Origin of the sequence: Haloferax sp. S2CR25 (genome assembly GCF_031624535.1) — an archaeon.
Taxonomy (GTDB): domain Archaea; phylum Halobacteriota; class Halobacteria; order Halobacteriales; family Haloferacaceae; genus Haloferax; species Haloferax massiliensis.
Genome location: NZ_JAMQOO010000001.1, coordinates 714,590 through 825,150, shown reverse-complemented (window position 1 = coordinate 825,150; position 110,561 = coordinate 714,590). Strand labels below are relative to the sequence as shown.

Below are 110,561 nucleotides of genomic sequence, written 5' to 3'. Positions count from 1 at the left end.
AAGTACGGCTACGACGGCCCCATCTACACGACCGAGCCGACCCGCGACCTCATGGGTCTGCTCACGCTCGACTACCTCGACGTCGCCTCGAAGGAAGGCCGCACCCCGCCGTACGAGTCCGAGATGGTCCGCGAGGCCATCAAGCACACCATCCCGCTGGAGTACGGCGACGTGACCGACATCGCGCCCGACGTGAAGCTCACCTTCCACAACGCGGGTCACATCCTCGGCTCCGCCGTCTCGCACTTCCACATCGGCGACGGCCTCTACAACGTCGCGTTCTCCGGCGACATCCACTACGAGGACACCCGCCTGTTCAACGGCGCGGTCAACGACTTCCCGCGCGTGGAGACGCTCGTCCTCGAATCGACTTACGGCGGCCGCAACGACTACCAGACCGACCAGCAGGACTCCGAAAAGCGCCTCATCGAGGTCATAAACGAGACGTACGACCGCGGCGGCAAGGTCGTCATCCCGGCGTTCGCCGTCGGTCGCTCCCAGGAGATTATGCTCGTCCTCGAAGAGGCGATGCGCTCGGGCAAGATTCCGGAGATGCCCGTCCACCTCGACGGGATGATCTGGGAGGCGACGGCCATCCACACGACCTACCCCGAGTACCTCCGCGACGACCTCCGCGACCGCATCTTCCACGAGGACGAAAACCCGTTCCTCGCCGAGGAGTTCAACCACATCGACGGCGGCGAAGAGGAGCGCCAGGACGTCGCCGACGGCGAGCAGGCCATCATCCTCTCGACCTCCGGGATGGTCACCGGCGGCCCCATCATGTCGTGGCTCCGCCACGTCGGCCCCGACCCGAAGTCCCGACTGGTCTTCGTCGGCTACCAGGCGCAGGGAACGCTCGGCCGCCGCATCCAGAACGGCTGGGACGAGATTCCCGTCAACGGCCGCGACGGCATGGGCCGGTCGGACACACTGAAGCTCAAGATGGACGTCGAGACGGTCGACGGCTTCTCCGGTCACGCCGACCGGCAGGGCCTCGAAAACTTCGTCAAGACGATGAACCCCCGCCCGGAGAAGGTGCTGTGCGTCCACGGTGACGAGCGCTCCGTGCAGGACCTCTCGTCGGCGCTCTACCACGACTACAACATGCGGACGTTCGCGCCGAAGAACCTCGAAACGTTCCGCTTCAAGTAACGGACCGCGTTTCCCGTTCGGCAGCTATCCTGTCTGCCTAGTATAAATACCAGCGAGCCGATAGAACCTCGATGAACGTTCTCAACCGCAAACCAGACGGGAGTGACATCCCCGTTATCATCGCTATCGTCCTCGTCGGAATTGTCTTCGCCATCGTTGGCGCAGTGGTTCTCGCGGCGGTGTTAGGTACCTTCGTACTCAGCGCGGGAGAGCAGGTTGGTCCCGCCCCGTCCGTGTCGTTCCAATTCGGCGTCAGCGACGGCACGGCGACGATAGCGCACGCCGGCGGTGACTCGTTTTCGGCGGGTGAGATGATTGTGGTCGTCGGTGAGACCGAACAGTCGTGGGCGTCGCTGTCGGGAGAAGACGGACCCGTAGCACGGGGCGATTCGATTTCGTTCGACGTTGCGAGCGGCGAGACTGTCGAACTCGTCTACGTGGGCGGCGACGGACGCGAACTCGTCGGTCGGTTTAGCGCGTAGTCAACCCCGCGAACGAACTTCGATTGGCGAACATTAATCAGGACTCTCGAACGAGTGGTTGCCATGCGTCTCGCACTTATCGCGCACGACGAGAAGAAGCCGGACCTCATCTCGTTCGCCGAGGAGCGGCAGGCCGACCTCGAACGCTTCGAGCTCATGGCGACGGGCACGACCGGTCAGCGACTCATCGACGCCACGGGGCTCGACATCGAGCGCAAGCAGTCCGGGCCGCTCGGCGGCGACATGCAGATCGGCGCGGAGATTGCCAGCGAGACCTGCGACGGCGTCATCTTCCTCCGCGACCCGCTGACCGCCCAGCCCCACGAGCCGGACATCAGCGCGCTGCTCCGCATCTGCGACGTTCACCAGACGCCGCTGGCGACCAACCTCGCCAGCGCGGACGCCGTCCTCGACGAACTTATCCGGCAACTCGACGGCGAGGAGTAACCGCAGGCACCGGGCCGCGCCGCGCTGGTCGCACGCGTCGTACCGAGCCGCGCCCGCCGCCTCGTTTCGCTTCGACACGCGGTATCACGCCTGAGAATCGCGGCGTATCCTTAATTAGCAGCGCGCCGGAGGCGACGGTATGAACGCCGCGACCCGCGCGCCCCTGACGCTCGCCGTGATTCTCGTCGTCGCGACCGCTCCGGTCGCCGCCGCGGCCGCCGCGACCGGTCCGACTTCGCCGTGTTTCCCCGGCGAAGGCCACCAGTTCGACATCGGCGGCGAGGGCGCGGGCATCGACCTCGTGGTCTTCCTCTCCGTCTTCGAGAACCTCGGCGGCGAGGGCGGCTTCGGGATGGAAGCCAGCGGCTCCGTCGGCAACGACTCCATCGTCCAACTCCGGGCGGGCGTCGCGTTCGACGGCGTCGGCCCCGCCGCGGCGTTCCTCTCGAACCCCTTCTCGCGGTTCAGCGTCGTCTACGACTACTCGATGAATCTCCCGATGTTCGCCGACTCGGGCGTCGAATCGAGCTACGAGGACGACGGCTCGCCGGTGAGCGGGCTCGAAACGAAGTCCTGTTAGTCAGTCGTCCGCGGCCGCGGGGTCGGTGACGGACTGCGCCGCCGCGTCGACGCCGACCATCTCGCACACGTCGGCCATCGGGCACGCCTCGGGGCCGTCGAGACACGCGGGCTTCCGTGCCTTGCAGAACTCGCGGCCGAACTGAATCATCGCGGTGTGGCCGAAGCCGCATTTCTCGTCGGGGATATCGCGTTCGAGCGCCGCCCGAACGCCTTCGTGGTCGGCGTCGGCGGGCGCGAGTCCGATTCGCCGAGCGATGCGGTGGACGTGCGTATCGACGGGGAAGACGCCGCCGCGACCGCCCGCGAAGAGGAGGACGCAGTCGGCCGTCTTGGGACCGACGCCCTTCATCTCCAAGAGGCGGTCGCGGACCGTCGCGGGGTCTTCCTCGCGGACGTAGCGGTCGAAGTCGGCCTCGCTCCCGAAGTCGGCCAGCACCTCCTCTGCGACCCCTTGGATGAGCTTCGACTTCTGGTTGTAGAGCCCGCCGGAGCGGATGGCCTCGACGATGCCCTCGCGGTCGGCCGCCGCCAGCGACTCGGCGAGGTCGCCGCCGCCGTACTGCGCCATGAGTTCGTCGTGGGCCGGCTGGCTCGCCTTGTCGCTCGTGTTCTGGCTCAGGATGGTTCGGACGAGACACTCGAAGCCGCCCTGCCCGCCGTAGGCCTTCCGCCAGTAGCGCTCGCCGAGCCGGTCGACGACGACCTCGGCGCGCGTCGCGGTCTCGGGGTCGGCGGGGTCGAACGCCGTCTCTCGGCCGCCACCGCTCGCGCCGCCGCTGATGTTCTCGGAGGGTTCGTCGGACATGTCCGGAGGTTACGACCGCGCGGTGAAAAGCCCACGCCGTCGGTCGTCTCGCGTCGGTCCGTCGCGGGCGCGGAGTTACTCGACTTCGATGGTGACGGTCAGTTCCGCGCCGTCGGCGAGCGCCGAGACGAGGTCGCGGTCGAAGCCGGCCGCGGCGTGTGCCGCGCCGACCGCACCCGTCCGGTCGTCCACGTAGTCGCTCGTGCGGAAGACGATGCTGCGGTCGCCCTCGAACGTGAGGTCCGGGTGCCCGCGGGCGCTGACGGTCTGCTCGTGGGCGTCGTCGCCCGCGCCCACGCGGACGTGCACGTTGATAGTCGCGTCGCGGGACTGGCAGGCCTCGACGAACGCCGAGTCGAAGTCGGCGGGCGTGCGGTCGGCCTCGACGCCGATGATGCAGTCGCCCGCGGGGGTGAGCCAGTCGTCTGTCGTCACCTCGAACGTGCTCGCGTGTTCGGCGCGCACGTGTTCGTGGCCGCGTGCGCGAATGACCTCTCTCATGGCGTGGCATCCGACCCGACTCGGTTTAGCCCCCACGGTTCGCATCCCCTTTATATATGGCCATGGCAAAGACTAACATAGTGAATACGGTCGATACGAGCGGTGTGGTAACTGTTTTCACCCGAATTTCCACCGAAGTATTTATTAACTGGTCGCCTGTATGTGTATGTACCTGAGCGCCTCCGGCGTTCCGGCGGCATCGCACGCAGAATGATCGGGAATTCTTATCCACGGTCGGTCGCACTCCCACGAGCAGCCGCCACGCACGGAGTGGTGATGGTATCGAGGATTGATTACGCATGGTAACGAAGCAGGAAGTACTTAGCGAGTTCGACGTGCAGGAACTCGACGAGGCACGAAACATCGATCTCCCAGACGAAAAGCTCGAGAGCGGCTCGAAAGGCGAACTCATCAAACTCGCCGGTCAACTCCGTGACCGCCGCAATGAACTAAACCAGATGGCTTCTGAGCGCGCGTCCAAGCGCGACGACCTCAACGCGAAGACTCGCGAGAAGGTCGACGAAGCCCAGAAGCACCGCGAGAAGCGCGACGAGATGAACTCGCAGGTGCAGGAACACAAGCAGAGCCGCAACGAGCTCAACGCGAAGGCCAACGAGCTGTTCGACGAGGTCGACGAGATGAAAAGCGACCTCGAGCTCGACGACGGCAAGGACATCGACGAGCTCAAAGAGGAGATCGAGCAACTCGAATTCCGCCAGCAGACCGAAGTCCTCTCGACCGAAGACGAGCGCGAGCTCATCGAGAAGATCGAGAACAAGCGCGAAGAGCTTCGCCAGAAAAAGGACAAGGTCGAAGAGAGCGGTGACCTCGAAGAACTCATCGAAGAGGCAGAAGAGGTCCGCTCCGAGGCGTCCCAGCACCACCAGAAGGTGACCGAGCTGGCCGACGACGCCCAGGAACACCACAACCAGATGATCGAGGCCTACCGCGAGGCCGACGACATCCGCGACAAGGCCGACGAGATGCACGAGCTCTTCGTCGAGGCCCAGGAAGCGGCCGACCGTCACCACGAGGACTTCGTCCGCGTCCAGAAGCGCCTCCGCGAGCTGGACAAGAAAGAAGAGCGCCAGCGCAAGGACTCCCGCGCCGAGGAGCGCGAGGCCGCCAAGGCCGAGGCCGAGGAGATCTACCAGAAGTTCAAAGAGGGCGAGACCCTCGAAACCGAGGACCTGATGAAGCTCCAGAAGTCCGGTCTGCTCTAAACTTCGGTCACTTTCTCTCTCTTCGTCGCGCTTGCGACGTATCATTTTTATCCCGTTCGAAGCCCCAGCGACAGCCATGAGTGATTCACCGTGACCGATAGCTTCACGCGCATCTACCGGCTGACCATCGTGGTCGTGTTCGCCGTCGTCGCGGCGGCGGTCGGCTGGATTCTGTTCTACAGCGTCCCCGACACGCTCGCGGACCTCGCGGGGCTTCTCTTGGTCGTCGGAGTCGTCGTCGCCGCGCTCCGCGTCGGCGGCAGGCTCGCCGCCTCGGCGTTCCCCGACTACGACGTGGCCGAAGTCGCCGTCGAAGGGCCGATATCCCGCGACGGCGGCGGCGGGCCGGTTCCGGGTCGCGGCGGCGGCACGCCCGCCGACGACATCGTCGAACAGATTGACGCCGCGGCCGACGACGAGAACGTCGACGCGCTGCTCGTCAGACTGAACACGCCCGGCGGCGAGGTGCTGCCGAGCGACGACATCCGTCGGGCCGTCGCCGACTTCGACGGGCCGACGGTCGCCTACGCCACCGACACCTGCGCCTCGGGCGGCTACTGGATCGCCAGCGGCTGCGACGAACTGTGGTCCCACGACGTGAGCGTCGTCGGCTCAATCGGCGTTATCGGCTCGTCGGTCAACGCCTCGGAGTTGGCCGACAAACTCGGCCTCTCCTACGAGCGGTTCGCCGCGGGGAAGTACAAGGACGCCGGGATGGCGCTCAAGGAGCCGACCGAGGACGAACGCGAGTACCTGCAGGGGCTCATCGACGACTACTACGACGACTTCGTCGAGCGCGTGGCCGAGGGTCGCGACATGGACCCGCAGGTCGTCCGCGACACGGAAGCCCGCGTCTACCTCGGCGAGGAGGCCCGCGAACTCGGGCTGGTCGACTCGCTGGGTACCCGCGACGACGTGGAGGACCGACTCGCCGAACTCCTCGGCCGCGACGGGGTGTCGGTCGAGGAGTTCACCCCCGAGGTCGGCCTCGCGGACCGCCTCCGCGGCGGCGTCGAGGGGGCGGCGTACGCCTTCGGCGCGGGCCTCGCCTCGTCGGTCGACTCCGACGACGGCTTCTCGTTTCGGTTCTGACGACTGGGAGGCTTTTTAGCCCGCGCCCGCGTTCGTCTGCCACGTGACAACGCTCGTCCTCTGTGTCGACCGGGCGAACGACATCGGCCGGAAGTCCGGGCTCTCGACGCCCGTCGTCGGCTGGGAAGCCGTCAGGTCGCTCGTGACGGACGTGGGGCTCGCGGACCCCGAGGATTCGAGCGTCAACTGCCTTCTCGCGGCGCTGCGGACGACGCGCGAGCTCAGAGACGACCGCGAGGACGCCGAAATCGCGGTCGTCTCGGGGACGAACGACAGCGCCGTCGGGGCCGACCGCGCCGTCGCGCGACAGCTCGACGACCTCGTCGAGCGGTACGACGTCGAGTCCGCGGTCATCGTCATCGACAGCGCGGAAGACGAGCGACTCGTCCCCGTCGTCGAAAGCAGGCTCCGGGTCGACGCGGTCGACCGCGTGGTCGTCCGGCAGGCCCACGACATCGAGTCGACGTACTACCTGCTCAAGCAGTTCCTCGGCGACGAGGAGCTTCGTTCGACGATACTCGTCCCGCTCGGCGTCGGTCTGCTTCTCGTCCCGCTACTTCTCGTCCAGTTCACGCCTGAGGTCGCGCTGGCCGGCCTCGCCGCCCTGATGGGCGCGGTGCTCCTCTACAAGGGGCTAGCCATCGACGAGTTCCTCTCGGACGCCCCCGACCAGATTCGCGACGCCCTCTACTCCGGGCAGGTGTCGGTCGTCACCTACGCGGTCGCCGCGGGATTGGCCATCGTCGGGCTGTTCCTCGGCGCGCTCTCCATTCGGACGCCCGGCGTCGGCGGGAGCGAGGAAGTGCTCGTCCCGTCGCTCCTGTTCGTCTACCACAGCGTCCCGTGGCTGGCGCTCGCCGCGCTGACCGCGAGCGCGGGTCGCCTCTTGGACGAACTCATCGGGAGCGAGCGCGTCTCCACGTCGTACATGAACCTCCCGTTCGGCGTCGTCGCCATCGGGCTGGTCGTCCGCGGCTTCGCCGGCTTCCTCCTCGAACGACAGGGCGAGTTGGCGAACCTCGAACTCCTCGGGCGACTCGCGCTCACGCCGGTCCAGCGGCTGGCGATGTTCATCGTCGCCGGTATCGTCGTGAGCGTCGTGGGCGTCCGCATCTCGGCGAGCGTCTCGGACGAGACGCTGGACGACGTGGTCGATGCGCCGCGAGAAAACGAGAGCTGAGGTCCTTCCGTTCCGCTTTCTCCCTCCGTGCCGTGTCGTTAGTTCGACGCTCGGTACTCGCCGTGTTTGACGCCGAGGGCGAGACAGACGGCCCCGAAGACGAGCATCGCGGGGGTCACCATCATCAGGACCGTACTGGTGGCCATCGCGTCCATTCCGACGAGGGCCGCGGTTCCGACGACGACGAGCGCGACGAGCAACGCGACTGTCTTGGGGAGGTCGAACTCCATGAAATTCTGTCGGGGCTCGTTCGACAAATCCGTTGCGGCTCCGAACTGCGAATCGAGCGTCGAACCGGAAAAACGCGGTTTCGGTCGCTTACCAGGGCGCGAAATCGGGGTCGATGCGGCGCTCTTCGGTCTCGATGGCGTCGATGGCCGCGACGTCTTCGTCGTCGAGTTCGAGCGCGAGCGACTCCCAGTTGTCGCGGATGTGTCCCTCGCTCGTCGCCTTCGGAATCGCGGTGACGCCCTTCTCGCGGAGCCACGCCAGCGACACCTGGGCCTCGCTCGCGTCGTGCTTCTCGGCGATATCGGACAGCACGTCGACGTCGAACACAGCCCCGCGGGCCAGCGGCGAGTACGCGACGAGTTCGATGTCCGCCTCGGCGCAGACCTCGCGGAGTTCCTCCTGTTGGAGGAGCGGATGCATCTCGATTTGGTTGGCGAAGACGCCGGACTCGGACAGTTCGACGGCCTCGCGGAGCTGTTCGGGTTCGAAGTTGGAGATGCCGACGCGTTCCGTCAGCCCCCGTTCGACGAGTTCGTCGAACGCCGCGAGGGTCTCTTCGGCGTCGTACTCGCGGGACGGCCAGTGGACGTACAGGAGGTCGACGTAGTCGACGCCGAGCTTTTCGAGGCTCGCTTCGGTGCTCTCGATGACGTCGTCGTAAGAGAGCTCGTCAATCCACACTTTCGTCGCGAGGAACACGTCGTCGCGGTCGACGTCGGCGGCGGCGATGCCCGCGCCGACCTCCGCCTCGTTTCCGTACGCTTGGGCGGTGTCGATGTGGCGGTAGCCCATCTCCAGCGCCGTCTGCACCGCGTTGCGACACTCGTCGGCGTCCGTGTTCTGCCACGTCCCGAGGCCGAGCATCGGCATCCCGTTCGCTCGCGGTGTGTCGTCTACTGAGGTGGGGTTCTCCGTCATGGGTGAGTGGTGGGCCGCGAGTTGAAAAGGCGTTCCGAAAGGGCGGACGAATTTCCGGCTTTCACGGCCTGAGAGTATGTCACACGGGGTCTCGGACGTTCGTCACTCGACGCCGACCGACGCTCGGCGGCGGATATTTTATGTGGTGTGTGGTAGCATATCTGTACGGTGGTCTGGAATGTCGTCCGCATCAGAGCCGTTGACAGAAGAGAACACGAACGCGTTCGCACACCGCATCGCGGGTGACTCGCTCGTCTACGAGTGTCCGAACTGCGAGTTCGGCGAGGTGCTGGTGACGGAACTCATCGAGTCCGACGACGCGCGGTGTCTCGATTGCGGGACGCGCTACCGACTCAACATCGAGACGGTGGAGTAACGAGCGGGTCGGCGGGGCTCCCGGTAGCGGTTCGGTCAGCCCGGTCGGCCGGACCCGCTCGGTCCCGCTCGGACCGACTCGGTCGGTCGGCTCTTTTTCCCAGCGGCGAGACGGTCATGCTCTCTGCGCGCCTCTAGAGGGTATGCCTCAACCACGCACAGCCCTCGCGCTCGCGCTCGTCGTCGCCCTCGCCGGTTGCCTCGGCGGGGTGGGCGGTTCGACCACGTTCGCGGCCCAGCCCGCGACGATTCCCGCGTCGGCCTACGAGGCACACGGCTACGTCCACGGCAACAGCACCGCCGTCCCGCTTTCCTACGACGTGGGCGTCGGGCCCGCCTCCCGCTCTGTCGGCGCGGAGGTCTGGGTGTCCGGATACTCGAAGACGACCGACGACGACGATATCGCGGCCCTCGTAGTCGTCTCGTCGCCGAACGCCGAGGTCGCCGGGCAGTCGGTCAACCCGCTTTCGAACCTCGGCAACCGCGAATTCGTCGCTACCGGTCTCGACGCGCTGGCCGACGCGCAGGCGCTCGGGAACGTCCCCGAGGTCACCGGCGTCCGCGAGGTCGGCGCGCGGAACGTCACGATGCTCGGGTCGGAGACGGAACTCGTCACCTACGCGGGGACGGTCGAGGTCGAACCCGGCGAGACCGCCGTCGACGGCGAGACGGTCTCCTACGGGGGCGGGACGGCCGAGGTGCGACTCCACCTCGCGACCGTCGAACACGACGGCGACGTGGTGGTCGTCGTCGCGGTCCACGGGGCCGACGTGGACGAGACCGAGGCGGTCGCGGCGCTCGCGGGCGCTGTCGAGCATCCGGGGACGGTCGAAAGAACGGTCGAAGTTCGGTGAGCGGGCGGCGCGGCGTCGACCGCGAGTTCGGCGGTCGTCGTTAGTAGAACTCGCGGACGAGGTCCATCGCGTCGTCGGGCGCGCCCGACGGGATGTCCGACATGTTCTGGTCGACGCCGAACTTCTCCTCGTAGGAGACGGAGCTCTCGTCCTTGTAGATGATGCCCTCGTACTCCTTCGACGAGTCGAGAATCTTCTCTTTGGCCGCGTCGTAGTCGGTCGGGTCGTGGTCGGTGTCCGCGAGGTCAACGAGGTTGTCGCGGAAGTAGTCGTAGGTGTCCACGTCGTTGAACGTGACACAGGGACTGAACACGTTCACGAAGCCGAAGCCGTCGTGCTCGATGGCTTCTTGGACGATTTCCGCGTGGCGCTTGTGGTCCGTCGCGAACGACTGCGCGATGAACGTGCCGCCGGCGGCCAGCGACAGCGCGAGCGGGTTGACCGGGGGCTGCTGGGGCCCTTCGGGGGTCGTCGAGGTCTCGAAGTCCTCGCGCGAGGTCGGCGAGGCCTGTCCCTTGGTGAGACCGTAGATGCGGTTGTCCATGACGGTGTAGGCCATGTCCACGTTGCGGCGGACGGCGTGGATGAAGTGGCCCGCGCCGATGGAGTAGCCGTCACCGTCGCCGCCGGCGGCGACGACGGTCAGGTCGGGGTTCGCCAGCTTGACGCCGGCGGCGACCGGGAGCGAGCGCCCGTGGACGCCGTGGATGGCGTACGAGTGCATGTACGTCCCGATTTTCCCGGAACAGCCGATACCGGCGACCATGAACGTGTTGTCGGGGTCGGTGCCGGAGTTGGCGAGGGCTTTCATGATGCCGTTCATCGTCCCGAAGTCCCCACAGCCGGGACACCAGGTCGGTTGTTTGTCTGACTTGAAGTCGGTGAAGCGGACGTTTGAGCTCATGCTGAGACCTCCTCTGCGTCGAGGGTGGCTTTGATTTCGTCTGCGAGTTCGTCCGCCTTGAAGCGGACGCCGTCGTATTTGTTAATGCGCTTGACACGGGTCAATGTGTCGTGCTCGACGACGTTGGCGAACTGCCCCGTCGCGTTACACTCGACGACGATGACCTCGTCTGCCGCCTCGATTTCCTCGGTGAGGTCCGGCCGCGGGAACATGTACGGAACCGACAGGAACCGAACGTCGATGCCGTCTTCTTCGAGGAAGTCGAGCGCCTCGATGAGCGCGCCCTCGTTGGAGCCCCACGAGAGGATGAGCGTGTCGGAGTCGGCGTCACCGAACTCGCGCGGCGAGAAGTCTTCCGTCTCCTTTGCGGTCTCAACCTTCCGGTCGCGCTTGTCGACCTGCTCGACGCGCATCGACCGGTCTTCGGTCCGCCGACCGAGCTCGTCGTGTTCGAGCCCCGTCGACATGTGCGCGCCCTGTTCCGTACCGGGGAACGCGCGCGGGCTGACGCCGTCGTCGGTGAGCGCGTGCGGCTGGAAGCGACCTTCCTCGTCGAGCCACTCGTCGATGGAGTCGTCGTCGACGACCTTGCCGCGGTCGATTTCGACTTCGTCCATGTCGAACGTCTCGGGGGAGAACGTCTGTTCCGTGACCGCCATCGCGAGGTCGGCGGCGACGTACACCGGAACCTGGTACTTCTCGGCGAAGTTGAACGCCTCGACGGTCTTCCAGAAGCACTCGTCGATGCTCGTCGGCGCGACGACGAACCGCGGAATCTCGCCGTGGCCGCCGTAGAGCATCATGTTGAGGTCGCCCTGTTCCTGCTTGGTCGGCATCCCCGTCGAGGGACCCGAGCGCATCACGTCGACGATGACGAGCGGCGTCTCGGAGGTGGCGACGAGTCCGAACGTCTCGGTCATCAGGTCGATACCCGGACCGGACGTGGCGGTCATCGACCGCGCGCCGGCGCGCGCCGCACCGAGCGCGAGGTTGATGGCCGCGAGCTCGTCTTCCGCCTGCACGACGTGCCCGCCGTAGCGTTCGATGCGGCCGGTGAGGTACTCCATCACGTCAGTCGCGGGCGTGATGGGGTAGCCGGCGTAGAAGCGACAGCCGGCGGCGATGGCGCCCATGCCGATGGCCTGGTCGCCGTTGATGAGCACGTAGTCCTCGTCGGTCGTTTCGAGGTCGTAGTCGAACTCGACGTCGTACTCGTCGTGGACGTATTCGAGTCCCGCGCGAGCCGCCTTCTTGTTGTTCTCGACGATGGCCTCGCCCTTCCCGCCGAAGCGCTTCTGGAGCGCGCTGTCGAGGTTCTCGATGGGGAAGTCCGCGACGGCGCACGCCGCGCCGAGCGCGACGACGTTGCGCATGATTGCGCCGCCCGCCTCCTCGGCGAGCGCCTTGAGGGGGATGTCCAGCCCGACCATTCCCTCGGGGATTTCGACGTCCGCCATGGTGGAGCGGTCGCCGTCGTAGATGATGACGGAGCCCTCGTGTAGTTCGTCGAGGTTCTCGTCGATTGTTCGTTGTGTGAGCGCGATGAGCACGTCGAGTCTGTCGACGACGCTCTGCACGGGGTCGATGGCAGTCCGAACCTTGTACGCCGTGTATCCGCCCCGGATTCGCGAAGCGAAGTCCTTAGAGGTGAACACGTGGCGTCCAGCCCGGGAGAGTGCCTGAGCGAAAATCTTCCCCGTGGAGTCTATGCCATCGCCAGCCTCGCCGCCGATGGCCCAGTTGAAGTCCGCAGGCATGCTGGGTGAAATCTACCCATAGCCGGGTCAAAAGCCTTCTGAAAATTGGTGTTAAACGTCGGTACTGATAACCGATAGAAACCTCACGAACAAGTTTATATATCGCTATTGAGCCCCATTTGTCTATCCAAACGGTGTGTGGGCGGCATTTTACTGAACGAATGTCCAATCATGGTGTGTTTCGCCCTCTCGTGACAATTATTTCCGGTTCACACCGTTCGGGCGGCTCACGCGGTTCGCCCCGCCCCCGGCGCGCGCGTCCGGGAAGGCAAGGCCCTTGTGAGCCTGCGACCAACCCGGAGGCATGGACGCAATCGTCACCGTCGCCGCGGTCAGCGACGTCGGTCCCGGCACGGTCGCCATCGAGTTCGAGACGCCGGACGGCTTCGAGGCCGAGCCGGGCCAGTTCGTCAAGCTCTCCGCCGAGGTCGACGGCGAGTCGTACGCGCGGTTCTACACGCTGTCGTCGCCCGGCGTCGGCGACACCTTCGAGGTGACCGTCGGCATCGACCCCGAGGAGGCCGGGCCGTTCAGCCGGCACCTCGACTCGCTCGTCGCCGGCGACGACGTCGAGATTTCCGGGCCGTTCGGGCGGAGCTACTACGACGGCGAGTCGCGCGTGGTCGTCCTCGCGGGCGGGCCCGGCGTCGGCCCCGCGGTCGGCATCGCCGAGGCCGCGGTCGCCGACGGCAACGAGGCCGCCGTGGTCTATCTCGACGACGCGCCCGCGCACGAGGAACGACTCTCCGCGCTCCGCGACGACGGCGCGAGCGTCGTCGTCACCGGCGACGAGTCCGACCTCGCCGACGCCGTCGCCGACGCGCTCACCGGCGACGAGGGCGAACAGGTGTTCGTCTACGGCTTCGCCGACTTCGTCGAGAACGCGACCGACGCCGTCGAGACCGCCGGCGGCGACGCCGACGCCGCGAAGGTCGAGAACTTCGGGTAAGCGGCTCGCGCGCGCCGCCCGCGACACTATTCTACCGGTCGCCACGCCGTCAGCACCGCGAGCGCGAGCGCGACGACGACCCAGCCGGCGAGCCCCGCGAGCGCCGCGGCCGGCGACCCCGTCCCGCCGGTCTCGACGGCGACGCCGAGGACGAGCGACCGGAACGCCCCGTTCGGACTCGCCGCGAGCGCGAGGGGCACTGCGTCGATACCGAGGTTCCCCGAGGCCAACCCGGCGACTGCGGCGGCGTCGACGCCGACGACGAAGGCGACGAGCAGGCCGACGGCGAGCGCAATCGCCTGCCGGGCGGTCCGCGCGGCGGCGGAGACCGCGAGCGCGACGGCCGCGACCGCGAGGGCGAACAGCACCGCGAGGACGGAAAATCGGAGGAACGCGACCGGCGAGTCTGCGGCCTCGTTCAGCGCGAGGAACGTCGGGTCCGGCGGCGAGAGCACCGGGACGGTCGCCCCCGCGGCGAGGAGCGACCCGAAGACGACGAACGCGAGCGCGAGTCCCCGGCCGAGGTAGACGCCGCCGACGTAGGCCGGTCGGGACACGTCGAACGTGCGGAGCACGTCGAGTTCGCCCGACTCGCGGTCCGACAGCACCGCGCGGTAGCAGAGCGCGACCGCGAGAAGCGGGACGAGCGCCTCCACGAACGGGAGCAAATCGAGCACCAGCGGGACGTAGCCGCCGCGCGCGCCCGACCCGGCGGCCGCGACCGCGACGACGGTCAGCGCGAAGACGACCGAGAGCGCGACGACCGCCGGGGTTCTGACGACCGTCCGAAGCTCGCGCGCCGCGATGGCGAACAGGTCGCCGACGCCGTCGAGGTCGCCGACGCTCATCTGCCCGTCACCTCCTCGGTCGCCACGAGGTCGCCGAAGGCGGTCTGGAGGTCCGCCGCGCCGACCGACTCGACCACCGCCCGCGGGTCGCCGTCGGCGACGAACCGCCCGCCGTCGAGGACGGCCACGCGGTCGGCGGTCCGCTCGACGGGGCCGAGGTTGTGCGACGAGAGGACGACCGCGACGCCCGCGTCGGCGAGGTCGGAGACGATACCGAACAGCCGCTCGACCATGCCGGGGTCGAGGCCGCTTGCCGGCTCGTCGAGGACGACCACTGCCGGGTCGCCGACGAGCGCCCGCCCGAGGCCGAGCAGGCGCGTCATCCCACCGGAGAGCGCGCCCACCCGGCGGTCCGCGGCGTCCGCGAGGCCGACACGCTCCAGCACCCCGGCCACGTCCACGTCTTCGTCTACGAACTGCGCGTAGAATTCGAGCGTGTCGGCCGCGGAGAAGCCGGCGCGGAAGCCGGGCTGTTGCGGGAGGTAGCCCACGCGGGCGTGGCCGTGACCGGATAGAGTGACGGTCCCCTCGTCGGGCGCGCGGACACGCGCGAGAAACCGTAAGAGCGTGGACTTCCCCGAGCCGTTGGGGCCGACGAGCGCGACGATTTCGCCGGGCGCGACCGACAGCGAGACGCCGTCGAGGACGCGCAGGTCGCCGAAGGCGTGTCCGAGGTCGGTCGCGGCGACGGCCGGCCGGTCGCCCTCGGCGTTCGGGTCGGGTTCTGGGTCAGCGTCGGCGTCGGCGTTCTCGCCCGTCGATTCGGCGGAATCCGTCTCGGCGGTCGTCGCGGGTTCGCGGTTCGGCATCGTGGTGGATTCGTCAGTCATCGGTCTCCTCCGTCGCGTTCAGGCTGGCGAGCGTCTCCGGTCGAACTGGCTCGGTCCGGGGCGCGGCGTCGACCACGCCGGACCCGCGGACCCCGGACACCGCGTCGCGGGCGCGGCGGAGCGCGCGCATCGCGGGCGATTCCGAGAGCGCGAGCGCGCCGGGTTCGCGGCCGAGTTCGGCGTCGACCGGCCCGGAGGGCCGGTACGCCCGGTCGTAGACGCCGTCGCCGTCGGCGTCTTCGAGCGGGAGAGCGCCCCAGTAGTTGCCCGCGCCGCCGGCGGTCCACGTCCGCATCGGGCCGAGCGAGGACTCGACGCGCACGTCGTTGTCGACGATGTCGTTTCGGACGACGACGTTCGTCGGGAACGTCGAACTCCCGCGGACGCCGACGCCGTTGCCGGCGACGACGTTTCCGACGTACACCTGTCGGTCGCCGCTCACGTCCATGCCGTAGTCGTTGTCGGCGAAGACGTTGTTTGCGACGTAGGTGTCGCTGCCGGCGGGCATGAACCCGAAGTCCGACTCGCGCACGTCGTTTCCGACCACGAGGTTGCCGACGGGTCGGGTCATGAGGACGACGCCGATGCGGTCCCCGCGGACGACGTTGTCGGCGACGAGCGCGTCTGAGGTGTACATCTGGTGGACGCCGTAGCGCCCGTCTTCCATGCGGTTGCCGCGGACGACGCTCCCGTCGGCGCGGTGGGTGTAGACGCCGTCGCGGCCGCCGAGGAACGTCGAGTCCTGGACGACCGCCCGCTCGCCGATGAGGACGACGCCCATGAAGCCGTCGGACGGCACGTCGGACCCGCGGACGGTTACATCGTCGACGACGCTGTCGGCGCTCTCGCGGGCGATGATACCGCTCGCGGGCGTGTCGATTTCGACCCCGCGGACCGCCGACTCGTTCGCGCCGTCGAGGACGACGCCGGCGTCGCCGCGGCCGTAGGCGAGTTCGACGCGGGTGTCCCAGTCGACGGACTCGTTTTGGGCGCGGACCCGTCGTGTCCCCACCTCGCCGACGCCGGAGATGGCGAGGTCACCGACCGCGCTCCGGTCGGCCCTGAGACGGACGACGCTCCCGTTTCCGTCGCCGACGAGTCGCGTCTCGCTTCCGGCACCGCGGAGCGTCACCGAGCGGTTCAGTTCGACCGCATCGACCGAGTAGGTCCCCGCGGGGACGTAGACGGTCGTGTTCGCGGGGGCCGAGGCGACCGCGGCTTCGACGGTCGGCGCGTCCTCGCCGACGACGGTCGAGACGGGGCGGTCGAACAGCGCATCACTCGCAGCGGTGGTCTGGTTCCCCCACTCGCGGTGGGCGGCGACCGACGACTCGAAGGCGGCGAGGCGGGACGAAAGCGGGTCGCCGGCGCGGTCGCGGAGCGTCGCCCAATCGACGACTTCGCCGCCGTGGGCGTCCGCGAACGAGCGCGCCGCGTCGGCGTCGGAAAACGGGACGGCGATGGGGCCGGAGGGAACTCGCGCGCCGGAGTCGACGACGAACGACGCCTCTGACGCCCTCGTCCAGCCGGGGTTGCGGTTGTGTTCGGTTCTGAGGTAGCCGTCGTCGTCGAGGTCGGGCGAGACCGCCGCGTAGTCGGTGACGAACACCGCGAGCGGGTCGCCGAACTGCCGGGCGCTCTCGGGGGTGGACACGTCGGCGGCGGCCGTGCGAACGTCGTAGTAGCCGATGATGTAGCGGTACCGCGAGAAGTGGACCTGCGCGAGCGGGACCTCGAATCCCTCGACCTCCGCCGTGCGAACGTCGACAGAGGTTCCGCCGGTCTTGACCGTATCGTCGAAGGCGACCGGCGAGACGGACCCGGAGGCGGGGACGACGAAGGAGACGCTGGCGAGGACGAAGACGAGCGCCGTCGCGGCGGCGACCCAGCGGGTCGTCTCGGGCGTGAGAAGCGCCATCGGTCAGCGCTCGGCTCCCGCGGGGTCGGGGCCTGCGGCGGGCTGAGTCGCCGCGTCGAGGCGCGCTGTGGCTGTCGCGCGGTCGTGCATGGCGAGGGCTAGGCGGTCCGGGGGTGATATGTGCGATGGTCTGTGCGTCGAAGCCTCGGGGCCGGGACGAACCGACCAGCGGGCCGGCTCCGACCCGAATCCTTAATCATCGTCCATACGGATTGGTGGACATGTACGACGAGGACGATTTGGCGTCTATCCGCGAGGCGCGCGACGAGTGGGAATCGGAGACCCGCGACCCGTTCGTGGAGAAGGGCGGCGAGCGCAAAGACCGGTTCGCCACCGTCTCCAACCACGAGGTGCGGGACCTCTACACGCCCGCCGACGTCGCCGACCTCGACTACGAGTCGGACCTCGGCTTCCCCGGCGAGGCCCCGTACACGCGCGGGGTGTACCCCACGATGTACCGCGGGCGGACGTGGACCATGCGGCAGTTCGCCGGCTTCGGCACGGCCACGGAGACCAACGAGCGCTTCCACTACCTCATCGAGAACGGCCAGACCGGCCTCTCGACGGCGTTCGACATGCCCTCGCTCATGGGCAAGGACTCCGACGACCCGCTTTCGGACGGCGAGGTCGGCAAGGAGGGCGTTGCGGTCGACACCCTCCGCGACATGGAGGTGCTGTTCGACGGCATCGACATCGGCGAGGTGACGACCTCCTTCACCATCAACCCCTCCGCGCCGGTCGTCTTCGCCATGTACGTCGCGCTCGCGGACAACCGCGGCGTCTCCCGCGACCGAATCGGCGGCACCTTCCAGAACGACATGCTCAAGGAGTTCATCGCGCAGAAGGAGTGGGTGATTCCCCCCGAACCGTCGCTCAAACTCGTCACCGACACGGTCGAGTTCGCCGCCGAGGAGACCCCGCGCATCCGGCCCATCTCGGTGTCGGGCTACCACATCCGCGAGGCCGGGTCGACGGCGGTGCAGGAACTCGCCTTCACCCTCGCCGACGGCTTCGCCTACGTCGAAGACGCGGTCGACCGCGGCCTCGACGTGGACGAGTTCGCCCCCCAGCTGTCGTTTTTCTTCAACTCCCACAACTCCATCTTCGAGGAGGTGGCGAAGTTCCGCGCCGCCCGCCGCATCTACCACGACGTGATGTCGGAGTGGTACGACGCCGAGGACGAGCGCTCGACGCAGTTGAAGTTCCACACCCAGACCGCGGGGCAGTCGCTGACGGCCCAACAGCCGCTCAACAACGTCGTCCGCGTCACGATTCAGGCGCTCGCCGGCGTCCTCGGCGGCACGCAGTCGCTCCACACGAACAGCTTCGACGAGGCGCTGGCGCTCCCCTCGGAGGAGGCCGTCACCGTCGCGCTCCGCACTCAGCAGATACTCGCCGAGGAGTCGGGCGCGGCCGACGTCATCGACCCGCTCGGCGGGAGCTTCTTCGTGGAGTCGCTGACCGACGAGATCGAGGCCGAGGCGATGGCCTACATCGAGGAGATTCGGGAGATGGGCGACGGCTCCGTCCGCGACGGCGTCCTCGCCGGCATCGACGAGGGCTACTACCACCGCGAGATAAGCGAGGCGTCCTACGAGTACCAGTCGCGGGTCGAAGACGGAGAGGAGGTCGTCGTCGGCGTCAACAAGTACGCCTCCGACGAGGACACCCGCCCCGACCTGCTCCACGTCGAAGACGAGGTGCAGGACAGACAACTCGCGCGCCTCGAAGCCGTCAAGGACGAGCGCGACGACGAGGCGGTCGACGCCGCGCTCTCCGACCTCCGCGGGGCGGTCCGCGACGGCGACAACGTCATGCCGGTGCTCGTCGACGCCGTCAAGGAGTACGTCACGATGGGCGAAATCATGGACGTGTTCGCCGAGGAGTACGGCACCTACCGCGAGACCATCGGCGTGATGTGAGGGCTCCGACGCGGTACCGCCATCACCGACCGGGATGACATGACCTTTCGTTGATGGAAACGAGCGTCGACGGGGGTTCGTAACCGACCGACGGCCCGGCGACCGCCCGCTGATGACGCCCCCGTCCGGACTGCGGGACTACATAGATTTATCATGGAGGATTGGTGTAGTTAACACGTACTATGGCAGACGGAGACACCGAACTGGAGGCACGGCTGGTCGAGCAAGAGGAGTTCGAACCCTCCGAGGAGTTCGTCGCGCAAGCGAACGTCTCCGACCCGGCCGTCTACGAGGAGTTCGAGGAGAACTGGCCGGACTGTTGGGAGCGGGCGGCCGAGATGCTCGACTGGGACGAAGACTACGACGAGGTGTTGGACGACTCGAACCCGCCGTTCTACGAGTGGTTCACGGGCGGCAAGCTCAACGTCTCGTACAACTGCGTGGACCGCCACGTCGAAAACGGGGACAAGAACCGCGTCGCCATCAAGTGGGAGGGCGAGCACGGCGAGACGCGGACCTACACCTATCAGGACCTCTACCGCGAGGTGAACGAGTTCGCGGCGGCCCTGCGCGACCTCGGCGTCGAGGAAGACGACGTGGTGACGCTCTACATGCCGATGATTCCGGAACTCCCCATCGCCATGCTGGCCTGTGCCCGCATCGGCGCGCCGCACTCGGTCGTCTTCGGCGGCTTCTCGGCCGACGCGCTGGCGACGCGGATGAACTCCGCGGACTCCCGATTCCTCGTCACCTGCGACGGCTACTACCGCCGCGGCGACCCGCTCGACCACCTCGACAAGGCCAACGAGGGCCTCGACGGCGTCGACCACGGCGTCGACGCGACGGTCGTCGTCGACCGCCTCGGCGACGACGGCTTCGGCCACGACCTGAAGGGCAACCAGCACGACTGGGACGACCTCCTCGACGAGCACGCCGGCGAGCGCGTCGACCCCGTCCAGCGCGACGCCGAGGACATGCTGTTCCTGATGTACACGTCGGGGACGACGGGGCAACCGAAGGGGGTCAAACACACCACCGGCGGCTACCTCGCGTACGCCGCGTGGACATCGCACGCCGTCCTCGACATCGAGAAGGAAGACACCTACTGGTGCTCGGCCGACATCGGCTGGATTACCGGTCACTCCTACATCGTCTACGGCCCGATGGCGCTCGGGACGACCACGGTGATGTACGAGGGGACGCCCGACTTCCCCGACCGCGACCGCCTGTGGGACATCATCGAGAAGTACGCGGTCGACATCTTCTACACCGCGCCGACGGCGATTCGCGCGTTCATGAAGTGGGGCAGCAAGTTCCCCGAACAGCACGACCTGTCGAGTCTCCGCCTGCTCGGGACGGTCGGCGAACCCATCAACCCGCGCGCGTGGAAGTGGTACTACAAGCACATCGGCAACGAGGACTGCCCCGTCGTGGACACGTGGTGGCAGACCGAGACCGGCGGGATGATGATAACGACCCTGCCGGGCATCAAGAAGATGAAACCGGGGTCCGCCGGGCCGCCCCTGCCGGGTATCGACGCCCAAATCGTCGATACGAGCGGGGAGCGGGTCGACGCCGGGCGCGCGGGCTATCTCACGGTGAACCGGCCGTGGCCCGGGATGCTCCGGACGCTCTACAACAACGACGAGCGGTTCATTCAGGAGTACTGGCAGGAGTACTCCGACGTGGACAGTAACGACCCCGACGACTGGGTCTACTTCCCCGAGGACGGCGCGAAAATCGATGCCGACGACTACATCACCATCCTCGGTCGCGTCGACGACGTCATCAACGTCTCGGGCCACCGCCTCGGGACGATGGAAATCGAGTCGGCCATCGTGGGCGTCGAGGGCGTCGCCGAAGCCGCCGTCGTCGGCGGGAATCACGAGGTGAAAGGCGAGGCCGTCTACGCCTACGTCATCACCGAGGAGGGTCAGGAGGAAGACGACCAGATGCGACAGCGTATCATCGAGGGCGTCGAGGACGCCATCGGCCCAATCGCTCGCCCCGAGATGGTCGTGTTCACGCCCGAACTGCCGAAGACGCGGTCTGGTAAGATTATGCGCCGCCTCCTCGAAGAGATAGCGAACGGCGAGGAACTCGGCGACACGACGACGCTGCGGAACCCAGAGATCGTCGAGTCGATTCAGCGGCAGGTCGAAGACGAGTAACTCTCGGCACCGCCGCCGTCGGCCCTACCGCGAATTTTCCGGTTCGTCCATCCACGCCGACAGCGACTGCTCGTCGCGGAAGTAGCGTCGCTCGCGGACGCCGTCGCGTTCCACCACGGCGAGGAGGTGCTTCTCGGAGAGCCGAATCTCCTCGCCGCTGTAGGTACACGGTTCGACACGCTCGTCGCCCGGTCGCCACAGCCGATGGGGAACGACGCGGACGATCGTCTCGTCCCGGCCCGTCGGCGAGCGTCCGGTGTAGTCCGAAAGCGCCATACGCGCGCTACGGGCTCTCCGAACAAGATATTTTCCTGCATAGTTCGCATAGTAATATAGTCTCCCGCGGCGCGAGACGTGCTATATTGCGACCCGATGTGCCAATTATTCTCATTCGGGTTCTGTCTGACACCAGCCCGCATATTTATTTTGAACGTTAGTGAAGGATACCGCGTATGAAGAAACAACTCCTGGTGACGGAGTTCCTCGACCGCGCGCGGCGGTACTACGGGGACGAGGAGGCGGTCGTGGCCACGACGGGCGAGCGCTTTACCTACGACGAACTCGGCGAGCGGGCCGACGGCTTCTCGGCGGCGCTCCAGTCCCGCGGCGTCGAGAAGGGCGACCGGGTCGCGGTGCTCGACCCCAACACGCACTACCACCTCGAAGCCGCCTACGGGTCGATGCAGCTCGGAGCCGTCCACATGCCGCTGAACTACCGGCTCGTCCCGGCCGACTTCGAGTACATGCTGAACGACGCGGACGTGACGGCGGTCTACGCCGACTACGCCTTCGCCGAGAAGATAGACGAGGTCCGCGACGAGATTCCGACCGAGATATTCGTCACGAACGACCCCGAGAAGGCCGCGGAGTCGACCGACGGCGAGTGGCTCGATTTCGACGAGTTGGTCGCGGAGTCGACCGACTACGAGCGCCCCGAGATGGACGAAGACGAGATAACCACCATCAACTACACCTCGGGGACGACCGGCGACCCGAAGGGCGTCTGCCGCACCCACCGCGCCGAGACGATTCACGCCTATCTCATCTCGATGCATCAGGACATCGCGGACGACGACGTCTACCTCTGGACGCTTCCGATGTTCCACGTCAACGGTTGGGGCCACATCTACGCGATTACCGGCCACGGCGCGAAGCACGTCTGCACCCGCGGGGTGGAGGCGGAGGCCGTGTTGGACGCCATCCGCGACGAGGACGTGTCGTATCTCTGCGCCGCGCCGACGGTGCTGAACATCCTGATGAAACGCTACCGAGAGGAAGGCGGCGTCGAGACGACCGGCGCGAGCCCCGTTCGCGCGGCGACCGCGGGCGCGGCCCCGCCGGAGGCGACGATTCGGACCGTCGAAGACGAGTTCGGCTGGCGGCTCATGCACGTCTACGGGGCCACCGAGACCGGCCCGCTCATCACGACCTCGGAGGCCGGGCGCTACCTGACGGACGGCGACGACCGCTTCGGCGTGAAGAAGAAACAGGGCATCGGCTACCTCGGCACCGACGTTCGCGTCGTCGACGAGGACGGAAACGACGTGCCGAGAGACGACCAGTCCATCGGCGAAATCGTCGTCGCGGGCAATCAGGTGATGGAGAAGTACTGGAACAAACCCGAGGAGACCGAAGCGGCCTTCTCGGCGCGGCTGGAGGGCTACTACCACATGGGCGACCTCGCGGTCGTCGACGAGAACGGCTTCGTCAGCATTCAGGACCGCAAGAAGGACATCATCATCTCCGGCGGCGAGAACATCTCCAGCATCGAACTGGAGGACACGCTGTTCGACCACGGCGAGGTCGCCGACGTGGCGGTCATTCCCGTCCCGTCGGACGAGTGGGGCGAGTCGCCGAAGGCGTTCGTCGTGCCGACGAACGGCGACCCCGACGCGCCGGGCGTCACCGCCGAGGCGCTCATCGAGTTCTGTCGAGAGCGGATTGCGACGTACAAGGTGCCGAAGGAAATCGAGTTCGTCGCCGAGCTCCCGAAGACCGCGACCGGGAAGATTCAGAAGTACGAACTGCGCGAGCGCGAGTGGGAAGACGAGGGACGGATGGTGGGTGAGGGATAGGAACGACCGCGTTAAGCCCGCCTTTCGGGGCGTAGCGGGACCTTAACCGCGGCCGAGGTGTCTCGTTTCGGAAGCGAACGCGGTTCAGCGGTCGTTGCAGGGGCAGTCGAGGCCGAGCGACCCGGGGTTGTTGTTGAACGCGTCGAGGGTGTCTTTGAGCGGCTCGCCGTCGACCATGTCGCCGCCGACGCTGACGTACCAGCTCGTCTGTTTGCCGCCGTTCGACCACGCGGAGTTTGTGAGCCACGAACCGGCCATATTCTTGACTTCCTCGATGGTGTAGCCCGCGTAGTCGCCGTACTGGATGGTCGCGCCGTCGCTCGTGCATCCCGGGTCACTGCCCGGTCTGTTCCGGAGGTTGAGGACGATGGCGAGGTAGTGTTTCGCCATGATGTTCGCCTTGTCGCCCTTCGTGGGCGCGACGAGGAACTCGCGCCACTCGTCGTGGGTCATGGTGACGCCGCGGAGGGTATAGTTCGTGCCATCCGGGCCGAGGACCGCCCAGTTGTCGGTGGAACTGCTGTAGTCCGGGTTGTTCGCCCAGTAGCCGGGCGTCTTGGGACACATGGTCGCCGCCGCGGAGCCGGAGACCGCGGGGATACCGATACCGATGCCGAGCGCCGACATCGCGCCGAGTCGGAGCACGGAGCGCCGAGTCGGTCTGAATCCGTCGTTCGAGTCGTTTGTCATAGTGGTGCCACGGGCGTGGCTGCCGCGTTATTCGCGCTTTGCGGGGTTAGTTATAAATCGGACATTCACGACGGCACGAGATTAACTGGTCTGTGCACGAACAGAAAGCGCGTTGAAACGGTGCTATTCGGGGATATATATCTAGTATTCTGATAGTTGGTCACCCGCGGTTCGACCCGCTCACGCGGTCGCCAACGCGAGGAAATCGGATCGACGCGTTCCGCGAGGAGACGACCCGCGCGGCCGACTCGTCGGCGTCGACGCCCGAACGGGTCGGACCAACGCGGCGGGCCAGTCCGACACCGGCGTGTATTTTGCGTCTGTGGCGCGTTCCGTGCCGCGGAGGACTCACTTCGAGAGCCGGGCAGCAGTCGTCGCCCGACGGGGACCTTATATGATACCGTAGACAGCACCAATCTATAATGATTGATTGCACATGTAATAGGGAATTCATACATAACTATTATTAAGGATGTATCCGCCGATGTGGTTATGGCACGGGATAGCAAGCCGCTCAATCGACGAGACGTGTTGAAGGCGACTGGTGCTGTCGGAACCGCCGGCTTGGCAGGGCTGGCGGGATGTACTGGCGGAGGCGACGGCGGTGGTGACACCGACACTGACACTGGCAACGGCGGCGGTGGCGGCGACGGTGGAGACGGTGGCGACGGCGGGGAGGAGTACCCGGCGCTGGGCAACTTCCCAATCGAGGGCGACACGGCCACGTTCGGGTTCAACGTCCCGCAGTCGGGACCGTACGCCTCGGAGGGCGAAGACGAGCTCCGGGCGTATCAGCTCGCGGTGAAGCACCTCAACGAGGGCGGCGGCTGGGTCGACTCGCAGTTCGACGACCTCTCCGGCGACGGCGTCCTCGGCTACACCATCGACCACGTGGACGGCGACACGGCCACGGACGCGGACCAGGCGCGGCAGTCCGCCTCGGGGATGATCCAGCGCGACGGCGCAATCATGATCTCGGGCGGGTCGTCTTCGGCGGTCGCCATCGCGGTCCAGGGGCTGTGTCAAAACGAGAAGGTCATGTTCATGTGCTGTCTGACGCACTCGAACGACACCACCGGAAAGGACTGCGTCCGCTACTCCTTCCGGGAGATGTTCAACGCGTACATGACCGGTCAGGCGCTCGCCCCCGTCGTCCGCGACGCATACGGCGAGGACCTGACGTTCTACCAGCTCTACGCCGACTACAGTTGGGGGCAGACCCAGCAGGCGTCGATGGAGCAGTTCATGACCGACGTCGCCGGCTGGGAGCAGGTGGAATCCGTCGCGACCCCGCTCGGGACCACCGACTACTCGACGTATCTCTCGGGGGCACAGAGTTCGGGCGCGGACGTGCTCATCTTGAACCACTACGGCCTCGACGGCGCGAATTCCGTCCAGCAGGCCGTCGACGCCGGTATCGACGAGGACATGGAAATCATCGTTCCGCTGTACAACCGCCCGATGGCGGAGGCGGCGGGCGGCGCGATCGAGGGCATCTACGGCACCGTCGCGTGGGACTCCCAGATAGACAACACGCCGTCGCAGGAGTTCACGCAGGCGTTCCGAGACGAGTACGACCGGACGCCGTCCGGTCCCGCTCAGTTGGCGTACGCCCAGACGCTCCAGTACGCCGCCGCCGTCGAGCGCGCGGGGACGTTCTACCCGCCGGAGGTCATCAAGCAGCTCGAAGACTACGAGTACGACAACATCGGCATGGGCGCGGAGACGATGCGCGGGTGCGACCACCAAGCGCAGCGCGACGTGCCGGTCGTGCAGGGGCTTCCGGCGTCCGAGCAGGGCGAGGGATCGTACTTCAACATCGTCAACATCACCAGCCGCGACGACCTCGGCTACGCGTGCGACGCGGGGCCGGCGGCCGAGTGTGAACTCGGGTCCTACGAGTAGGCACTCGCCCCACCGTTATCTTAATGAAAGTTAATCGCAGACAACCACGCACACGTAAATGAGTAAGATTAGCATACCCATGGTAGTACACGCCTCGAACCGTTGGCGCGGGGGTGGCGGTCGATGAGCCTTCTGTCGGACGTGCTCGTCATCCTGCTCAACGGACTGCAGCAGGGGGCTATCTACGTCCTCTTGGCGGTCGGTCTCTCGATCATCCTCGGCACGCTCAAGTTCGTCAACTTCGCGCACGGCGCGCTGTACCTCGTCGGCACCTACACGGGGCTGTTCGTCGCGCTGAACGTCCCGCTGTCGAACGGGAAACTGGCCGAGTGGGGCTTTTCGAGCTTCGGGCTCGACATCGGCTTTTTGGCCGCCCTGCTTTTCGTACCGCTTTTCGTCTTCGCGGTCGGCCTGTTGATGGAGCGGTACCTCGCGCGGGCGTTCTACGACCGCCCCGACACCGACCAGATTCTCGTCACGTTCGGCCTCGCAATCGTCGTCCAAGAGCTGTTTCGCGTCCTGTTCGGCAGCAACAGCCTGCCGTTCGAACAGCCCGAGCGAATCCTCTCTGTCGGCTCGTTCGCCGGTATCCCCGTCTCCGGCCCGATCGCGCTGCCCATCGTCGGTAACTTCCCGCAGTGGCGGCTCTGGGTCATCGGCATCACGGCCGTCCTCGTGGCGCTCGTGTACCTGCTCGTCGAGTACACCGACTTCGGGCTCGTCGTTCGCGCCGGGACCCGCGACGCCGAGATGGTCCGACTCCTCGGCATCAAAATCACCCGGCCGTACATCGTGGTCTTCGGCATCGGCGCGGCGCTCGCCGGGGTGGCGGGCGTCGTCGGCGGCCCGCTGAACGTCGTCAACCCGACCATCGGGACGAACATCCTCGTCCCGGCGTTCCTGACCGTCGTCATCGGCGGGGTCGGAAGCATCGCCGGCGCGGTCGTCGGCGGTATCGTCTTCGGCCTCACGACCGCCGCGCTCGTCGCCTTCGCGCCCGCGTGGTCGCAGGTCGGCCTCTACGCCATCGCGGCCATCGTCCTCCTGACGCGGCCGCAGGGCCTGCTCGGCGACGAGGAGGTGACGCCATGAGCGAGAAGGACGCCAACCCGAGCGCGAAGGACGCGCTGGTCGGCGGCAGCCTGTTCGGTCGCTGGGAGAAACTCCGCGGCCGCGAGGGGACGGTCGTCGGCATCACGGCCGTCCTCGTCGCGGTGTTCCCGTACCTCTTCGCCCGCGCGCCCGTCGTCTCGGGCATCTTGCAGGGCTACCAGAGCCTGGCGACGCTCATCCTCATCTGGGGCATCTTCGCCATCGGCTTCGACCTGCTTCTCGGCTACACCGGCCTGCTCTCGTTCGGCCACGCGGCCTTCTGGGGCGGCGCGGCGTACGCCGCGGGCATCGTCGCCAAGAACGTCAGCGGCGACCCCATCGTGATGGTCGTCTCGGGGACGCTCTTCGCGGTGCTGCTCGCGTGGGTGCTGGGCTTTCTGTCGCTCCGCCGGGGCGGCATCTACTTCTCCATCCTCACGCTGGCGTTCGCCCAGATGTTCTACTACATGGCCGCGTCGCCGCTGGCGTTTCTGACCAACGGCGAAAACGGCCTGACCGGCGTCGAGGTCGGCAGTTTCCTCGGCGTTATCCACCTCGAAGCGGACGTTCCGTCCGTCGGCGGGATGCTCCTCGGGACGTGGTTCTACGCCTTCGTCGGCGTCTTCTTCGTCGGCGCGGTCGCGGTCGCCTACCGCATCCTCAACTCGCCGTACGGGATGGTGTTCCGCGCCATCCGCGAGAACGAACAGCGCGCCGAGTTCGTCGGCCTCAACGTCTGGCGCTACAAGCTGATGGCGTTCATCATCTCGGGCGCGTTCGCGGGCGTCGCCGGGAGCCTCTTTACCATCCACGGGGCGTACGTCCCGCTCCAGTCGCTGTTCTGGACGGAGTCCGGCGACATCGTCGTCATGACCGTTCTCGGCGGCGCGGGCTCGATGTTCGGGCCGGTCCTCGGCGTCGGACTGTACCTCTACATCGAGAACATCGTCCAGACCATCCAAGCGCTGACGATTCCCTTCACGGACATCGTGCTGATTCGGGACTTCGGGTTCTACTGGCACCTGCTTTTGGGACTCGTCTTCGTCGTGGTCGTCTGGGTCGTCCCCGACGGCCTGTGGGGCATCCTGAACTGGCTCCGCGAGCTCGCGGTCGACCTCGGTTCGAAGGCGGCGAACCGCGTCCGCGCGCTCTCCGGCAACGGAGGTGACGGTCGATGACGCTCCTCGAAACCCAGAACCTCGTCAAGGAGTTCGGCGGCCTCGTCGCCACCGACGACGTGAACCTCACCGTCGAGGAGGACGAGCGCGTCTCCATCATCGGGCCGAACGGCGCGGGGAAGTCGACGCTCATCAACCTCATCACGCGACGGCTCGACCCGACCAGCGGCGACATCCGGTTCAAAGGCGAGTCTATCGTCGGCCTCGAACCGCATCAGGTGGTCCAACGCGGCGTCTCCAAGTCGTTCCAGACCGCCTCCATCTTCCCCGACCTGACCGTCCGGGAGAACGCGGAAATCGCGGCGCTGGCGTCCGAGCGCGGCGCGTTCGGGTTCGAGTTCCTGAAACACCGCGACAGCCTCACCGACGTCCACGACGTCGCCCGCGACACGCTGGACTCGGTCGGCCTGTTGGACCGCGCGGACACCGTCGCGACCGACCTGCCGTACGGCGACAAGCGTCGCCTCGAAATCGGCATCGCGCTCGCGAGCGACCCCGACCTGCTCCTCATGGACGAACCGACCGCCGGCATGTCTCCCGAGGAGACGAAGTCGACGGTCGACCTCATCGAGCAGGTCAAACGCGACCTCGGGCTCACGTTCGTCCTCGTCGAACACGACATGGAAATCGTCTTCAGCATCTCCGACCGCATCGTCGTCCTCAGCCGCGGCGGCATCATCGCCGAGGGCACCCCCGACGAGATTCGGGGCAACGAAGCCGTCCAAGAGGCGTACCTCGGAGGTGTCGAGCTGTGAGCCTCCTCGAAATCGACGCCATCGACGCCTACTACGGCGAGAGCCACATCATCCGCGACCTCTCGATGAGCGTCGAGGAGGGCGAGATATGCGCGCTCCTCGGCCGCAACGGCGCGGGGAAGACCACCACGCTCCGGTGTATCGCCGGGGCGACGCCGCCCGACGTGCGGGAGGGCCACATCCGGTTCAAGGGCGACGACATCACGGGCGTCCCCGCCGAGGACGTCTCCGTCCGGGGCATCTCGCTGGTGCCCGAGGAGCGGCGCATCTTCCCGAACCTCTCTGTCGCCGAGAACCTCCACCTCGCGGAGGTCGTCGACAACAAGTCGAACACGTGGGGGCGGTCGCTGTCGTTCGGCCACAAGGGAATGTCGACCGAGGAGGTCTACGACCAGTTCCCGCGGTTAGACGAGCGGAAAGACCAGCGCGCGGGGACGCTCTCCGGCGGCGAACAGCAGATGCTCGCCATCGCGCGCGCCCTGAAGCAGAACACGGACCTGTTGCTCCTCGACGAGCCCTACGAGGGGCTCGCGCCGAAGATCATCGAGGACGTGGAGGACGCGGTCGAGCGCATCAGCGACGCGGGCACGACCATCCTGCTCGTCGAGCAGAACGCCGCGGCGGCCATCAAACTCGCCGACCGCGCGTACGTCATCGACCAGGGCGGCATCGTCTTCGACGGGAGCGCCGAGGAACTCCGCGAGGACGACGAGACGCGCGAGCGGTATCTGGGGGTCTGACGATGGCCGCGACCGACGCCGACGCCGACCCCGAGACGGCGCTCGAAACGCTCATCGAGGCCGGCGCGGTCGACGAAGCGCCGGACGGGACGCTGTCGACCACGGCGGAGTTCGAGAAGACGCTCGCCGTCTACCACGACATCTACGGGGCGGTTTCGACCGAGGAGTTCCACCAGACCGTCTCGGACCTCTTCGGCGTCGCCCCCGAGAACGTCGAGGCGCGACTCGACGAGTTCGGCGTCACCAGAGCCGACGTGGTCGCGTACCTCGCGGCGAAGTCGTTTCTCGACGCGCCCGTCGAGCGGGACCTGCTTTTCGTCATGGCGGGGCTGCTCGTCGAGATGACCCCGTCGTCGCCGGTGCCGAGCGCGCTCGACGAACTCGACGACGGTTCCTTCGAATCGTACCTCGACGCACACCCGGACGCCGTCGTCCTCGTGTGGCGGCGCTTCTGCGAGCCCTGCGACGCGATGAAGGAGGACCTCGACGCGATTCTCGACCGCGTCCCCGGCGGGGTCGCGACTGCCGGCGTCGACGGCGAAGCGGCCGACGAGTTCTGCCGGTCCTTCGATGTCGAGTCAGCACCGACGCTCCTGTGTGTTCGGGACGGCGAACTGCGAGAACGAGCGTCCGGCCGCCGGACCCCCGACGAGGTCGCGGCCGTCCTCGACCGGGTCTACTAGCTTTTCCGCTTCGTCGAGCCCGTCACCATGACGGGCCGGTCGGAGTTCAGAATCACCGTCTGGGTGACGCTCCCGAAAAGCGCCTTCCCCGCGGGCGAGCGCTTCCGCCCGGCGGTGACGATGAGGTCCGCGTCCTCCTCGTCGGCGAACTCGATGATGACCTCCGCGGGGTCGCCCGACGACTCGTTGACGTCGTACTCGATACCGCGGTCTTCGAGGAACTCGCCCGCCTTTCTGACCGAGTGAATCTGCGTCGCCGACGCCCCGCTCGGGTTGTCGGTGAAACTGTGGATGAGTGTGACCTCCTTCTCGCCGGGGTCGCCGGGGAGTTTCGCGACCTCTTCGACGCACGCGAGCGCGTGGTCCGCGTCGTCGTCGATACCGATTACAACGTGGTACATACTACCACGTCCCGGTAGTGGATATTAGTATTTGTGTTGAACGATAATGCTGAATTAGGCGTCGTCGAGTCCCGCCGAGACGTAGACGACGAGCGCGAGCGGAGCGCCGAGGACGAGCGCGATGGTCAGCGCGCCGTAGGCCGCGAAGCCGACGGGCGTGGGGGGAAACGGCACCAGAAAGAGGAACCGCGGCGCGCTGAGTCCCGAGACGAACGTTCCGGTGAGGTAGCCCGCGGCCCCGGCGACGGCGACGAGGGCGGCGTACAATCCGAGGACGAAGCGGTGACCGCCGACGTTCGAACTCACGGCTCACGTTCGGGGACGGACGCTGTTAGGGGTTTCCGTTCGCCTCGTCGCAGTGGGGGTCGGTGTCGGCGTCCCCGTCCGCGTACCGATGCACCTTTGGCCGCACGCGCAAACAGTGAGGTATGTCGGATACGGATATCCTCGGACTCGTGCTCGGGGCCATCGCGGTACTGATGTTCGCGACGGGCATCCTCCTCGTCGTCTGAGTTCTCTCCGGTTTTCTGCGTCGCCGCCACCGAGAGCGGTCGCTTCTCTCCGCCGCGGTCACCGTCGCTCGTGAGCGGCGGCTTTGACGGGACGGACTCCGTGACGCACGCGAGCGACCGACACCGGCGGCGAGCACGGACTGCCGGCGTCGTCGGGCGCGTTCGCTCTCGAAACCAGCGTCCGAAAAATGAACCGCGACCGAATCGCCGTCGAGCGGCGTCGGTTACGCGTCGTCCGCGGAGTCCGCCTCCGCGTCGTCGACCGTCCGCCCGCCGTCGGTGGCGAGGTCGGTCTCGTCTTCGCCGCCGTCGGTGACGGCCGTCTCCAGTTTGCGTTCGAACCAGGTCCACTCGGCGGTGACGAGGTCGTCGTCGGCGAGGTCCCACGGGTCGCCGTCTTCGATTTCGCGGCCTTCGAGCCACGACTGGACGAAGTTCCAGACGAAGATGATCTGGCCGGCGAGCAGGATGAGCGCGCCGACCGTGGCGACCTGATGCAGCGTCGCGAACTGCGGCAGGTAGGTCGCGTAGCGACGCGGCATCCCGCCGTAGCCGAGCAGAATCATCGCGAAGAACGTCAGGTTCGTCCCGACCATCGAGAGCCAGAAGTGCCACTTACCGAGCGTGACCTGATACATCCGGCCGGTGTAGATGGGGTACCAGTAGTAGAGCCCGGCGAAGCCGGCGAAGGCGATGGCTCCCATGACGATGTAGTGGAAGTGCCCGACGACGTAGTAGGTGTCGTGGAGCACGAGGTCCACCGGAATCGACGCGAGGAAGACGCCCGTCACGCCGCCGATGATGAAGTTCGAGACGAAGCCGATACAGAACAGCATCGGCGTCGTGAGGCGAATCTTCCCGTTCCACATCGTCGTGATCCAGTTGAACGTCTTGACCGCGCTCGGTATCGCGATGGCCAGCGAGACGGCCATGAACGAGGCGCGGAGCCGGGGGTCGATGCCCGTGGCGAACATGTGGTGCGCCCAGACGCCGAACGAGAGGACGCCGATGGCGAGCGTGGAGTAGACGACGAACTTGAACCCGAAGAGCCGACGACCCGCGAAGCGGGGGAGCACGAGGCTCACGATACCCATCGGGGGCAACACGAGGATGTACACTTCGGGGTGGCCGAAGAACCAAAACAGGTGTTGCCACAGAATCGCCCCGCCGTCGACATCGAAGAACATCGTGCCGAAGTTCCGGTCGAAAAGCAGCATCATAATCGCGCTACCGAGAAGCGGGAACGCGAAGAGGATGAGACCGGACTGGGTCAGAATCGTCCACGAGAAGATGTCGAGGTTCGCCCACGAGACCTTCTCGTTGCGCTCCGTGAAGATGGTCGCGATGAAGTTGATCGCGCCCATCGTGGCCGAGACACCCGAGAGGTGCAGGCCGAGGAGCATCAGGTCGACGCCAGCGTTCACCTGGTTGCCGGACCCGACACCGGCCGAAAGCGGCGTGTACATCGTCCAGGCCGTCTGCGCCGGGATGACGTCCGGGATGGGGAAGAACCCGGCCCAGATGAGCAGCGCCGCCGGCGGTAGGAGCCAGAAGGCGATGGCGTTGATACGCGGGAACGCCATGTCGTCCGCGCCGATGAGAAGCGGGATAAAGTAGTTCGAGAACGCGGCGATGATGGGCGTCCCGAACAGGAACAGCATCGTAATCCCGTGGCTTGTGAGCAACGAGTTGTAGAACGTGTTCGAGATAAGCGTCATCGACGGGTCCGCCAGTTCAATCCGCATCAGGACGACCATGAGACCCCCCACGGCGAACGCGACGAGCGCGTACGCGCCGTAGAGCATCCCGATGTCCTTGTGGTCGACCGTCGTCAACCAACGGATGACCCCGGATGGTTTCTCCTCCGAGACGTACTGCTCTGCGGTACCGCCGACCGTGCCTCCGCCCGCGAGCGGGGTGTACGACCGCCAGTCTTCGACCCGCGCGAGCCACGCGGCGACGGCGATGAGGAAGACCCCCATGAGCACCGTCAGTGCTAACTGTCCGTTAACCTCCATGGAAGTGCCTGAGTAGTGCAGGGTAATGAAAGATTCGGGACCGCCCTGCGATTCGAGGTGCTTTAAGCCGTCTCGTCCGCGGCTTCGACGGCGTCGTCATCCGGCGATTCTTCGAGTTCGGCCGCCTCCTCGCTCTCTTGTTCGTGAAGCGGCTTCGCGCCCGGAACCGTCGCCTGCCCCGGCGCGTAGACGGTGCCTTCCTTCTCGGAGCCCGCGATGGCCTTCCCAGAGAGGTAGGTGAGCGCGGCGAGCAGTACGAACGGCGCGATGAGGAGCGCGTACTGCAGCCCCGACGTGAGCGATTCGAACCCAAACGGATTGACGAAGGTGAACGCCACCACGAAAAACAGGATGATGGCCAGCGGAACCATGTTGACCGTGAGGTCGAGGATGGTCTCCTTGTCGAACGTCTTGGTTGCCATATCGAGACACTCGGGGACGCCGTTCAAATAGATTGTTGGTTTCGCGTCCGGTCGAGGCGAGTCGGAGCGCCGCGGGGTCGTCCGCGGCGGTCAGAAGGTCTGTCGCTGTTCGCGGACGAACAGTTCGAAGACGACGCCGCCGACCACCAGCAGAATCGCGGCGGCGATGACCGCGTAGCCGCGGGTCACGAGGGCGATGTCGGTGAACGCGAGCCCCGCGCCGAACGCGAACAGGACGGCGGCGAGCGCGGAGACCGAGCGGATCGTCGAGGTGACGTAGCCGGACTCCTTGAGGATGCCGACGACGCTCCCGCCGAACAGGAGCAGCCCGCCGACGGCGAGGGGAAACAGGTCGAACAACAGGCCCAACTCGGAGATGGGAATCCCGAGCGCGATGAACACGGGCCACGGACTGGCCGTGCGGTACTGGTCGGAGAGTCCCGGCGCTTCGTCCATACGCGTCCGTTGGACTGTGTGGTAACAAGCCCTTCGGAACCGAGACTAGCGGAGGGAGATGCCCTGCCGAGCGAGGAAGTCGCTGACCGCGCGAATCTCGACCGGACTGCCGATGATTCGGCACGTCTCGCCGTTCGCTCGGTGGACCGAGACGACGAACTCCGATTCGAGGTCGTCGCGCACGCTCTCCAAGAGGTCGCAGGGGAGCACGATCTGCGTGCTGTCGCGGAGCGTTCGGGGGTCGGGCATCGGTGTTCATCGGGCGGTCGAAGGGGTCGTGTATAACCGTGCCGAAACTCGCCTCTTCACACACGCGAGACTACCTCGACACCCGACGCGTCGACGCGGCGGACCCGCCGCGCGGAAGGAAAGGGTTTTTCGACGGACGCGGCGGAACTGTTGACGATGGGACTGGAGGAGGAGATCGAAGATATCCGCGAGGAGATATCTAACACGCCGTACAACAAGTCGACCGAGGCGCACATCGGTCGGCTGAAGGCGAAACTCGCGGAACTGAAAGAGAAACTCGAAAACCAGAGTTCGGCCGGCGGCGGCCAAGGGTACGCCGTCGAGAAGACCGGCGACGCCACGGTCGCGCTCGTCGGCTTCCCCAGCGTCGGCAAATCGACGCTCATCAACGCGCTCACCAACGCCGACAGCGAGACCGGCGAGTACGAGTTCACCACGCTCAACGTGAACCCGGGGATGCTGAAGTACAGGGGCGCGAACATCCAGATACTCGACGTGCCCGGCCTCATCGAGGGGGCCGCGGGCGGTCGCGGCGGCGGCAAGGAGGTCCTCTCGGTCGTCCGCACCGCCGACCTCGTCGTATTCATGCTCTCGGTGTTCGAAATCGAGCGCTACGAGCGACTGCAACGGGAGCTCTACAACAACAAGATTCGGCTCGACACGTCGCCGCCGAACCTCTCTATCAACAAGAAGGGCAAAGGCGGCATCAACGTGACAAAAAGCGACAGCGTCGACCTCGAAGAGGAGACCATCAAGGGCATCCTCCGCGAGCACGGCTTCGTCAACGCCGAGGTGACGCTCCGCGGCGAGACGACCATCGACGAACTCGTCGACGGCATCATGAAAAACCGGGTGTACCTGCCGTCCATCGTCGCCGTCAACAAGGCCGACCTCATCGACAAGGACTACCTCCCGACGGTCGAGGAGAACCTCCGCGAGGTCGGCCTCGACCCCGACGAGGTGACGTTCATCAGCGCCGAGGCCGAGAAGGGCCTCGACGCGCTCAAAGAGGAGATCTGGGACGCCCTCGGGCTCATCCGCATCTACATGGACAAACCCGGCCGCGGCGTCGACTACGACGAGCCGCTCGTCCTCCGCGAGGGCGACACCATCGACGACGCCATCCACGAACTCGGCGCCAAGCTCGACGAGCGGTTCCGGTTCGCCCGCGTCTCCGGCCCGAGCGCGAAACACGACGACCAGCAGGTCGGCCGCGACCACGTCCTCGAAGACGAGGACGTGCTCCGCATCATCGCCCAGCGGTGACGACCGACCCGGCGGCCCGGTCGGCCTCGCGGTCGCCCGCGCGCCGCCGTCTCCAGTTACTCCTCGTCTCCGTCCTCGGTCTCGTTCCGTGGTCCGTCCAGACGTTCACCGCCGGGAGCGCCACGCTCCTGTTCCCGTGGGGCCTCGTCGGTTCCGCGACCGGAAGCGTGACCACCATCACCGACTTCTTCCTGCGGTTTACGATGGGGCTGCCGGACTACATCCTCGCGTGGCCGGTCGGGGTCGCCTGTTACGTCGTCGCGCTGGCGAGCGCGCTCTCGGGCGTTCTGTTCGGCCGCGAGGACGTTCGACTCACCGCGGCCGGACTCATCCTCGCCGGCGTGACCCAGTTGGAGGTCGCCCGCGGCTTTTCGGTCCAACCCGGTCGAACCGCGTGGCCGGTCGGGACCGTCCTCTTGTGGGCCGTGGCGGGGTTCCTGTATTGGTCACGCGCGGGCGAGCGCGACGCCGGCGGCTCCTCGCGCTGAGCGACATCACAGAACCGAACGACGCGCCCGTCGCCTCGCTCAGTCGTCAGCCGCCGTCTTCGGTCGGTAGCTCCGACTCACCGCCTTCCACGTCCCGGTTTTGAACCGGTAGTAGTTCAGCACCGCCGGAATCGTCGTCTCGGCGAGGAACGCCAGATAGAGCCCGGTGAGCCCGAGCGAGGTGACAGAGCCGATGTAGGTGAGCGGAATCGACCCGAGGAACATCCCGACGAACTGGCTGCCGAACGTCCAGCGCGTGTCGCCGCTGGCGTCGAGCGGGCCCGCTGAGCCGCCGGAGACGCCCTGTAAGATGACGGCGAGGCAGGCGACGTAGACGAGGTCGATAGCGATGGGGACCGCCGGGGCGGCCGGGTCGTCCACGAACCCGAGGACGATGGGCCGGGCGAACACCGCCACGAGCGCCGCGGAGATGAGGTACGTGGCGACGGCGTATCGGATGACCTCGTTGCCGTAGGCCTCGGCGGTCCGTTCGTCGTCCTTGCCCAACGCCTGCCCGACGAGGCTCGACGACGCCAGCCCGAAGCCCCAGCCGGGGGTGTTCATGAGCCCCCAGATGCGGCGGACGATGACGAACGCGGCGACCACGTCCGGGCCGAAGCTGTCGAGGATGGCGAGCATCGGGAACTCGGCGGCGGTCCAGACGAGGCTTCGACCCATGACCGGGACGCCGATTTTGACGAGGTCGCGTATCGTCTCGGTGTCGAGGAAGGGGCCGAACGGGTCGACGACGACGGGGAACGCGCCGACGCCGGGGAGCGACCCCCGCGAGAGGCCGAGCGCGAACGCGCCGGTGACGACGACGTTCGAGAGGACGGTCCCGAGCGCCGCGCCCTCGACGCCGAGGTCGAGGCCGAAGATGAGCACCGCGTTGAGTGCGATGTTGATGACCGCCCCGCTCGCGCGGAGAATCATCGCGGTGTACGCGTCGTCGGTGCCGACGAGGACGCGGCTCCCGATGAGGTTCAGGCCGGCGAAGGGGACGCCGAGCCCGACGATTCGGAGGTACGCCGCGCCGAGTTCGATGGCTCCTTGGTCGCTGCTCAGGACGGAGATGAGCTCGGTGGGAAACAGCCAGAAGACGGCCGTGACGGGGAGCGTGGCGACGACGGTCAACAGCGCGCTCGACCGGACCGCGAGCCCCAATTCGTCCATCGCGTCCGCGCCGAAGCGCTGGGAGACGAGTGCGATGGTCCCGCCCGCGATGCCGCCGCCGAGCGCGAAGGCCAGTCCCCAGTACGGCCCGGCGAACCCGACGCCGGTGATGGCGACGGTCCCCGAGGCGATACCCACCATCGCCACGTCGACGGCGTTCTTCGACATCCGGGCGATGCCGGTGACGATGCGTGGCCACGAGAGGTCGGCGATGCGGACGGCGCGCTCGCGGTCGAGGAGACCGACTCGGGCGAGCGCCAGCCCGATGCCGAGGATGAGGAGTCGAACGGGGTTGGGGACCGGGAACACTGCTGAACCGTACCTCCGGGTAGTACTTATGCACCACGCAACGGTCGGAAAGTTCCGGTAGACGGCGTGTGACAACCATCGACGGTGGGTTCCGCGTTCGGTACGTTTTTCGCCGGCGCGACACATCTGTCGGATATGTCCGGAACCCTCGACCACGTGATGATTCGCGTCGAAGACCTCGAGGAGTCGCTCGACTGGTACACGACTCACCTCGGCTACGAGGAGAAGGGTCGCTGGGAGGCCGACACGTTCACCAACGTCTACCTCGGCCCCGAGGACCTCCACGAGGAGGGCGCGGTCCTCGAACTCACCTACAACCACGGCGACAACACCTACGAGATGGGCGACGCGTGGGGTCACATCGCGGTCCGCGTCCCCGAGGACGAACTCGAATCCTCCTACCAGCAGCTCATGGACGAGGGCGTCGAGGACTACCGCGACCCCGAGTCCTGCGGCGGCCGCTACGCGTTCGTCAAGGACCCCGACGGCCACGAGGTCGAAATCGTCAAGCGAGACCACGGCGCGAAGTGGAGCCTCGACCACACCATGATTCGCGTCGAGGACGCCGACGAGGCGCTCGGCTTCTGGACCCGCAAGTTCGGCTACGAGCACACCGGCCGCTGGGAATCCGACACCTTCGCGAACTACTTCATGAAGCCCGAGGGCGCGGCCGAAGAGGCGATGGCCGTCGAACTCACCTACAACTACGACGGCCGGAGCTACGAGATGGGCGACGCGTGGGGCCACCTCGCCGTCAGCGCCGACGACCTCCACGACTACTGGGAGACGCTCATGGAGCGCGAGGCCGACGACTACCGCGACCCCGAGTCGTGCGACGACATGTTCGCGTTCACGAAGGACCCCGACGGCCACGAAATCGAAGTCATCCCGGCCGACTTCGAGTCGCCGGAATAAGCCGCCTCGGTCCTGACGTCCCGGCCCCCGGCGTCCCGATTTTTCGCCGCTGCCGACTGTCCGCACAGCGGCGGTGCCGTGAGTTCGGGCCGCCGGCCGCCCCGGAAGTCGGCGCACGGAACGACAAGGGATTTAATCGGTCCACCGCATCCAATACGTATGCCCGGTCTCCTCTCCGACGTCCTCGCGTGGGTGGCCATCGGAACCTTCGTCGCCGGCGCGGTCGCAAACGGGCGGGACCGCGAACTCGGGCGACGGGTGATGACTGCCGCGTGGGTGCTGTTCGCTCTCTTCTGGCTCCAGCTCATCCCGCATTTCACGCTCGTCCACAAGAGCTACATCGAGGGCTTATTGACCATCGCGGCCGTCCCGGCGTCGCTGTACACCGGCTGGCTCCTCTACAACGGCCGCGACACGCTGTTCGTCCTCTCTCGCGCCGTCGCCGCCATGGGCGTGGTCTACCTCCCGTTCGAGACGATTCCCGCGTTTACGCTCTTCGGGGCGACCGTCCCCGCGCCTCGCGGCGTCCTCATGGAGACCGTCGCGGCACAGACGCGCTTCCTCACCGAGTTGCTCGGCTACTCGCCGCAGATGATTCTCGGTGATCAGGGGTATCTGAACACGTTCCTGTGGATGCAGGGCTCTCACCGAATCGAAATCTCCGTCGTCCTCGCCTGCACCGGACTCGGGAGCATCGCCATCTTCGTCGGCCTCATCGCCGCCGTCGAGGCCCCGATGCGACGGAAGCTTCGCGGCCTCGCCATCGCCGTCCCCATCATCTACGCGCTGAATCTGCTTCGGACGACGTTCATCTCCATCTCGGTCGGCAACCAGTACTTCCAGCTGTTCGTCGACGAAATCCTGTTTCTCTTCGGCTCGTCGGACCCGTACATGGTGTCGTTTTTCATCTCCGACCGCATCATCAGCCAGGCGCTCGCGGTCGTCGCGCTCGTCGGCATCACCTACCTCGTCGTCCACGAAGTGCCGGAACTGCTCACCGTCATCGAGGACGTGCTCTACATGGTGACCGGCGAGGAGTACGACCTCAAAAGCGAGTTAGGGCTCGACGGGCGGGCGTAACCGGCTCGCTTTTCTCCCGTCGTCTCCCGGTCAGTCGTCGTCGGACCCCTCTTCCGCTCAGCTCTCGTCGAACAGTTCCTCGGGCGCGCCGCCGAGCGCCGAGAGCGCGTCGGCTTCGACGTGGTGGACCTCGCCGGGGATGACGAGCATGTGGAGCGGGTCGCCGAACTCGCGCTCCGCGAGCGCCGACAGCCGGTCGGCGGCGACGACGGGCTCCGGACTCCCCGCCCGGCAGACCGCCACGCCGAGTGCGTCGCCGTCCCAGTGTTCGGCGAATAGTTCCGCCGCGTAGTCGGCGGTCATGTACTGGTCGCCGTCGACCTCGACGCCGCGGCGACCCTCCCAGTCGACCTTGATGTCGAGGTAGACGAGCGTGTGTAAGCCGAGGTCGCGGTTCGCTTCGAGGGAGTCGACGACGCTCTTCGGCACCGGGTCGCCGCCGTGGACGTACGGAAACGGGAGCGTGACGGCCTTCCCGAAGCGGTAGTTCTGAAGCCCCGTCAGGCCGCTGGCGGCCGATTGGGCGGTCACGCCGTGAATGAGGTGCGTCTCGATGCCGCGGTCTTCCGCGCGGAGTCGGAGGTCGACGTGGGTGGTCGAAATCATCGTGTCGCCGGCGGTGAGGAACGCGACGTGTTCGTCTTCCGCGGCGTCGAGTATCGGCCCGGGGTCCTGTTCGACGCCGGCGCGGTCGCGGACCTCGATGTCGATGTCGTGGTAGGCTTCGAGCTCCTCGACGGTCGCGCCGACGAGGTGACTCGTGTAGAACTCCGCGAACGCGCGGTCGGCGTCCGCGAGCGCCTCCCGCCCCTCGACGGTGACGGAGCGCTCGTCGTACAGGCCGAGTCCGATGAACGTGAGCATGTCCGTGTTCTGTCGCGGGCGGTGATAAGCGGCGTGACCTCCGGTGAGACGGCCGACCCCATTGTGTGAGATTACCCAACACACTATTGTAGTTTGACGGAAAATGTTACCTCTGTATGTCAACCGATAGTCGTACGCTAGAGACGGAGCTGTTCGGGCGGCCGGTACGGTTCGACTACTCGGAGCGCTGGGTCGGCTACTCGCTGTTCCTGCTCAGAGTGGTGATGGGGTGGACGCTGTTCCAAGGCGGCATCACGAAGCTCGTAACCTATCTGGATGCGGACCCCTCGAACAACTGGACCGCGGCGGGCTACCTCGCTAACGCGATACCCGAGGGGAACCCTCTGATGGGACTGTGGAGTTCGATGGCGGGAAGTCCGCTCATCGACATGTTAAACATGTGGGGGTTGACGCTGGCCGGGTTGGCGATTATCCTCGGCGCGTTCGTCCGCTTCAGCGCCTTTTGGGGCGCGGTTATGATGCTGTTCTACTGGGCGGCGGCGCTCGAAGGCGGCATCCTCGCGGGACTGCCGCTGGCCCACGGCTGGGTCGTCGACGACCACATCGTCTACGCGGTGCTGCTGTTCGGTCTCGGCGCGTTCGGCGCGGGCCGCATCCTCGGCGTCGACGCCTACCTGGAGAACATGGAGTTCGTGCGGCGCAATCGGTGGATGAGCCTCGTCATGGGCTGACTCCCCGCACCGGCGACCGCTTTTTCACCGTCCTCCGCGGACGGACCCGACGGAACTATCTCGACTGCCGTGGTTCATCCGACTGATGTCGACTCCTCGTGCGACGGTTTCTTGCCCGACGTGCGGACTCGAAGAGCGCTTTTCGAAGCTCGCGGACGCGCGCCTCCGAATCGAAGAACACCGCGCGGAGACGGGACACGACCCCGACTGGGAGCTGGGTCGGTTCCCGCCCGGTGTGGAGCGGATGGGCGACGAGGCGGGCGTCTGCGGCGTGAACGTCGATGGAGACCGCTGAGCGTGTGCCGACCGTCGGGCCGCCTCGGGGGTCGAGTCGGCGGATATGAGCTTCATAACAATACGACATTCCCTCGAACGAGAGGGTATGTGGTGTGAACGGTGCGGACGAGATACGACGGTCCGGAGGCACGCGATAGACGAGTTCACGGGACTCCTCTGTAGCGACTGTCGCGCAGTGTGGAATCGGTTCACGTCGGTGTAATCGGCGGACTCGATTCGGTCGCTCTCCCAGCGGATGCCGCGATAGACCCGGTAGCTACTTTTTCGCTCGCTCGATAGCTCCGCCCGATGGTCGACGGAACCCGAGTCGCGGCCGTGGACGAGGTCCCCGAAAACGGGTCGTATCTGTTCACCGCGGAGGACGCGTATTCGCGGACGAAGGAGCTCATTCTCGTTCGGTGCGACGACGAGCCGGGCATCGAAGCGTGGCCGAACACCTGCACCCACGAGAACCAGCGGTTCGACCGCGGGACCGGCGCGGCGATGCGCGACGGCGAGATTATCTGTCCGAAACACGGGTCGATGTTCGACGCCTGTTCCGGCGCGTGCGAAAACGGCGAGGCGGCGGGCACCAGCCTCCCAGACGTGGATATCGCGGTCGCCGACGGCGGCGTCTTCCTGACCGACGACGACTACACCTACCTCTCCGCGGGCGCGGCGCGAGAGGACGAAGACGACGAGGACGACGACGACATCCCGAGTTCGACGTCGCACATCGGGTTTTGAGCGCCCCTTCGACGGTCCCCGTCGCCGCTGCGCCGTCGCCAACGGCGGTGTACTGGTCGCCTACTGGTCAGCGCCGTCCTCGTCGAGAAACCCGTGATACGGGCAGACGAACTCGTCGCGGATGAGCTGTTCGTCGACGATGTCGAGCCCGAGCCCGTCCAGTTCCTCGCTGATGCGATTGAGGTCGTCGTGGTCCCTCCCGATGGCGTTGACGTACACGTTCCGCTCGCCGGTCATTATCTCTCGAACCGCGGTCACGCCGTGGACGTCGCGCGCCCGGTTCGCCAACGCGGAGCGCTCCGGGACGGGCGCGGTACAGATTATCTTCGTGTACAGCGGGTAGCCCGCGAGGTCGTAGTCGATGTCGACGTGGTAGCCGCGAACGATGCCGGTGTCTTCGAGCCTGTTGAGCCGCGTTCTGACGGTGCTCGACGAGAGACCGAGCTTCTCCGCGATGTCGCTGGACGACGTTCCTCGGGCGTCCTGCTGGAGATAGTAGAGGATGCGCCTGTCTACCGAGTCTAACTCGCCGTCTTTCATGCGTGGCCTATGCTGGACACGGTGCGACTATGAGTCTGTTCCATGCGTCGTGTCCGTGTCCGGCAGCGGTCCCCGACGCGCTGACTGGTCGTCCAGAATATAATGGCGTATCGATTTCTGTAGGAGATTTATTTGACGACCCGTCAAAATAATGCGCTAGTTTAAGCACTTCCGTCACGGAGGGGGTGTACACACGGCCGGAGCCAAATCCGGCCCACCACACTCAGCACACATGACGTCGAATCACTCCGTCGCAGACGAGCGACTCACGGACTGTGAACAGCGTACGTACCACGTCTTGGGCGGCGGACACCTCGGTTCCGCCGTCGCCCGGCACCTGCGAGCGGACGGCCGCGCCGTCCGCGTGGTCGACGAGCTTCACGATCGGTCGGAGACCGACGGGGTTCGCGGCGACCCGGCGGACGTCCGAACTCTGACGGAAGCCGACGTCGCGTCCGCGTCGACGGTCGTCGTGGCCACGGCGTCGGACAGCCGGAACCTGCTTATCGCACAGCTCGTTCGCGCCCGCTTCGACGTCGAGCACGTCGTCGTGTTGGTCAACACGCCGGACCGCTTCGAGATGTTCGCCGACGCCGGCCACCAGCCGGTCTGTGCGACGTCCGTCCTGTCGGGCACGCTCGCGGGGGCCGTATGAAGGAGTTGGAACGCGACCTCGGACTGCCGTCGGTCTTCGCGATAAGCATCGGTGCGATGATCGGCAGCGGTATCTTCATCCTGCCCGCGCTGGCGCTCGAAGTCGCGGGACCGGCGGTGATAGTCGCGTACGCCCTCGCGGGCCTGCTCGTCGTGCCGGCCGCCCTGTCGAAGTCCGAGATGGCGACCGCCATGCCGAAAGCCGGCGGGACGTACATCTACATCGAACGGGGGATGGGTCCGTTGCTCGGGACCGTCGCCGGCGTCGGCACGTGGTTCTCCCTGTCGTTCAAGGGCGCGCTCGCGCTCGTCGGCGGCGTCCCGTACCTGCTTCTCCTGTTCGACCTCCCGCTCCAGCCCGTCGCGTTGGGACTCGCGGCCGTGTTGATACTCGTCAACGTCGTCGGCGCGAAGCAGACGGGTCGCCTGCAGGTCGCCATCGTCGTCGTCATGCTGGCCGCCCTCGGCTGGTTCGCCGCGGGGAGCGCCCCCAGCGTCCAGCAGGCCAACTACGCCGGCTTCTTCGACGCGGGTCTCGGCGGTCTCCTCGCCGCGACCGGCCTGGTGTTCGTCTCCTACGCGGGCGTGACGAAGGTCGCGAGCATCGCCGAGGAGGTCGAGAACCCCGGCCGGAACATCCCGCTCGGCATCCTCGGCTCGCTCGCGTTCACGACGGTCCTGTACGTCGCCATCGTGGCGGTCTTGGTCGGCGTGACGGACCCCGGGAGCGTCGCCGGATCGCTCACGCCGATGGCGGTGGCCGCCGAGGCGACGCTCGGCCAAGCCGGCGTGGTCGTGGTCATCCTCGCGGCCATCCTCGCGCTCGTCTCGACGGCCAACGCGGGCGTGCTCTCCTCGTCGCGGTACCCCTTCGCCATGAGTCGGGACAAGCTCGCGCCGCCGTCGTTCTCGGCGGTGAGCGACCGGTTCGGGACGCCCGTCGCCTCGATTACGCTCACCGGCGCGGTGCTGTTGGTGCTCATCGCGTTCGTCCCGATTCTCGACATCGCCAAGCTCGCCAGCGCCTTCCAGATTCTGGTGTTCGGCCTCATCAACGTGGCCGTCGTCGCCTTCCGCGAGGGGAACGCGGAGTACGACCCCGAGTTCACCTCGCCGCTCTACCCGTGGGTGCAGGTGTTCGGCGTCGTCACCGCGGCGCTCCTGCTGACGCAGATGGGCTCGACCGCCCTGCTCGGGGCCGTCGTCATCACGCTCGGGAGCGTCGTCTGGTACGTGCTGTACGCCCGGTCGCGGGTGCGCCGCGAAGGTGTCGTCACGGACGCCGTTCGCCGACAAGTCGGACAGAGCGCGCTCACCCGGACGGAATCGGCGATGAACGAGACCCCTCGCGAGGTGCTCGTCGCGCTCACGAAGGACCTCGACGACGGTCGCGAGCGCTCGCTCGTCGCCGTCGCCGCCGACCTCGTTCGCCCCGACGACGGCCGCGTCGTCGTCGTCCGATTCGAGGAGGTGCCCGACCAGGTCCCGCTCACCGAAGACGCCGCGGCGCAGTCGCCCGCGGACCGCTCGTACGAGGCGCGAATCGAGGCGCTCGCGGCGGAACTGGGCGTCGACATCGAGGCCGACGAGATAGTGAGCCACGACACGAAACACGCGGTGGTCAACTTCGCGCGCGGCCGCGGGGTCGACGCCGTCGTGGCCGAACACGAGCCGCTTCGGCTCCGCTCGCGGCTGTTCGGCGACCCAATCGACTGGGTCGTCCGCCACGCGCCCTGCGACGTGCTCTTGGTCGATAACCTCGGCTACGACAGTCCGGAACGGGTCGTGCTCTCCGGAGACGGCGGGCCGTATCCGCCGCGAGCGGTCAGCGTCGCGGCGGCCGTCGCCGCCGCGAGCGGGGGCGACGTGGTGCTCCGACAGCCCGCGAATCCGAAGATGACAGAACAGTACGAGCGAACGGTCGGCGAGTATCAGGCCGAGCTTTCGCAGTTGCTCTCCGTCTCGGTCCGCTCGGAGCCGCTACGGGCCGACGGAGGGCGACCGCAGGAGCCTGACGTGGTGGTCCGTCGCGGTCCCGACCGTGGACTTCGGAACGTCCGCTTCGCCGACCGACCGACCGCTCCGAGCCCGCGGTGTACGACGATAACCGTCTACCCGCACGGCTCGCGCCGACCGGGATTCGCACAGCGACTGCTCGAACGCCTGACGTTCTAGCCGACGCCACGGCGTTTGGGTCGGCGGGGCCGCGGCGTCGGGTTCGGTCGGAGAGACCGGCGTCAGGACGGTGGCCCATCCGCGAGTTCGATGCTGACGGTGGTCTCCCCGTCCAGGTCTTCGAGCCGCTCGGTTCCCGACTCGATGTGGCCGAGTTTGACGAGTCCGGACGCGTAGCCGAACTCCCGATAGAATACCGCGAGGTTCCCCCACGGCGCGTAGTAGGTGATGTCCCCGACCTCGGGGTCGACGCCGTCGTCGGAACCGCTATGACGGTGCGGCCGAGCCGTACAGCCACTCATCGGGTAACTCCCGAGGGTGCTCCTTGTATTCCCGAGCGACGGCGTCGGAGCGCCCGAGTCGAAGGACCCCAGTTTGTAATCCGAACCAAACGGACGTAGCGCGAGGTACACGAGGTGCTCGACGAGTTAGTTCGCTGAAAAAGTAAGCCGGTGGAGGGATTGTGAACCTCGGTCGCAAATCTTCGATTTGCTCCCCGCTTCAAATCCCTCCACACAGGGCTCTTCGTCTCACTTCGTTCGACAGAAAGAGCCGGTGGAGGGATTTGAACCCTCGGCCTATTCCTTACGAAGGAATCGCTCTGCCAGCTGAGCTACACCGGCGCGGTGGGCTTTCGAACGCATTCTTCCGTACCCCGGTTACGTAATTAAGACTTGCGAATCAGCCCGGTGTCTGCCGTTCGGCACCAGCCCGCTCACGCCCGCTTCGTCAGGCGAACGTCGAGACAGACGTTGTACTCGTGGGGGGCGTACGACCGGACGACGTGCTCGGTCACGACCTCGACTTCGTAGGTCGGTTCGGCGGCGGCGCGGACGGCGGCGAGTCCCGGGCCGAAGGGGTCGTCCTCGTGTTGGATGTCGTAGAGGTGAATCACGCAGTCGTCGCTCGCGAGGCGGACGGCGGTGTCGAGGAAGTCGCCGGCGCTGTGCGGGAGGTTCATGATGAGCCGGTCGGCCCAGCCCTCGTAGTCGGCGGCGACCTCGCGCACGTCGCCGTGAATCGCGGTGAGCCGGTCGGCCACGTCGTTCCGCTCGGCGTTCTCGCGGAGGAACGCGACGGCCGCCTCGTTGAGGTCGCAGGCGACGACCTCCGCGCCCGCGGCGGCGGCCGGGACGGCGAACGGACCGACGCCGGCGAACATGTCGAAGACGCGCTCGCCCTCGCGGACCGCCTCGACGACGCGGTGGCGCTCGGTCGCCAGTCGGGGCGAGAAATAGACGGTGTCGATGTCGAGGCGGAACTCGTGGCCGTACTCGCGGTGGACCGTCTCGGTCGAGTCGCCGACGAGCACGTCCCAGTCGCGGACGCGGAGTTCGCCTTTGACTTTCGAGGCGCGGTTGACGACCGTCTCGGCCTTGAGGTCGGAGGCGACGATGGCGTCGGCGATGTCGCGGGCGCGGTCGGGGTCGTCCTCGTCGAGGATGACGATGTCGCCGAGGCGCTCGTAGGAGGGTTCGAAGCCGAGCAGGTCGGCGGGCGTGGTCTGGGTCTCGCGGGCGGGCGGTTCGTAGTCGACGACCGCCAAGTCCTCGGGGACGGCGTCGGCGTCGACGACGGGGATGTAGAGCGTCCCCTCGGAGACGGTAATCTCGTGGTCGTGGTCGAGCAGGCCGGCGTCGGCGAGGCGTCGGCGCGCCGCCTCGCCCGACTCGCGGGGCACGCGGACGCAGGGGACGTTCATATCTCCACCACTGCGCGGTCCCGAGTAAGGGTGACGCTTCGCCGCAGGCCCCCGCGGACGCCGCGAGGAACCCCTTCCGGCGGGCGCGCCGCTCGCGGCGCTCGGCGCTCGGCGTTCGAAAAATTCGGGTTCCTCGGCTCGCCCTCCGATTCGCCCCTTGTTCGCCCCCCCGATTCACCGTGTGTTCCGGGTGGCGACCCGCCCCCGAGTCACACCTCGACGTGTTCGTGGTCGATGCCGAGGAACGATTCCGCGGTCTCGACCCAGTCGGCGAACGTTCGAGCCCCCTCGTCTCGCTCGTGGGGGAAGACGGCCTCGATGTCGTCGCCCCGGAAGACGATCCCCAGCGTCCGCGGGAGGACGACCGCGTCGTGTTCGGGTCCCATCCGACCGGAGCCGACCGTCGCCCGCTCGTCGAGCGTCGGGAGCGCGACCCCTTCCGTTCGCGCCCAGTGCCGACACTCGGCGAGTCGCTCGCGGACGACGGCGTCTCGCTTCGTCGGTGCGACGTCGGACTCGACGTCCACGTTCCGCCCCCACGTGCGGACGCACACGTCGTCGACGACCCCCCCGTCGGCGAGACGTTCGAGCCGGACGATCAGCGCTTGGTGTTCCTCGCCGAGGCCGTCCCGAATCGGCCGTATCCACAGTTCCACCCTCCGTTCGCCGTCGGTCTGCATGCTCCTCACCACCCGCTAGAGGGTACGGTCGGACCGAGAATAAGCCGAACTCATTCTTCCCACCCGCCGGGAATCGGGAACGCGAGCGAGCGCGGCGCGGCGGGCGTGTGCCGGAAGGTGAACGACGCGGGGCCGGGTTCGGGCGGAGCCGAGTTCGGTTTTATTCGCCCGGAGCGCGTCTGTGACGACATGTTCGACCACATCCTCGTCCCCACCGACGGTAGCGCCCACGCGACCCGCGCGGCCGAGTACGCCGTCGACCTCGCGGCGACTTACGGGGCCGCCCTGCACGTCCTCTACGTCGTCGACGTTCGAACCGGCCACGCGGACGCCCCCGTCGACGACGATTCGCGGACGCGCGGGGAGACGGCGGTCGGCGACGTCGCCGCCCGCGCCGCCGACCGCGACGTGCCCGTCGAGACGGAGATTCGCGTCGGCCTGCCGCACGAGACCATCATCGACTACGGCGAGGAGCGCGGCATCGACCTCGTGGTGATGGGGACCCACGGGACGAGCGGGCTGGAGCGATACCTGCTCGGGAGCGTCGCCGAGCGGGTCGTCAGGCTCTCGGACGTCCCGGTGCTGTGCGTGCCGCCGGTGACGGACGGCGAGTGATTCGGCAGGAACGGCGGGCGACCGGCCGACTGCGGAACGACCGACGGGCCGCGAGCGCGGACGTCAGCGAACGACCATCACGCTCATCGGCGCGCGCCCGGCGACCAACTCGGCGACGCTCCCGAAAAGCAGGTCCGTCTCGCCGGCGCGGCCGTGGCCGCCGAGGTAGACCGCGTCGACGCCCTTCCGGCGCGCGTAATCGACGATGGTCCGCGCGGGGTCGCCGCGGAGCGTCTCGGTCCCGAGTTCGACCCCGCTCCCGTCGGCCAGCGCCGCGAGTTCCTCGAAGATTCCGTCCGCGAGCTCCTGCGCCCGCTCGTACCACTCCTCGGAGCCGTGGAGCGGTTCCGTGCTGATGTCCGCGTCGAACGGGGCGCTGTAGCCCGGGTCGGTCGGGTTGATGACGTGCAGGGCGAGGACCGTCGAGTCGGCGTGCGCGAGGGCCTGTTCGAACGCGCGCTTCGACAGCGGGGAGCCGTCGACGGCGACGAGAATCGTTTCCATAACGATTATTGCTACGCTTTCTTGGCACAAAAGCACTCGCGGGAGCGGCGGGTGATGGCGTCGGCTCCGACGGCTGCTCGGCGGGGTCGCGGGGCGCGCCGGGCTTTTCCCCGCGGCGTGCGAGTAGCCACCCGTGTTATCCGTCCCCGACCTCTTTGAATCGCGGCGGGACCGGTGGCGGACCCTCGCGCTCGCCGCCGTCGTCGTCGCCGTCGTCGCCGTCGTCGGAACGACGCTCGTCGACCGCTTTCCGTTCCTCGCCGACCCGACGGCGTTGCGGACGTGGCTCCTCGGATTCGGGGCGCTCGCGCCCCTCGCGTTCGTCGGCGTGCAAATCGCGCAGGTCCTCGTCGCACCCATCCCCGGACAGGCCCTCGGGTTCGCCAGCGGCTACCTGTTCGGCGCGCTCTGGGGGACGGTCTACAGCATGGTCGGCATCGTTCTCGGGACGGCGCTGGCGGTCGGCCTCGCGCGGGCGCTCGGCCGTCCGTACGTCGAGCGCGTCGTCACGCCCGAGGCGCTCGCCGTGTTCGACGACGCGATGGAGACTCACGGGCTGGCCGTCCTCTTTCTCGTCTTCCTCGTTCCCGGCCTCCCCGACGACGCCGTCTGCTTCGCCGCCGGCCTCACCGACATCCCGGTTCGGAGGGTCGTCCTCGTCGCGGCCGTGGGTCGGCTCCCCGGTTTCCTACTCGTGAACCTCGCGGGCGCGGCCGCCGCCGACGGCAACGCCGAACTCACCGCGATTTTCGTCGGCGCGTTGCTCGCGGCGTCGGTCCTCGGCTACCTCTACCGCGACCGGCTCATGGGCGCGCTTGGGTCGCTCACTGGGTGAAAAGCCGGTCGTTGAGCCACACCAGACACAGGTTCGCGGCGAGGAACGGGACGAACGCGCCCGCGACCCAGCCCCACTCCGTGAGCCCGAGCGGGACGACGCCGAAGAGGTCGGCGACCGGCGTGTACAGGAGGACGAGGTGGAGCGCGAGCGACAGGCCGACCGCGCCGAGGAGCCACGGGTTCGAACGCGGCGACAGCCGGTATCGGAGCCGCACCGACTGCGTGCGGACCAACTCGGCGGTGACGAGGAACGTGAACAGCACCGTCTGGGCGACGACGAGGTCGCCGGACTGGTCGAGCGCGTAGAAGAACACGCCGAGTCCGGTCGCGGTGAGCGCGACGCCGATGCCGAGAATCGAGGCCATGGTCCGGCGGTCGAGGACGCCCTCGTCGCGGGGGCGTGGTGGTCTGCGCATCACGTCGTTCGACTTGGGGTCCGCGCCGAGCGCGAGCGCAGGGAAGCCGTCGGTGACGAGGTTGAGCCACAGGAGCGCGACGGGCGTGATGACGAGCGCCGACTCGGCCGCGAACACCTCGGGGAACAGCGCCGCGCCGAGGAGCGTCCCGAGGAAGACGACGAGCACCTCGCCGGCGTTCGCCGACAGCAGGTAGTTGACGAACTTGCGGATGTTGTCGAAGATGCCGCGGCCCTCCGCGATGGCGTCGCGGATGGTGACGAAGTTGTCGTCGCGGAGCACCACGTCCGACGCGCCCTGTGCGACCTGCGTCCCGCGGTCGCCCATGGCGATGCCCACGTCGGCGTTGCCGAGCGCCGGCGCGTCGTTGACGCCGTCGCCGGTCATCGCCACCGTGTAGCCCGCGTCCTGGAGCGCCCGGAGGATGCGGACCTTGTGCTCGGGCGCGACGCGGGCGAACACGTTCGTCTCCTCGACGACCCGGCCGAGTTCCGCGTCGTCCATCCCGGCCACCTCGGTCCCCGTGACGACCGAGTCGGCGTCGATGCCGACCTCGCGGGCGATGGCGCGGGCCGTCCGCGGGGTGTCGCCGGTCGCCATCGTCACCCGAATCCCGGCGTCGAGGCAGTCGGCGACCGCCTCGGCGACGCCCTCGCGCGCCGGGTCGGTCATGCCCTGGAGCCCGAGGAAGACGAGTCCCGATTCGAGCGTCTCGTCGTCGGCGTCGGGGTCGACGCCGGGCGCGTAGGCGAACCCGAGCACGCGGAGCGCGTCGTCGGCGAAGGCGGTCACGGTCGCTTCGACGCGCTCGCGGCGCTCGTCGGTGAGCGGCTCGATTCCGCCGTCGACGAGGACGCGGTCGCACCGCGCGACGATTTCCTCGGGCGCGCCCTTCACGAGCGCGACGGGACCGTCGCCGGGCGCGTCGAAGTCGTCCACGACGACCGACATCCGCTTTCGCTCGGAGGTGAAAGGGACCTCGCGGAGCCTGCCGTCGGGGTCGCGCGAGCCGTCGAGGCCCGCGTCGGCGGCGGCGGTCACGAGCGCGACTTCGGTGGGGTCGCCGCGGTGGTCGCCGCCGTCGAGCTCTTTGGTGTCGTTACAGCGGGCACCGCAGGACAGGAGCGCCGCGAGCGCCGGGTCCGGGCCGGGACCCGGGTCCGAGGCGGTCGCGGACGCCGAGTCTGCCGCGGCTGCCGCGTCGGTCGCGGCCGATGCGCCGCCGTTTTCGGACGCGGACGCGGCGACGGTCGACGCCGAGTCACCGTCCAGCTGGACCGTCCGGTCGTCGGGGAGCCACGCGCGGGTGACGGTCATGCGGTTTTCGGTCAGCGTCCCCGTCTTGTCGGTGACGATGTAGTCGACCGCGCCGAGGCTCTCGACGACCGCGAGGTTGCGGACGAGCGCGTTGCGCTCCATGAGCGTCCGCGACCCCAGCGCGAGGGTGAGGGTGACGACAGCCGGGAGGCCCTCGGGGACGGCCGCGACGGCGAGCGTGACGGCGACGAGGAGGACGACCACCGGGTCGGTGGCGGTGAGGAACAGCTGGACCGCCGCGATGAGCAGGATGAGCGCGACGATGCCGACGCCGATGCGGCGGCCGAGGCGGTCGACCTCGATTTCGAACGGCGTCTCGCGCTGGCGGGCCTGCCCGAGTTGGTCGGCGATGCCCCCGAGTTCGGTGTCCATCGCGGTGGCGACGACGACGGCCTCCGCGCGGCCCCTGACCACGGTGGTCCCGGCGTGGAGGACGCTCCCCCGGTCGGCCAGCGCCGCGTCGGCGTCGACCGCCTCGGCCGCCTTGTCGACCGGGACGCTCTCGCCGCTCAGCGTCGACTCGTCAGCGCGGCAGTCGGCCGCCGTGAGAATACGGGCGTCGGCGGGGACGGCGTCGCCCGCTTCGAGGACGACCACGTCGCCCGGCACGACCTCGGTCGCGGGGACCGCCCGAATCGAGCCGCCGCGTCGGACCGTCGCCTCCGGCGTCGCCATCTCCCGGAGCGACGCGAGCGCCTGCTCGGCGCGGTAGTCCTGTACGAACCCGAACAGACCGTTTCCGAGGAGGATGAGCAGGATGAGCGCCGCGTCGGTGTAGCCCGGGTCGCGGCCGGGCAGGAGGCCGACGGCGAGCGAGAGGCCCGCGGCGACGAAAAGCAGGAGGATGAGCGGCCCGGTGAACTGCGAGACGAGAAGCGAAAGCGGCGAGACGCCCTCCTCGTCGGCGAGTTCGTTCGGTCCCTCCTCGTCGAGTCGGCGGGCCGCGTCGTCGGGGTCGAGGCCGTCGCGGCTCGACCCGAGTCGCTCCAGCGCCGCCCCGCCTTCGAGCGCGTGCCACGGGACGCCCTCGCGTCCGCTCGCTTCCTCGTCCTCCCGACGCGCGGGTACCTGCTCGTGCACGGTTCGACCGAACGACACGAATCGACGTATGTCCACCGGCGATTTTCACCCCGCCGCAGTCGGCGGTACGATGAATACCGTTCGGGCCGCACGTTCGACCATGTGTGTGGTGTGTCAGCGTGTCTAATCGGGTGGCGGCATCGAGCGAGAGCGTCTGTCCGTACTGCGGCGTCGGCTGCGGCATCCGCTACGACGCCGACCGCGGGAGCGCAGTCGGGTGGGACGGCCCCGTCAACACGCGGGGTGAGCTCTGTCCGAAGGGGGCCGCGGCGTGGGACGTGGTCGAACACGACGAGCGCCTGACCACCCCGCTGGTGCGAGTGAACGGCCGGCTCGTCGAGGCGACGTGGGACGAGGCGTTCGACCGCATCGAACGCGAGTTCTCCCGCGTCGTCGCCGACCACGGCCCCGACTCGGCGTTCTTCTTCGCGTCGTCGAACTGCACGAACGAGGAGAACTACCTGCTGCAGAAGACGGCGCGGGCGCTCGGGACGAACAACGTCGACAACTGCGCGCGGCTCTGTCACGCCTCGACGGTGGCGGCGATGGGCGACCGCTTCGGCGCGGGGGCGATGACGAACTCGCTTTCGGACCTCGGCGAGGCCGACGTGTTCCTCGTGACCGGCGCGAACCCCGCCGAACAGCACCCGGTCATCTTCCGGTCGTACCTGCTTCCGGCGCTCAAGTCGGGGACGACGATGATTCACGTCGACCCCCGCGAGAACCAGACGACGAAGGCCGCCGACATCCACCTCCCGGTCGAGCCGGGGTTCGACATCCCGCTTCTCAACGCGATGGCCGCCGTCATCATCGAAGAGGGGCTGGTCGACGAGGCGTTCGTCGCCGAGCGCACCACGGGGTTCGAGGCGCTCCGCGAGCACCTCTCGGGGCTCGATATCGACGCGGAAGCCGAGCGCGCCGGCGTCGACCCCGACGACCTCCGAGCCGCCGCGAGAGCCTACGGCGAGGCCGGCCGCGCGGCCGTCTTCACCGGGATGGGGATGAGCCAGCACCACTGCGGCACCGACAACGTGCAGGCGCTCATCAACCTCCCGCTCCTGACCGGCAACGTCGGCAAGGCGGGGACCGGCGTCAACCCGCTCCGCGGGCAGAACAACGTGCAGGGCGCGGGCGACGTGGGCGCGCTCCCGAACGTCCTGCCGGGGTATCGCCCCGTCACCGACGACGACGCCCGCGCCGCCGTCGCCGACGCGTGGGGGTTCGAACCCCCCGCCCTGCCGGGGCTCACGGAGGTCGAAGCGACCCACCGCTTCGGCGACGAGGTGCGGGCGGCCTACGTCTTCGGCGAGAACCCCGCCGTGACCGAGCCGAACGCGAACCGCGTCCGCGAAGCGTTCGAATCCCTCGACTTCTGCGTCGTCCACGACGTGTTCCCGACCGAGACGACCGAATTCGCGGACGTGGTGCTCCCGGGAAGCGTCTGGGCCGAGAAGTCGGGGACGGTGACGAACACCGACCGGCAGGTCATCCGGATGAACCGGAACGTCGCGCCGCCGGGCGACGCCCGCGCGGACCTCGATATCCTCCGGGAGCTCGCCGCCCGCGTGGCCGGCCTCGACGCGCCCGCGACCCCCGAGGGCGTCTTCGAGGAACTCCGGCGGGTGACGCCCATCTACGCCGGGATGTCCTACGACGGCATCGGCGCGGGGAGCCAGCGCTGGCCGTTCCCCGAGGGCGCGACCGAGGGGACCGCAGTCCTCCACGCCGACGCGTTCGAATCGGGGTCGAAGACCGCCCCGTTCCGGGCGGTCGAACACGTGGACCCGGCGGACCCCGTCGCCGACGGCGAACTCGTCCTCGTGACGGGGCGGGTGCTCCAGCACTTCAACAGCGGCGCGCTCACCCGACGCTCGGGCGTGCTGATGCGGATGCGCGGCGAGGACAGCCTGCAGATACACCCCGACGACGCCGCCGCTCGCGGCATCGAAGAGGGGGCGACCGTCCGCGTCGAAAACGACCGCGGGGAGGTCACGGTGGCGGCCGAGGTGACGCCCGCCGTCCGCCGCGGGACCGTCTTCGCCACGTTCCACTACGCCGACCCGCTCGTGAACCGACTGACCGGCGACGCGCTCGACCCGGTGGCGAAGATTCCCGAGTACAAACACAGCGCCGTCCGCGTGACGGTCGCGCCGGTGGAGGGCGGCCGATGACTGAGGGCCCGTCTGCGCCCCCCGCGTCGCTCCCGACGCTCGCCGACGCCCTCGGCATCGGCCCGGACGACCTCGTCTGCGCTGTCGGCGCCGTCGGCGCGGGCGGCAAACAGTCGCTTCTCTCCCACCTCGCCCGCGACCTCGACGGCGTGCTCACGAGCACCGTCCGCATCTCCGTCTTCGACGACGAGGTGGCCGAGGTGGTCGTCACCGACACCCCCGAGACCGCCGTGGTGGAGACGCCGACCCGCCCGCTCGGCGTCGTCGCGGAGCGCGAGCGCCCCGACCGCTACCGCGGCTACGACCCGGCGACGGTCGATCGAGTCGCGCGCGCCACCGACGACGTGGTGCTCGTCAAAGCCGACGGCGCGCGCTCGCGCTGGCTGAAAGCGCCCGGCGAGGACGAACCGCAACTCCCCGACACGGCCGACCTCGTCTGCCCGGTCGCCAGCGTCCGGGTGGTGGGCGAACCGCTCACCGACGAGCGCGTCCACCGACCGGAACTCGTCTCCGACGTGTCGGGGACGGCCGTCGGCGACGCGATATCCGAGTGGGACGTGGCCGCCGTGCTGGCGAACGACCGCGGCGGGATGAAAGACGTGCCAGAGACGGCGCGGGTCGTCCCGGTCCTCGACATGGTGGACGACGAGCGGCTGGCCGAGACGGCCGACGAAATCGCCGGGTGGCTCTGCGAGCATCCCCGGGTCGAACGGGTGGTGGCGACGTCGCTGGCCGACGACGACCCGGTCGTCGGGTTCTACTGACACCCCGCGAGGCCGACACCCGCGAGGCGACTATCTGGCGGTCTCGCGGCCCGTCAGCTCGTCGAGTTCGAGCTCCACGAGGTGGAAGTCGAGGTCGTCGACCTCCTCGTCGAACACGCGGACGCCGCCGAACAGTTCGTTGATGGTCGCCGCGTCGGGGCGCTCGTCGTCCGGGAGGACCCGAATCGCCCCGCGGGCCATGACGCTCCACGAGTCCTCGCCCGCGTCCTCGTAGCAGACGAACGTCGCCTCCTCGGTCTCCTCGATGAACGCGAGCTTCTCGCTTCCGCCGTCGTCGGTCAGACGGAACAGGAGCCGGTCGCCGTCGGCGTCGTAGAAGACGTGCGCTGGAATCGCGTAGGAGCGGCCGCCGTCGGCCAGCGACAGCACGCCCGACGAGGCGTCCGCGAGGCGTTCGGCGACCGTTTCGGGGTCGGTCCCGACGGTGTAAACGTATCTGATATCTCGCATACGTGTCGTTCGCGCTCTCGTCACATGAAACGGTGGTGCGCCGAAGGCGGGTTCGCGGGCGTCGGGTCGAACCTCAGGGGAGATAGAACTGCGACTTGGGGAACCGCTTGCGAACCTCCGGGGGCGCGTGGCGGACGATGTGCACGTCGTGTGTGTCGTCGCTCGCGACGTTGCCGCCGACGCTGACCAGCGGGACGACGACGCGACCCGCGTTCTCGCTGCCGACGAAGACAACGGCCGCGTCCGCCTCGGACGCGACCGCTCTGAGCTTCGAGACGATGTTCCCCGGTGCGGGGTCTCGACCGACTGAAACGGCCCGAAACGACGCCGACGGCGCGATGTCGACCGCGGTTTTGTGGAGTTCTCCGACGACCGTCTGCCGGTCGAACACCTCCCGCGACGGGACCCACCCCGCCTCGACGGCGTACGCCGAATCGTCGGGGACGACGGCGACCGCGAGCACGTCGTGGCCGGTGGCCGACGCGAACTGCGCGGCCCTATCGAGCGCGGCGTTCGCCAGCCGAGAGCCGTCGTAGGCGACGAGGTACATGCGTTCCGGTCGTTCTGCGACCGTGATAAATCAGTCGTCGGCCACCGACTCGATTCGCTCGCCGGACGACGCGAGTCGGTCGAGCGCCTCCTGTGCGGCGTCGCTCACGTCGTCGGCGTCGCGGTAGGAGTCGCCGAGGCCCACCTCGCGGCGGTGCCACTCGCCGTCGGCGAACGCGAAGATATCGACCCACCAGTAGAGCGTCAGCCCCCGCGCGAACTCGGTGATGGTGACGCGCCGGTCCGAGTCGGGCGACTCGTAGACGGTCTTGGCGCTCGCCTCGTCGGTGTCCACGTCGGTCTCGACGGTCCACCCCTCCGGAACGGCGAGCGAGAAGGGGTCGTCTGTCATCATCGTTCCCGACGGGACGGAGCGACTTGATTGGTCCGCTTTCGGCGATCGTCTCGGAAAGGCGACTCAGTCGAGCGACCGCGCCGAGTTGGCGACGACGAGCAGGCTCGACGTGCCCATGGCGACGGCGGCGAAAAGCGGGTTGAGCACGCCGAGGGCGGCCAGCGGGATGGCGACCGCGTTGTAGCCGAACGCCCACGCGAGGTTGCCGCGGATGCGGCGGTTCACCCCGGTCGAAAGCGAGAACACCTCGGGAATCGCGTCGATGTCGCGGCCGACGAGCACCGCGTCGGCGGCGTCGCCCGCGATGTCCGTCCCCGTGCCGAGCGCGATGCCGATGTCGGCGGCGGCGAGCGCGGGCGCGTCGTTGCTCCCGTCGCCGACCATCGCCACGGTCCCCCGGGCGCGGAGGCGCTCGACCGTCTCGGCTTTCGCCTCCGGCGGGACGCCCGCGAACACGTCCGTCACGTCCGGGTGGTCGCGGAACCGTCGCGCGGCGCGCTCGGAGTCGCCCGTGAGAACGACGACCTCGCGGCGTCCCCCCGCGGCGACGGCGGCGACCACGTCGTCCCACGCCTCGCGCGGTTCGTCGCCGACGACGAGCACCGCCCGAGAGCGCCCGTCCCAGCCGACGACGACGGGAACCGCGCCCTCGTCGCGGGCGGCCTCGACGGCGGTCTCGTGGGCCGGCGCGAGCGTCACGCCCTCATCGCGGAGGAGGTCGGGGTGGCCGACGACGACGCGCTCGCCGTCGAGTTCGCCGGAGACGCCGCGGTCGTGGACGGTCACGTCGTCGACCGAAACGTCGGGAATCGTCGCGTTCGCGTCCCCCTCCTCGATTCGGTCTTCGGCCGCCTCGACGACAGCGGTCGCGAGCGGGTGCGCCGAAAAGCGTTCGAGTGCGGCGGCCGCGGCGAGCGCGGCGGGTTCGTCGTCGCGGTCGTCGCTCCCGTCTCCCTGCTCGCCAACGTCGCTCCCGCCCTCGGTCTCGCCGTCACCGACGACGCGGAGGACCGCCATGTCGCCGTCGGTGAGCGTCCCGGTCTTGTCGAACACGACCACGTCCACGTCGGGGACGGCCTCGAAGACGGCCTCGGAGGCGACGACGATGCCCCGGCTCGCGGCCTCCTTGATGCCGGAGGCGACCGCCAAGGGCGTGGCGAGGCCGAGCGCGCAGGGACACGAGACGATGAGGACAGTGAGGCCGACGAGGAGCGCCTCGGTCGGCGTGCCGCCGCGGACGAGCGTCCAGCCGAAGGCGACGGCGGCGAGGACGAGCACCGTCGGCACGAAGATGGTCGCCAGTTTGTCGGCGAGGCGCTGGACGCCCGAGCGGGCGCTCTGGATGTCCCAGAGCAGTTCGACCAACCGGTCGAGCGTGCTCGTCGCGTCCTCGCCGACCGCGACGACGAGCGGGCGGTCGGTGACGACAGTGCCGCCGAGCACGTCGTCGCCGGGGCGCTTCGTCCGCGGCATCGACTCGCCGGTGACGAGCGCCTCGTCGACCGCGGCGGTCCCCTCGCGAACCGTCCCATCGACCGGCACGCGCTCGCCCGGCCGAACCTCCACGAGGTCCCCCGATTCGAGCGCGTCGAGCGCGACCGTCTCGACGGCGGCGTCGCCGGGGCTGTCCGCCCCGCCCGCGACTCGCCGGCGGGCCTCCGAGACGCGCGAGGCCGCGAGGTCCGAGAGCATCCCGGCGGCCTTCCGCTTGATGCGGTCCTCGTAGTAGTTGCCGAGCGTGACGACGAGGATGATGGCGACGGTCACGTCGAAGTAGACGTGGGTCTCGCCGACGAGGACGGCGGCCGTCGAGTAGACGTAGGCGCTCGTCGCCGCCAGCGAGACGAGCAGGTCCATGTTCGGCTGGCCGGCGCGGAGGCTGACGAGCGCCCCGCGGAGGATGGGAAAGCCGGTGTAAAACAGGACGATGGAGGTCATCACCCAGATGTTGCCGAGGATGTAGATGCCGTCGAACACGCCGAGTTCGACGACCGGCTGGAAGCCGACGTAGGTCGGGTACAGAAACAGGACGTACCACAGCATCACCATCATGCCGAAGACGCCGCCGCCGATGACGAAGCGGGCGACCTGGTTGTCGGAGCGCTCGGCGGCCTCGCGTTCCTCTGGGTCGCGCGTGCCGTAGCCGTAGCGCGCGAGCGTCCCCGACAGCCCGTCCAAGTCGGCGGTTTCGGGGTCGTAGGTGACGCGGACCATGTCGTTGGCGTAGCTGGCTTCCGCGGCGTAGACGCCCTCGCAGGTCCGCGCGGTGCCCGAGACGAACGCCTCGCAGGTGGCGCAGTGCATCCCGTCGACGGCCATGTAGGTCCGCTCGGCGTCGTCGGGCACCGCGTCGGCCTCGCCCGCGAGTTCGCGCTCGACCGTCTCGGGGTCGGCGCTCGCGGCGTCGCCGAGCGCGCGGGTGATTTCGAGACAGCCGCGACAGCAGAACTCGCCGTCTACCTCGTCGCCGGTGACCGGCGGCGTCGGCGTCAGCAGTCCGCAGAGGTCACAGCCCTCGGCGTCGTCGCCGTCGCTCCCGCCGCCGGCCGACCCGCGGGACCGCGTCGTGGTCGACATCGTCACAACGGTTGGTAGAAGGGCACGTGAAGGTGCGGGACCGACACGCCCAGAAGCATCAGCCCGTGGGACAGCGGGATGTAGCCGAGGACGAGGAACGCCGCCCCGAGCGCCCGGTGGAGCGTCGCCCGCCGGCGCGCCGAGACGCGGCCCAGAAGCGTCCCGTAGAGGAACAGCGTCGGAATCGTCCCGAGACCGAGCAGGCCGAGGAGGGCGGCGGCCCGGAGCGGCTCGCCCGTCGAGAAGGCGTACAGGTACGCCGGGTAGATGATGGGACACGGGAGCAGGCCGTGAATCGCCCCGAGGCCGAGGATTCGAGGGCCGCCGACGAGGCTGTCGACGCGGGCGGTCGCCCACCCGCTGACGCGGCCGAACAGGCGGGTGACCGCGGCCGGCGTGAACCGGTCGATGGCGGTCGACCGCCCGACGAGGTAGCCGACGCCGGTGAGGATGATGGCGGCCCCGACGAGCAGACCGGTCGCCCCGCGGACGCCGCTGCCGACGGCGACCACCGAGTCGAACGCGTCGAAAAACAGGCCGCCGACGAGGGCGAAGACGGCCCCGATGGCCGCGTAGCTCAGCGCCCGCCCGACGTTGAACAGGGCGTGTTGGCGGACCTGCCGGAGCGTGAGCGACCGGCTGTCGACGCCCTCGCGGTCGGCGAGGCGGTCGGCGTAGACGCTGACGAGCGGGCCGCACATCCCGAGGCAATGTGCCCCGCCGAAGAGGCCGACGAGGAGGAACGCGATTGCCTCGGGCGTCGCGGCGGGCAGTCCGAGCGAGATGCCGCCGTCCATCTCAGGCGGCGTGTTCGGCGTCGGTCTCGTGGTCGGCGTCGCCGTCGTGGCCGTGTCCGCCCTCGGTCGGACTCATGAGGAAGTAGATGACCGTGGAGATGAGAAGCACGTTGACGGCCGTGACGACGCCCGCGAGGGGGTTCTTCGTCACGCCGAAGATGACCGCTGGCAGGAGCGCGAGCAGTGCGACGGTTCCGGCGCGCCGTGGCGTGAGTTCCATATCGGTCCATTCGCGACCACGGTGTTTCTGATTTCGCCTATTCCCACCGCGTTGGAATGGGGTGTTGCGTTAAAGTCCCGTTATTCCTCATGACCGGGTATGGCCGTTGATTCGACAGCAGAGGGAGCCGCGTCCTCTGCCGCGCGCACTTCCACCGACGGAGGCGTGCCAGCAAACGCGGATTCCCAAGGAGATTCCGGGCAGGCCGAGCCCCCGGTGGATTCTATCGTCGGGACGGCCGACGACGGCATCGTTCGCGAACTCGGACACGACGACTTCGACCCGGTCGGGACGCTCGTGCTCGTGCTCATCTACATGGCGATTCTCATCGGCATGTGGGTGTTCATGTACTTCGTCGAGTTCCTCGGACGGGGCCTCACGGTGGTTGGATAGATGGAGATACACGCCTACGAGAAACTCTGGTTGGCGCTGGCGCTCGTCCTCATCGTCGGGTTCATCGGGACGATTACGTACGGGGCCGCCGGCGCGGGCATCGACATGATAGACGACAAGGGCGGCACGGTCGACCCGGCGACGCTCGACCAGCATCCGAAGTTCGGCGACCCCGGTATCGAGCGGACCGGCGAGAACAGCTACGACGTGTACGTCGTCGCCCGCCAGTTCGTCTTCGAACCCGGCACGACGCAGCCGCTCCGCGTCCCCGCCGGGAGCACGGTCACGTTCCACGTGACCGCCGCCGACGTCATCCACGGCTTCGAAGTCGTCGGCACGAACGCGAACACGATGGCGATTCCCGGGCAGGTCTCGGAGTTCACCGTCGAGTTCGGCGAGCCCGGCGAGTACGGGTTGCTGTGTAACGAGTACTGTGGCTCCGGCCACCACGTGATGGAAGGGCAGATTGTGGTTATGGAACAAGAGAAATTCGACAGCTGGTACGAACAGCAACAGGCGGACGGGGAGGCTGAGAACTGATGGCGACCGCATCCGGCGGCGGCGAGTTCGTCGATAAGTTCCCAGACGAGGCGGCCATCGTCAAGGCGAGTTTCCTCATCGCGTTCGTCTCGCTCGGAATCGGCGCGTTCTTCGGCCTCATTCAGGCGCTCCACCGGACGAACGTCCTCCGCGTCATCGACTCGGCGGACTACTACACGGTGCTGACGGGCCACGGCGTGCTTCTCGCCATCGTCTTCACCATCTTCTTCCTCTGTGGGGTGTTCCACTGGGCGGTCGCCAGAAGCCTCGACCGACCCGCCGAAAGCGCGCTGTTTTCGTGGGCGTGGGTCGGCCTGATGACGACCGGCACGGTTCTGGCCACGGTCGCCATCCTCGGCGGCCTCGTCCCGAACCTCGGCATGAGCGCGGACGTGCTGTTCACGTTCTACGCGCCGCTGCAGGCGCACCCGATATTCTACATCGGCCTCGCGATGTTCATCGTCGGCACGTGGCTCGCCGGCGCTGACTGGTTCCTCTCGTACCGCGCGTGGCGGCGGGACCACGAGGACGAGCGCATCCCGCTACAGACGTTCATGGTCCTCACGACCATGATCATGTGGTACGTCTCCACCCTCGGCGTCGCCGTCTCGGTGGTGTTCTTCCTCATCCCGTGGTCGCTCGGCCTCATCGAGAGCGTCAACCCGCTTCTGACGCGGACGCTCTTTTGGTACTTCGGCCACCCCATCGTCTACTTCTGGCTGATGCCGGCGTACCTGCTTTGGTACACCGTGCTCCCCAAGCTCGCGGGCGGGCGGCTGTTCAGCGACCCCCTCGCGCGCGTGGTGTTCGTGTTGTTCCTCCTGCTTTCGACGCCGGTCGGGATTCACCACCAGTACCTCGACCCGGGCATCGCGGAGGGCTTCAAGTTCATCGCCATGACGAACACGATGTTCCTGCTGCTCCCGTCGTTGCTCACGGCCTTCACGGTCGTCGCGAGCATCGAACACGGCGCGCGTCAGCGCGGCGGTGAGGGCTACCTCCGCTGGCTCGGCGCGCTCCCGTGGCGCGACCCCGCGTTCACCGGGATGGCGCTCGCGGGCGCGATGTTCGCCGCCGGCGGCTTCTCCGGCATGATAAACGCCGGGATGAACATCAACTACCTCATCCACAACACGCTGTGGGTGCCGGGGCACTTCCACCTCACCGTCGGCACGGCCGTCGCGCTGACGATGATGGCCGGGTCGTACTGGCTCGTCCCGCAGGTCACGGGCACGAAGCTCTACAGCCGGCCCATCGGCCTCCTGCAGGTCATCATGTGGTTCGTCGGCATGGTGTTCATGTCGAACGCGATGCACCGCGCCGGCCTCGCCGGCATCCCGCGGCGCACCGCCGAACCGCAGTACCAGAACTTCGACTTCGTGACGCCCATCGGGAGCATCTTCGAGCTTCGGGTGCAGATCGCCCTCGGCGGGACGCTCCTGTTCCTGTCCGTGGTGCTGTTCCTGTTCAACATCCTCCTGACCTCGCTCGGCGAGGAGTCCGACCGGCCGGTCGACTCCCACCTGCCCGAGCCGCTTTCGGGGCCCGAGGGAAGCCCGCGCGTCCTCGACAACCTCGCGATGTGGACCGGTATCGCGGCGGTGCTCGTCGTGCTCGCGTACACGCTCCCGCTGGCCGGCATCATCCAGAACGGCGGCGGGCTGTTCGGCGGGGGCCTCCCCGTCCCGGCGACCGTCTCGGCCGGCTTCGACCTCGCGGCCACGACGGTCACGAGCGCGTTCAACACCCTCTGGGGGGTGGTCGCGTGAGGCTCACGAAGGCGCGGGCGCTCATCCTCATCGCGTTCAGCGTCCCCGTCGCCATCGAACTCCGCACGGTCGCGGGCTTCTTCAACGTGGAGCTCCCGCTCATCGCCGTGGCGGTCATCGAGTTCCTCTTTTTAGCCCTGCTGTTCGTGCTGTACGGGCTCTACGGCGAGGGGTCGGAGTCGGCGGCGTAACCGACGGCTCGACTCGCAGTTTCGACCCCCTGATTTTCCGGTTCGTCGCCGCGGTACCGTCGCGCGACGACCCGCGTACCGACATAAATCCCCCGCGATATCGGGGGAGACGCTCGGCCAGTTTCCCGGTCGTTGAGAAGCAGTCTCCGTTTATATTCCGTAGTCTCGCCTACGTCTAAGCGACCATGAGCAACCTCGACCTGATGAAAGCCGGCATCGGCCTCGCGGTCGTCATCGGCATCGCCCTCACGGCGGTCGCCGGCTACGCGCTGTTTACGACCCTCGGCGGCATCGAAGGCCTGACCGTCGCCCCCGAACTCCTCGTGTCCGTCCTCTTCGGCGGTCTGCTCGTCGCGGCCGCCGCGAGCGTCCGTCGGGTCGCGCCCAAGCCGCGCACCCGCGTCTGAGAGCGTCGTCACCGACCGACCACGGCTCCGCTGACTTCCGTTCTCCGCGACCCGTCCCGCCGAGCGGCCGCACCGGGCCGACGGTGACTATTCCTCTCGCATCGACGCCCGCCGCGCCGCCGAGGCGAAAAGCGATATCGCTCGAACACCAATAGAATGACATGTACCACACCGTCCTCGTCCCCACCGACGGCAGCGCCCGCTCCCGCGCGGCGGCCCGCCGGGCAATCGACCTCGCGAGCGCCTACGGCGCGGCGATTCACGTCCTCGCGGTCGTCGACGCCGGCGACCTCGGACTGTGGACTGCCGCTGACGTGCCGGTCGAGCGAGTGCGCGCGAGCCTCCGGGACGCCGCCGAGATGGCCGTCGAGGAGATTGCATCGCTCGCCGGTGACGCGGGCGTCGACTGCGAGACCGAAGTCCGCATCGGCGTGCCGTACCGGGAGATTCTCGACGCGGTCGCCGAGGCCGACACGGACCTCGTGGTGATGGCGACCCACGGGCGGACCGGCCTCGAACACGCGATTCTCGGGAGCACGACCGAACGGGTCGTCAGGCTCGCCGAGGTGCCGGTGTTGACCGTCAGAGAGTGAGCGCAGACTCGCTCGCTCGGAGCCGGAGCCGCTCGATCAGACTCAGACCAGCGCCCTGAGTCCGTCACGGAGCGCCCGTCGGCCGTAGACCGCGAGGCCGACGGCTCCGGCCGCGCCCAACAGGAGGGGAATCACGTCGAAGCCGTCGACCGCCAGTCGGAGCGCGCCCCAGACGAGGAACGCCGCGGCCTGCGCGACGTAGAACGCGAGGGTTTCGTTGAACGGGACGAAGCCGCCGGCGAGGAAGACCACACAGAGGAGCGCGATGCCGACCACGTCGGCGCTCATCGGCGGGAGCCAGCCGAAGGCGACCGCGCCGACGGCGAAGGCACAAAAGACGACGCCGACCGCCAGACGGAACGGGGCGATTTCGGCGAACAGCGACTTGTCCGGCGGAACGACGTTCGAACCGCCGTCGGCCGGTGTCGTAGATGTCGGAGGCACAGTCGCACGTTCGTCCGGAACTGTCAAAATTCTATTCTCTCGTGCGGCCGCGGTCCGCCTACTCCACGGGGATACGACTGCCGCCGCCGCCGCGGTCGCTCCGGTCGTCGCGGTCGACGGCGGGGCGCTCGTCGAGTTCGACGACGAGCGTCAGCGGGTCGCCCTCGCGGACGATGCCGACGGCGACGGGTTCGCCGGGGCGCGTCTCGGTGATGAGATAGCGCATCAACTCCTCGTGGGTGCGGACCGGGTTGCCCTCGATGGCGACGAGCACGTCGCCGCCGACGGGGATTTCCGTGCCGCGGTAGTCGGCCGTCCCGCGACAGCCGTGGAGGAAGCCCTCGTCCCCGTCGGAACCCGCGGCGTCGACGACGAGGACGCCGTGCGGCGCGTCGAGGTCGTTCGCGTCGGCAACCGTCGGCGTCACGTCGAGGGTGCGCGCCCGGAGGTACGAGTGGCGGTAGCGTCCGTCGGCGACGAGCGCCGGGAGGATGCGATTGGCGATGACCGGCGAGACGGCGAAGCCGATGTTATCGCCCTGCTTGGCGCGGTTGACGCCGACGACCTCGTAGGCGGCCCCGGCGTCGTCGGCGTCGGCGTCGCCGTCAGATTCCCCGGCGGCGAATCCCACGAGCGGCCCGCCCGAGTTGCCGGGGTTGATGGGGGCGTCCGTCTGGACCACGTCCGGGATGGCGAAGCCGTTCGAGGTGGGAAGCGACCGGTTCGCCCCGGAGACGATGCCCGCGGAGATGGAGCCGTCGAGGCCCAGCGGGTTGCCGAGCGCGGCGACCGACCGCCCCGGCGCGGGGTTGTCGGCCGCCAGTGGGAGCGCCGCGGCGTCGTCGGGCAGGTCGTCGACGGCGACGACGGCGAGGTCGGTGTAGGCGTCCGCGCCCACGACCTCGCCGACGCGCCACGACCCGTCGGCAAATCGGAGTTCGACCCGGCCGGCGTCGCCGGCGTCGGCGAGCCGCGAGACGTGCTCGTTGGTGACGAGATGCCGGTCGTCGTAGACGAAGGCGCTGCCCGCCCCACCGAGCCGGCGGCGGCCGCCGACGTAGACGGAGACGACCGAGGGGATGACGTCGCGGTACAGCGCTTCGAAATCGGGATGCGTTGGCATGGTGGTGCGACGGGGCGGCACATACCGCCGGGGCGTCGCTTACCTCGGGTTAGCGCCCGACGGATTTGAGCGTGTCGCGTGGTGACAACGGACACGACTGTCTCCCGCGGCAATCCGGTCGGGTGCGGCGGCCGCGGCCCGCGACCGAAGCGATGCCGCGAGGCCCCCAATTTAATACTATCTGTAGTAAACGTCGAGACAGCAATGGTCGCACTCGACGTACACGAGGACATGCAACGACTCGCCGACAGCGGCGTCGTCGCGGTGATGCGCGGCGCGGACGCGGACACCATCATCGACGTGGCCGACGCGCTCCACGAGGGCGGCGTCACCGCCTACGAAATCACGGCCGACAACCCCGACGCGATGGACCTCATCCGCGAGGTGTCGGCGTCCTTCTCGGACCGCGAGGCAATCGTCGGGGCAGGGACCGTTCTCGACGCGCCGACCGCGAACGCGGCCATCCAGGCCGGCGCGGAGTTCGTCGTCGGGCCGAACTTCGACGAGGGCGTCGTCGAGACCTGCAACCGCTACGGGACGCTCGTCGCGCCGGGCATCATGACCCCGACCGAGGCGACCGACGCGTACTCCGCGGGCGCGGACCTCGTGAAGGTGTTCCCCGCCTCCTCGCTCGGCCCCGGCCACCTCAAGAGCATGAAGGGGCCGCTCCCGCAGATTCCGATGATGCCGACCGGCGGCGTCGGCCTCGACAACGCCGCGGACTACATCGAGGCCGGCGCGGTCGTCGTCGGCGCGGGCGGCGCGCTCATGGACGACGAGGCAATCGAAAACGGCGACTTCGAGGTCATCACCGAGACGGCCCGCGAGTTCTCGAACGTCATCGACGACGCGCGAGACGACTGAGGGAGAGCGGGTGGTCGTCCTAATTTAAATAATAGAATATATAATATGTATTTAGCTATCCAAGACGAGATATAATATAATGACAAAAAGGAACGAAAGGACGGCCGTTTGGAATGGAATTATGTTTAGTTCTGAACCAAAATATAAAAATACAGCAATAAATAAACTAATCTTATCATACCCCTTCAGGTTATACGACTGACTATCTCCGCTTGGGCTGAGTTCGTTTCCTTCCATTTGCGTTAATCACTCCCCTGTGAGAAAATAACCATGCCGGATTTATGATTTCGGCTCCTGAGTACCCATCGATCTGCTTAGAGCTGGTTTCTTAATTTTAGTTTGGGGTATATTGTTTCCCGTTTCTGAGGTCTTCTTGTTCGTAGGCCGGAGATACGGTCCAGGAATCCTCCTCGTTAGTAATACCAAAACTGATTCCATCATCGGATATATTGGTATCTCCTAGACTTGCCGAATCATACAGCATTGAATAGGAGAAATATATCTCTCGTTCATTTAGGGGAACAGATGTGTCTGGATCAATATAAAGCGTCATGTAATCTTGTAGATCTAAGTCACCTCCGACTTCACCATCTCCAATTAGTGGATTCTGACCTTTGAAGTATAGGCCATTATACCGTGCAATAGCTCCCCCTTCTGGTGTTTGCTTTTTGCCAAGCTCAACCATGTCAGATCCAAAGCTATACCAACTCTCCCCATCTCTCTCCGGGGGTTTACTGTAGTGGTCTGGGTTATAGCCAATCTTAGCTATATCTTTTGGCTTTCCAGTATATGCATCATCTATACCACTGTTATCGAATGACCAGTGTAACTCTACTGCGTCATAACTACCAAGGCTGTAGTAAGTCATTGTTAGAGTAAGGTCTTTTTCCTCAAATCCCGAAATGATCTGTGTTGACGGGCCATCTGTACTTGAACCCGTTTTCAGGTCTACTTTTGTTGTTTTTTGTTCATTCCCGTATTCTATATCTTTATCATCGATGTATTTGAACCATTTATCAAGGCTCCAATCTTTTTTATCCCGCTTCTTCATGGCTTTGTCAAATTTCACCACGCTGTCTTCTTTCCCGGAACTGATTGTTGGGACCAAACCAACTCCAGCAGCTGCACCCATAGCTTGTAGAACAGTTCGTCGATTCGGTTGTTCTATGTTCTTATCAGACATCCAACTAGACTCTGACAATCAAAAACCATATTCATTTCTAAACAGTTGGAAATCCAATATGTGTTTCAGATCTGTAATGTTTATAATATCCATTGGTTCCCACGTATTAACTCTAAGAATTGGTCTTGATTAATATTGATTTGTTGTTATTATCTCCGTTCAATACCTTCCTCTCTGAAACAACCGCTGAGTAGGTGTGTGATACTTGTCGTGGCGGGGTTACTGATACAAGGGGTGCGGTAGACCCACAGTCTCATCCTAACAATTGTTCAATATGGATTGAGTCGAATAAAGGGACAAGGCGTGCTGTATACACTCTCTATTCTGCACGCAATTCAGCTCAGAAATCACGGGTTCCAACGGATCAAATCCCCTCGAACCGCCCGCCAATCGCTTCTTACCGAATCGACCGCACGCGTTCTTCGAACCCATCGGGAACCACGTCGGCGAGCGCGTCGGGGTCCGACTCGCCGTTGGCCGCGACGAGGTAGGCCGCGCCGTCGGCGTCGCCGTAGACGCGCTGGAAGTCGTAGACGAAGCCCCAGCAGTCGGTCGCCTCGGGAATCTCGTCGCTCTCGGTGAGGTACTCCACCTGCCGGACGACCGCGTACTCGACGAGTCGGTTGACCGCCTCGCCGCCCGGCGTGTCCGCGTCGAACACGCCGAGTTCGCGGGCCTCCTCGGCGAGCGGGACGAGCCGCGAGACGGCGGCTTCGACCGCCGGGGGCAGGTCCCCGACGCTCCCGTCGGTGACCGTCTCGTAGGCGGCCGTCACCGCGCCACAGCCCGTGTGCCCGAGGACGACGATATCTGTCGACTTGAGCGCCGACACCGCGTAGCCGACGGCGTCGTTGACGACGAGCCGCCCGTCGATTTCGGTCCACACCTGATTGCCGACGTTGACCGACGTGAACAGCTCGCCGGCCCTGTCGGCGCTCCAGACCGCGTCGGCGGGGACCCGAGAGTCCGAACAGCTCACCGAGACGACCGCCGGCGACTGCGCCTCGCGGACGCCCTCGAAGTGGTCGGCGGCGAGGCTCTCGACGTGTCGCGCGTTCCCGGCCAACAGCGACTCCAGCACTGTTCGCGTCATTGGATTACGTTGCACCCGCACGTCGATATAGCTCCCCGCTCGTCGCGATGTTCACCGCCGTCGGTGGGTCCTCTCGGCTATCGACTGTCATCGGCCGACTCGTCGCTCGCCTCGGTGTCGTCGTCGCCCGCCTCGACAGACTCGCCCCAGATGAAGGGGTCGTCCGGCTCTCGTTCGACCCCCGTCTCTGTCTCCGCCTCCGTCTCCCCGTCTTCGCCCTCGTTTTCGTCCTCGGTGGTCGTCGGCTCGGCCTCCTCGACGAACTCGGGCGTCTCACTCACGTCGGCCTCGTCGTCGGCGACCGCCTCCGAATCCGACGCGTCGGCGTCGCGGTCCGGTTCCGCGGCGCGGATGCCGAGGGCGGCCTGTCGGGACTGCCGTCGCGCCTCGCGTCGCGCCGAAAGCGCCTCGCGGAGACGGTCGTTCAGCGTCTCCCGAAGCTCCGCCGCGTCGGCGACTTCGATGTCGACCGCGGTCGCGTCGCCGCCGACGAGGGAGATGCTCCCCGCGGTGTCGGCCGTGACCGTCGAGACGCGCCAGCGGCGCTGGAAAATCGTCCGGCGCTCGATGACCGTCTGCACGCGGTAGTAGGGGACGAACCGCGTCTCGCGCTTCCAGAAGCCGTTGCGGGTGACGAAGTGGTCCTCGGTGAGCGCGTAGCCGCGGTGCCGCCACTGGAGCGCGCCGGCGACGACGGCCACCGGGACGAGCGCCAGCGGCACGAACCACGGAATCTCCTGCGGGAGAAACCGGTTCGCGCCGTAGAGCGCGAGCGTCGCCGCGCCGAGGACCAGCGAGTACCGGACGGCGTAGCGCCGGCGGATGCGCGTCGGCGGCCCCTCGAACGTCGGCACCTCGACGCCTTCGAGGTCGGCGACGAGGCCGAGCACGCGGTCGCGGGTCGCGAGCGGGATGGCCGCCTCGGAGCCGCGACCGCCGCTACCCGACCCGTTGGACCCGTCCGAACCGGGGGCGTAGCCCGCCGTCTCCACGAGGAGCGTCGCGTAGCCGAACCGGCGCTTCAGGGGGTTGTCCTCGACGGTGAGCGTCTGGAGCTTGTCGAGCGGAATCGACCCGTTGTAGCGCTGGAGGAGGCCGCGTTCGTACTGGAGTTCGTCGCCGACGCGGGTCAGCCGGAAGCCGTAGTAGTTCACCACCGCGGAGGCGAAGCCGGCGGCCCACGACACGAGCGCGACGAGGAGCACCAGCGCGACGATGCCGACGCCCGCGGCCGCGGCGCTCCCGGCGGGGACCGGTACGTCCACGTAGGAGGCGACGATGGGGAAGGCGGTCGACCCGAACACGAAGACGAGGCCGGGGAGTCGGAGGTCGAACGACAGCGCGCCGACGATGGCCAACTCCCGCGGCGTCAGTTCGAACAGCAGTTCCTGTTCGGGTTCGGGCGCGTCGCCGTCGGTGCCCCCGCGCTTCAGGCGGGCGACCTCCGACTGGATGCGGCGGGCCTCCTCGTAGCTGACGAAGCGGAGGCTGCCTTCGGTCTCGCCGCCGCCCGCGGTTTCGAGGTTCACGGCGGCGATGCCGACCAGCCGCTGGGCGACGTTGCGGGAGATGTCGACGTTCTGGATGCGCCGGTAGGGAATCTCGCGGTTGCGCCGGGAGAACACGCCCGACCGGATGTCCAGGGTGTCCGGCGTGAGTTCGTACTCGAACCGGCGGAAGTAGGCGAGTTCGTAGCCGGCGATGCCCAGCACGGCGACGCCGACGAGCGCGACGGCCCCGAGGCCGCCGAGGAAGCCGCCGAAGGCGGTCCCGCCGGTGAACGCGAAGAACGCGAGCGCGAACACGATGCTGGCGCTGCGCTGGACCGCCCGATAGGGCACCGAGAGCGGCGACAGCCGGGTCATACCGCGTCGTCGCCCTCGGACGCGATTGCGAGGCGCTTCAGTCGGTCTTGAAGGTCCTCCGCGCCCTCGGGGGTCAGCCCCGGAATCGACACGTCGGCACCGCGGGAGCCGGCGGTGTAGACGACGGTCGACGCGAGGCCGACGAGCCGTTCGAGCGGGCCGCGGGTCGAGTCGACGTGCTGGACCCGGACGAACGGGACGACGGTGTTGACCTTGGTGAGGACGCCGCGCTGGAGGTACAGCGAGTCGTCGCGGACCTCGTAGCCCCACGCCCGATACCGGAGCAGGGCGACGGCGACGCCGACGACGAGGACGATGACGCCGACCGCGACGGGGACGTACGCGGGTATCGAGACGGGGCCGAACATCGTCACCGCGGTCGCCACGCCGCCGACGACGAGGGCGAACACGACCGCTCGGGCGACCCACAGAAGACGGATACGGGGGTGGAGGCGATTCACGGGAATCCCTCCGAGCGCGTGAACATCGTATACTCCGGCGTCTCCTCGAACGGATAAATAACTGTGGCCGCGACCGAATCGGCTTACGGGGTGGCGGCGAGCCGGCGTTCGACCCGTCGGGTCGCGGTGTCGAGCGTCGAGCCGACCGCCGCGAGCGTCGCAAGCACCGGGTACCGGACCGACAGGTCGGCGTAGAGGAACTCCGTCACGTCCGGCACCAGCGCGGAGAGCGCCCGTCGGTGGTGTGAAATCGTCTCCTGTCGCGCCGCGACGAGTTCTTCGAGTCGCTCGCGGAGCGCCGATAGCTCCTCGTAGAGCGCCAACAGCGCGTCGAAGCCGCGTTCGGAAAGCGGCGTCCGATCGAGGTCGCCGAGCCGGCCGAGGAGGGCTTCGATATCGTCGCGCATCGACGCCACCGACTCGGCCTCCTCGTCGACGACCTCGACGAACCGCTCGCGCTCGTCCAGCGACGACGCGGCCGCCGCGGCGACCGTGCGCCGGAGCGGCGGCGACAGGACGCTCGCCGACCGGAACGCGGTCGCCACGTCCGGGCCGAACTCGGCGGCGAGGCTCTCCTCGAAGTCGTCGCCGTACTCCTCGTCGTAGTGCGGGACGGACATCACGGTCCGCTCGTAGCTCCGGCGCAGGCCGGAGAGCGCGGCGTCGGTCCTGTCTCGCCCGCCCCGCTGGCCCACGAGCGTCGCGGCCGCGGGGGCCTGATTCGGAGTCGACGCCGTCGCCCGCGACGCGACGACCTCGCGGCGGAACGCCCGGAACGCCTCGCGTTCGTCCACGCAGCGGCGGCGCTCGGCGCGGAGTGCCTCGCGGGCGTCGTCGAGGCGGTCGAGGCTCACCGCCATCGAACCGCCCCCGGAACGTCCGAGCCGACGACCCGTCTCGGCGGCGTCCGCTCGTCGACGAGCGGGAGCGCAGACAGCTGCCCGCGCTCGGCGTGCGCGGCGATACCCTGCCCGTGGGCGGCCCCGGCGGCGGCGAGCGTGTACGCCTCGGCCATGCCCTTCGGTCCCGCGAGCGGGACGAGTCGGACGGTCGTCCCGCGGCGGTCGACGTCGACGAGGATGAACGCCTGCGGGAACGAGCAGGTCGCCGGGGCGATGAGTTCGCGGACGCCGGCTCGCACCGCCGTCGCGGGCCAGTGGATATGTCCGGAGAGCACGAGCGGCGCGTCGTGGCGCGCGAGCACCGCGGCGAGTTCGTCGGCGTTGCGGAGCTGGTAGAAGTCGGCGTCGGGGAACTGGCCGGTGTGGCGGCGGGGGTGGAAGACGTTGTGGTGGAGGACGACGACCGGGGTCGTCGCGTCAGCGAGGATCGTGTCGAGCCAGCGGAGTTGGGAGTCGGGAACGGCCCCCTCGTGGGTGTCGGTGAGCGAGAGGTTCGGGCCGCCGCCGGCGGAGTCGAGGCCGACGATGTCGACGCCGCCGACCCGGCGGACGAACGGGAGGGCGTCGTCAGCGTAGCGCGCCGCGAACTCGGCCGGCGTCGGGGCGTCGTAGTCGTCCCAGCGCTTCGGCACGTCGTGGTTGCCGGGAACCGCGACCCGCGGCCCCGGCAGGTCGCGGAGGAGTTCGTCGACCACGTCGTACTCCTCGGGGCGGCCGTCGCGGGTCAGGTCGCCGAGCAGGACCGTCGCGTCGACGTCGAGGTCGGCGATGGTCGAGACGGCGGTCCGAAGCCGCGTCTCGCTCCGGTGGTAGACTTTCCACGTGCCGGAACCCGTCGGCGTGACGTGCGGGTCGGCGACGACCGCGAGCCGGGTCGGCGTCTCCGAGACCGGTCGTGCGAGGCGCGCGAGCACCGGACCGGGACCGCGCTCGGCCGACCTCCCGACCGGCGTCTCCCCGATGGTCAGCGGGGCGTCCGGGCTCATCGGTCGATGGTCCGCGTGAACGTCCCCAGCGCGGTCTCCCGGTGGACGCGTATCCGCCCGGTCTCGGGACACAGCTCGATTCGAAGCGGCGACTCGGTGGCGCGCGTCTCGTCCCCGTGCATACACGTGGACTCACCCGGACCGAGCCCATAAACATATCGTACAGAATATATATTTTCTAACGTAGATATAGATACTCTACGGAGCCCTCGGGAGTCGGTGCCGGCGTCAGTTGAGGAGCAGGCCGGCGTCGACGAGGAGCAAGACGGCGACGAGCGCGGCACCGAGGTAGAACGGCGCGGCCTTCTCGGCCGGCGTGCGGACCTTCTTTTCGGCGAGGCCGTCTTTCGCGCGGGCCCGACCGACTTCGACGAGGCCGGTCAGGACGAACCAGAGCGCGAGCATCCCGAGGACGAGGTGGCCGCGGCCGGAGCCGAACAGGCTCTCGGCGGTGTAGCGCGTGCCGGCGAGGTGGCCGCCGGTGGCGAACATCACGAGCGAGGCCCCGCGGGACCACATCGTCAGCCGCGAGACGACCGATTCGAACGCGGCGGCGCGGATGTTCCCGGCGCGGGCGGTCGGCAGCACGGCGAGCGCGAAAAAGAGGACGCTCCCCGTCCAGAGACCGCCGACGACGAGGTGGAGCGTTGCCATCACGGTGTCGATGAGTGCCATGTCCGTCGGGTTAGTTCAGCGATGCTTGAAGGTTTCACCTTCGGGCGGGCGGGGCGGTGGACCGACCGCACGCGGTCGCCGGGTTCGCCGACACAAATTTATTTGTCACTCGGTCGAACGTTTCGAGCCATGTCAGGAGAACTCCCTCCCGAAGCGTTCAGCGACCTCTCGGTCACCGGCGAGGTCGCCGTCTCGCCGGACGGGTCGACGGTCGCCTTCACCGCGACCGAGTGCGACCCCGACGAAGACGAACGCGTCGCCTCCCTGTTCGTGGTCCCCGCCGACGGCTCCCGCGAGCCGCACCGACTCACTCGTCACCCCGGCGCGTCGTCCCCGACGTGGTCGCCCGACGGAAGCCGACTCGCGTTCGTCGCCGCCCGCGACGAGGACCTCTCTCGGCGGGTCGGCCGCGCGGACGACGAAACCGAAGGCGAGGCCGACGATGCTGATGACGCCGACACCGAGGATACCGACGATGGCGACGACTCCGACGACGAACCGCCAACCGGCGGCGAGAGCGGTCCCAAGCCGCAGGTCTGGTGTTTCGACCTCGAACTCGGCGGCGACGCGACCCAGCTCACCGACCTCGACGAGGGCGTCTCGGAGTTCGACTGGTCGCCGGACGGCGACCGCCTCGTCGTCTCCGCGCGCGACCCGACCGACGAGGAGCGCGAGTATCTCGACGAGCGGAAGGACGGCGGGCCGGTCGTGACCGAGCGGCTCCAACACAAAATCAACGGCGTCGGCTGGACCGACACGGTGACGACCTACCTGTTCGTCGTGAACCTCGACACGGGCGAGACGGAGCGCCTCGACGACGCAACCGCCGCGGGCGCGTTCGCCGACGCCGGCGGTCTCCAGCCCACGTGGAGCCCCGACGACCGAATCGCCTACGTCTCCTGCGACGCCGACCGCCCGGACGACACGCTCGAACAGGACCTGTTCGTCATCGACGCCGACGGCTCGAACGACCGGAAGCTGACGAGCGGCGGCTACGCGACCGGGACGCCGCGCTGGAGCCCCGACGGCTCCCGAATCGCGTTTCAGGCGGGTGACCACGAGAACTGGTACGTCCCGCGCGAAATCCGCGTCGCCGACCTCGATTCCGACGAGGTCCGGTCCGTCTCCACGTCGCTCGACCGGACGCTCGCGTTGGGGGCCTCGCCGTCGTGGGCGGGCGACGACGAACTCTACGCGCTCGTCGCCGACGAGGGGAAGTCGCGCATCGCGCGACTCGACCCCGATACCGACGCCCCCGAGCGCGTGTTCGACGCACAGGGCGAGTTCAGAGCGATACAGGGACTGCACGTCGCCGGCGACACGGCCGGCCTGCTCGTCTCCGACCCGGCCGACGGGTGGGACGCCTACGCCGTCTCTCTGGCCGACATCGACGCGGTCGACGCGGCCCACGCCGAGTCGTTCACCCGACTGTCGGCGCTCAACGAGACCGTCACCGACGAGTACGAGATGCCGAAGGTCCGACGGGTCGCCTTCGAGAGCGACGGCTGGGAAGTCGAGGGCGTCGTCTACGCGCCCGCCGACTTCGACTTCGACGACCCCGACCCGCGCCCGACGGTCGTCGCCATCCACGGCGGCCCCATCGCCTACGACGAACCGGCGTTCCGGTTCGACCACCCGGTGTTCACCTCCCGCGGCTATCTCGTCGTGCGCGTGAACTACCGCGGGAGCACCTCTTACGGGCGCGACTTCGCGGAACAGCTCCGAGGGCAGTGGGGCTCGGTCGAGGTAGACGACATCGTCGCGGGCGTCGAGGACCTCGTCGACCGCGGTTGGACCGACCCGGAGCGCGTCTTCGGCTACGGCATCTCCTACGGCGGCATCGCGCAGGGCTACCTCGTGACCCAGACCGACCTCCTGACGGCGGCCGCCCCCGAACACGGCATCTACGACCTCCGGTCGTCGTACGGCACCGACGACAACCACCTGTGGACGAGATACGAGTTCGGCCTCCCGTGGGAGAACCCGGAGGCGCTCGACACCTCGTCGGCCATCACCGACGCCGGCGACATCGACACGCCGCTTCTGGTGATGGCGGGCGGGCAGGACTGGCGGTGTCCGCCGAGTCAGTCAGAACAGCTCTACGTCTCCGCGAAGGCACAGGGCGTCGACGCCAAACTCGTCGTCTACCCGGAGGAACAGCACTCGATTTCGACGCCCGAGCGGGCGACCCACCGACTGGAGCAGATTCTCGACTGGTACGAGCGTCACGACCCGGCGGTCGAGACAGACGACACGGCGGACGATACGGACGGCGGCGACTGAGAGGCGCGGGCGTCGGCGGCCTCACCGAAGCACCGCGGGCGGCTTCGCCGTCACGTCGAGGTCGGCCGCGTAGTGGAGTACCGGGTCGCCGCCGGGGTGGTCGAAGCCGCAGGCCTCGAACATCGTGTTCGCGCGAATCTCGGCTTCGACGTCCTGTATCGGCCACGGGTCGTGGTCGATGTCGCCGATGACGACGGGCCACTCGTCCGTGTAAAAGCGGTAGTTCTCGACGAGGAACGCGTCGAGCGACCCGGGGTCGAGGGTTCGGACCTCGCCGGTCGGTCGGTAGGTCGCCTCGAACCGCGCTTCCGGCGTCTCGGCGGTCGCCGGCCGGTAGCTCTCGTAGTCGACCGCGCCGTCTCGCTCCTCGACCGAGATGGTCGCGTAGTGGTACGGGAGCCGGTAGCCCAGTCGGGCCATCGTCACGCCGAGGCGGTCGGCGGCGTCGAGGGTGAAGAAGTAGACGCCGCGGGGGCCGCCGTCGGCGGGTTCGACGTAGGTCCGGAGGTTCACCTCGGGGAACCCCAACCCGATTGGCGACCCGCGCGGGCGGATGTCCGTCATGTCGAACGAGACGACGCCGAGCCACGCCCGCCCGTCGCGGGTCGCCACCGTGAGCCGGTCGGGAAGTCGCGGCTCCACGAGTTCGGGAGCGACCGGCCAGTGGGCGAACAGCGTGTGCCGCCAGCGCATCGACAGGAGGTCCATAGCGACCGTTAGGACCGCCGACGGGTGTGGGTTTCGGCGGTCGCGGGCACCGCCCTCTGCGGTCGATTTCCCCCAGCGAAACGCACAGGTGTCTGGCGACGAACTGTCATCTATGGGACTCGAAAACGCCAGCGGCACGTTCGACATCGGCGGCGACCTCACGGTTCACCGACTCGGCTTCGGCGCGATGCGCATCACCGGCGACGACATCATCGGCGAGCCGGACGACGTGGAGAACGCGAAGAAGGTCCTCCACGAGTCGCTCGTCCACGGCGTCGACCTCATCGACACGGCGGACTCCTACGGCCCCGCCGTCTCCGAGCGCCTCATCGGCGAGGCGCTCGCGCCCTACCCGGACGACCTCGTGGTCGCCACGAAGGGCGGTCTGCTCCGCAACACCGACGGCGACTGGAAGCCCAACGGCGACCCCGACTACCTCCGGAACGCCGTCCTCGGAAGCCTCGACCGCCTCCGCGTGGACACCATCGACCTCTATCAGCTTCACCGCCCCGACCCGCACGTCTCCTTCGAGGACTCGGTCCACGCGCTCGCCGAGATGAAAGACGAGGGACTGATTCGGCACGTCGGCCTCTCGAACGTCTCGGTCGAACAGCTCGACGAGGCGCGCGACATCGTCGACATCGCCACGGTCCAGAACCGCTTCAACATCGGCGACCGCGAGTTCGAGGCGAGCCTCGACGCCTGCGAGGAGTACGGCATCGGCTTCATCCCGTGGTACCCGCTGGGCGCGGGCGACCTCGGCGACCGGGCCGACGCCGTCTCCGCGGTCGCGGCGAAACACGACGCGACGCCCCAGCAGATCGCCCTCGCGTGGCTCCTGTACCGCTCCGACGTGATGCTTCCCATCCCCGGCACGTCCAGCGTCTCGCACCTCCGCGACAACGTGGCGGCCTCGCACATCGACCTCGACGACGAGGACATGGACCGACTGGCCTGACGTGGAGTACACCGTCGTACAGGGCGACATCGCCGCCCAGTCGGCCGACGCGCTGGTGAACGCCGCGGGGACGAGCCTCCGGATGGGCTCCGGCGTCGCGGGCGCGCTCCGTCGCGGCGGCGGTCCCGAACTGAACGACGCGGCGATGGCGAAGGGGCCGATAGCCCTCGGCGCGGCCGCCGTCACCGACGCCTTCGACCTCGACGCCGAGGTCGTGATTCACGCCGCGGCGATGCCCCACTACGGCGACGGGCGGGCGACCGCCGAGAGCATCCGCGACGCCACGCGAAACGCCCTGCGGGCCGCGGACGACCGCGGCTGTGAGTCGCTCGTGATTCCGGCGCTCGGCTGTGGCGTCGCCGGGTTCGACCTCGCCGACGGCGCGCGACTCATCTGCGAGGAGCTCGCGGCGTTCGAGCCGAGTTCGCTCCGCGACGTTCGGTTCATCGCCTACGCGGACGACGAGTTCGAGACGGTTTCGCGGGTCGCCGACGCGGTCGGGTCGGGGACCGGAAAATGACGGTGAGCGACGCGACCGACCCGGAGCTGTGTCCGGTCTGTTCGACGCCCTACGACTCGGTCTCGCTCCACGACCGCGGCCTGCTCGTCAATCTCCTCGACAACGAGCGCTACCGGCGCGTCTGCTTCGAGCCGGTCGAACGCGACGGGCGGCCGCACGTCCGGTTTTTCCACCACACCCACGAGCAGGTCGGCGCGGACGACTGACCGAGCGGGGCGGCGGCGACACGAGCGCGTCTGATTCGACGCGCCCCGCCTAACTCCACGGGCGTTCCGTGAACTCGCCGGCCTCGATTTCGCGCTCTATCTCGCGGAGCGTCGCGTCGTCGACGCTGACGAGGTGACAGAGCGGGTGGCCGGGCGCGGCGACCGGGTTCTGGAGGACGCCGGCGACGAGGCCGGTAAAGGGCGCAGAGACGCGCTTTTCTCTCGTCTTGAAGTGGTCCGAGATGGTGCAGATGGTGTCGCCCTCGTGGACGAGGGGCACGTCGCCGTACTGCATCTCGACGAGGCCGCCCACGTCGGCGCGGAGCCACGTCTTGTCCGTCGCGGAGTCGATGACGCGCGACCAGCCCGGCCAGCTGACCGCCTCGTCCGGGAGGACGCCGTACTCGGCGAGGACGCTCTCGACGCCGTCGAGCGCGCGGTCGACCATCGCCGGCTGGAAGCGGTGGGCGCGGCCCATCTCGACGGTGATGGTCGGAATCCCGTCGTTGGTGGCGACGGTGCGGAGCGAACTCGCCTCGGCCTCGCCCGAAAGGATGAGGTTCGCGCCGAACGACCGCGCGAGGCGTGCGACCTCGGGGCGGTTCATGTCGGCGCGGACGTGGTACATCGTCGTCCGGTTGCGCGTCGAGGTGTGGAAGTCGATGCCGAGGTCGCAGGGCTCGACGAACCGGCGGTAGATTTGGTTCGCCATGCGCTCGGCCGTGTTCGCGCCGTCGCGGCCGGGGAACGACCGGTTCAGGTCGAGGTCGTAGATGGGGATGTAGCGCTGTTGGGCGAGGTAGCCGGGGACGTTCGCCACGTGGATGCAGACGATGGTGCCGTGGATGTCCGCGGGGTTGTACCGGCTCGCGACCTCCTGCATCACCTTCACGCCGTTGAGCTCGTCGCCGTGGAGCGCCGCGGTCATGAAGACCGACGGCCCGCCCTGCTCGCCGTTGATGACCGTGACGGGTATCTCGACGGGGTCGCCGAGGTACGTCTCGCTGATTTCGTATCTGAGGTGTCGCACCTCGCCCGGCGGCACCTCCGAGTCGTACCTGAACGGTTCGGGGTTCATGAGACGGTCATCGGCGGCGACGGGTAAGAAGGTTGACCGGTGGCGACCGACCGCCGCGTCGATTTACGTCGCTCGCGCGCCACGTTTCTCTCATGGCGACTCCTCGGCTCGACGACCCGCTCGACATCGGCGGGCTCACGCTCCGAAACCGGCTCTACCGCGCGCCGGTCCTCGAATGCGCGGGCACCGGACCCGACGCGCCCGAGCGCCTCGCGGCGGAACTCGAACCCGCGGCGCGGGCCGGCGCGGGCCTCGTCTGTCAGGGCGCGACCATCGTCCGCGAGACGGGCGGCTGTGCCGCGCCGGGGATGACCCGCATCGCGGACCCCGAGTTCGCGGCGTCGCTGTCGGCGGTGACGGAGCGACTCCACGACCACGGCGCGGCCGTCGCGGTCCAGTTGGAGTACGGCGGCCTGCGGAGCATGGAGACGTGGCACGCCGCGTACCGACGGGACCACCCCGACCTGCGACAGCTCGCCGTCTCCCGGCCGCCGCGGCTCCTCAGACTGCTCGACGGCCTCGGCTTTCTCGACTACGACGCCCACGTCATGACGACCGAGGAGGTGTACGACCTCGCGGCGGACTTCGGCCGCTCCGCGGCGATGGCCGTCGACGCCGGCTACGACGTTGTCCACGTCGCCGGCGCGAACATGGGCGTCGTCCACCAGTTCCTCTCGCCGTTCTACAACCGCCGGGACGACGAGTTCGGCGACGGCGTCCGGTTTCTGGAGGTCGTCGCCGACGAGGTCCGCGGGCGGGCGGGCGACGTGCCGCTCATGACGAAAGTGCCGGCCGAGACGGCCGCGCCGCCCGGCGTCCGCCGACGCCTGACCGAGGCCGACGCGGTCGACATCTGCCGCCGCCTCGACGACGCCGGCTACGACGCGCTCGTCCCCGTCTCGGGGTCGGTGTTCTGGGACGCGAGCATCGTCCGGGGGTCGTTCCCGGCTCGCGCGTGGCGCGACGACCGCTACCGCGACGGCTACGCCGCGGCCTTCGGCGGCCCGCTCCGGGCGCGACTCGTCGAACTCGGCAACCGAATCGAAGCGGCGTGGTACGACTTCGACCCGGCGTGGAACGCCGACCTGTGCCGCCGCGTCCGCGACGCCGTCTCGGTGCCCGTGCTCTGCGAGGGCGGCATCCGCGAGCGCGGCCACATCGACCGACTGCTCGGCGACGCCTGCGACGCCGTCGGGATGGCCCGGCCGTTCTACGCCGAACCGGAGCTCCCGGCGCGACTGCTCGGCCGCGACGTGGCGGCCGACACGCGGGTCGTCTGCGAGAACTGCAACAACTGCGCGGTGCCGCAGGCGACGGGCGCGCCGGGCGTCTGTCGAACGCCCGCGGTGTTGGCCCGCGCGGGGGCCCTCAGAATGGAGGGCGCGTACGACACAGCCCCCGAATCGGCGGATAGCGACGAGCCCGACCCGGAGAGTTAATAAGGCTCTCGTCGGTGAGTCTGGGTAATGGCGCGCGACCGGTCCGCGATGGAGTCGGCCGAACTGACGGCGGTGCTCGACGCGCTCGACGACGCGGACGCCCGAGCCATCATCAGAGGACTCGAAGAACCCATGACGGCAAGCGAAATCTCAGACACGTGTGACATCCCGCTTTCGACGACGTACAGGAAGCTGGACCTGCTCACGGACGCGGCGCTCCTCGCCGAGGGGACCCAGATTCGCGCGGACGGCCACCACGCGACGACCTACGAGGTCGCCTTCGACGAGGTGCGAATCGCGCTCAACGAGGACCGCGACTTCGACGTCGCGGTCGGCCGCCCCGAGCAGACGCCCGACGAACGCCTCGCGGACATCTGGTCGCGGGTCCGGAGGGAGACCTGATGGGGCACCTCAGCGCCTCGCCGACGATTGCGACGATGATAATCGTCGTCAAGACGGGCATCCTCGTCCTCGGCGGGCTCATCACCTACTTCAGCTACAAGGCGTACCGGAACACCGGTGCGGCGTCGCTCCGCGCGCTCGCGCTCGGGTTCGGCGTCGTCACGCTCGGCGCGATGCTCGGCGGTGCGCTCGACGTGATTCTCAACGTCGACCTCGCCACCGGACTGCTCTTCGACTCGGTGCTGACGCTCGTCGGCTTCGCGGTCATCACCTACTCGCTGTACGTCGACTGACGCTCGGACCGGGGGACTGTCTCCGGACCCGCCGAACCGCCTTCGAATCAACCCGCGACTCGCGGTCGCGCTCCCCGCCGTTTCTCCTCGTCGTCCGGCCACGAGTCGCCACTCCGCCCCGACCCGTGTCGCGCGCTACCGTCGGTCGATCGATGGCCGTTATTGTTCGAATTGTACAAAACTGTTATTAGGGTGCGGCCGGTATCGGTAGGTATGTCCGACGACGAACTGACCGATATTCGGAAGCAGAAACGCGAACAACTCGAATCCAAGCTCCGCGGTGACGGCGGGAGCGCGGCGAAAGAAACCGCGGCTGGGCCGGCAGAGCCCATCCACGTCGACGGCGCGTCAGAGCTGGAAGACGCCGTGTCGTCGTACGACGTGGTGCTCGTCGACTTCTACGCGGATTGGTGCGGCCCGTGCAAGATGCTCGAACCCACCGTGAAGAAGCTCGCGGAGAACACCGACGCCGCGGTCGCCAAGGTCGACGTGGACGCGAACCAGGAGCTCGCCGCCCAGTACCAGGTCCGGGGCGTCCCGACGATGGTGCTTTTCGCCGACGGCGAGGCGGTCGAACAGCTCGTCGGCGTCCGCGGCTACGACGACCTGAAGAACCTCGTCGAATCCCACCTCGCGTAAGCGTTCTCCGTCCCCGAGACTCGGGGTCGATTTATTGACGCTCTCGTCCGACCTTCGGGTATGCAACTCGTCGCCGAGCACATCGACATCGGCACCCGGTCGCCGACGGTCCTCCTGAACGAGAGCGACGCGGCCGAACTCGGGGTCCACGCGCTCGAACGCGTCCAACTGCGTCGGGGCGGCCGGACGACCATCGGCATCGTCGAGCTGACGGACGAACTCGTCTCCGAGGGGACCCTCGGCGTGACGCGCCGCCTCGACCACCTCGAAGGCGCGGTCGAGGTGTCGGTCGCGCCGCAGCCCGACTCGGTGTACTACATCCGCAAGAAGCTCGACGACATCGAACTCGAAGCCGACGAACTCTCGCGAATCGTCCGCGACATCTACGAAGAGCGCCTCGCCGACGTGGAACTCGGGGCGTACGTCTCCGCGACCTACACGAACGGGCTGTCCCTCGAAGAGACGATGCACCTCACGGAGTCGATGGCCGACGCGGGCGAGACCATCGCGTGGGAGGAGCCGGTCATCGCCGACAAACACTCCATCGGGGGCGTCGCGGGCAACCGCGTCACGCCGATTCTCGTTCCCATCGTCGCCGCGGCGGGGCTGAAGATTCCGAAGACCTCCTCGCGGGCGGTCACCTCCGCGGCGGGCACCGCCGACACGATGGAGGTCCTCTGCGACGTGGAGTTCTCCGTCCCGGAGATACGCGACATCGTCGGGGAGACCGGCGGCTGTCTCGTCTGGGGCGGCGCGGTGAATCTCTCGCCGGTCGACGACCGCATCATCCGCGCCGAGACGCCGCTTTCCATCGACCCGAAGGGCCAACTCATCGCCTCCGTCCTCTCGAAGAAAAAGAGCGCCGGCTCGACCAACGTCGTCGTCGACATCCCCTACGGCGAGGGCGCGAAAGTCGAGAGCCTCGCCGAGGCGCGCGAACTCGCGGAGGATTTCAACCGCGTCGGCGACCACCTCGGGATGGCCGTCGAGTGCGCCATCACGAACGGGGCCGCCCCGGTCGGCCGCGGCGTCGGCCCCGTGCTCGAAGCCCGCGAGGTCCTCGCCACGCTCGCCGGCGGCGGCCCGAACGACCTGCGGATGAAGGCGATTCGCCTCGCCGACCTGCTTTTCGAGTCCACCGGCGTCGACGCCGACGCCGCCGAGATTCTGGACTCGGGTCAGGCCGAGGAGACGTTCCGCGAGATACTCGCCGCGCAGAACGGCGACCCCGACGTGGAGGCCGCCGACCTCTCGCCGGGGCGGCACACCGTCGCGGTCCGCGCCGCCCGCGACGGCGTGGTCACGCACATCAACAACCGCCTCGTCAACGAAGTCGCCCGCCGGGCCGGCGCGCCGCGAGACCCCGGCGCGGGCCTCGAACTCCACCGCCGCGTCGGCGAGATGGCCGCCAGCGGCGAGACGCTGTTCACCGTCCACGCCGAGTCCGAGGACAAGCTCGCCGACGCGAAGGCGCTCACCGAGCGCGTCGAGACCGTCCGGGTCCGACACCCCGACGAGGCGCTGGTCGACCGGGTCTGAACGCCGTCCCCGCGGCGACCTTTTTGCGTCCGACGCCCGTAGTTCCCGCATGGACGACCGCGTACATCCCGAGGTCCGGCGCACCGCGACGGAAATCGACACGATGGAGACTCGCGGCGCGGCGACCATCGCCGACTCGGCCGCGCGGGCGCTCCGGACGCAGGCCACGGAGAGCGACGCCGCCGACGCCGAGGCGTTCCGGGCCGAACTCCGTGCGGCCGCGCGAGCGCTCTACGAGACGCGGCCGACGGCCGTGAGCCTCCCCAACGCCCTCCGGTACGTCCTCCGCGGCATGTCGAGTACGACCGTCGAGGGACTCCGACAGAACGTCGTCGAGTCGGCAGACGAGTTCTGCGCCCGCCTCGAACGGGCGCAGGCCGACCTCGGCGAGGTCGGCGCGAACCGCCTCCGCGACGGCGACACCATCATGACCCACTGCCACTCGACGGACGCGCTGGCGTGCGTCGAGGCGGCGGTCGAGCAGGGGAAACACATCGAGGCCGTCGTCAAGGAGACGCGACCCAGAAATCAGGGGCACATCACCGCGAGGCGACTCGACGAACTGGGCGTGCCCGTCACGCTCATCGTCGACTCGGCGGCGCGGCGCTACCTCAACGACGTGGACCACGTGCTCGTCGGCGCGGACGCCGTCGCGGCCGACGGGAGCGTCGTCAACAAAATCGGGACGAGCGGCCTCGCGGTCAACGCCCGCGACCGGGGGACGCCCATCATGGTCGCCGCGCAGACGCTCAAGCTCCACCCGGGGACGATGACCGGCCACACCGTCGATATCGAGATGCGCGACACCGCGGAGGTCGTCGACGACGAGACGCTCGCGGAGCTCGGCAACCCGACCGTCAAGAACCCCGCGTTCGACGTGACGCCGCCGCGCTACGTCGACGCCATCGTCACCGAGCGCGGGCAGTTCCCGCCCGAGAGCATCGTCATCCTGATGCGGGAGCTGTTCGGCGAGGGCACCTCGGAGCCGTGGGCGGAACCGGAGGCGCGAGCCGAACCCTAGGCAGGCCCCGAACCGTCGTCGCGGGCCGACACGCAGTCACGGCCCGCCGACGAGGTCGCCCATGACTTTCATCTCCGCCTTTCGCAGGTGCTCCGCCGCGGTGCTCGTCGAGCAGTCGAGCCGGGCGGCCACGTCGGCGACCGACCCGGTCCGCGGCTCGCGGTAGTAGCCGCAGTCGACGGCGGCCTCGACGGCCTCGCGCTGGCGGGGCGACAGCGACCCGGCCGAGACGCTCCCCGGCCCCGTGTACTCCCGGACCCGCACGATTTCCAGACCGCGGCCCTCGGGCATCTCCTCGACCGCCGACTGGAGGGCGTCGTCGGTGCCGACGAGCGTCACCGACACCGTGCCGTCGCCGCCGAAGACGACCGGCGGGACGACGATGAGGTCGCCCCGCGTGACGGCCGCCGTCTGCCTCGCGCCCGCCGGGTCGAGCCGCTCGTTCACCACGATGAAAAACGAGTCGCCGGGGAGCTGTGAGACCTCGTACGACCGGATGCGCTCTGTCTCCGCGAGCGCCGCCTCGTAGGCCTCGATGGCGGAGCCGAACACCTCGAAGACGATGGTGTTCCTGTCTGTCACCGTCGGGTTCCAGTGGTGGAGCTCGGTCCGCTCGAACGCCTCGTGGTCGGCGACGAACTCGTGCATCGGGTGCATCTGCTCGTCGTCGGGCGCGAAGCGAAGCCTGACGGATTTCATGCCAGCGGGTTGATTCGACCGCGACATAAAAACTGGCCGCACTGGTGAGGCAGAACGCCGAACCGACGCCCGGGCGAACGAGCGGGTGTCAGCCGCCATGTCACTCGAACGCCCGCAGCAGCCCCCCGAGTCCGACGACGACCCCGCCGCGCCCGCCGCCGACGACGCCGGTCCCCTCGACGCCGACGCGCTCCGGCGGGCGCTGGGCGACGCCGCCCTCGCCACCGAGGAACACGTCCACGCGCCCGCGGTGCAGATTCGCCCCGACGCGGTGCAGTCGTCGCTTTCGGCCCTCCGCGACGGTCTCGGCCTCGACCACCTGTCGTGTGTGACCGCACAGGAGTACGAGGACCGCTACGAGTCCGTCTACCACCTGAAGTCCTACGACGACCCGACCCGAGAGGCGAGCGTCGTCGTCCCGACGCCCCGCTCGGACCCGGTGAGCGAGTCCGCCGCGCCGGCGTTTCGGACTGCCGAGTGGCACGAGCGGGAGGCGTACGACCTCGTCGGCATCCGGTACGAGGACCACCCGGACCTGCGCCGCATCCTCCTGCCGGAGACGTGGCAGGGCCACCCGCTCGGGCTGGACTACGACCAGACGCGCCCCCAAGTCGTCCGGTACGACGAGAACGCGAACCCGCTCGCCGAAGACGGCCGCGCGGACACGAACACGATGCTTCTCAACATCGGGCCGCACCACCCGGCGACCCACGGCGTGATGCACCTGCAGGTCGCGCTGGACGGCGAGCAGGTCGCCGACGTCGAGCCCGACATCGGCTACATCCACCGCTGCGAGGAGCAGATGTGCCAGCGGGGAACCTACCGACACCAGATTATGCCGTACCCCGACCGCTGGGACTGGGGCGGCGGCGGCCTCCTCAACGAGTGGGCCTACGCCCGCACCGCCGAGGCGCTGGCGGACATCGACGTACCAGAGTACGCGCAGGTGCTCCGGACGCTGGCGGCCGAACTGAGCCGCATCCTCTCGCACATGCTCGCGGTCGGCGCGTACGCCCTCGACGTCATCGGCGACTTCACGGCGACGTTTCAGTACGCGCTCCGCGACCGCGAACTCGTCCAGAACGTCCTCGAAGACCTCACGGGCCAGCGGCTGATGTTCAACTACTTCCGGCTCGGCGGGGTCGTCTGGGACCTCCCCGAACCCCGCGAGGAGTTCTTCGAGAAGGTCCGGGCGTTCGTCGACGGCCTCCCCGAGAAGTTACGCGAGTACCGCGACCTCCTGACGGCGAACGAGATTCTGCAGGCCCGCACGGTCGACACCGGCATCCTCCCGCCGGAGGTGGCGAAGGACTACGGCGTGACGGGGCCGGTCGCCCGCGGCTCCGGCATCGACTACGACCTCCGCCGCGACGACCCCTACGGCTACTACGACGAACTCGACTGGGCGGTCGCCGTCGAAGAGGACTGCGACAACTTCGCGCGCCTGCTCGTCCGCCTCCGCGAGGTCGAGGAGTCGGCCAACATCGTCGCCCAGTGCGTCGACCTGCTCGAAGGCTGGCCCGAGGACGAACGGACCATCCAGTCGAACGTCCCGCGCACCATCAAACCCGACGACGACACCGAGGTGTACCGCGCCGTCGAGGCCGCGAAGGGAGAACTCGGTATCTACATCCGCGCCGACGGCACCGACACCCCCGCGCGGTTCAAGATTCGCGGCCCCTCGTTTTCGAACCTCCAGGCGCTCCCCGAGATGGCCGAAGGCGAGTACATCCCGGACCTCATCGCGGCGCTCGGAAGTCTCGACACGATAATGGGAGAAGTAGACCGGTAGTCGGCGCGGGCCGACGGGTCGCGTCGCGTCGCAGTCGGCGACGCAGTCGCGGTCGCTGACTCAGTCGTCCGACGGCGAGGGACCGGTCCCCTCACCCGAGCCGTCGGCGACGGCCTGTGAGCCAGACTGCGACGACGCGGCGGGACTCGTCTCGCCCGACGCGGCGTCGGCTCCGCCGCCGCGTTCGCCCTGCCCGACGTCGAACCGGCCGACGAGATCGTTGAGCGACTGGGCGGACTCCGACACCTGCTGGATGTTCCGCGTGACCTCGTTTATCGCGGCGGTCTGCTCTTCGGTCGCCGCGGAGACCGTCGCCGTCTCCGAGGTGGTCTCCTCGCTCACGCTCGACACGTCGTCGACCATCGAGACGACCTCCTCGGTCGAGACGGCCTGATTCTCGGTCGCCTGCGAAATCTCCTCGACGCCGTGTTCGGCCTCCCGAATCGCCCCGGAGATGTGGTCGAACATCTCGATGGCGTCGCCGATGGTCTCGGAGCCGCTCTCGACGCTGTCCTGCATGGACTGCATGTCGTCGACCGTGCCGTCGGCGCTCTCGCGCACCTCGTCGATTCGGGACTCGACCTCGTCTGTGGCCTGACTGGCCTCCTTGGCGAGCGCCTTGATTTCGTTGGCGACGACGGCGAAGCCCTCGCCGGCCTCGCCCGCGCGGGCGGCCTCGATGGAGGCGTTGAGCGCGAGCAGGTCCGTCTGCTCCGCGATGTCGTTGATGAGCTGGACGATTTCGTTGATTTCGCCCACCTGCTCGCCGAGGGCTTCGACCCGCTCGACGGCCTCGTCGGCCTCGGTCTCGATGGTCGATATCTCGTCTGTCGCCTCCGCGGCGTGCTCGCGCCCCTCGTCGGCGAGCGACACGGCCTCGTTGGCGGACTGGACGACGCCGTCGGCGGAGGCGGCGACCTCCTCGATGGTCGCAGAGAGGTCGTTCATCTCGTCGGCGACCGTCTGGAGCCGCTCGGTCTGCTGTTCCGCGCCGTGGGCGATCTCCTCGACCGACCGCGCGGTCTCCTGACTCGCGGACTCGATTTCCTTCGCGCTCGACACCGTCTCGTTGCTCACCGCCGCGAACTCGTCGGCGACGGACTGCACCTCGACGAAGCCGTCCTGGAGCTTCTGAATCCCGGTGTCGAGGTCGGACATGATGGCGCCGAACTCGCCGGGGAGGTCGGTCCGCAGGTCTTGGTCGAGGTTGCCGTCGCCGAGTTCCGTCCCCGCGGTTCGGAGCGCCGAGACCTGCCGTTGGAGGTTCTCCTGCATGTCGTCGAACGCTTCGACGAGTTCGCCGAGTTCGTCGTCGTTGGCGTCGATATCCTCGCTGTCGTCGAACCGCCCGCGGGCGAGCGACTGGGCGCGGTCACGGAGCGCCTCGATCGGCTCCGAGAAGTACCGCGCGGCGACGTAGCCGACGCCGACGACGACCACGATGATGCCGACCATCAACAGCAGGATGATGTTCCGAGAGGTGTCTGCGCGGTCGTTCATCGCCTGTCCGAGCTGTTCGACCGGCCCCGTCACGTCGGACTCGGGGACGGTCGCAACGAGTTTGTACTGCCCGTTGCCGAAGTGGAGCGGTGCGTACCCGACGAAGTACCGGGCCGAGTCACCGCTTTCGCCGGCCGTCTCGTAGGTGGTGAGGCCGCGCTGGACGAGACCGGCAGAGAGGTTCTCGGCGACTTCGCCTTCGACGGTTCCGAGCGACTCCTTCGGGTCAGTCAGAAGCGCACCCCCTTCGCTCACGATGCTCATGTGGCCGGTTTCGCCGACCGTGATGTCGTCGATGAGCACGTTGAGGAGGTCGAAGTTGAACTGGAGCGTGATGGTCCCCGTGAGCTCGTTCCCGTGGTAGACCGGCGCGGTGACGTAGACCGTGGTCCCGTCGTCGGTCGGTACCACCTCACTGACTTGGATTTCGCCTTCCTGAAGCCTGGCCGCGCTCTCGAACCACGCCTCGTCCGCGAACGAGGTGTCGGCCACCGACTCGGTGGCGATGCCGTCGTCTGTGCGCGTCGCTTGGACGATTCCCTGTCCGTTCTCGTCGGTGAAAAGCACCTCGTCGTAGGCGGGGCGCTCCTCGCCGTCGATGGTCACGGCGCGGGTTTCGAGGTAGCTCCGGAACGAGTCGTTAATCTGGCCGCGGGCGTCGACGACGGCGGCCGTCTGCAACTCGTAGTAGTAGACGCTCGGCGCGAGCACCCAGTCGAAGTCCTCGTGGTAGGCGTACGCGACGAACTTCTCCTCGACGGGGTTGCCCTCCTGAGTGGTGTCTTCCCACTCGTACTCGACGATGCCCCACTCCTCGCCGTCGCGGACGGCGGGGTTGGACTCGATTTCGGATGGGACCTGATTGAACGCCGCTATCTCGGCGTCGTCGACGGCGTTGACCCCGTCGTCGAGGCTGTGGTGGACGACGAAGTCGAGGTCGCCGTTCAGGACGAACGCGTAGCCGGTCGACCCGACGTAGCCCGGTCGGAACGCGTCGGAGAGCGTCCCGCCCTGTTGAACGCCGCTTCCCGCCGTGCCGGCGATTCGCGCCTCGACTCGGTCTTTCACCTGTTGTTGCTGCGCCGGCGTGAGGTCCTCCCAGTCCTGTCCGCCGTACTGGTTCGCGAGCACCGTCTGTTTCGTGGTCTCGACGGTGGCCCGCATCTGGAGCGCCATGTACCCCAACTGCGCTTGACTCTGTTCTTGGACGAGTTCCATCTCGCCGGCGCGGGCGGCCTCGTAGTTCTGCACCGGTGCCGAGTTCGCCAGCGCGAGGGCGTCGATTCGGCGGGCGTCGAGCAGGTTCTGGATCTCCTCTTGCCGGGCGGCGACGGTGTGGTTCAGGTCGCCGGTGATCTGCGATTCGAGCGTCGCCTCGCTTTGGTCTTGTGCATAGTTCCCAATGCTATTCATTCCCTGAACGCCTGCGACCCCGACGATCGCCACGGGAATCAACGAGATGGCGAGACAGAGTGCGATAAGTTTCGTTCGTATCTTCATGATTTGGATGATGTCGGCAGTCCACGGTGTCCCCCAATACGCGCCAAACACCCCGGAAGTAGCCGAATCGCTCTGAATCTAGCTCTGCCTGAACGACCGTATAAAACTCACGCGCCAATTATTATCTTCGATATTCGAACGCCGAACCGATTCGGGACGACGCAGACTAACGGGTCGATGCTCACTCGGTATTGCAGTAATCGCTCAATAAATTTCGAACGGTTGTCACGAAATAGCAAACGTTGCGAACACGGGGAACCCCGCGCCGCCACCGCTGACTCTACCGCGGCGTCTCGGTCCCCCACTTATCGAGGGCGACCGCGAGTTCGGGCGTCTCCTCGGCGGCCTCGGTGATAGAGCGCCCCTCGACGTAGGCGTCGATGGCCGACCGAAGGGCCACCGCGCCCGAGCGGGTGCCGTCGGGATGGCCGTGGATGCCGCCGCCGAGTTGAACGCAGACGTTCGTCCCCGTGGCGTCGAGCAGGTCGGGAAGCAGGCCGGGGTGGAGGCCGCCCGAGGCGACCGGTAGCACGTCGGTCGTCCCGTAGAGGTCGCCCGCGAGCCACCCGTTGATGCCGACGGTGTCCTCGTTGGCGAGCTTGCCGAGGCCGGCGGTGCCGGTGTGGAGCTGGTCGACGCCGCAGAGGCGGCTTATCTGCGCGAGCACCCGCATCGAGACGCCGTGGGCCGGCAGGCGGTCGAAGGCGGCGTGCATCGCGCGGTGGGCGTGGATGGCGAGGCCGTGTTTCTCGGTGCGCTCGCGGACGGTCTGGAGGCCCGCCCAGCCCGCGGTGATGATGTCGACCATGACGTACTCGCCGCCCTGCGCGGCCACCTCGTCCACTCGGTCGAGCATCGTCCGGGTGTCGGCGGTGACGTTGATGAGGTAGGACTTCGTCTCGCCCGTCTCGTCTTCGGCGTCGTCGCGGAGCGACAGCGACTCGGTCAGGCGGTCGGAGAAGGGGTTGAACGCCTGGTCGGTCAGGTTCTCGTCGTCCTTCAGGAGGTCGACGCCGCCGACCCACGCGTCGTAGCCGACCTGCGCGTGCGCGGCCGTCGAGAGGCCGACTTTCGGCTTGGGAACCGTCGCCGTGATGGGGCGGTCGGTGACGCCGAATATCTCCTCGCGGACCGACGACCCGTACAGCGGGCCGGGGTACGCCGAGACGACCGACTCGGGCCACTCGCAGTCGAGGAGGCGAATCGTGTCGACCGCCTTCATGCCCATGATGTTGCCGGCGATGCACGACAGCACCTGCGGCATGTTGCCGGGTTCGAACAGCCCGGCGGGGTAGGCGACTCTGATGAGGTCGCCGTCGATGTCGAACGTCGTCGCGCCCATGTCGGTGAAATCCGCGCCGGTCTGGAGGGCCGCCCACGTGCCGTTGGAGGACTCAGAGGCCACGCGACTCGCCGCCGCCTCCGTCGACATCCCCGTCGCGGGGTCGATGCGGAAGGTGCAGACGAGGTCCTCGTCGGTCGGTTCGTAGTCGAGGTCGAGGAAGTCTTCGTACGTGATACCCATAGCCTCGCCTACGCTCCCGCGAAGCTTAAAACGGCATCCCGAAGCGACTTTGGCCCCTCGACGCGAAGGGAAACGGTTCGGTGCGGGGCGACGTCATCACGGGAGCGACACCGGCCGGACCTCCGCTTCAGGGCGACAGCAGCGCCCGGACCTCGCGGAACTCGGGCACGTCGGCGTCGAGGGCGGCACAGAGCGCGTCGGCCGCGCCCAGCAACCACTCGGCGCGCTCCACGCGGGACTCCACGTCGCCCGGGCCGATTCGGTAGCGCTCGACGAGTTCCTCGATGTCCGAGCCCTCGGTCCACTCGTGGAGGATGCGGGCGGTCTTGACCGCCGTCAGCCACTCCTCGAAGGGGTCGGCGTCGTGCATCGCGGTGGTGAACTCCGCGGCGTGACTCCGGGCGTACTGATACATCTGCGCCCGCTCTTGGTTGCCGAGGTAGGTGTCGTGCATGTCGGGCGTGTCGCAGACGACTTCGAGGGCGGTCCGGGCGGTGACGCGGTCGTCGGCCATCGTCTCGATGGTTCGGATGCCCGAGACGATGCGCGCCCCGGTCGTCGGCGAGACGTACTGCCTGGAGGTCTGCGCGCCCAGCGTCGTCGCCGACAGCGTCTCCCCCGTCACGTCGAGGAGCTCCATCGCTTCGAGGTCCGAGACCACCTCGGCGACGAGTTCCGCGAGGTCCACGTTCGGGTTCTGGTGGGCGTAGTAGGTCGCCGAAAACACGTCGGCGACGCCGTCGAGGCTGTCGGCGAACCCGGAGGCGACGACCGAGAGGACGTGCGTCCGGAGCGCCTCGGGGTCGGCGAACTGCGAGTCGACGGCCTCCGCGTCGGCGGTGACGTAGCGGTCGAACAGTTCCGCCTTCGTGTCCGCGTCGCCGACGAGGACGGCCTCGCCGAACGGGTCGAGGTGCGGGCGACCGGCGCGGCCGCACATCTGGTGCACGTCGAGGACTGGAATCCATTCCATCGCGTCGCCGGTGTAGCGCTTCTGGTCGCGGATGACGACCCGGCGAGCGGGGACGTTCACCCCGGCGGCGAGCGTCGGCGTCGCGCAGATGACCGCGAGCCGGCGGTCCCGAAACGCGTTCTCGACGGCGACGCGGTGGGCGCTCCGCAGGCCGGCGTGGTGGAAGCCGACGCCGGTTCGGGCGCACTCCGAGAGCTGTCGGCCGGTCGCGGTCCCCCCGAGTTCGTCGAGTTCGTCGCCGAGGGCGGGCGCGGGCGAGAGGTCCTCGTCGGCGAGGCGGTCGGCGAGCGCCTCGGCCTCGCGGCGCGACCGGACGAACGCGAGGCACTGTCCGCCGGTCTCGACCGCGTCTTCGACGAGCGCGACGGTCGCCTCGGTCGCCTCGTCGTCGTTCGGGCCGGTCGGGGGAACGACCACGTCGAGGTCGGTGCCGTCGTCGAACTCGACGGACTCGTCGGCGTAGACGCCGGTGCGGAGCGAGACGGGTCGCCACGCGCTCTCGACGAGTTCCGCGTCGAGCCAGTCGGCGATGGCCTCGGGGTTGTCCACGGTCGCCGAGAGGGCGACCAGTTGGAGGTCGGGGACGCGGCGCTGGAGCGTCGAAAGCGTGACTTCGAGCGTCGGCCCGCGCCCCGGCGCGCCGAGGAGGTGGACCTCGTCGACGACGACGCACGCGAGGCGTTCGACCCACGGCGCGCCGTTTCGAATCGCGGAGTCGACTTTCTCGCTCGTGGCGACGACGATGTCGTGGTCGCCGAGCTCCTCTTCGGCCGCGTCGAAGTCGCCGGTTGAGATACCGACGCTCACGCCGGGGAGTTGGTCGAACGTCTCGTACTTCTCGCGGGCGAGCGCGCGGAGCGGGACGATGTACAGCGCCGGCCCGTCGGCGGTGAGCATGGCGAGTTCCGCGATGAACGTCTTGCCGCTGGCGGTCGGAATGGCGGCGACGACGCGGCCGCCCGCCGCGACGCCGGCCTCGACGGCGGCGGCCTGCGGCGGATACAGCTCCTCGATACCGTTCGACTCGTAGTGGGAGACGAGGGCCGCCGACAGCGGGAGGTCGCGCACGCGCATCTGTGACAGTTCTCGTGACGGACTCACATAAGTATCTTCGCCGACGGGAGTTCATCGGCCACCGGTCGGCCCGGCGTTCGGGCGGCGAGAACCCGGCGTGAAGGCGACCGACGACGGCCGATGGACGTGATACGAGAGTCGGAACTCTCGGGGCGATGCGGTGATGAAAAATCGAGGTCGTCATCGGCCGCGTGGTGGCCGATTATCGCGGAATCGGCTCGTGGTTCGTTACGCGTCGGGACCGGACCACCGCTGGAGGGTCGCGGAACTCGACCCCGCTTCGTCGGTCCAGACGATGCGGACGGTCTGGTCGGAGAGTGTTTCGCTGGCGCCGGAGGGCAAGATTGTGACCGTGGTTCCCGCCGTCACGTCGGTTTGCGTGTCTCCGTTCAGCCCGGTCCAAGTTCGGCTCTCTGATGCATTAGTGGCATCCGCTTCGGCAGTGCCGTAGATGCTGACGCCCGTCGTGATGTTCAGCTGGTCCGAGTCGATTGCGCCACCGCTCTCGTGGGTGATGTTGAGGTAATCTGCGCTACTCTGGTTGTAGTCGAAACTGAAGCTCGCCTGCGGAGCGGTCGCGGTCTGCTCGCCCAGTCCCAACACGAACGTCCCGATGACGGCCGCGAGGATGACGGTAATCGCGACCATCAGAATCACACCGATGACCGGCGACACCGCGTCGTCGTCTGCGAATAGTTGTTTGAGTTTCATGGTTTGTATGTCGTATACATACGCGGTTTATCCGCGGAAGTCCCACCCGGAAAGCGGTATGTATGGTTACTACATTGGCCGTCGGGAACATAAATCTAACCTAGTAAACAACAACAAAAATCACGTTCAGCTCTAGCACACTGTTCAGTCAAGAATCACGAAAGCAGGCGACTTCGGTGCGTCGCCCCGAAAAATCAGTCGCCGCGGGGGGCTCAGATGTAGTCGTGTTCGGCGAGGCGCTCGACGGCCTCGCGGAGTCGCTCTTCGCTCGCGGCGTAGGAGATGCGGGCGTAGCCCGGCGCGTTGAACGCGCTGCCGGGGACGGTCGCGACCTTCGCGTCCTGAATCGCGCCCTCGCACCACGCCTGGTCGTCGTCGTCGACGGGGAGCATCATGTAGAACGCGCCCTTCGGGACGGCCACGTCAACGCCGTGTTCGGCCAAGAGGTCCACGAGCATGTCGCGGCGGTTCTCGAACGCCTGGCGCATCTCCTCGACGTCGTCGTCGGTGCGCTCCGAGAGCGCCTCGACGCCGGCGTGCTGGACGAAGTTCACGGCGCAGGAGACCGAATGCGAGTGGAGCTTGCCGGCCTGCGCGATGAGGTCCGACGGGGCGTGGAGGTAGCCGAGCCGCCAGCCGGTCATCGAGAACGCCTTCGAGAAGCCGTTGATGGTGATGGTGCGGTCTTCCATCCCGTCGAGGGAGCCGAGCGAGGTGTGCTCGAAGCCGTCGTAGACGATGCGCTCGTAAATCTCGTCGGAGATGACGGCGAAGTCGTGTTCGACCGCGAGGTCGCGGACGCCTTCGAGCGCCGCGTCGGAGAACACGCCGCCGGTCGGGTTCGACGGGGAGTTGACGACGAGGAGCTTCGTCTCGTCGGAGACCGTCTCGGCGAGTTCGTCGAGCGCGGGTTCGAGCCTGAAGTCGTGCTGCGCGAGGTCGACGCGGCTGAGCGTGCCGCCGGCGAGCTTGACCATCGCCTCGTAGGAGACCCACGCGGGGTCGAGGAGAACGACCTCGTCGCCGTCGTCGACGAGCGTCTGGAACGTCTCGAACAGCGCCTGCTTGCCGCCGGGCGTGACGATGACCTCGTCGGCCTCGGCGTCGACGCCGTTCCCGCGGAGCTTCGCCGCGATTGCTTCCTTGAGTTCCGGAATCCCGTTCGACGAGGTGTAGCTCGTGTGTCCCGCGTCGAGCGCGTCCTTCGCCGCCTGCGTGATGTTGTCCGGGGTGGGGAAGTCCGGCGCGCCGACCGAGAGGTCGACCACGTCTTCGCCCTGCGCTTCCAGTTCGCTCGCGAGGTTCGAGATGGCGAGCGTCGCGCTCGGTTCGACGCGGCCGACTCGGTCGCTGAAATCGAAGTTCATGCCAACGCCTCCACCATATCGGTCGCGGCGTAAACCGCTTCCGCACCTTTGCTGACGCGCTCGCGGGCCTCAGCCCCGCTCATCCCGGGGCCGGAGACGCCGAACGCGACGGGTTTGTCGCGGTCCAACGAGACCTCTGTCAGCGACTTCGCGGTCGCGTCGGCGATGACGCGGTCGTGGTCGGTGTCGCCGGTGACGATTGCGCCGATGACCGCGACGGCGTCGACGTCGTCGCGGCGGGCGAGTCGGTCGGCCGCGAGCGGCGAGTCGTACGCGCCGGGGACCTGAATCGTTTCGACGACCTCCGCGTCGCGCTCGGCGGCCGCGTCGCGGGCCGCCTCCTCCATCTGCTCCGTGACCGACGAGTTGAATCGGGCCACGACGAGTCCGAGAGAGACCATGGCCGACCCTTCCCGTCTCGGATAAAAGAACTACCGACACCGACCGAATTTGGCCCCGGCGACGGCCAAGCACAAAAGTTGTATTGACGGCGTGGCGATGGGTGGGCATGAGTACTGACAGTGGGACCGAGACGGTCGCTCGGTCCCGTGCCCTCCTGGCGGTTTTCGGCGTGGCGGTCCTCGCCCTCCTCGTCCGCCTCGTCGACCTCGGCGGCCGCATCTTCCACTGGGACGAAGGCCGCGTCGGCTACTGGATTCTGCGCTATCACGAGACCGGCGAGTTCTCCTACCGGCCCATCATCCACGGCCCGTTTCTCCCCGTCGTCAACGACTACCTCTTTGCGGTCCTGCCGGCGACGGACTTCACGGCTCGGCTCCCGGTCGCCGTCGTCGGCGGCCTGCTCCCGCTTTCGGTCTGGCTGTTCCGCGAGCACCTCCGCCGCGACGAGATGGTCGCGCTCGCGGTCTTCCTCGCGGCGAACCCGATTTTGGTCTACTACTCGCGGTTCATGCGCAACGACGTGCTCGTGGCCGCCTTCTCGTTCGTCGCGCTCGGCTTCGTCGTCCGCGCGTACGACACCGGCCGCCTCGCGTACCTCATCCCCGCGGGCGTCTCCTTTGCGACCGGGTCGGCGACGAAGGAGAACTACGTCGTCTACCTCGCGTGTTTCCTCGGGGCGGCGTTCCTCGTCTTCGACCACCGACTGCTCGCCCGCACCTCGGCCGGCGAGTCAGCCCGCGACATCCTCTTTTCGGAGTTGCCGGCGAGCCTCCGCGACCGACTCCGCGCACGCGGGGCCGGCAGTCTCGGCTACGGCGCGGTTCGATACGCCGCGGGCGTCCTCGGCGGCCTGCTCGCGTTCCTCGTCGTCTTCGTCTTCTTCTACGCGCCGCGGCCCGACCTCTGGAACGCGCTCGGCGGCTCCACCGCGGTCCTCCCGGTTCTCGAAGCCGGGACCGTCGGCGCGGCCTCCGAGATGGTTGGCAGTTGGCTCGGCGGGAGCCACCAGTCTCACGAGTACCTCCCGTATCTGAAGGACTTCCTCGAAACGTTCGTCTACGGCGCGCCGGTGCTCATCGTCTTCGCGCTCGTCGGCGTCGTCGTGGACCGCTACGGCGTCGTCGCCGGTCGAATCCGGTGGCTCGTCGCCTTCGCCACCTACTGGGGCGTCGTGAGCATCTTCGGCTACCCGCTGGCGACCGACATCCAAGCGCCGTGGGTCGTCGTCCACGCGGTCGTCCCGCTCGCGGTCCCCGCCGCGGTCGGCGCGGCGTTCGTCTTCCGCTCCGGCGTGCGGGCGCTCGATAGCAAAGACGCGGTCGGCGTCGGCCTCGCGGCGCTCGTCCTCGTCGCCTCGGTCGGCGGCGTCGCGGCCGCGAACGTCGACTACTGGAACGCCTCGACCGACGAGGACAGCGAGGTGCTCCAGTGGGCGCAACCCGCGAACGACTTACAGGCCACGCTCGACGACGTCGAGCGCGTGTCGGCCGCCAACTCCGGGACGGACGTGCTCCTCTACGGCACGCACCCGCCGGACAGCGACGAGACGCACTTCTACGTCACAAACGAGTCGGACCCCCTCGGCGGGCCGTCGTGGCACAGTCGCCTCCCGCTCCCGTGGTACTTCGAGGGCGCGGACGTCGAGCGCACCAGTAGCGCGCCCGACGCGAACGTCTCCGAGGTGACCGCCGACGCGCCGCCGGTCGTCGTCGCCTACGAGTGGGACCGCGCCGAACTCGAACCCGAACTCGACGGCTACGTCGCGCGCCAGCACGCCTTCAAACTCTGGAGCGAGGACGTGGTCGTGTTCATCGACGAGGACGCCCTCGACGCCGCGAACGAGACGCGGGGCTGACGCCGGACAGCGGCGTTCGACCGCCCCGATTTTCCCTCGCGTTCGACGGGGGTGAGCGCCGCGAGCGCCCGGCGCGTTCGGCGTCGGTCCTGCCCCATTCTATCCACGCTCATGCATATCTGGACACCGAATGTGGCAACGTTTATGCACCGACGTACTGAACCCGCGACTGTGACCGTCACCGTACCCGGACCCACGCTCGGCGTCGTCGGTGGGGGCCAGCTCGGGCGCATGCTCGGCGAGGCCGCCGCACCGCTCGGCGTCGATATCGTCGTGCTCGACCCGACACCAGACTGCCCGGCGTCGGCCGTCGCCGACCAGATCGTCGGCGACTTCGACGACCCCGAGGCGATGGCGGAACTCGCCGCGCGGGCCGACGCGCTGACGTTCGAAATCGAACTCGCCGACCCCGACCTGCTCGACGAGTTGGCCGCCGAGGAGGGAATCGCGGTCCACCCCTCGCCCGACGCGCTGCGGACCATCGAGGACAAACTGGTCCAGAAGGACACCTTCGGCGAGGCGGGCATCCCGATTCCGCCGTTCCACCGCGTCGACGACGCGGCCGACCTCCGCGACGCGCTCGACGAGTTCGGCTCGGTCATGCTGAAAGCCCGAACCGGCGGCTACGACGGCCGCGGGAACGTCCCCGTCACCGACCCCGAGGACGCCGAGGCCGCAATCGAGGAGGTCGGCGGCCCGGCGATGGCCGAGGCGTTCGTCGACTTCGAGCGCGAACTGTCGGTCATCGGCGTCCGCGGCGAAGACGAGATTCGGACGTTCCCCGTGGGCGAGAACGTCCACGAGGAGGAGATTCTCCGCGAGACGGTCGTCCCGGCGCGGACGACCGACGAGGTGCGCGAGGAGGCCGACCGCGTCGCCCGCGAGGTGCTTTCGCATCTCCCCGGTCGCGGCGTCTTCGGCATCGAACTGTTCGAGACCGCCGCGGGCGACGTGCTCGTCAACGAGGTCGCGCCGCGCCCGCACAACTCCGGCCACTGGACCATCGAGGGCGCGCTCTCCTCGCAGTTCGAACAGCACGTCCGCGCGGTCCTCGGGTGGCCCCTCGGCGCGACGACCCGCCGGTCGCCCACCGTGATGGCGAACGTCCTCGGCACGGTCGACGAGAGCCAGCCGGCGCGGCTCGGCGGTCTCGATGACGCCCTCGCCGAGTCCGGCGTCTCGCTACACTGGTACGGCAAAGACGAGGTTCGGCCCCTGCGAAAGATGGGCCACCTCACCGCCGTCGGCGACGACGACAACCTCGAAACGCTTCTCTCACGCGCACGCGAGCTCCGCGACGGACTGCACTTCGACTGACCGACGACCGACCACGACACTACTGGACCTATGACGACAGAACGGGACCTCATCGACGAACTGCACGCACAGGCCGACGCCGACCGCGACCCCGAGACGACGCCCGACGTGGGCATCATCATGGGGTCTGACTCCGACCTCGACGTGATGTCCGGCGCGCACGAGGCGCTGGACACGCTCGGGTTCGGCGAGCAGACGGACTTCGACGCGCCGCCCGAGGAGCGGTTCACCTACGAGACGTACGTCGTCTCCGCGCACCGGACGCCCGACCTGATGTACGCCTACGGCGACACCGCGCGCGACCGCGGCGTCGAGGTCATCATCGCCGGCGCGGGCGGCAAGTCCGCGGACCTGCCGAACATGACCGCCTCCATCGCGTACCCGATTCCGGTCGTCGGCGTCCCCGTCCAGGAGAAGTCGGTCGACTCGGTCATCGGGATGCCGACGGGCGCGCCCATCGTCGCGGTCGACGCCGGCAAGTCGTTCAACGCGGCGCTGTCGGCGGTACAGGCCCTGTCCCGCGGTCACCCCGAACTCGAAGACCGGCTCGTCGAGTACCACGAGGAACTCGTTTCCGACGTGGCCGAGACCTCGGCCGCGCTCCACGACCTCGGGGTCGCCGGCTTCCGCGAGTCGCGGTAGCGGGCCGCGTTTCGCTGCCGGTCGCCACCCGGCCGTTTCCGCGTCTGTGGGGTCGCTATCGGCGTCGAAACCCCGCCCGTGCGGGGTTCCGGGCGTCTCTCGCGTATTTTCCAAATAGAAGCCCTCTCGCGCCCGAAACACACAAATCAATGTTTATAGGGGAGCGCTTCTAACCGCCGCACGTCAGGGAGACACGGCATGAGTGATTGGATTGCAATCGGTGCGATGGGCCTGGTCGGTGTCGGCATACCGCTCGCGATGATGGCGGTGTCGGCGCTGCTTCGCCCAAGCGTACCGGAACAAGGAAAGAGTGCCACGTACGAGAGTGGTGAGGTGCCGACAGGCACGGCGCGCGTCCAGTTTAACATTCAGTACTACATGGTCGCGCTGCTGTTCCTCGTGTTCGACATCGAGACCGTCCTGATTTTCCCGTGGACGGTCATTTACCGCTCGGCCCTCGAACAGGGCGCGTCGCTGGCGACGATTCTGACGCCGATGCTCGTTTTCATCGGTGTCCTCGTCGTCGGCCTCGTCTGGGCGTGGCGCAACGGCGCTGTCAAGTGGGTCAAAAGCCCGCAGGCCAGTCGTCGTAAGACAGAGAGGCAAGATGCATGAGTAGCGAACAGAAGCCATTCGTCACGGACGATACACAGGTACAGACCGAGACTCGCGACGCCCGTATGGCGGGGGCGGACGACCGGTTCAACTCGAAGCTTCGGGAGGCGTTCGGCTCGTCACCGTTCATCCTCACGAAGTTCGACAGCTTTATGAATTGGGTCCGCGGGTCCTCGATGTTCATGCTGCAGTTCGGTATCGCCTGCTGCAGCATCGAGATGATGCACACCTACGCGATCAAACACGACCTGGACCGGTTCGCGGCGGGTGTGCCGCGCGCGTCGCCGCGACAGGCCGACGTGATTATCGTGCCGGGGACGATTGTCTCGAAGTTCGCCCCGCGCATGAAGCGCGTCTACGACCAGATGCCCGAACCGAAGTTCGTCGTCGGGATGGGGTCGTGTACGATTTCCGGCGGCCCGTTCCAGGAGGGCTACAACGTCATCAAGGGCGCAGAGGAGGTCATCCCGGTGGACATCCACATCCCCGGCTGCCCGCCGCGCCCGGAGGCGCTCATCTACGGGATCGCCAAGCTCCAAGAGCGCATCGCGAACGGCGAGTCCAGTCCGGTGACGGTCAAGCCGTACGAACTGGAGCAGTTCGGCGACCTCGAACGCGACGAAATCGTCGACAAACTCGCCGCGCAGATCGACGAAGACGACCTCGTCATGCGGTACAACTGGGCTGATTCGCCATGAGTCTCGAAGAGCAGCAGTCCGACGAGCCCGCGGAACTCGAATCGGGCGTCAGTCGCGGCGACGAACTCGCCGACCTGCTCGGCGACCTCGTCGTCGGCCGCGAAGAGCACATGAACGCGCCCGGCCTCGTCATCCGACCCGACGAGGTCCAAGACGCGCTGTTCAAGCTCCGCGACGAGGCCGGTTTCGACCACCTCTCGTGTGTGACCGCACAGGAGTACGAGGACCGCTACGAGTCCATCTACCACCTGACGAAGTTCGACGACCGGACCGACGAGGTCTCGGTCGTCGTGCCCACGTCGAAGGACAACCCGGTCAGCCAGACCGCCGAACCGGTCTACCGGACGGCCGACTGGCACGAGCGGGAGGCGTACGACCTCGTCGGCATCCAGTACGAAGACCACCCGGACCTGCGTCGCATCCTGCTTCCGGACACGTGGCAGGGCCACCCGCTCGGGCTGGACTACGACCAGGACCGCCCGCAGATAGCGACCCTCCGCGAGCACGCGAACCCGCTCGAAGAGGACCACCGCGCCGGGGACAGCAACACGATGTACATCAACATCGGTCCCCACCACCCGGCGACCCACGGCGTGCTGCACGTCGAGACGGTCGTCGACGGCGAGCAGGTCGTCGACCTCGACGCCGACATCGGCTACCTCCACCGCTGCGAGGAGCAGATGTGTCAGCAGGGGACCTACCGGCACCAGATTATGCCGTACCCCGACCGCTGGGACTACATCTCGGCCGGCCTCCTCAACGAGTGGGCCTACGCCCGCACCGCGGAGGACCTCGCGGACATCGAGGTTCCCGAGTACGCCCAGATCATCCGCACGATGGGCGCGGAACTGTGCCGCATCGCGTCGCACATGATCGCGCTCGGCACGTTCGCGCTGGACGTGTACGGCGACTTCACGGCCATCTTCATGTACGCCATGCGGGACCGCGAAATCGTCCAGAACATCCTCGAAGACCTCACCGGTCAGCGCATGATGTTCAACTACTTCCGGCTCGGCGGCGTCGTCTGGGACCTCCCCGAACCCCGCGAGGAGTTCTTCGAGAAGGTTCGCGACTTCCTCGACGGGCTTCCGCAGGCGCTTGAGGAGTACCACGACATGATCACCTCGAACGAGATTTTGCAGGCCCGTACGGTCGGCACGGGCGTCCTGCCGCCGGAAGTCGCAAAGGGCTACGGCGCGACCGGCCCGGTCGCCCGCGGCTCCGGAATCGACTACGACCTCCGCCGCGACGACTCCTACGGCTACTACGACGAACTCGACTGGGACGTCGTCGTCGAGGACGGCTGCGACAACTTCTCGCGCCTGCTCGTGCGCATGCGCGAAGTCGAGGAGTCGGCCAAGATCATCCAGCAGTGCGTCGACCTGCTCGAAGACTGGCCCGAAGACGAGCGGAACATCCAGGCCAACGTTCCGCGCACGCTCAAACCCGAAGAGGACACGGAAATCTACCGCGCCGTCGAGGGTGCGAAGGGCGAACTCGGCATCTACATCCGCGCCGACGGCACCGACAAGCCGGCCCGCTTCAAGATTCGCAGCCCGTGTTTCTCGAACCTGCAGACGCTCCCCGAGATGTCCGAGGGTGAGTACATCCCGGACATGATTGCCTCGCTCGGCAGTCTCGACATCGTCCTCGGAGAGGTGGACCGGTAATGAGTCTGCAGGCAGTCCTTCCGGACACGGTCAGCGGCCTCCTCGGCCTCGAAGGCGTCCTCGGTGACGTCGTCGGCGGACTCGTCGGCGCGTTCCTCGTCGCCAACATCATGCTCATCATGACGGCGTTCGCCGGGCCGTGGGCCAAGCGGAAGATCACGGCCGCCTTCGGTGACCGCATCGCGGTCAACCGAATCGGTCCGTTCGGCCTCCTGACCATCGTCACGGACGCCGTCCGACTGCTGTCGAAGGAACTCATCGTTCCCGAGGGCGTCGACCGTCCCGCGTGGGACCTCGCGCCGATGGTCATCCCCTTCTCCGCGCTGCTCGGATTCGCCGTCATCCCGATGGGGAACGGCATCCAGCTCGCTGACCCCGAGACCGGTCTCGCGTTCGCCTTCGCCGCGGCGTCCATCGCCTCGCTGGGCATCGTCATGACCGGCTACGCATCGAACAACAAGTTCTCGCTCATCGGCGCGCTCCGCGCCGTCGCGGCCAACATCGCCTACGAGATTCCGCTCGTCGTCACGGCGGCCTCGGTCGTCATCTTCGCCGGGACGCTCCGCATGAGCGAAATCGTCGCCGTGCAGGCCGAACCGCTGCTTTCGGTCGCCGGCGTGACGATTCCGACGTGGTTCGCGTTCGTCAACCCCTTCGCGTTCGCGCTGTTCGTCATCGCGAACCTCGCGGAGGTCGGCCGCAACCCGTTCGACATCCCCGAAGCGCCGACCGAAATCGTCGCCGGGTACCAGACCGAGTACTCCTCGGTCTACTTCGTGCTCATCTACCTCGGTGAGTTCATCCACATCTTCCTCGGCGGCGCTATCGCGGCGACCCTGTTCCTCGGCGGTCCGGCGGGCCCGGTCCTGCCCGGGTTCGTCTGGTTCACCATCAAAATCTGGGCGTTCTTCCTGTTCACCCAGTGGGCGCGCTCCGCGGTGCCGCGCCTTCGCGTCGATCAGTTCCTCGAAATCGGTTGGAAGGGGATGCTCGTGCTCTCCTTCGCCAACCTGGTTCTCACGGCCATCATCGTGGGGGTGATTGCATGATCGGAATCCTGAAAGGCATGGCAGTGACGCTGAAGCACGCGCTCGACGGGCAGACGTTCACGGTCGAGTACCCCGAGACCGCGCCCGAAGTGAGCCCGCGTTTCCGCGGCGTCCACAAGTTCAGCCAAGAGCGGTGTATCTGGTGTCGCCAGTGTGAGAACGTCTGTCCGAACGACACGATTCAGATCGTTCAGGACGACCAGCGCAACGGCGAGCAGTACAACCTCCACATCGGCCAGTGTATCTACTGCCGGCTGTGCGAGGAGGTCTGCCCCGTCGACGCCATCCTGCTCACGCAGAACTTCGAGTTCACGGCGGACACGAAAAACGACTTCGTCTACAACAAAGAACAGCTCAAGAACGTCCCGTGGTACAAGGATATCGACCCGCTCAACTCCCGCAACCCCGACCGCAACGCGTGGGTCGGCGAGGGCGAAGGAGAGGTCGACTACCAGTAACATGACCGCGAGTGAATCGTTCGAGTCCCGTCAGCCCGCGTCCGTTACCGGACGCTGAGGACGTTCTCGAAATGTTCAAAGGGATATCTCAAGGAGACACACACAATGGTTTATGAAACCATCGCGTTCGCGCTGTTCGCCCTCGTCACCGTGGGCTGCAGCCTGGGCGTCGTCCTCGTGCGGGACATCTGGCATTCCGCACTCCTGCTCGGGGGCGCGCTCTTGAGCGTCGCGGTGCATTACGTGATGTTGCAGGCGGAGTTCCTCGCCGCCATGCAGGTCCTCGTCTACGTCGGCGGGGTCCTGATTCTCATTACGTTCGCCGTGATGCTGACGCGTATCAATCCGGAGGTGAGTAGTACATGACAACCAAACCGCAGCTGAAACTCGGTTCGCACCTCGTGCCCGGACTCGCTGCCGTCGCGCTGTTCGTCGTGATGGCGGTCGTGTTCCTCGGCGCGTCGTTCCCGGACCCACAGGGGTTCGCAGAGGGAGCAAACATCACCGCGAGCATCGGCTATTCGATGTTCAACCTCGGGTTCGGAAGCGTCGACGGCGAGAGCATGCTGGCCGCGTTCGAAATCATCGACCTCGTGCTCGTCGCCGCGCTCGCCGGCGCGGTGCTCCTCGCTCGCCGCGAGGACACCGCGGGGCAGATGCGAACCATCCTGACCGACGGCGGTCGGGAACTCAAGCAGACGCTGTTCGACGACGAGGAGGGTGACAACTGATGGTCCCCGCGCAGTATTACCTCGTCCTGTCGGCCGCCGTGTTCTGCATCGGCATCTTCGGCCTCTTGACCCGACGGAACGCGCTGTTGTTCCTGATGTCGGTCGAACTGATGCTGAACGCCGCGAACATCAACCTCGTCGCGTTCTCCTACTACTGGGGCAACGTGACGGGCCAGACGTTCGGGCTGTTCACGATGGCGCTCGCCGCCGCCGAGGTGGCGGTCGGTATCGGCATCATCCTCGTACTGTACCGCAACTTCGACGGCGTGGACGTGACTAACGCGACCACGATGAGGTGGTAACATTATGGCAGGTATCTTAGACTTCGCTCCGGCCATCGTCCTCCTCCCGTTCCTCTCGTTCCTGATCGCGCTCGGGGCGGGACGGTACATGCCGAAGGGAGGGGCGCTGGCGGGAATCGGCGCGACGGCGGGCTCGTTCGTCCTGTCCATCGCGACGTTCTTCGCCGTCAGCGGCGGACAGACCTACAACCAACACATCTACACGTGGGCGACCGGCGCCGGCGACGCGGTCTCGCTCGACTTCGGCCTGCTCATCGACCCGCTTTCGTCGATGATGCTCGTCATCGTGACGCTCGTCGCGTTCCTCGTCCACGTCTTCAGCCTCGGCTACATGAACGACGAGGGCGAGACGGGCCTCCCGCGCTACTACGCCGGGCTCGGCCTGTTCACCGCGTCGATGCTGGCGTTCGTCGTGTCCAGCAACCTCCTCATGGCGTTCATGTTCTTCGAGCTGGTGGGGCTGTGTTCCTACCTGCTCATCGGCTTCTGGTTCCGCCAGGACGGTCCGCCGAGCGCCGCGAAGAAGGCGTTCCTCGTCACCCGCTTCGGTGACTACTTCTTCCTCATCGGCGTCGTCGCGGTGTTCGCGACGTTCGGCTCGGCGGCGTTCGCCGGCCCCGAGGCGTTCCCGGTCCTCGCCGAGGAGGCGCTCCACGGCGAGCACGCGGTCAACACGTTCCTCGGCATGGGCGAACAGGCGTGGTTCACCGTCGTCGGCCTCCTCGTTCTCGGAGGCGTCATCGGTAAGTCCGCGCAGTTCCCCCTGCACACGTGGCTTCCGGACGCGATGGAAGGTCCGACCCCCGTCTCCGCGCTCATTCACGCGGCGACGATGGTCGCGGCCGGCGTCTACCTCGTCGCCCGGATGTACGGCTTCTACGCGCTGACCCCGACGACGCTCGCCATCATCGCGCTCGTGGGCGGCTTCACGGCCCTCTTCGCCGCGACGATGGGCGTCGTCAAGAAGGAGATCAAGCAGGTGCTCGCGTACTCGACCATCAGCCAGTACGGCTACATGATGCTCGGGCTCGGCGTCGGCGGCTACGTCGCCGCGACGTTCCACCTGCTCACCCACGCCTTCTTCAAGGCGCTCTTGTTCCTCGGTGCCGGTGCGGTCATCATCGCGATGCACCACAACGAGAACATGTGGGACATGGGCGGACTCAAAGACAAGATGCCCGTGACGTACTACGCGTTCCTCTCGGGCTCGCTCGCCCTCGCCGGCATCGTCCCGTTCGCCGGCTTCTGGTCGAAAGACGAGATTCTCTACGAGGCGCTCAACCACGGCCTCGGAACCGAGGGCGGCCTCGGGACCATCTTCCTCCTCGCGTACGCGATGGGGCTCCTCGCCGTGTTCTTCACCGGCTTCTACACCTTCCGGATGGTGTTCCTCACCTTCCACGGCGAACCGCGCAGCGAGACCGCGCGCGACCCGCACGGCTTCGGCTGGAACGTCAAGTTCCCGCTGGCCGTCCTCGGCGTGCTCGCGGCCGTCACCGGCCTCGTCAACATGGCCCCGGTGGAGGACCTCACGGGGATTCACCTCACGTTCCTCCACGACTGGCTCGACGGCGGCATCACCTCGCTGACCTCGCACCACTACCTCGAAGTGCTCGAAAGCGGCGTCGGCGCGGGACTCCACCCGGCCGGCATCGGCTCCATCGCGCCCGGGCTAGTTTCGCTCGCCCTCGCCCTCGCGGGCGCTGGGCTCGCCTACCGCCTGTACAACGTCCCCGAGCCCGTCGAACACACGGACAAGCTCGGGAGCATCAAGACCGTCCTGTACAACAACTACTACCAAGACGAGTACCAGGTCTGGATCGCGACCGGCGTCGTCCAGCCCGTCTCGCGCGCCCTCGATAAGTTCGATCAGGGTATCGTCGACGGCGTCGTCAACGGCGTCTCCAGCGTGAGCCTGTTCGCCGGCGGTCGCGTCAAGCGCATTCAGACCGGCGTTGTGAGCAACTACGCGGCGCTCCTCACGCTCGGTCTGACCGCGCTCCTTCTCGGTCTCGGTCTGCTCGGAGGTTGGTTCGCATGATAATCGAAGCGCTCATCGCAGTCACGTTCCTCGCCGCGCTGGTCACCTTCGTCCTGCCGGACCGGTACGCCGGCAAGGCGGCCTTCGCGCTGAGTCTGGCTCCCGTCGTCGGGAGCCTCTACATGTGGCAACAGTACGACGCGAGCGGGAACGCCCTTCTCGGCGGGAACATCGCGTTCGAGACAGACGTCGCCTGGTTGCAACTCGGCCAGTACGACATTCACTGGATGGTCGGCGTCGACGGCATCAGCATGCCGCTCGTCGTCCTCACGACCATCCTCACCACGCTCGCTATCGTCAGCGCGTGGACGCCCATCTCGGAGCGTCAGTCCCAGTTCTTCGGTCTGATGCTCCTGATGGAGGCGAACCTGCTGGGCGTCTTCACGGCGCTCGACTTCTTCGTCTGGTTCATCTTCTGGGAGGCCGTGCTCCTGCCGATGTACTTCCTCATCGGCGTCTGGGGCGGTCCCCGCCGCAAGTACGCGGCGATCAAGTTCTTCGTCTACACGAACATCGCGTCGCTCGTGATGTTCATCGGGTTCATCTCGCTCGTGTTCGGTCTCGGCGACTCGGTCTCGTCGTTCCGCCTGCCCGAAATCGCGCAGGCGTTGCAGGCCGGAGAGCTCGGGAGCTTCGCGGGGCTGTCGCCCGGCGCGCTCGCGTCGGTCGCGTTCGTCGCGATGTTCCTCGGGTTCGCGGTCAAGGTTCCGGTCGCCCCGCTTCACACGTGGCTGCCGGACGCCCACGTCGAGGCCCCCACGCCGGTGTCGGTCATGCTGGCCGGGGTCCTCCTGAAGATGGGTACGTACGCCCTGCTCCGGTTCAACTTCACGATGCTCCCGGAGACGGCGCGCGCCTTCGCGCTGCCCATCGCCCTGCTCGCCGTCGCGAGCGTCATCTACGGCGCGCTCCTCGCGCTGGCACAGCAGGACCTCAAGCGCATCGTCGCGTACTCCTCCGTCTCGTCGATGGGGTACGTCATCCTCGGTCTCATCGCCTACACCACCTACGGCGTCGGCGGTGCGACCTTCCAGATGGTCGCCCACGGCCTCATCTCCGGTCTGATGTTCATGGCCGTCGGCGTCATCTACAACACGACCCACACGCGTATGGTGACTGACTTCTCCGGACTGGCCGACCGGATGCCCGTCACCGCCGGCATCTTCGTCGCCGGCGCGTTCGGCTACATGGGCCTCCCGCTCATGGCCGGTTTCGCGGCAGAGTTCTTCATCTTCAAGGGCGCGTTCGAGTCCACGGTGATGGAGGCGATGCCGCTGTTTACCGGCGCGGCTATGTTCGGTATCGTCATCGTCGCGGGCTACCTGCTGTTCGCGATGCAGCGGACCCTGTTCGGACCGTTCCGGTTCGACGGCGACTACGAGATCACCGAGGCACCGTTCCACGACGTGGCACCGCTCGCGGTGCTGCTGCTTCTCACCATCGTGCTCGGTGTCTCTCCGGACATCTTCTTCACGATGATTCAGGACGCGGTTACTCCGATTCTCGAACTGGGAGGTGCGTTCTAGATGACGCCCCTCCAGACGCTCCCCGAGTGGGCGGCGACGGCTCCAGCCATCGTGCTCGCGCTGACGGGCCTCGCGCTGCTGCTCATCGACACCATCGACCCTGACTCCACGAACAACGGCCTCTTGGCCGGCACGGCGACGCTCGGCGCGCTCGCCGCCGGCGGTATCGCCGGCTGGTTCCTCATCGGTGGAACCGGCATGGAGTCCACCGGTGGCGCAATCACGCTGTACGGCGACGCGCTCGTCGTCGACGGGATGAGCCTGTTTTTCACGCTCATCTTCACCAGCGTCGCCGCGATGGTCTCTGTCGCCTCGTACGACTACCTCGCGGACCAGCAGTACCAAGGCGAGTTCTACGCCCTCGTGCTGTTCGCCGCGACCGGCATGACGCTCATGGGGATGTCGAACTCGCTGGCGACCGTCTTCGTCAGCCTCGAACTCGCGTCCCTGCCGTCGTACGCGCTCGTCGCGTTCCTCAAGAAGGACCGCGGAAGCATCGAAGCCGGCCTGAAGTACTTCCTCATCGGCGCGCTGTCGTCGGCGGTGTTCGCGTTCGGTATCAGCCTCGTGTTCGCCGTCACCGGCTCGCTGGTGCTCCCGGAAATCGCCGCGACGCTCGCCGAGGGAACCGAACTCGTCGGCGTCCTCGGCCTCGGCGTGCTGATGATCGCCGGCGGCTTCGCGTTCAAGACCGCCTCCGTCCCGTTCCACTTCTGGGCGCCGGAGGCCTACGAGGGCGCGCCCGCTCCCGTGAGCGCGTTCCTCTCGTCGGCGTCGAAGGCGGCCGGCTTCGCCGTCGCCTTCCGCGTGTTCACCGTCGCGTTCCCCCTCGAAACCGTCACCGCAATCGGCGGCGGGAGCGTCGACTGGTCGCTGCTGTTCGCGCTGCTCGCCGTCGTCACGATGACGCTCGGTAACTTCGCGGCGGCGACCCAAGAGAACGTAAAGCGCATGCTGGCGTACTCCTCTATCGGGCACGCCGGCT

At 67.6% G+C, this 110,561-nt stretch carries 114 protein-coding genes and 1 tRNA gene (2 of these 115 running past the window's edge); 64 read left to right on the top strand and 51 right to left on the bottom strand.

Annotated elements, in window-relative coordinates; translation table 11 throughout:
- The 4 genes from NDI65_RS04350 to NDI65_RS04335 all read left to right on the top strand — a co-directional run.
- Positions 1-1,155 carry the 3' portion of a beta-CASP ribonuclease aCPSF1 gene (locus tag NDI65_RS04350; RefSeq protein ID WP_089778806.1) on the top strand. 768 nt of this gene lie to the left of the window's left edge, so only the last 1,155 of its 1,923 coding nucleotides appear in the window; its start codon lies beyond the left edge, outside the window; its stop codon occupies positions 1,153-1,155.
- Between the two features lie 71 nt (positions 1,156-1,226).
- A complete protein-coding gene (locus NDI65_RS04345) occupies positions 1,227-1,637 on the top strand; it encodes a type IV pilin N-terminal domain-containing protein (RefSeq protein WP_089778804.1) in 411 nt (136 codons plus the stop codon).
- 63 nt (positions 1,638-1,700) lie between these two features.
- Positions 1,701-2,084 carry a methylglyoxal synthase gene (locus NDI65_RS04340; protein WP_004971138.1) on the top strand — a complete coding sequence of 128 codons (384 nt, stop codon included), beginning with the start codon at positions 1,701-1,703 and terminating at the stop codon, positions 2,082-2,084.
- A gap of 139 nt (positions 2,085-2,223) precedes the next feature.
- Positions 2,224-2,664 (top strand): hypothetical protein, encoded by a 441-nt coding sequence (locus tag NDI65_RS04335; RefSeq protein WP_089778802.1) that lies wholly within the window; start codon positions 2,224-2,226, stop codon positions 2,662-2,664.
- Here the strand turns inward: NDI65_RS04335 and nth are convergent, their stop codons facing one another.
- Both nth and NDI65_RS04325 read right to left on the bottom strand, forming a co-directional pair.
- Positions 2,665-3,471 (bottom strand): endonuclease III, encoded by an 807-nt coding sequence (nth, locus tag NDI65_RS04330; protein ID WP_089778800.1) that lies wholly within the window; start codon positions 3,469-3,471, stop codon positions 2,665-2,667.
- Between the two features lie 75 nt (positions 3,472-3,546).
- Complete coding sequence (locus tag NDI65_RS04325; RefSeq protein ID WP_089778798.1) at positions 3,547-3,972, bottom strand: DUF371 domain-containing protein; 426 nt, start codon at positions 3,970-3,972, stop codon at positions 3,547-3,549.
- Positions 3,973-4,271: 299 nt separating this feature from the next.
- On the opposite strand from NDI65_RS04325, the gene NDI65_RS04320 reads away from it, so the two are divergent.
- The 3 genes from NDI65_RS04320 to NDI65_RS04310 all read left to right on the top strand — a co-directional run bounded on the left by NDI65_RS04320 (position 4,272) and on the right by NDI65_RS04310 (position 7,467).
- Positions 4,272-5,195, top strand: a complete 924-nt coding sequence (locus NDI65_RS04320; protein ID WP_004064289.1) for a coiled-coil protein — start codon at positions 4,272-4,274, stop codon at positions 5,193-5,195.
- A 90-nt stretch (positions 5,196-5,285) separates the two neighbouring features.
- Entirely contained in the window at positions 5,286-6,287 is a 1,002-nt protein-coding gene (sppA, locus tag NDI65_RS04315) for a signal peptide peptidase SppA (RefSeq protein WP_089778796.1), read from the top strand.
- Between the two features lie 43 nt (positions 6,288-6,330).
- Positions 6,331-7,467, top strand: a complete 1,137-nt coding sequence (locus NDI65_RS04310; protein ID WP_089778794.1) for a DUF373 family protein — start codon at positions 6,331-6,333, stop codon at positions 7,465-7,467.
- Between the two features lie 38 nt (positions 7,468-7,505).
- Here NDI65_RS04310 and NDI65_RS04305 read toward each other — a convergent pair whose 3' ends face one another.
- Both NDI65_RS04305 and NDI65_RS04300 read right to left on the bottom strand, forming a co-directional pair.
- On the bottom strand, positions 7,506-7,697 hold the full coding sequence (locus NDI65_RS04305; protein ID WP_042663539.1) for a hypothetical protein: 192 nt from the start codon (positions 7,695-7,697) through the stop codon (positions 7,506-7,508).
- A gap of 88 nt (positions 7,698-7,785) precedes the next feature.
- Positions 7,786-8,568 carry an aldo/keto reductase gene (locus tag NDI65_RS04300; protein WP_089779912.1) on the bottom strand — a complete coding sequence of 261 codons (783 nt, stop codon included), beginning with the start codon at positions 8,566-8,568 and terminating at the stop codon, positions 7,786-7,788.
- A gap of 226 nt (positions 8,569-8,794) precedes the next feature.
- On the opposite strand from NDI65_RS04300, the gene NDI65_RS04295 reads away from it, so the two are divergent.
- A complete protein-coding gene (locus tag NDI65_RS04295) occupies positions 8,795-8,992 on the top strand; it encodes a hypothetical protein (RefSeq protein WP_042663541.1) in 198 nt (65 codons plus the stop codon).
- Positions 8,993-9,134: 142 nt separating this feature from the next.
- Positions 9,135-9,845, top strand: a complete 711-nt coding sequence (locus NDI65_RS04290) for a DUF6517 family protein (RefSeq protein ID WP_089778792.1) — start codon at positions 9,135-9,137, stop codon at positions 9,843-9,845.
- A gap of 40 nt (positions 9,846-9,885) precedes the next feature.
- Here NDI65_RS04290 and NDI65_RS04285 read toward each other — a convergent pair whose 3' ends face one another.
- A complete protein-coding gene (locus NDI65_RS04285) occupies positions 9,886-10,749 on the bottom strand; it encodes a 2-oxoacid:ferredoxin oxidoreductase subunit beta (RefSeq protein ID WP_008573370.1) in 864 nt (287 codons plus the stop codon).
- Positions 10,746-12,506: a 2-oxoacid:acceptor oxidoreductase subunit alpha gene (locus NDI65_RS04280; protein ID WP_089778788.1), complete on the bottom strand. Its 1,761-nt coding sequence runs from the start codon at positions 12,504-12,506 to the stop codon at positions 10,746-10,748. Before NDI65_RS04280 ends, NDI65_RS04285 begins: the two co-directional genes overlap by 4 nt.
- Positions 12,507-12,810: 304 nt before the next feature.
- Between NDI65_RS04280 and NDI65_RS04275 the strand changes: the two genes are divergently transcribed.
- The gene (locus NDI65_RS04275; protein WP_310893424.1) at positions 12,811-13,455 is read left to right on the top strand and encodes an FAD-dependent oxidoreductase; all 645 of its coding nucleotides are present in this window, start codon (positions 12,811-12,813) and stop codon (positions 13,453-13,455) included.
- Between the two features lie 26 nt (positions 13,456-13,481).
- Here NDI65_RS04275 and NDI65_RS04270 read toward each other — a convergent pair whose 3' ends face one another.
- Genes NDI65_RS04270 through NDI65_RS04260 form a run of 3 tightly spaced genes read right to left on the bottom strand, consistent with a single transcriptional unit; the run spans position 13,482 to position 17,051 of the window.
- Complete coding sequence (locus NDI65_RS04270; RefSeq protein ID WP_310893423.1) at positions 13,482-14,303, bottom strand: ABC transporter permease subunit; 822 nt, start codon at positions 14,301-14,303, stop codon at positions 13,482-13,484.
- A complete protein-coding gene (locus NDI65_RS04265) occupies positions 14,300-15,133 on the bottom strand; it encodes an ABC transporter ATP-binding protein (protein ID WP_089778786.1) in 834 nt (277 codons plus the stop codon). Before NDI65_RS04265 ends, NDI65_RS04270 begins: the two co-directional genes overlap by 4 nt.
- Complete coding sequence (locus tag NDI65_RS04260; protein ID WP_089778784.1) at positions 15,126-17,051, bottom strand: NosD domain-containing protein; 1,926 nt, start codon at positions 17,049-17,051, stop codon at positions 15,126-15,128. The genes NDI65_RS04265 and NDI65_RS04260 overlap by 8 nt, the downstream gene beginning before the upstream one ends.
- Before the next feature lie 221 nt (positions 17,052-17,272).
- Here NDI65_RS04260 and NDI65_RS04255 point away from each other — a divergent pair, with 221 nt between their 5' ends.
- Together NDI65_RS04255 and acs are read left to right on the top strand one after the other, a co-directional pair.
- Positions 17,273-18,973, top strand: coding sequence for a methylmalonyl-CoA mutase family protein (locus NDI65_RS04255; RefSeq protein ID WP_042662675.1), 1,701 nt, complete (start codon positions 17,273-17,275; stop codon positions 18,971-18,973).
- A 182-nt stretch (positions 18,974-19,155) separates the two neighbouring features.
- Positions 19,156-21,144, top strand: coding sequence for an acetate--CoA ligase (gene acs / locus NDI65_RS04250; protein WP_089778781.1), 1,989 nt, complete (start codon positions 19,156-19,158; stop codon positions 21,142-21,144).
- A gap of 24 nt (positions 21,145-21,168) precedes the next feature.
- Here the strand turns inward: acs and NDI65_RS04245 are convergent, their stop codons facing one another.
- Positions 21,169-21,420, bottom strand: a complete 252-nt coding sequence (locus NDI65_RS04245) for a hypothetical protein (protein ID WP_042662676.1) — start codon at positions 21,418-21,420, stop codon at positions 21,169-21,171.
- A 176-nt stretch (positions 21,421-21,596) separates the two neighbouring features.
- On the opposite strand from NDI65_RS04245, the gene NDI65_RS04240 reads away from it, so the two are divergent.
- Positions 21,597-23,219 carry a long-chain-fatty-acid--CoA ligase gene (locus tag NDI65_RS04240; RefSeq protein WP_089778779.1) on the top strand — a complete coding sequence of 541 codons (1,623 nt, stop codon included), beginning with the start codon at positions 21,597-21,599 and terminating at the stop codon, positions 23,217-23,219.
- Between the two features lie 84 nt (positions 23,220-23,303).
- Here NDI65_RS04240 and NDI65_RS04235 read toward each other — a convergent pair whose 3' ends face one another.
- Positions 23,304-23,909 carry a hypothetical protein gene (locus NDI65_RS04235; protein ID WP_042662678.1) on the bottom strand — a complete coding sequence of 202 codons (606 nt, stop codon included), beginning with the start codon at positions 23,907-23,909 and terminating at the stop codon, positions 23,304-23,306.
- 564 nt (positions 23,910-24,473) lie between these two features.
- Here NDI65_RS04235 and NDI65_RS04230 point away from each other — a divergent pair.
- From NDI65_RS04230 to NDI65_RS04205, 6 genes are all read left to right on the top strand, one after another.
- Positions 24,474-25,814 carry a substrate-binding protein gene (locus NDI65_RS04230; protein WP_193310954.1) on the top strand — a complete coding sequence of 447 codons (1,341 nt, stop codon included), beginning with the start codon at positions 24,474-24,476 and terminating at the stop codon, positions 25,812-25,814.
- 123 nt (positions 25,815-25,937) lie between these two features.
- Entirely contained in the window at positions 25,938-26,906 is a 969-nt protein-coding gene (locus NDI65_RS04225; RefSeq protein ID WP_042662680.1) for a branched-chain amino acid ABC transporter permease, read from the top strand.
- Positions 26,903-28,084 (top strand): branched-chain amino acid ABC transporter permease, encoded by a 1,182-nt coding sequence (locus NDI65_RS04220; protein WP_042662681.1) that lies wholly within the window; start codon positions 26,903-26,905, stop codon positions 28,082-28,084. The genes NDI65_RS04225 and NDI65_RS04220 overlap by 4 nt, the downstream gene beginning before the upstream one ends.
- The gene (locus tag NDI65_RS04215) at positions 28,081-28,839 is read left to right on the top strand and encodes an ABC transporter ATP-binding protein (protein ID WP_042662682.1); all 759 of its coding nucleotides are present in this window, start codon (positions 28,081-28,083) and stop codon (positions 28,837-28,839) included. Before NDI65_RS04220 ends, NDI65_RS04215 begins: the two co-directional genes overlap by 4 nt.
- Positions 28,836-29,579: an ABC transporter ATP-binding protein gene (locus tag NDI65_RS04210; RefSeq protein WP_089778775.1), complete on the top strand. Its 744-nt coding sequence runs from the start codon at positions 28,836-28,838 to the stop codon at positions 29,577-29,579. Before NDI65_RS04215 ends, NDI65_RS04210 begins: the two co-directional genes overlap by 4 nt.
- A gap of 2 nt (positions 29,580-29,581) precedes the next feature.
- Complete coding sequence (locus NDI65_RS04205; protein ID WP_089778773.1) at positions 29,582-30,262, top strand: thioredoxin family protein; 681 nt, start codon at positions 29,582-29,584, stop codon at positions 30,260-30,262.
- On the opposite strand, the gene NDI65_RS04200 is transcribed toward NDI65_RS04205, so the two are convergent.
- The 6 genes from NDI65_RS04200 to NDI65_RS04175 form a co-directional block, all read right to left on the bottom strand.
- Positions 30,259-30,663: a universal stress protein gene (locus tag NDI65_RS04200; protein WP_042662685.1), complete on the bottom strand. Its 405-nt coding sequence runs from the start codon at positions 30,661-30,663 to the stop codon at positions 30,259-30,261. The two genes, NDI65_RS04205 and NDI65_RS04200, sit on opposite strands and share 4 nt — an antisense overlap.
- 54 nt (positions 30,664-30,717) lie before the next feature.
- Positions 30,718-30,969, bottom strand: coding sequence for a hypothetical protein (locus NDI65_RS04195; protein WP_042662686.1), 252 nt, complete (start codon positions 30,967-30,969; stop codon positions 30,718-30,720).
- Between the two features lie 430 nt (positions 30,970-31,399).
- A complete protein-coding gene (locus tag NDI65_RS04190) occupies positions 31,400-33,157 on the bottom strand; it encodes a cbb3-type cytochrome c oxidase subunit I (protein ID WP_089778771.1) in 1,758 nt (585 codons plus the stop codon).
- 98 nt (positions 33,158-33,255) lie between these two features.
- Positions 33,256-33,615: a DUF6684 family protein gene (locus tag NDI65_RS04185; protein ID WP_042662693.1), complete on the bottom strand. Its 360-nt coding sequence runs from the start codon at positions 33,613-33,615 to the stop codon at positions 33,256-33,258.
- A 90-nt stretch (positions 33,616-33,705) separates the two neighbouring features.
- Complete coding sequence (locus NDI65_RS04180) at positions 33,706-34,071, bottom strand: cox cluster protein (protein ID WP_089778769.1); 366 nt, start codon at positions 34,069-34,071, stop codon at positions 33,706-33,708.
- A gap of 45 nt (positions 34,072-34,116) precedes the next feature.
- Entirely contained in the window at positions 34,117-34,320 is a 204-nt protein-coding gene (locus NDI65_RS04175) for a hypothetical protein (protein WP_007275040.1), read from the bottom strand.
- 156 nt (positions 34,321-34,476) lie between these two features.
- Here NDI65_RS04175 and NDI65_RS04170 point away from each other — a divergent pair, with 156 nt between their 5' ends.
- Together NDI65_RS04170 and NDI65_RS04165 are read left to right on the top strand one after the other, a co-directional pair.
- Positions 34,477-35,586 (top strand): GTP-binding protein, encoded by a 1,110-nt coding sequence (locus tag NDI65_RS04170; protein ID WP_089778765.1) that lies wholly within the window; start codon positions 34,477-34,479, stop codon positions 35,584-35,586.
- Positions 35,583-36,074 carry a TIGR04206 family protein gene (locus NDI65_RS04165; RefSeq protein ID WP_089778762.1) on the top strand — a complete coding sequence of 164 codons (492 nt, stop codon included), beginning with the start codon at positions 35,583-35,585 and terminating at the stop codon, positions 36,072-36,074. The genes NDI65_RS04170 and NDI65_RS04165 overlap by 4 nt, the downstream gene beginning before the upstream one ends.
- 39 nt (positions 36,075-36,113) lie before the next feature.
- Here the strand turns inward: NDI65_RS04165 and NDI65_RS04160 are convergent, their stop codons facing one another.
- Complete coding sequence (locus NDI65_RS04160) at positions 36,114-37,556, bottom strand: MATE family efflux transporter (RefSeq protein ID WP_310893422.1); 1,443 nt, start codon at positions 37,554-37,556, stop codon at positions 36,114-36,116.
- 135 nt (positions 37,557-37,691) lie between these two features.
- Between NDI65_RS04160 and NDI65_RS04155 the strand changes: the two genes are divergently transcribed.
- Positions 37,692-38,471, top strand: a complete 780-nt coding sequence (locus tag NDI65_RS04155) for a VOC family protein (protein WP_042662690.1) — start codon at positions 37,692-37,694, stop codon at positions 38,469-38,471.
- A gap of 159 nt (positions 38,472-38,630) precedes the next feature.
- Positions 38,631-39,551 carry an archaeosortase A gene (artA, locus tag NDI65_RS04150; RefSeq protein WP_089778758.1) on the top strand — a complete coding sequence of 307 codons (921 nt, stop codon included), beginning with the start codon at positions 38,631-38,633 and terminating at the stop codon, positions 39,549-39,551.
- 57 nt (positions 39,552-39,608) lie between these two features.
- Here artA and dph5 read toward each other — a convergent pair whose 3' ends face one another.
- Positions 39,609-40,415: a diphthine synthase gene (dph5, locus tag NDI65_RS04145; protein ID WP_089778756.1), complete on the bottom strand. Its 807-nt coding sequence runs from the start codon at positions 40,413-40,415 to the stop codon at positions 39,609-39,611.
- Positions 40,416-40,531: 116 nt separating this feature from the next.
- Here dph5 and NDI65_RS04140 point away from each other — a divergent pair, with 116 nt between their 5' ends.
- The 3 genes from NDI65_RS04140 to NDI65_RS04130 all read left to right on the top strand — a co-directional run bounded on the left by NDI65_RS04140 (position 40,532) and on the right by NDI65_RS04130 (position 42,130).
- The gene (locus tag NDI65_RS04140) at positions 40,532-41,107 is read left to right on the top strand and encodes a DoxX family protein (RefSeq protein ID WP_089778754.1); all 576 of its coding nucleotides are present in this window, start codon (positions 40,532-40,534) and stop codon (positions 41,105-41,107) included.
- An 85-nt stretch (positions 41,108-41,192) separates the two neighbouring features.
- The gene (locus tag NDI65_RS04135; protein ID WP_089778752.1) at positions 41,193-41,402 is read left to right on the top strand and encodes a hypothetical protein; all 210 of its coding nucleotides are present in this window, start codon (positions 41,193-41,195) and stop codon (positions 41,400-41,402) included.
- 290 nt (positions 41,403-41,692) lie between these two features.
- The gene (locus NDI65_RS04130; RefSeq protein WP_089778750.1) at positions 41,693-42,130 is read left to right on the top strand and encodes a Rieske (2Fe-2S) protein; all 438 of its coding nucleotides are present in this window, start codon (positions 41,693-41,695) and stop codon (positions 42,128-42,130) included.
- 60 nt (positions 42,131-42,190) lie between these two features.
- On the opposite strand, the gene NDI65_RS04125 is transcribed toward NDI65_RS04130, so the two are convergent.
- Positions 42,191-42,670, bottom strand: a complete 480-nt coding sequence (locus NDI65_RS04125) for an Lrp/AsnC family transcriptional regulator (RefSeq protein WP_310893421.1) — start codon at positions 42,668-42,670, stop codon at positions 42,191-42,193.
- A 232-nt stretch (positions 42,671-42,902) separates the two neighbouring features.
- Between NDI65_RS04125 and NDI65_RS04120 the strand changes: the two genes are divergently transcribed.
- Both NDI65_RS04120 and NDI65_RS04115 read left to right on the top strand, forming a co-directional pair.
- Entirely contained in the window at positions 42,903-43,325 is a 423-nt protein-coding gene (locus NDI65_RS04120; RefSeq protein WP_089778747.1) for an NAD(P)-binding protein, read from the top strand.
- Positions 43,322-45,499, top strand: a complete 2,178-nt coding sequence (locus tag NDI65_RS04115; protein ID WP_089778745.1) for an amino acid permease — start codon at positions 43,322-43,324, stop codon at positions 45,497-45,499. The genes NDI65_RS04120 and NDI65_RS04115 overlap by 4 nt, the downstream gene beginning before the upstream one ends.
- A gap of 62 nt (positions 45,500-45,561) precedes the next feature.
- On the opposite strand, the gene NDI65_RS04110 is transcribed toward NDI65_RS04115, so the two are convergent.
- From NDI65_RS04110 to NDI65_RS04095, 4 genes are all read right to left on the bottom strand, one after another.
- Positions 45,562-45,801 carry a cyclophilin-like fold protein gene (locus NDI65_RS04110; protein WP_167344124.1) on the bottom strand — a complete coding sequence of 80 codons (240 nt, stop codon included), beginning with the start codon at positions 45,799-45,801 and terminating at the stop codon, positions 45,562-45,564.
- Between the two features lie 248 nt (positions 45,802-46,049).
- Positions 46,050-46,122: transfer RNA gene (locus tag NDI65_RS04105), tRNA-Thr, on the bottom strand.
- A 92-nt stretch (positions 46,123-46,214) separates the two neighbouring features.
- On the bottom strand, positions 46,215-47,201 hold the full coding sequence (locus NDI65_RS04100; protein WP_089778743.1) for a class I SAM-dependent methyltransferase family protein: 987 nt from the start codon (positions 47,199-47,201) through the stop codon (positions 46,215-46,217).
- Positions 47,202-47,410: 209 nt separating this feature from the next.
- Positions 47,411-47,881 (bottom strand): HTH domain-containing protein, encoded by a 471-nt coding sequence (locus NDI65_RS04095; RefSeq protein WP_089779908.1) that lies wholly within the window; start codon positions 47,879-47,881, stop codon positions 47,411-47,413.
- A 189-nt stretch (positions 47,882-48,070) separates the two neighbouring features.
- Between NDI65_RS04095 and NDI65_RS04090 the strand changes: the two genes are divergently transcribed.
- Positions 48,071-48,496, top strand: a complete 426-nt coding sequence (locus NDI65_RS04090; RefSeq protein ID WP_089778741.1) for a universal stress protein — start codon at positions 48,071-48,073, stop codon at positions 48,494-48,496.
- Between the two features lie 63 nt (positions 48,497-48,559).
- On the opposite strand, the gene NDI65_RS04085 is transcribed toward NDI65_RS04090, so the two are convergent.
- Positions 48,560-49,000 carry a universal stress protein gene (locus tag NDI65_RS04085; protein ID WP_089778739.1) on the bottom strand — a complete coding sequence of 147 codons (441 nt, stop codon included), beginning with the start codon at positions 48,998-49,000 and terminating at the stop codon, positions 48,560-48,562.
- A 133-nt stretch (positions 49,001-49,133) separates the two neighbouring features.
- Here NDI65_RS04085 and NDI65_RS04080 point away from each other — a divergent pair, with 133 nt between their 5' ends.
- The gene (locus NDI65_RS04080; protein WP_310893420.1) at positions 49,134-49,835 is read left to right on the top strand and encodes a VTT domain-containing protein; all 702 of its coding nucleotides are present in this window, start codon (positions 49,134-49,136) and stop codon (positions 49,833-49,835) included.
- Here NDI65_RS04080 and NDI65_RS04075 read toward each other — a convergent pair.
- Positions 49,825-52,686 (bottom strand): cation-transporting P-type ATPase, encoded by a 2,862-nt coding sequence (locus NDI65_RS04075; RefSeq protein ID WP_310893419.1) that lies wholly within the window; start codon positions 52,684-52,686, stop codon positions 49,825-49,827. The two genes, NDI65_RS04080 and NDI65_RS04075, sit on opposite strands and share 11 nt — an antisense overlap.
- Positions 52,687-52,781: 95 nt before the next feature.
- Between NDI65_RS04075 and fdhF the strand changes: the two genes are divergently transcribed.
- Both fdhF and yqeC read left to right on the top strand, forming a co-directional pair.
- A complete protein-coding gene (gene fdhF, locus NDI65_RS04070) occupies positions 52,782-54,821 on the top strand; it encodes a formate dehydrogenase subunit alpha (protein ID WP_310893418.1) in 2,040 nt (679 codons plus the stop codon).
- Positions 54,818-55,585: a selenium cofactor biosynthesis protein YqeC gene (gene yqeC, locus NDI65_RS04065; protein WP_089778730.1), complete on the top strand. Its 768-nt coding sequence runs from the start codon at positions 54,818-54,820 to the stop codon at positions 55,583-55,585. The genes fdhF and yqeC overlap by 4 nt, the downstream gene beginning before the upstream one ends.
- Positions 55,586-55,615: 30 nt before the next feature.
- Here the strand turns inward: yqeC and NDI65_RS04060 are convergent, their stop codons facing one another.
- From NDI65_RS04060 to NDI65_RS04035, 6 genes are all read right to left on the bottom strand, one after another.
- Positions 55,616-56,056 carry a pyridoxamine 5'-phosphate oxidase family protein gene (locus NDI65_RS04060; protein ID WP_089778728.1) on the bottom strand — a complete coding sequence of 147 codons (441 nt, stop codon included), beginning with the start codon at positions 56,054-56,056 and terminating at the stop codon, positions 55,616-55,618.
- Positions 56,057-56,129: 73 nt separating this feature from the next.
- Positions 56,130-56,606 (bottom strand): universal stress protein, encoded by a 477-nt coding sequence (locus NDI65_RS04055; RefSeq protein WP_089778726.1) that lies wholly within the window; start codon positions 56,604-56,606, stop codon positions 56,130-56,132.
- Between the two features lie 30 nt (positions 56,607-56,636).
- Positions 56,637-56,957 carry a hypothetical protein gene (locus NDI65_RS04050; RefSeq protein WP_089779906.1) on the bottom strand — a complete coding sequence of 107 codons (321 nt, stop codon included), beginning with the start codon at positions 56,955-56,957 and terminating at the stop codon, positions 56,637-56,639.
- Positions 56,958-57,023: 66 nt separating this feature from the next.
- Positions 57,024-59,537 carry a cation-translocating P-type ATPase gene (locus NDI65_RS04045; RefSeq protein ID WP_089778723.1) on the bottom strand — a complete coding sequence of 838 codons (2,514 nt, stop codon included), beginning with the start codon at positions 59,535-59,537 and terminating at the stop codon, positions 57,024-57,026.
- 2 nt (positions 59,538-59,539) lie between these two features.
- Positions 59,540-60,334 carry a sulfite exporter TauE/SafE family protein gene (locus tag NDI65_RS04040; RefSeq protein WP_089778722.1) on the bottom strand — a complete coding sequence of 265 codons (795 nt, stop codon included), beginning with the start codon at positions 60,332-60,334 and terminating at the stop codon, positions 59,540-59,542.
- A 1-nt stretch (position 60,335) separates the two neighbouring features.
- Positions 60,336-60,554 carry a hypothetical protein gene (locus NDI65_RS04035; RefSeq protein WP_089778721.1) on the bottom strand — a complete coding sequence of 73 codons (219 nt, stop codon included), beginning with the start codon at positions 60,552-60,554 and terminating at the stop codon, positions 60,336-60,338.
- Positions 60,555-60,719: 165 nt separating this feature from the next.
- On the opposite strand from NDI65_RS04035, the gene NDI65_RS04030 reads away from it, so the two are divergent.
- The 6 genes from NDI65_RS04030 (at position 60,720) to NDI65_RS04005 (ending at position 64,447) form a co-directional block, all read left to right on the top strand.
- On the top strand, positions 60,720-60,947 hold the full coding sequence (locus NDI65_RS04030; RefSeq protein WP_089778719.1) for a hypothetical protein: 228 nt from the start codon (positions 60,720-60,722) through the stop codon (positions 60,945-60,947).
- On the top strand, positions 60,948-61,487 hold the full coding sequence (locus NDI65_RS04025) for a cytochrome c oxidase subunit II (RefSeq protein WP_089778717.1): 540 nt from the start codon (positions 60,948-60,950) through the stop codon (positions 61,485-61,487).
- Positions 61,487-63,256, top strand: a complete 1,770-nt coding sequence (locus tag NDI65_RS04020) for a b(o/a)3-type cytochrome-c oxidase subunit 1 (protein ID WP_310893417.1) — start codon at positions 61,487-61,489, stop codon at positions 63,254-63,256. Before NDI65_RS04025 ends, NDI65_RS04020 begins: the two co-directional genes overlap by 1 nt.
- Entirely contained in the window at positions 63,253-63,447 is a 195-nt protein-coding gene (locus NDI65_RS04015; RefSeq protein WP_089778714.1) for a CbaC protein, read from the top strand. The genes NDI65_RS04020 and NDI65_RS04015 overlap by 4 nt, the downstream gene beginning before the upstream one ends.
- A gap of 185 nt (positions 63,448-63,632) precedes the next feature.
- A complete protein-coding gene (locus tag NDI65_RS04010) occupies positions 63,633-63,854 on the top strand; it encodes a hypothetical protein (protein WP_089778713.1) in 222 nt (73 codons plus the stop codon).
- A 161-nt stretch (positions 63,855-64,015) separates the two neighbouring features.
- Positions 64,016-64,447, top strand: a complete 432-nt coding sequence (locus tag NDI65_RS04005; RefSeq protein ID WP_089778709.1) for a universal stress protein — start codon at positions 64,016-64,018, stop codon at positions 64,445-64,447.
- 42 nt (positions 64,448-64,489) lie between these two features.
- Here the strand turns inward: NDI65_RS04005 and NDI65_RS04000 are convergent, their stop codons facing one another.
- Positions 64,490-64,891, bottom strand: coding sequence for a hypothetical protein (locus NDI65_RS04000; protein ID WP_089778707.1), 402 nt, complete (start codon positions 64,889-64,891; stop codon positions 64,490-64,492).
- Positions 64,892-64,949: 58 nt separating this feature from the next.
- The gene (locus NDI65_RS03995) at positions 64,950-66,014 is read right to left on the bottom strand and encodes a trypsin-like peptidase domain-containing protein (RefSeq protein WP_089778705.1); all 1,065 of its coding nucleotides are present in this window, start codon (positions 66,012-66,014) and stop codon (positions 64,950-64,952) included.
- A 204-nt stretch (positions 66,015-66,218) separates the two neighbouring features.
- Between NDI65_RS03995 and eda the strand changes: the two genes are divergently transcribed.
- Positions 66,219-66,878: a bifunctional 4-hydroxy-2-oxoglutarate aldolase/2-dehydro-3-deoxy-phosphogluconate aldolase gene (gene eda / locus NDI65_RS03990; RefSeq protein WP_310893416.1), complete on the top strand. Its 660-nt coding sequence runs from the start codon at positions 66,219-66,221 to the stop codon at positions 66,876-66,878.
- Positions 66,879-67,212: 334 nt separating this feature from the next.
- Here eda and NDI65_RS03985 read toward each other — a convergent pair whose 3' ends face one another.
- The 8 genes from NDI65_RS03985 to NDI65_RS03950 all read right to left on the bottom strand — a co-directional run bounded on the left by NDI65_RS03985 (position 67,213) and on the right by NDI65_RS03950 (position 74,043).
- Positions 67,213-68,061 carry a hypothetical protein gene (locus NDI65_RS03985; RefSeq protein ID WP_310893415.1) on the bottom strand — a complete coding sequence of 283 codons (849 nt, stop codon included), beginning with the start codon at positions 68,059-68,061 and terminating at the stop codon, positions 67,213-67,215.
- Between the two features lie 397 nt (positions 68,062-68,458).
- Entirely contained in the window at positions 68,459-69,154 is a 696-nt protein-coding gene (locus NDI65_RS03980; RefSeq protein WP_089778701.1) for a carbonic anhydrase, read from the bottom strand.
- 77 nt (positions 69,155-69,231) lie between these two features.
- A complete protein-coding gene (locus tag NDI65_RS03975) occupies positions 69,232-71,019 on the bottom strand; it encodes a PH domain-containing protein (RefSeq protein ID WP_089778699.1) in 1,788 nt (595 codons plus the stop codon).
- Complete coding sequence (locus NDI65_RS03970; protein WP_193310953.1) at positions 71,016-71,429, bottom strand: PH domain-containing protein; 414 nt, start codon at positions 71,427-71,429, stop codon at positions 71,016-71,018. The genes NDI65_RS03975 and NDI65_RS03970 overlap by 4 nt, the downstream gene beginning before the upstream one ends.
- Before the next feature lie 134 nt (positions 71,430-71,563).
- Entirely contained in the window at positions 71,564-72,340 is a 777-nt protein-coding gene (locus tag NDI65_RS03965) for a hypothetical protein (RefSeq protein ID WP_089778695.1), read from the bottom strand.
- Positions 72,331-73,368, bottom strand: coding sequence for a metallophosphoesterase (locus NDI65_RS03960; RefSeq protein ID WP_089778693.1), 1,038 nt, complete (start codon positions 73,366-73,368; stop codon positions 72,331-72,333). The genes NDI65_RS03965 and NDI65_RS03960 overlap by 10 nt, the downstream gene beginning before the upstream one ends.
- Complete coding sequence (locus NDI65_RS03955; RefSeq protein ID WP_264371807.1) at positions 73,365-73,490, bottom strand: hypothetical protein; 126 nt, start codon at positions 73,488-73,490, stop codon at positions 73,365-73,367. Before NDI65_RS03955 ends, NDI65_RS03960 begins: the two co-directional genes overlap by 4 nt.
- A gap of 106 nt (positions 73,491-73,596) precedes the next feature.
- Positions 73,597-74,043 (bottom strand): hypothetical protein, encoded by a 447-nt coding sequence (locus NDI65_RS03950; RefSeq protein WP_008573466.1) that lies wholly within the window; start codon positions 74,041-74,043, stop codon positions 73,597-73,599.
- 129 nt (positions 74,044-74,172) lie between these two features.
- On the opposite strand from NDI65_RS03950, the gene NDI65_RS03945 reads away from it, so the two are divergent.
- Positions 74,173-76,326: a S9 family peptidase gene (locus tag NDI65_RS03945; protein ID WP_310893414.1), complete on the top strand. Its 2,154-nt coding sequence runs from the start codon at positions 74,173-74,175 to the stop codon at positions 76,324-76,326.
- 21 nt (positions 76,327-76,347) lie between these two features.
- Here NDI65_RS03945 and NDI65_RS03940 read toward each other — a convergent pair whose 3' ends face one another.
- Positions 76,348-77,034, bottom strand: a complete 687-nt coding sequence (locus NDI65_RS03940) for a DUF2071 domain-containing protein (protein WP_310893413.1) — start codon at positions 77,032-77,034, stop codon at positions 76,348-76,350.
- A gap of 112 nt (positions 77,035-77,146) precedes the next feature.
- Here NDI65_RS03940 and NDI65_RS03935 point away from each other — a divergent pair, with 112 nt between their 5' ends.
- From NDI65_RS03935 to NDI65_RS03925, 3 genes are read left to right on the top strand one after another with little or no spacing between them, the layout of a single operon-like run.
- Positions 77,147-77,992 (top strand): aldo/keto reductase, encoded by an 846-nt coding sequence (locus tag NDI65_RS03935; protein WP_007274776.1) that lies wholly within the window; start codon positions 77,147-77,149, stop codon positions 77,990-77,992.
- Between the two features lies 1 nt (position 77,993).
- Positions 77,994-78,512, top strand: a complete 519-nt coding sequence (locus NDI65_RS03930; RefSeq protein WP_007274775.1) for a macro domain-containing protein — start codon at positions 77,994-77,996, stop codon at positions 78,510-78,512.
- A complete protein-coding gene (locus NDI65_RS03925) occupies positions 78,509-78,718 on the top strand; it encodes a hypothetical protein (protein ID WP_007274774.1) in 210 nt (69 codons plus the stop codon). The genes NDI65_RS03930 and NDI65_RS03925 overlap by 4 nt, the downstream gene beginning before the upstream one ends.
- A 49-nt stretch (positions 78,719-78,767) precedes the next feature.
- Here the strand turns inward: NDI65_RS03925 and NDI65_RS03920 are convergent, their stop codons facing one another.
- Complete coding sequence (locus NDI65_RS03920) at positions 78,768-79,796, bottom strand: succinylglutamate desuccinylase/aspartoacylase family protein (protein ID WP_007274773.1); 1,029 nt, start codon at positions 79,794-79,796, stop codon at positions 78,768-78,770.
- A 92-nt stretch (positions 79,797-79,888) separates the two neighbouring features.
- Between NDI65_RS03920 and NDI65_RS03915 the strand changes: the two genes are divergently transcribed.
- The 6 genes from NDI65_RS03915 to NDI65_RS03890 all read left to right on the top strand — a co-directional run bounded on the left by NDI65_RS03915 (position 79,889) and on the right by NDI65_RS03890 (position 85,129).
- On the top strand, positions 79,889-81,235 hold the full coding sequence (locus NDI65_RS03915) for an NADH-dependent flavin oxidoreductase (RefSeq protein ID WP_089778687.1): 1,347 nt from the start codon (positions 79,889-79,891) through the stop codon (positions 81,233-81,235).
- A 27-nt stretch (positions 81,236-81,262) separates the two neighbouring features.
- Positions 81,263-81,637, top strand: a complete 375-nt coding sequence (locus NDI65_RS03910) for a helix-turn-helix domain-containing protein (RefSeq protein ID WP_004971053.1) — start codon at positions 81,263-81,265, stop codon at positions 81,635-81,637.
- Positions 81,637-81,930, top strand: a complete 294-nt coding sequence (locus NDI65_RS03905) for a hypothetical protein (protein WP_049920513.1) — start codon at positions 81,637-81,639, stop codon at positions 81,928-81,930. The genes NDI65_RS03910 and NDI65_RS03905 overlap by 1 nt, the downstream gene beginning before the upstream one ends.
- 213 nt (positions 81,931-82,143) lie before the next feature.
- Positions 82,144-82,569, top strand: a complete 426-nt coding sequence (trxA, locus tag NDI65_RS03900; RefSeq protein ID WP_089778685.1) for a thioredoxin — start codon at positions 82,144-82,146, stop codon at positions 82,567-82,569.
- Positions 82,570-82,629: 60 nt separating this feature from the next.
- Complete coding sequence (locus NDI65_RS03895; RefSeq protein WP_089778683.1) at positions 82,630-84,108, top strand: AMP phosphorylase; 1,479 nt, start codon at positions 82,630-82,632, stop codon at positions 84,106-84,108.
- A 49-nt stretch (positions 84,109-84,157) separates the two neighbouring features.
- Positions 84,158-85,129 (top strand): ribose 1,5-bisphosphate isomerase, encoded by a 972-nt coding sequence (locus NDI65_RS03890; RefSeq protein WP_089778681.1) that lies wholly within the window; start codon positions 84,158-84,160, stop codon positions 85,127-85,129.
- Between the two features lie 36 nt (positions 85,130-85,165).
- Here the strand turns inward: NDI65_RS03890 and NDI65_RS03885 are convergent, their stop codons facing one another.
- Positions 85,166-85,828 carry a helix-turn-helix domain-containing protein gene (locus NDI65_RS03885; protein ID WP_089778679.1) on the bottom strand — a complete coding sequence of 221 codons (663 nt, stop codon included), beginning with the start codon at positions 85,826-85,828 and terminating at the stop codon, positions 85,166-85,168.
- A gap of 97 nt (positions 85,829-85,925) precedes the next feature.
- On the opposite strand from NDI65_RS03885, the gene NDI65_RS03880 reads away from it, so the two are divergent.
- The gene (locus tag NDI65_RS03880; protein ID WP_089778677.1) at positions 85,926-87,620 is read left to right on the top strand and encodes an NADH-quinone oxidoreductase subunit D; all 1,695 of its coding nucleotides are present in this window, start codon (positions 85,926-85,928) and stop codon (positions 87,618-87,620) included.
- A gap of 60 nt (positions 87,621-87,680) precedes the next feature.
- On the opposite strand, the gene NDI65_RS03875 is transcribed toward NDI65_RS03880, so the two are convergent.
- The 6 genes from NDI65_RS03875 to ribH form a co-directional block, all read right to left on the bottom strand.
- On the bottom strand, positions 87,681-90,620 hold the full coding sequence (locus NDI65_RS03875; protein WP_310893412.1) for a methyl-accepting chemotaxis protein: 2,940 nt from the start codon (positions 90,618-90,620) through the stop codon (positions 87,681-87,683).
- A 280-nt stretch (positions 90,621-90,900) separates the two neighbouring features.
- Entirely contained in the window at positions 90,901-92,145 is a 1,245-nt protein-coding gene (rbcL, locus tag NDI65_RS03870; RefSeq protein ID WP_089778673.1) for a type III ribulose-bisphosphate carboxylase, read from the bottom strand.
- Between the two features lie 127 nt (positions 92,146-92,272).
- Positions 92,273-94,192 (bottom strand): DEAD/DEAH box helicase, encoded by a 1,920-nt coding sequence (locus tag NDI65_RS03865; RefSeq protein WP_089778671.1) that lies wholly within the window; start codon positions 94,190-94,192, stop codon positions 92,273-92,275.
- A 228-nt stretch (positions 94,193-94,420) separates the two neighbouring features.
- Positions 94,421-94,903, bottom strand: a complete 483-nt coding sequence (locus NDI65_RS03860; protein ID WP_089778669.1) for a type IV pilin N-terminal domain-containing protein — start codon at positions 94,901-94,903, stop codon at positions 94,421-94,423.
- Positions 94,904-95,115: 212 nt separating this feature from the next.
- Positions 95,116-96,270: a pyridoxal phosphate-dependent aminotransferase gene (locus NDI65_RS03855; protein WP_089778667.1), complete on the bottom strand. Its 1,155-nt coding sequence runs from the start codon at positions 96,268-96,270 to the stop codon at positions 95,116-95,118.
- A complete protein-coding gene (ribH, locus tag NDI65_RS03850; RefSeq protein WP_089778665.1) occupies positions 96,267-96,671 on the bottom strand; it encodes a 6,7-dimethyl-8-ribityllumazine synthase in 405 nt (134 codons plus the stop codon). Before ribH ends, NDI65_RS03855 begins: the two co-directional genes overlap by 4 nt.
- A 107-nt stretch (positions 96,672-96,778) precedes the next feature.
- Between ribH and NDI65_RS03845 the strand changes: the two genes are divergently transcribed.
- The 14 genes from NDI65_RS03845 to NDI65_RS03780 all read left to right on the top strand — a co-directional run.
- Positions 96,779-98,527 (top strand): flippase activity-associated protein Agl23, encoded by a 1,749-nt coding sequence (locus NDI65_RS03845; protein WP_089778663.1) that lies wholly within the window; start codon positions 96,779-96,781, stop codon positions 98,525-98,527.
- Between the two features lie 171 nt (positions 98,528-98,698).
- The gene (locus NDI65_RS03840; RefSeq protein ID WP_310893411.1) at positions 98,699-99,844 is read left to right on the top strand and encodes a 5-(carboxyamino)imidazole ribonucleotide synthase; all 1,146 of its coding nucleotides are present in this window, start codon (positions 98,699-98,701) and stop codon (positions 99,842-99,844) included.
- Between the two features lie 30 nt (positions 99,845-99,874).
- Positions 99,875-100,486: a 5-(carboxyamino)imidazole ribonucleotide mutase gene (purE, locus tag NDI65_RS03835; RefSeq protein WP_089778660.1), complete on the top strand. Its 612-nt coding sequence runs from the start codon at positions 99,875-99,877 to the stop codon at positions 100,484-100,486.
- 198 nt (positions 100,487-100,684) lie between these two features.
- Positions 100,685-101,101: an NADH-quinone oxidoreductase subunit A gene (locus tag NDI65_RS03830; RefSeq protein WP_007274756.1), complete on the top strand. Its 417-nt coding sequence runs from the start codon at positions 100,685-100,687 to the stop codon at positions 101,099-101,101.
- Positions 101,098-101,799, top strand: coding sequence for an NADH-quinone oxidoreductase subunit B (locus NDI65_RS03825; RefSeq protein ID WP_089778658.1), 702 nt, complete (start codon positions 101,098-101,100; stop codon positions 101,797-101,799). The genes NDI65_RS03830 and NDI65_RS03825 overlap by 4 nt, the downstream gene beginning before the upstream one ends.
- On the top strand, positions 101,796-103,469 hold the full coding sequence (locus NDI65_RS03820) for an NADH-quinone oxidoreductase subunit D (protein ID WP_310893410.1): 1,674 nt from the start codon (positions 101,796-101,798) through the stop codon (positions 103,467-103,469). The genes NDI65_RS03825 and NDI65_RS03820 overlap by 4 nt, the downstream gene beginning before the upstream one ends.
- Positions 103,469-104,518, top strand: a complete 1,050-nt coding sequence (locus NDI65_RS03815) for a complex I subunit 1 family protein (protein ID WP_089778654.1) — start codon at positions 103,469-103,471, stop codon at positions 104,516-104,518. The genes NDI65_RS03820 and NDI65_RS03815 overlap by 1 nt, the downstream gene beginning before the upstream one ends.
- Positions 104,515-104,976 carry an NADH-quinone oxidoreductase subunit I gene (locus NDI65_RS03810; protein ID WP_004043961.1) on the top strand — a complete coding sequence of 154 codons (462 nt, stop codon included), beginning with the start codon at positions 104,515-104,517 and terminating at the stop codon, positions 104,974-104,976. Before NDI65_RS03815 ends, NDI65_RS03810 begins: the two co-directional genes overlap by 4 nt.
- Before the next feature lie 105 nt (positions 104,977-105,081).
- A complete protein-coding gene (locus NDI65_RS03805; protein ID WP_004043960.1) occupies positions 105,082-105,342 on the top strand; it encodes an NADH-quinone oxidoreductase subunit J in 261 nt (86 codons plus the stop codon).
- Positions 105,339-105,707, top strand: coding sequence for a proton-conducting membrane transporter (locus NDI65_RS03800; protein ID WP_089778652.1), 369 nt, complete (start codon positions 105,339-105,341; stop codon positions 105,705-105,707). Before NDI65_RS03805 ends, NDI65_RS03800 begins: the two co-directional genes overlap by 4 nt.
- Positions 105,707-106,009: an NADH-quinone oxidoreductase subunit NuoK gene (nuoK, locus tag NDI65_RS03795; protein ID WP_004043958.1), complete on the top strand. Its 303-nt coding sequence runs from the start codon at positions 105,707-105,709 to the stop codon at positions 106,007-106,009. The genes NDI65_RS03800 and nuoK overlap by 1 nt, the downstream gene beginning before the upstream one ends.
- Before the next feature lie 4 nt (positions 106,010-106,013).
- Positions 106,014-108,050 carry an NADH-quinone oxidoreductase subunit L gene (gene nuoL, locus NDI65_RS03790; protein ID WP_089778650.1) on the top strand — a complete coding sequence of 679 codons (2,037 nt, stop codon included), beginning with the start codon at positions 106,014-106,016 and terminating at the stop codon, positions 108,048-108,050.
- The gene (locus tag NDI65_RS03785; RefSeq protein WP_042666520.1) at positions 108,047-109,576 is read left to right on the top strand and encodes a NuoM family protein; all 1,530 of its coding nucleotides are present in this window, start codon (positions 108,047-108,049) and stop codon (positions 109,574-109,576) included. Before nuoL ends, NDI65_RS03785 begins: the two co-directional genes overlap by 4 nt.
- On the top strand, positions 109,577-110,561 hold the 5' portion of the coding sequence (locus NDI65_RS03780) for an NADH-quinone oxidoreductase subunit N (RefSeq protein ID WP_042666518.1). 536 nt of this gene lie beyond the right edge of the window; the window shows 985 of its 1,521 coding nt (coding positions 1-985); its start codon is at positions 109,577-109,579; the stop codon falls past the right edge of the window.

Excerpts from the sequence above, each read along its gene's own strand:
- NDI65_RS04345 (WP_089778804.1), top strand. The coding sequence starts at position 1,227 with ATGAACGTTCTCAACCGCAAACCAGACGGGAGTGACATCCCCGTTATC.
- NDI65_RS04340 (WP_004971138.1), top strand. The coding sequence starts at position 1,701 with ATGCGTCTCGCACTTATCGCGCACGACGAGAAGAAGCCGGACCTCATC.
- NDI65_RS04335 (WP_089778802.1), top strand. The coding sequence starts at position 2,224 with ATGAACGCCGCGACCCGCGCGCCCCTGACGCTCGCCGTGATTCTCGTC.
- nth (WP_089778800.1), bottom strand. The coding sequence starts at position 3,471 with ATGTCCGACGAACCCTCCGAGAACATCAGCGGCGGCGCGAGCGGTGGC.
- NDI65_RS04325 (WP_089778798.1), bottom strand. The coding sequence starts at position 3,972 with ATGAGAGAGGTCATTCGCGCACGCGGCCACGAACACGTGCGCGCCGAA.
- NDI65_RS04320 (WP_004064289.1), top strand. The coding sequence starts at position 4,272 with ATGGTAACGAAGCAGGAAGTACTTAGCGAGTTCGACGTGCAGGAACTC.
- NDI65_RS04305 (WP_042663539.1), bottom strand. The coding sequence starts at position 7,697 with ATGGAGTTCGACCTCCCCAAGACAGTCGCGTTGCTCGTCGCGCTCGTC.
- NDI65_RS04300 (WP_089779912.1), bottom strand. The coding sequence starts at position 8,568 with ATGCCGATGCTCGGCCTCGGGACGTGGCAGAACACGGACGCCGACGAG.
- NDI65_RS04295 (WP_042663541.1), top strand. The coding sequence starts at position 8,795 with ATGTCGTCCGCATCAGAGCCGTTGACAGAAGAGAACACGAACGCGTTC.
- NDI65_RS04290 (WP_089778792.1), top strand. The coding sequence starts at position 9,135 with ATGCCTCAACCACGCACAGCCCTCGCGCTCGCGCTCGTCGTCGCCCTC.
- NDI65_RS04285 (WP_008573370.1), bottom strand. The coding sequence starts at position 10,749 with ATGAGCTCAAACGTCCGCTTCACCGACTTCAAGTCAGACAAACAACCG.
- NDI65_RS04280 (WP_089778788.1), bottom strand. The coding sequence starts at position 12,506 with ATGCCTGCGGACTTCAACTGGGCCATCGGCGGCGAGGCTGGCGATGGC.
- NDI65_RS04275 (WP_310893424.1), top strand. The coding sequence starts at position 12,811 with ATGGACGCAATCGTCACCGTCGCCGCGGTCAGCGACGTCGGTCCCGGC.
- NDI65_RS04270 (WP_310893423.1), bottom strand. The coding sequence starts at position 14,303 with ATGAGCGTCGGCGACCTCGACGGCGTCGGCGACCTGTTCGCCATCGCG.
- NDI65_RS04265 (WP_089778786.1), bottom strand. The coding sequence starts at position 15,133 with ATGACTGACGAATCCACCACGATGCCGAACCGCGAACCCGCGACGACC.
- NDI65_RS04260 (WP_089778784.1), bottom strand. The coding sequence starts at position 17,051 with ATGGCGCTTCTCACGCCCGAGACGACCCGCTGGGTCGCCGCCGCGACG.
- NDI65_RS04255 (WP_042662675.1), top strand. The coding sequence starts at position 17,273 with ATGTACGACGAGGACGATTTGGCGTCTATCCGCGAGGCGCGCGACGAG.
- acs (WP_089778781.1), top strand. The coding sequence starts at position 19,156 with ATGGCAGACGGAGACACCGAACTGGAGGCACGGCTGGTCGAGCAAGAG.
- NDI65_RS04245 (WP_042662676.1), bottom strand. The coding sequence starts at position 21,420 with ATGGCGCTTTCGGACTACACCGGACGCTCGCCGACGGGCCGGGACGAG.
- NDI65_RS04240 (WP_089778779.1), top strand. The coding sequence starts at position 21,597 with ATGAAGAAACAACTCCTGGTGACGGAGTTCCTCGACCGCGCGCGGCGG.
- NDI65_RS04235 (WP_042662678.1), bottom strand. The coding sequence starts at position 23,909 with ATGACAAACGACTCGAACGACGGATTCAGACCGACTCGGCGCTCCGTG.
- NDI65_RS04225 (WP_042662680.1), top strand. The coding sequence starts at position 25,938 with ATGAGCCTTCTGTCGGACGTGCTCGTCATCCTGCTCAACGGACTGCAG.
- NDI65_RS04220 (WP_042662681.1), top strand. The coding sequence starts at position 26,903 with ATGAGCGAGAAGGACGCCAACCCGAGCGCGAAGGACGCGCTGGTCGGC.
- NDI65_RS04215 (WP_042662682.1), top strand. The coding sequence starts at position 28,081 with ATGACGCTCCTCGAAACCCAGAACCTCGTCAAGGAGTTCGGCGGCCTC.
- NDI65_RS04205 (WP_089778773.1), top strand. The coding sequence starts at position 29,582 with ATGGCCGCGACCGACGCCGACGCCGACCCCGAGACGGCGCTCGAAACG.
- NDI65_RS04200 (WP_042662685.1), bottom strand. The coding sequence starts at position 30,663 with ATGTACCACGTTGTAATCGGTATCGACGACGACGCGGACCACGCGCTC.
- NDI65_RS04190 (WP_089778771.1), bottom strand. The coding sequence starts at position 33,157 with ATGGGGGTCTTCCTCATCGCCGTCGCCGCGTGGCTCGCGCGGGTCGAA.
- NDI65_RS04185 (WP_042662693.1), bottom strand. The coding sequence starts at position 33,615 with ATGGCAACCAAGACGTTCGACAAGGAGACCATCCTCGACCTCACGGTC.
- NDI65_RS04180 (WP_089778769.1), bottom strand. The coding sequence starts at position 34,071 with ATGGACGAAGCGCCGGGACTCTCCGACCAGTACCGCACGGCCAGTCCG.
- NDI65_RS04175 (WP_007275040.1), bottom strand. The coding sequence starts at position 34,320 with ATGCCCGACCCCCGAACGCTCCGCGACAGCACGCAGATCGTGCTCCCC.
- NDI65_RS04170 (WP_089778765.1), top strand. The coding sequence starts at position 34,477 with ATGGGACTGGAGGAGGAGATCGAAGATATCCGCGAGGAGATATCTAAC.
- NDI65_RS04155 (WP_042662690.1), top strand. The coding sequence starts at position 37,692 with ATGTCCGGAACCCTCGACCACGTGATGATTCGCGTCGAAGACCTCGAG.
- artA (WP_089778758.1), top strand. The coding sequence starts at position 38,631 with ATGCCCGGTCTCCTCTCCGACGTCCTCGCGTGGGTGGCCATCGGAACC.
- dph5 (WP_089778756.1), bottom strand. The coding sequence starts at position 40,415 with ATGCTCACGTTCATCGGACTCGGCCTGTACGACGAGCGCTCCGTCACC.
- NDI65_RS04140 (WP_089778754.1), top strand. The coding sequence starts at position 40,532 with ATGTCAACCGATAGTCGTACGCTAGAGACGGAGCTGTTCGGGCGGCCG.
- NDI65_RS04135 (WP_089778752.1), top strand. The coding sequence starts at position 41,193 with ATGTCGACTCCTCGTGCGACGGTTTCTTGCCCGACGTGCGGACTCGAA.
- NDI65_RS04130 (WP_089778750.1), top strand. The coding sequence starts at position 41,693 with ATGGTCGACGGAACCCGAGTCGCGGCCGTGGACGAGGTCCCCGAAAAC.
- NDI65_RS04125 (WP_310893421.1), bottom strand. The coding sequence starts at position 42,670 with ATGAAAGACGGCGAGTTAGACTCGGTAGACAGGCGCATCCTCTACTAT.
- NDI65_RS04120 (WP_089778747.1), top strand. The coding sequence starts at position 42,903 with ATGACGTCGAATCACTCCGTCGCAGACGAGCGACTCACGGACTGTGAA.
- NDI65_RS04115 (WP_089778745.1), top strand. The coding sequence starts at position 43,322 with ATGAAGGAGTTGGAACGCGACCTCGGACTGCCGTCGGTCTTCGCGATA.
- NDI65_RS04110 (WP_167344124.1), bottom strand. The coding sequence starts at position 45,801 with ATGAGTGGCTGTACGGCTCGGCCGCACCGTCATAGCGGTTCCGACGAC.
- NDI65_RS04100 (WP_089778743.1), bottom strand. The coding sequence starts at position 47,201 with ATGAACGTCCCCTGCGTCCGCGTGCCCCGCGAGTCGGGCGAGGCGGCG.
- NDI65_RS04095 (WP_089779908.1), bottom strand. The coding sequence starts at position 47,881 with ATGCAGACCGACGGCGAACGGAGGGTGGAACTGTGGATACGGCCGATT.
- NDI65_RS04090 (WP_089778741.1), top strand. The coding sequence starts at position 48,071 with ATGTTCGACCACATCCTCGTCCCCACCGACGGTAGCGCCCACGCGACC.
- NDI65_RS04085 (WP_089778739.1), bottom strand. The coding sequence starts at position 49,000 with ATGGAAACGATTCTCGTCGCCGTCGACGGCTCCCCGCTGTCGAAGCGC.
- yqeC (WP_089778730.1), top strand. The coding sequence starts at position 54,818 with ATGACTGAGGGCCCGTCTGCGCCCCCCGCGTCGCTCCCGACGCTCGCC.
- NDI65_RS04060 (WP_089778728.1), bottom strand. The coding sequence starts at position 56,056 with ATGCGAGATATCAGATACGTTTACACCGTCGGGACCGACCCCGAAACG.
- NDI65_RS04055 (WP_089778726.1), bottom strand. The coding sequence starts at position 56,606 with ATGTACCTCGTCGCCTACGACGGCTCTCGGCTGGCGAACGCCGCGCTC.
- NDI65_RS04050 (WP_089779906.1), bottom strand. The coding sequence starts at position 56,957 with ATGACAGACGACCCCTTCTCGCTCGCCGTTCCGGAGGGGTGGACCGTC.
- NDI65_RS04045 (WP_089778723.1), bottom strand. The coding sequence starts at position 59,537 with ATGTCGACCACGACGCGGTCCCGCGGGTCGGCCGGCGGCGGGAGCGAC.
- NDI65_RS04040 (WP_089778722.1), bottom strand. The coding sequence starts at position 60,334 with ATGGACGGCGGCATCTCGCTCGGACTGCCCGCCGCGACGCCCGAGGCA.
- NDI65_RS04035 (WP_089778721.1), bottom strand. The coding sequence starts at position 60,554 with ATGGAACTCACGCCACGGCGCGCCGGAACCGTCGCACTGCTCGCGCTC.
- NDI65_RS04025 (WP_089778717.1), top strand. The coding sequence starts at position 60,948 with ATGGAGATACACGCCTACGAGAAACTCTGGTTGGCGCTGGCGCTCGTC.
- NDI65_RS04020 (WP_310893417.1), top strand. The coding sequence starts at position 61,487 with ATGGCGACCGCATCCGGCGGCGGCGAGTTCGTCGATAAGTTCCCAGAC.
- NDI65_RS04010 (WP_089778713.1), top strand. The coding sequence starts at position 63,633 with ATGAGCAACCTCGACCTGATGAAAGCCGGCATCGGCCTCGCGGTCGTC.
- NDI65_RS04005 (WP_089778709.1), top strand. The coding sequence starts at position 64,016 with ATGTACCACACCGTCCTCGTCCCCACCGACGGCAGCGCCCGCTCCCGC.
- NDI65_RS03995 (WP_089778705.1), bottom strand. The coding sequence starts at position 66,014 with ATGCCAACGCATCCCGATTTCGAAGCGCTGTACCGCGACGTCATCCCC.
- eda (WP_310893416.1), top strand. The coding sequence starts at position 66,219 with ATGGTCGCACTCGACGTACACGAGGACATGCAACGACTCGCCGACAGC.
- NDI65_RS03985 (WP_310893415.1), bottom strand. The coding sequence starts at position 68,061 with ATGTCTGATAAGAACATAGAACAACCGAATCGACGAACTGTTCTACAA.
- NDI65_RS03980 (WP_089778701.1), bottom strand. The coding sequence starts at position 69,154 with ATGACGCGAACAGTGCTGGAGTCGCTGTTGGCCGGGAACGCGCGACAC.
- NDI65_RS03975 (WP_089778699.1), bottom strand. The coding sequence starts at position 71,019 with ATGACCCGGCTGTCGCCGCTCTCGGTGCCCTATCGGGCGGTCCAGCGC.
- NDI65_RS03965 (WP_089778695.1), bottom strand. The coding sequence starts at position 72,340 with ATGGCGGTGAGCCTCGACCGCCTCGACGACGCCCGCGAGGCACTCCGC.
- NDI65_RS03960 (WP_089778693.1), bottom strand. The coding sequence starts at position 73,368 with ATGAGCCCGGACGCCCCGCTGACCATCGGGGAGACGCCGGTCGGGAGG.
- NDI65_RS03955 (WP_264371807.1), bottom strand. The coding sequence starts at position 73,490 with ATGCACGGGGACGAGACGCGCGCCACCGAGTCGCCGCTTCGAATCGAG.
- NDI65_RS03950 (WP_008573466.1), bottom strand. The coding sequence starts at position 74,043 with ATGGCACTCATCGACACCGTGATGGCAACGCTCCACCTCGTCGTCGGC.
- NDI65_RS03945 (WP_310893414.1), top strand. The coding sequence starts at position 74,173 with ATGTCAGGAGAACTCCCTCCCGAAGCGTTCAGCGACCTCTCGGTCACC.
- NDI65_RS03940 (WP_310893413.1), bottom strand. The coding sequence starts at position 77,034 with ATGGACCTCCTGTCGATGCGCTGGCGGCACACGCTGTTCGCCCACTGG.
- NDI65_RS03935 (WP_007274776.1), top strand. The coding sequence starts at position 77,147 with ATGGGACTCGAAAACGCCAGCGGCACGTTCGACATCGGCGGCGACCTC.
- NDI65_RS03925 (WP_007274774.1), top strand. The coding sequence starts at position 78,509 with ATGACGGTGAGCGACGCGACCGACCCGGAGCTGTGTCCGGTCTGTTCG.
- NDI65_RS03920 (WP_007274773.1), bottom strand. The coding sequence starts at position 79,796 with ATGAACCCCGAACCGTTCAGGTACGACTCGGAGGTGCCGCCGGGCGAG.
- NDI65_RS03915 (WP_089778687.1), top strand. The coding sequence starts at position 79,889 with ATGGCGACTCCTCGGCTCGACGACCCGCTCGACATCGGCGGGCTCACG.
- NDI65_RS03910 (WP_004971053.1), top strand. The coding sequence starts at position 81,263 with ATGGCGCGCGACCGGTCCGCGATGGAGTCGGCCGAACTGACGGCGGTG.
- NDI65_RS03905 (WP_049920513.1), top strand. The coding sequence starts at position 81,637 with ATGGGGCACCTCAGCGCCTCGCCGACGATTGCGACGATGATAATCGTC.
- trxA (WP_089778685.1), top strand. The coding sequence starts at position 82,144 with ATGTCCGACGACGAACTGACCGATATTCGGAAGCAGAAACGCGAACAA.
- NDI65_RS03895 (WP_089778683.1), top strand. The coding sequence starts at position 82,630 with ATGCAACTCGTCGCCGAGCACATCGACATCGGCACCCGGTCGCCGACG.
- NDI65_RS03890 (WP_089778681.1), top strand. The coding sequence starts at position 84,158 with ATGGACGACCGCGTACATCCCGAGGTCCGGCGCACCGCGACGGAAATC.
- NDI65_RS03885 (WP_089778679.1), bottom strand. The coding sequence starts at position 85,828 with ATGAAATCCGTCAGGCTTCGCTTCGCGCCCGACGACGAGCAGATGCAC.
- NDI65_RS03880 (WP_089778677.1), top strand. The coding sequence starts at position 85,926 with ATGTCACTCGAACGCCCGCAGCAGCCCCCCGAGTCCGACGACGACCCC.
- NDI65_RS03875 (WP_310893412.1), bottom strand. The coding sequence starts at position 90,620 with ATGAAGATACGAACGAAACTTATCGCACTCTGTCTCGCCATCTCGTTG.
- rbcL (WP_089778673.1), bottom strand. The coding sequence starts at position 92,145 with ATGGGTATCACGTACGAAGACTTCCTCGACCTCGACTACGAACCGACC.
- NDI65_RS03865 (WP_089778671.1), bottom strand. The coding sequence starts at position 94,192 with ATGCGCGTGCGCGACCTCCCGCTGTCGGCGGCCCTCGTCTCCCACTAC.
- NDI65_RS03860 (WP_089778669.1), bottom strand. The coding sequence starts at position 94,903 with ATGAAACTCAAACAACTATTCGCAGACGACGACGCGGTGTCGCCGGTC.
- NDI65_RS03855 (WP_089778667.1), bottom strand. The coding sequence starts at position 96,270 with ATGAACTTCGATTTCAGCGACCGAGTCGGCCGCGTCGAACCGAGCGCG.
- ribH (WP_089778665.1), bottom strand. The coding sequence starts at position 96,671 with ATGGTCTCTCTCGGACTCGTCGTGGCCCGATTCAACTCGTCGGTCACG.
- NDI65_RS03845 (WP_089778663.1), top strand. The coding sequence starts at position 96,779 with ATGAGTACTGACAGTGGGACCGAGACGGTCGCTCGGTCCCGTGCCCTC.
- purE (WP_089778660.1), top strand. The coding sequence starts at position 99,875 with ATGACGACAGAACGGGACCTCATCGACGAACTGCACGCACAGGCCGAC.
- NDI65_RS03830 (WP_007274756.1), top strand. The coding sequence starts at position 100,685 with ATGAGTGATTGGATTGCAATCGGTGCGATGGGCCTGGTCGGTGTCGGC.
- NDI65_RS03825 (WP_089778658.1), top strand. The coding sequence starts at position 101,098 with ATGAGTAGCGAACAGAAGCCATTCGTCACGGACGATACACAGGTACAG.
- NDI65_RS03820 (WP_310893410.1), top strand. The coding sequence starts at position 101,796 with ATGAGTCTCGAAGAGCAGCAGTCCGACGAGCCCGCGGAACTCGAATCG.
- NDI65_RS03815 (WP_089778654.1), top strand. The coding sequence starts at position 103,469 with ATGAGTCTGCAGGCAGTCCTTCCGGACACGGTCAGCGGCCTCCTCGGC.
- NDI65_RS03810 (WP_004043961.1), top strand. The coding sequence starts at position 104,515 with ATGATCGGAATCCTGAAAGGCATGGCAGTGACGCTGAAGCACGCGCTC.
- NDI65_RS03805 (WP_004043960.1), top strand. The coding sequence starts at position 105,082 with ATGGTTTATGAAACCATCGCGTTCGCGCTGTTCGCCCTCGTCACCGTG.
- NDI65_RS03800 (WP_089778652.1), top strand. The coding sequence starts at position 105,339 with ATGACAACCAAACCGCAGCTGAAACTCGGTTCGCACCTCGTGCCCGGA.
- nuoK (WP_004043958.1), top strand. The coding sequence starts at position 105,707 with ATGGTCCCCGCGCAGTATTACCTCGTCCTGTCGGCCGCCGTGTTCTGC.
- nuoL (WP_089778650.1), top strand. The coding sequence starts at position 106,014 with ATGGCAGGTATCTTAGACTTCGCTCCGGCCATCGTCCTCCTCCCGTTC.
- NDI65_RS03785 (WP_042666520.1), top strand. The coding sequence starts at position 108,047 with ATGATAATCGAAGCGCTCATCGCAGTCACGTTCCTCGCCGCGCTGGTC.